The sequence below is a fragment of the Burkholderia sp. LK4 genome, from assembly GCF_001043615.1.
Lineage (GTDB): Bacteria > Pseudomonadota > Gammaproteobacteria > Burkholderiales > Burkholderiaceae > Burkholderia > Burkholderia cepacia.
In genome coordinates, this window is the sequence record NZ_LDUL01000003.1 from 1 (window position 1) to 114,274 (window position 114,274).

Genomic DNA, 114,274 nt, shown 5'->3' on the forward strand with positions numbered 1-114,274 from the left:
CGCCCGGAACGGATTGTGCCGGGCTCGTCCACCCGGACGATGCGCGCCCGCGCCACCGCCGCACAATGGTCGCCGTGCCCAATCCCGCCCCCGCCCCCTCATGGAATCCGCCGACCTCACGACCGCGTTCAGCCCGCTGCAGATCGGCCCGCTGACGCTGCGCAACCGCCTGATCAAGTCAGCCACCAACGAGGGCATGACGCCGAACGGCGTGCCGTCGCGCGCGCTCGTCCGTTTTCACGAACGCATCGCCGAAGGCGGCGCCGCGCTGACGACCGTCGCGTACTGCGCGATCAGCGACGACGGACGCACGTTCGTCGACCAGGCACGGCTCGACGTGCCGATGGTCCGCCAGTTCCGCGCGCTGACCGACGCCGTCCATCGCCACGGCGCCGCAGCCTCCGCGCAGATCACGCACGGCGGCTGCTTCACGTTCCTGCCGTCGCTGTCGACCCGGCGGCCGTTGAGCGCATCGGGCGGCTTCAACAAGGTCGGCGTGATGAGCGGCCGCTTTTTGAAGCAGGCGATGACGCGCGACCAGATGTCCGCGATCGCCGACGAATTCGCGCAGGCCGCACGCCATGCGCGCGACGCCGGCTTCGATGCGGTCGAGATCCACATGGGGCATGGCTATCTGCTCAGCCAGTTCCTGTCACCGCTGTACAACCGCCGCCGCGATGCGTACGGCGGCGACGCGGCACGGCGTGCCGCTTTCCCGGCCGAGGTGCTGCGCCGCGTGCTCGACGCGGTGGGCCGCGATCTCGCCGTCGTCTGCAAGATCGGTGTGACCGAGGGCGTGCGCGGCGGTGGAACCGCCGACGACGCATGCGAGATCGCGCGGCGGCTCGAAGCCGAAGGCGCGCACCTGCTCGTGCTCAGCGGCGGGATGAACGTCGAATCGGTGTGGCAGCTGTTCGGCAGCCCGTTGCCCGGCGACGCACGCGCGAACGCCGACAACGCAATCGTGCGCGCGGCGATGGCGCTGCAGAAACTCACCGAGCCGAAGATGGGCGCGTTTCGCGAGATGTATTTCCTCGAGCACTCGAGGAAGGTGCGCGCGTCCGTCCGGATGCCGCTCGCTTACCTCGGCGGCGTACGTTCGCGCGGGAACGTCGAGCTGGCGATGCGCGAAGGGTTCGATGCGGTCGCGCTCGCCCGCGCGCTCGTGTTCGAGCCGGATTTCGTCAACGGACTGCGCGACGGCCGGCTTGCGCAGTCGGGCTGCACGTCGTGCAACCGATGTGTCGTGTCGATGTACACGCCGGGCGGCACCGCGTGCGTCCTGCACGAGCCGAACGACCCCGCGCCGAACCGGGTGCCGGCCGCCGGCACGTGAGGCGCGACGCGGGGCGCCCGATGCGGGCGCCGGCGCTGCTCAGCCGGCGTCGCGCGCGCGGGCGAGCGCCGCGAGATTGCCTTCGCCGAACCCGTGGTGCCCCTTGCGCTGCACGATTTCGAAGAATATCTCGCCGGGCCGGCGCTTGACGAAGGTCTGGAAGAACAGCCTCGGCACGCCGTCGCCGCCGATCTCGCCGTCGACCAGCACCGCGCGACGGCGCAGCGCGCCGAGATCGACACCGTGCCCCGGCAGCCGCGCGTCGACGTCATCGTAATAGCGGGCCGGCGGCTCGATGAATTCGACGCCGTTCGCCCGCAGCGCATCGACGCAGGACAGGATGTCGTCGGTCGCCAGCGCGACGTGCTGCACGCCCTCGCCCGGATGGTCGGGCAGATACGCGTGCATCAGCTCGGTGCGCCGCGTGCCTTCCTCGTAGACCGGAATCCGCACCGCGCCGCACGGCGACACCATCACACGCGATTCCTCCGACACATGCCAGTGCGCGTCGATTTCGTGGATCTCGCGAAAATGCAGCAGGTCGTGGTAGAAATCCAGCCACTCCCGCATGCGCCCCGCACCGACGGTCTGCGTGAAATGATCGACCTGCTGCAGCCCGACGCCCACGCAGTCGAGATCGGTATGCGCGGTCGCGATGTCGATCGGCCGGAAATCGATGTCGAAGATCGAGATGTCGCCGACGCCGCCCCGCTGGCCGTCGCGCCCGCGCCAGCGGTCGACGAAATAGAGGTGCGAATCGCCAATGCCCTGGATCGCGGGGATCTTCAGCTCGCCGACCCCGACCTTCTCGCCTTCGAACGCCCACGCACCGAGCTCGATCGCCCGCTCGAACGCGCGCCGGGCGCTGGCCACGCGCAGCCCGATCGCGCAGACACCCATCCCGTATTCCTCCGCGTAGCGCGCGGCGAACGAATCGGGCTCGGCGTTGATCAGGAAATGCATCTGACCTTGCCGGTAGAGCGTGACGTTCTTGCTGACATGCCGCGCGATCGCCTTGAACCCGAGCTGCTCGAAGCGCTGAGCGAGCGCCTCGGGCACGGGCGCCGCGAATTCGACGAATTCGAGGCCGGCCATCCCGAGCGGATTGGCAGCCGGATCGGCAACGGGCGGCGTATCGCTGGACAGGGGGTGGGAATTGCCGGGCATTCCAGTCTCCGGGGGCATGCGTTCGATGGGGATGGCGCCCGTCGCTGGCGGCAAGCGCGGCCAACGTGGCGACCGCATCCGCCCCGAACGGGCAAGTTCTCAATGCTGCAGATTTTAACCAGATCGTTCACGGCGGCACACCCTGGCCAAACGGGATATCGTCGCACCGCCTAGTGCAAACCCGAAAAGCGTTCGATAATCGCACGGACTTGTACGATAATCGCGCATCTTGTCCGATTGGCCAATTGCCGCCGTACGGCGCGCGCCCTATTCTCCGTTCACTCATCGACTTCAATGCAGCATCGGACGCGGCGCCGCCACGATTCCACGATGCGCCGTGCCAGGAGACACCGCCATGACCCCAACCTTCGACACCCTTGACGCCGCCGCCAGCGCCCGCGTCCGCAGCCAGGCCCGCAAGGCCGCGATCGGCAGCTTCGTCGGCGCCGTTGTCGACTGGTACGACTTCCTGCTGTACGGGATCGTCGCCGCGCTGGTATTCAATTCCGAGTTCTTCCCGAAAGTCAGCCCGACGATGGGCACGCTCGCGGCGTTCGCAACCTTCGGCGTCGGTTTCCTGTTCCGGCCGCTCGGCGGCATCGTGTTCGGCCACTACGGCGACCGGCTCGGCCGCAAGCGGATGCTGGTCCTGACGGTGATGCTGATGGGGCTGTCGACGGTCGCGATCGGCCTGCTGCCGGCATTCTCGACGATCGGCTGGTGGGCACCCGTGCTGCTGGTGCTGATGCGCGCGATCCAGGGTTTCGCGGTCGGCGGCGAATGGGGCGGCGCGGCGCTGATGGCCGTCGAAAGCGCGCCGAAGCAAAAGAAGGCGTTCTACAGCAGCGGCGTGCAGGTCGGCTACGGCGTCGGCCTCGTGCTGGCCACGGGCATCGTGTCGATCCTGAGCCATACGCTCGGCGAGGCCGCGTTCAAGTCGTGGGGCTGGCGCCTGCCGTTCGTGTTCAGCATCGTGCTCGTGCTGATCGGGCTGTGGGTGCGCAAGAACATGGACGAATCGCAGGAGTTCGTCGAGAAGGTCGAACACGGCAACCGCAAGCTGCGCCTGCCGGTGCTGGAGGCGCTGACGCGCCATCCGAAGGCGTTCCTGCTGATCATTGCGCTGCGGCTAGCCGAGCTGTTCACGATGTACATCGTCACCGCGTTCGCGCTCAGCTATTCGACGACGAACCTCGGCATGTCGCGCGACCTGTTCCTGAACATCGGCCTGCTGGTGGGGGCGGTGAGCTGCGTGACGATCCCGTGTTTCGCATGGCTGGCCGACCGCTACGGCCTGCGCCGCATCTACCTGATCGGCGCGCTGATCGGCGTCGCGTCCGCGGTGCCGTTCTTCCTTGCGCTGGAGGCGCGGTCGATCGCGTGGATCGTGATCTTCTCGATCCTGCTCGCGAACGCCGCGCACGACATGGTCGTGAGCGTCCAGCAGCCGCTGTTCACCGAGCTGTTCGGTGCCGAATACCGCTATAGCGGCGCGGGCGTCGGCTACCAGTTCGCGAGCGTGGTCGGCGGCGGGTTCACGCCGTTCATCGCGGTCGGCCTCGTCAGCGTGGCAGGCGGCTCGTGGCACCTCGTCGCCGGTTATCTCGCGGTGGGCTGCCTGATCTCGCTGATCGTCGCCGCGCGGATGCGGGCAGCGCAGTAACGACCCGATGGCCGGCCCCCACCGTGGCCGGCCATCACGCATCGCTCGATGGCGGCCGCCAACGGCGTCGCTCGTCGCGCGCGCGACGTCAAACACTGTCAGTTATACGCCCTGATTCCCCCTTTTCCCCTCTGAACATTCCACGCCGCCCGCCGACCAATGGCATCATATGGGCCTACGTCAGTCACCGATACGCCCCCATATCATGTCGAATCTCATCGTCCACGGCGGCACTCCGCTGCGCGGGGACATCAAGCCGTCCGCGAACAAGAACGCCGTCCTGCCGATCCTGTGCGCCACCCTGTTGACCGACCAGCCGTTGCGCCTCATCGGCGTGCCGGACATCACCGACGTGCGCAAGATCCTCGACATCTTCCGCACGCTCGGCAGCGACGTGTCGGTCGACTTCACGACGGGCCTGCTCGAACTCCACCATCGCGACACGAAATTCGATCCGGCCGTCCATCGGCTGCCGGAAGCGATGCGTTCGTCGATCATGCTGATTCCGCCGCTGCTCGCGCGCTTCGGCGTCGCGCGCCTCGAGAACGACGTGAAAGGCTGCACGCTCGGCGTGCGCGAGATCGATCCGCACGTCGAGGTGTTCGAACGTTTCGGCGCGCACATCGAGCGCACGCCCGATTCGCTGATCGTCCGTACCGACGGCCCGCTGACGGCCAACGATCACTGGCTCGACTACGCGTCGGTGACGACCACCGAAAACTTCGCGCTGTGCGCGACGACCGCGAACGGCACGTCGACGCTGATGAACGCCGCGTCCGAGCCGCACGTGCAGGAGTTCTGCCAGTTCCTCGCGATGATCGGCGTCGCGATCGAGGGGATCGGCACGTCGCGGCTCTGCGTGACGGGCGGCGGCAAGCTCGGCGGCGGCGAGTTCCGCTTCGCCGAGGATTTCCACGAAATCGCGACGTTCCTCGCGCTCGGCGCGATCACCGGCGGCGACATCACGGTACGCAACTCGTCGCCCGAACACTTCCCGCTGATCGACCGCACGTTCGCGAAGTTCGGCGTCAACGTCACGCACCGCGACGGCTGGTCGCGCGCGGAACGCGACGGCCCGCTGCGCGTGCGCCGGCCGTTCACGCAGAACATCCTCACCAAGGTCGAAGCCGCGCCGTGGCCGTACCTGCCGGTCGACCTGCTGCCGATCTTCATCGCACTCGGCGTGCGCGCGGAAGGCAGCGCGATGTTCTGGAACAAGGTCTACGACGGTGCGCTCGGCTGGTCCGGCGAACTGTCGAAGTTCGGCGCGCACGTGCTGCTGTCCGATCCGCACCGGCTGATCACGTTCGGCGGGCTGCAACTGACGCCGGCCCGCGTCGAGAGCCCGTACATCATCCGCGTTGCGATCGCGCTGCTGATGGTGGCCGCGAGCATCGAAGGCCGCTCGGAAATCATGAATGCGCTGCCGATCCGCCGCGCGCATCCGCATTTCGTCGAGAACCTGCGCTCGGTCGGCGCGAACGTCGAATGGACGAGCAGCGAGTAAGACCCTGAAGGTACGGTGTACGCCACACGAGCGCCGTACCGCCACCCGCACCCGGTTGGCGGCTGTGTCAGCCGCCGTTCTCCCGTCTCTCTCCCGCCGCCCGCTCCCCCGTTACTCGCCGCCCCCGCAACCGGCATCGCCGGCGCCCATGTGGTCGAACCCGTAGAGCATCACGGCCGTCGTCCCGCGCGCCGGGTTGCTCGGGCGCTTCGCCAGGCTTTCGTCGAGCGGGGACGACGGATACTGGACACTCGTGTCCATCAGGTTGCCCGGCGCCGAGCGCAACTCCGCGTCGGTCAGCTGGCGCGCTTCCGCGCGCGGCAGCCCGAACGCCTTGCGCACGTCCGCTTCGTTCCAGGTTCCCTTGAGCGTGACGGTGACCATCTGCAGATCGCCGTGCTCCCAGTCCAGTTCGACCTTCGTCGCGAGCGGATGCACGCTGGCCGCGAGCCGGTCGGGGAACACCGGGCCTTCGTAGTAGGCCTTCGTGTTTCCGCACGCATCGCCGGTATTCCGGTACTTCTTCAGCGCGCAATTGAAGCGCTTGTCACGGTAGCCGAAGGTTGTTTCGACGTAACAGCCGAATTTCGGCGACGTCATGCGCGGCCACGCACGCACGTCGACGGACGGCTTCGGGAGGAGCGTGCCGGACGAGGGATTCGCCGCGGCAAGCAGCGGCACGGCCGCGACGAGCACGGCCAACACGGATTCGCGAATTTTCATTGTTGTGGTCCAGTTGAGCCGGCGATTCTAGCGCGCCTTCGCCAGCGAGATCGTCCCGGCAATGCAGCGGAACAGCGGCAAGCCCTGCGGCATGTCTTCCACACAGGTCGCGCATGTCAGCGCCGATCCGGTAGCTCTGCGTATCGCCGAGCGCCATGTAAACCCTGTACGCGCTCATGATCGGGGCCGATCTTCGGCGAATACGCGGTTTCCTGCCCTTCACGCCACCGCCGAGGTCGATCGGCGTCACGCGCTCGATCACGCCGAAGATCGAGATCGTCGACTCGATCGACGCCTTCGGTTGGCGATCGCCTCCGGCGAAATTCGCGCGATAATCGCCCACTCACGCGCGATTACCGCGCACCGAGACGCCACCTTCCGACGATGAAAAAGCCCGAACTCGACCGACGCGACTGGATTGCCGGCCTCGAAAAAGGCCTGGCGATCCTCGAGGCGTTCGACAGCCAGCACGCGCGCATGACGCCCACCCAGGCCGCCGCGCGCACCGGTCTCACGCGCACGGCCGCGCGGCGCTACCTGCTGACGCTCGAATCGCTCGGCTACGTGTACACCGACGGCAAGCTGTACGGCCTCACCCCGCGCGTGCTGCGGGTCGGCTGGTCGTACTTCGATTCGGCGCGCCTGCCGCGCACCGTCCAGCCCTATCTGCAGCAACTGAGCGCGTCGCTGAACGAATCGGCGTATGTGAGCGTGCTCGACGGCTGGGAGCTCGTGTTCATCGCGCGCAACGGCGTGTCGCGCGTGATGACGACCGGCTTCGTGCTCGGCGCGCGCGTGCCGGCGCCGCTCACGTCGCCGGGCGTCGTGCTGCTCGCCCACCATCCCGATCGCGAAGCCGTGCGCGCATGGCTCGACGACACCGAACTGCCGCCGTTCACGCCGCACACGGTCACCAACAAGGCGCGCCTGCTCGAACAGGTCGACCAGGCACGCGACGCCGGTTTCGCGGCGATCGAACAGCAATTGCAGGTCGGCGTGCGCGGGATCGCGGTGCCGCTGAAGAACCGTCACGGTGAAGTGGTCGCCGCGCTGAGCACGAACATGCCGATCGGCGCGGAGACGACCGACGCGGCCGTGCGGCGCGTGCTGCCGCATCTGCAGGAAGCCGCGCTCGCGATGCTCAACGTGCTGTAGCGACGTGCCGGCACGGAAAAGCCGCGCAACGTCGCGCCCCCGTCACTTGATCCGCCACCACCGCGGCAGCAGATCGCGCACTTCACGCCGCCGGTAGCGGTCGTCGATCAGATGCACGACGCCTTCGTCGTGCTCGGTGCGGATCACGCGCCCGGCCGCCTGCACGACCTTCTGCAAGCCCGGATACAGGTACATGTAGTCGTAGCCGTTGCCGAAGCGCGCGTCCATCGCACGTCGCATCTGCTCGTTGACGTCGTTGACCTGCGGCAGCCCGAGCGTCGCGATGAACGCGCCGATCAGCCGCTCGCCGACCAGGTCCACGCCTTCCGAGAACGCCCCGCCCAGCACCGCGAAGCCTACGCCGCGCCCGCCCGCGTCGAAGCGCGCGAGAAACGCGTCGCGCTCGCCTTCCGTCATGCCGGGCGCCTGCGCCCAGACGGGCACGTCCGGGTGCCGTCCCTGCATCAGCGCGACCACGCGCCCCAGATAGTCGAAGCTGCTCAGGAACCCGAGGTAGTTGCCGGGCCGCGTCGCGTATTGCGCGGCGATCAGGTCCACGATCGGTTCGAGCGACCGGTCGCGGTCGCGCCAGCGGGTCGACACGTGGCTCGCGACGCGCACCGTCAGCTGCTCGGCGCGGAACGGCCCGTCGACGTCGAGCCAGCCCGTGTCGCCGGGCAACCCGAGCGTGTCGCGGTAGAAATGAAACGGACTCAGCGTGCCCGAGAAAAGCACGGTCGCGCACGCGGCTTCGTAGCGCGGCGCGAGAAAACCGGCCGGAATCACGTTACGCACGCAGAGCGTCGACTGGACGCGGCGCCGGCGGCCGGCCGACGCAACGCCGTCGAGCGCCGGCTGGCGCGGCATCGGTTCGCCGTGCAGCGTCGCGTCGAAGATCGACGCGCTGTCGAACGCTTCGGCAAGCACGCCGAACTGGATCGCCTCGAAATGAAACCGCAGCAGCGCGTCGCCGTTCGCGCGCGGCGCGTCGGCCAAGTGCTCGCCGACCGCCGCGACGAGGTTCTGCAACGCCGATACGATCGGGCCCGGTATCTCCGGATACGCGGCATAACGCTCGGCCTGCGCGCGATTGACCGTGCCCCACGCGCGGGCAAGCCGGTCGAAGGCCTTGCGCAGCGCGGCGGGTGCGGCCTCGCGCGCGGCCGCGAATGCGAACGGATCGAGCGATGCGCTGTACATCTTGCGCGCACGATCGAGCAGGTTGTGCGCTTCGTCGACGAGCACGCCGACGCGCCACTGGTTCTGCTGCGCGAGCGTGTGCAGCATCGCGCTGCCGTCGTAGTAGTAGTTGTAGTCGCCGATCACCATGTCGGACCAGCGCGCGAGTTCCTGCGACAGGTAATACGGGCAGACGTCGTGCGCGAGCGCGGCCGCGCGCACGGTGTCGCGGTCGAGCAGCCCTGCCTCGATCGCCGCGTCGCGCGCGGCCGGCAGCCGGTCGTAGAAACCCTTCGCGAGCGGGCACGACTCGCCGTGGCACGCACTGTCGGGATGCTCGCACGCCTTGTCGCGCGCAACGAGTTCCAGCACGCGCAGCGGCAGCGCGGGCGTGCCGGCGCCGAGCGTCGCCGCCGCTTCGAGCGCGAGCGCGCGGCCGGGCGTTTTCGCGGTCAGGAAGTACACGTGGTCGAGTTCGCCCTCGCCGCAGGCCTTCAGCAGCGGAAACACGGTGCCGAGCGTCTTGCCGATGCCGGTCGGCGCCTGCGCCATCAGGCAACGATCGTCGCGGGCCGCGCGATAGACGGCCACTGCCAGCTCGCGCTGGCCGCTGCGGAACTGCCCGTGCGGAAACGCGAGCGCGCGCAGCGCCGCGTCACGCGCCGCGCGGTGCGCCGTCTCGCGTTCGGCCCAGCCGACGAAGCAGGCGCACTGCTCGGCGAAGAACGCAGCGAGCTCTGCCGCCCCCAGCGTTTGCGTCAGCACCGTCTCGCGCTCGGACACGATGTCGAAATAGACGAGCGCGACGTCGATTTCCGCGAGATCGCGCGCATCGCACATCAGGTGCGCGTAGACCTTCGCCTGCGCCCAGTGCAGTGCGCGGTGGTTGGCCGGCATCGCGTCGAGGCTGCCGCGGAAGGTCTTGATTTCCTCGAGGCGGTTCGCCACCGGATCGTAACCGTCCGCGCGGCCGCGCACGGTGAGCGTGCCCCACGTGCCCGTCAGCGCGATCTCGGTTTCGTAGCGCGCGCCGCGGTTCGACGTGACCGCGCCGTGGCCGGCAATGCCTTCGAGCGCGGTGGGCGCGGGCGTGAAGCGCAGGTCGAGATCGCCGCGCCGCGCGGTGAACTCGCACATCGCCCGCACGGCGACGACGTAGCTCATGCGGACAGGCCCGCCGCCTCGACGGGCGCGACGTCCGCGCCGGCCCATTCGACATCGATCACGCGCACCGGAATACCGTGCGCGACGCAGTATGCGAGCCAGCGCGTCTGGTTGTCCTGCAGGCGGTCGCCGGGGCCTTTCACCTCGACGAGTTCGTAACGGCGCTCGCCGGGCCAGAAGCGGACGAGATCGGGCAGCCCCGAACGGTTGCTGCGGATATCCGCGAGCAGGCGCGTGAACCACAGCCGCAGATGTTCCGGCGGCAGGCACGCAAGCGCCTCGTCGAGCAGTGCGTCGCTCAGCACGCCCCAGAACACGAACGGGGATTGCAGCCCCGCTTTCGTCACGAAGTGCCGGCGAATCGTCTCTCGATAAGCGCCCGAATCGAGTTGCGCGAAGCACGCGGCGAATGCATCCGCGCGGCGCGCGGCGAAATCGGGCGCGTGCAGGTCGGCCGGGCCGCGCTGGAACGGATGGAAGAACGCGCCGGGTACCGCGGCGAACACGGGTTCCCAGCACAGCAGCCCGAACAGCGAATTGATCAGCGTGTTTTCGACGTAATGAACCGGCGAAGCCGGTAGCGCCAGATGGTCGCGCACCGCGAATTCGACACTGACGAACGCATCGGGGCGCGCGAGCACGAGCGTTTCGCGCGGCACGTCCGCCGCCGGGGCCGCGCGTTCGACGCGCTGGCCGAGCCGGCGCTGCAGGCGCGGCAGCATGCGCTCGACACGCTGGCGCTCCTCGTCGCTCTCGAAACCGCCGCGCGCCTCGAGCGCCAGCGCGAGCGCATCGTCGTCACGCCCGCAGCGTTCGAGCACGCGGATGCGCCGATGGCGGCTGCCCGGCCAGGCGCTGCGCACATACGCGTCGAGCGCGCCGGCCCAGTCCGCACGGCGCTCGCACGTCTGCCCGAGGGCGAACAGCAGCTTCGCGCGACGCGTCGCGAGCCAGGGCTGCGCGCAGCCGACCGCATCGATCGTGCGCACCAGGTCGTCGAACGGCAGATCGTCGGGCCAAGCGTCGAGCGCATCGCGGCACGTCTGCAGCGCGAGATACGCGTCGACGTCGCCGCGCTGCTGGAACGCGCGCGACGACGGCGCGATCGGCACGCTTTCGTACTGGAACACGCCGAGATCGGCCAGCACGAATTCGCTCCAGTCCTGGTGGAGATTGCCGAAGAACATCAGGCGCAGCCGGTCGCACAGCGCGCCGACCGGCACGCGCAGCACGCGGTCATCGGCCTGCGCGCACCACGCTTCGAGCGGTTGCGCAACGTCGTGCGCGGGCCGCAGCCGTTCGAGCCACTCGGGCTTGCGCTCGCCCGCATGCGCGGCGAGTGCCGGGAAGATGCGCAGCAGATCGGCCTTGGTCGACAGCGCGAACAGTTCGTCGAGCGTCAGCGCGGGGGCCGGATCGACCCAGCCGAGTTCGACGAGCGGTGCGGCCGCGTCGAGCGCGCAGCCGATTTCGTCGTACACGAGCTTGCTCGCGCGGAAATCGGACCCGTTGCGCATCAGCATCCGGACGAGCAGCGCGCGCGACGCCTGGGGCAGCGCGGCGAACTGCCGGACGAACGCGTGCTCGTGCGCATCGAACAGGTCGTCGTAACGCGCGCCGAGCCAGGCCAGCGCGCGTTCGAAATTGGTCAGGTAGTAAAACGCCGGGGGCGTCGGCGAAGCAGGCGTCACGGGGATTGATCACTGTACATTTGTACAGGTCGGAATCATATCAAATGTGACGGGAAATGCCGCTGCCCCGATCGCCTCCCTGCTGCCCGGCCGTGCTCAGAACTGGTAGTTCACCGACATGTCGAACACGCCGTTGGTCGACTGCTGCGTGATCGGGCTGCGCGCGGCGCGGCCGACGAGCTGCTCGATCGCGCCGTCGATCGTGATGAACCAGTGCTTGTTCACGAACCAGGCCATGGTCACGCCCGCACCGTACGACTTGATCCCGGCCCCCGACGAATACGCCGGCAGCCCCGAACGCGCGGCGGCTCCCTGGTTCACGCCGAACCAGCTGTTCATGTAGCGCGAATCGGCGAACGACACGGTCGGCCCCGCGAACCAGAAGAAATGCTCGTTGCTGCCCGGCAGCGGCATGTACGCGGAAAAATCGCCGACCCAGCCGTTCGAGCCGCCGATGCTGCGCCTGATATCCGCGCGCAGCACGAGCGGAAACTCCTTCGAGATCACGTAATCGGCCGCCAGTTTCATCACCGGTGCCGCGTTGATGTTGTCGAGGCCGTTCAGGTGCTGGATATCGTCGGCCGAACGGCGCCCGAGGTCGTAACCGACGGACAGGCTCACGCGCCAGTTCGGCCCGCGCAGCACGTTCGCGCCGAGCCCCTCGCCCGTCGACAGGAAGAACAGGTCGCGATAGCGGATGTCGAGGTTCGGGCCGCCCATCACGCGATAGCGGTCGGAGCCCGCATAGCGCGGCTGCAGCGTCATCGCGGCGCCCACGCTGATATTCCACGTGGAAATGTTCGGGTCGAACAGTTTTTCGAGCGGCACACCCGCCGAGTATTGCCACTCGCCGAGCGGCGAAGGCGTCTGGGCCGACGCATCGCGGGTGCCGGCCGCGGCAAGCGCCGCGCATGCCGACAGGCCGGAAACGAACCGGCGTGCGCCGGGTGACAGCAACAGGCGAGCAACTGTGGCCAAGGTGGTCTCCGTCGGTTGCGTGAAACGAACCTGAGGGAAAGCGCATCGCGCCTCTTCGGCCGCAGCGGCTGCCAGGCTGCGGCGCGAACGTAGCGTGTGCTGAATTAATGGACATCCTACGCGACGCGCACGCAGACGCAAAGCGCCCGCTGCGCGCGGGCACTTTGCCCCGCGCGGGGATAGCGGCGAAGCAGGGATGAATCAGAATCGTTCGACGTGATAGTCGCCGGCCAGCGCGGCCGGACTGCGTGACGACATCATCCGCGAGAAGCCGTCGGCGAGCCGACCGAGCGCCAGTTGCTTCTGGCTCGCATCCCAGTGCGTATAGGTGTCGTACGCGGCATCGTCGAACGACACGGTGACGGCAACCGGGCGCCCGCTGGCGCGAAAGCCGATCTGCAGCACGCCGCCCGGCAGTTCCTCGATGTGATAGCGCAGCGAACGCGATTCGAAATAGCGGCCCAGCACCTGAGCGATCGCGCGCTTGTCTGGCGATTGCACGTGAATGTCCATGACGGTCCTCCTCTTCAAGGTTCGCGCGGCCGGTCGCGGCGCACCGCTTCCGCCCGGCATCCGCATCGGCGGCGGGTTCGACGGCGGGTCGCCCTGCGGCAGCCCGTCAGGCACCGGCGGGTCGACCGGATCGTCGTGTCCGGGCGGCGGCGGGTCCGGGTCGACGTCGGGAGTCGTTGGCTCGGGGCGGTGCAGCATGGATGGTGTCTTCATGTCGGTCCTGCGCGGCGGCGTGCGCATTTCGATGGCGCGGCGAGCGCGCAAGCAGCATGCCTGCTGTCGCGCCGCGCCCGTCGGCGGCTTCGCTCAGTCGTCGTAGGCCGCCATCACCAGCCACATCGTGCGTCCTTCCGCGGTCAGTCGCACCGCGAGCGCGTACGGGTCGGACGGCACGCATTGCCCGACGAGCGCCCGCTGCGCGCGCGCCGGGCTGTCGTAGACGGTACGGTTCAGTTCGCGCACCTCGTCCTTGCCGTCGAACATGCGCCGCTCGGGCCGGTAGACCAGCGATTCGCGTTTCCACGTGTCGAAGCGCTCGCGCACGTGACCGAAATCGCCGCCGCATACGTTCGCGTCGTAACGTATCCTTTCCCTGGATGCATCCATCACGTTGTCCTCTCGTTCCTGCCGACGGCGCGTGCCGCGTGGCCGCACCCCGTCCGCCGCCCCCGGCGCGCAAGCGCCGTACCGCCGATGCATGACGGGCACGGCGCTTGCGCCTTCAATCGTCATCAAGGAGGTTCGACCATGACCGTTCACGCCCCCGGCCGCCACCACGCCGTGCCACCGGCTGCCGGACTGCTCTGGCTCGCCACGTCGCGCCCGCCGTCGAAAGACAAGACGGAGGAGCGCATCGACGAGGGACTCGAGGAGACGTTTCCGGCCAGCGACCCGCCCGCCGTTGGCGGCGCGACCCGTATCGATCCTGCCAGGCCGTCCGGCGAGCACGAACGCCGCGCGCCGCACGTTCCTTCCCCGCCCCGCGATCACGGCTGACGGCGGCACCCGGCTCGCACTGCGCGGCGGCGCAGCGGCGCGCCGGAGCAATCCGGAGTTGATCTGATGAAACGCCTTGAACGCAGATGGCATGAAATCAGCGGCGCCGCCGGCGTCGCGGCGCTGGCGGCAATCGAAAGCGCAGTGGTGCTCGCGATCGTCGCGATGACGGGCATCGGCCACTGACACCCTGTACGGCCCGTTCGCGGCTTGCGCCGTGGAAGATGTACAAGCGGGCTGGCAAATTTCTCCGTCGCATGGCCGTCGAGGCCCGGAGTGTGTCCCGGCGTGTGAGTTACGCGCGCGGCACGCCATCTGCTTGCACATCGTCCCGCTCACGAAGGAGGCTTCATGTATCGCGTCACCGAGATCATGTCGCGCGACGTGGTGTGCGTCGCGCCGACCGACACGATTCGCCACGCGGCCGAGCTGATGCGGCGCTTCGATATCGGCGTACTGCCCGTTTGCGACGGCGACGAACTCGTCGCGATCGTGACCGACCGCGACCTTGCGGTGCGCGGGCTGTCGCACGGCCATTCGTTCGATACGCCGGTGCAGGCGGTTGCGTCCAGGCCCGTGCAATGGTGCGTCGAGGACGACGGTGTCGGCGACGTCCAGCAGCGGATGGCCGACGTGCAGCTGCATCGATTGCCGGTACTCGACCGTCACCGGCGGCTGGTCGGCATGGTGTCGCTCGGCGACATCGCGACGCGCGCGGGAGGCCCCGAGCGCGACGAACTGGCCAATACGCTCGAGGACGTGTCGCTGCCGCGCCGGCGCTGACCGGCGCCGTTCATATCGGCGACCCGCCCGGGTGCCGCTTCGACCAGGAGGTGTTCGATGACAACCGACAGACCGTCGCGCTATGACACGCGCATCGTCGGCAACGACCGCCGCACGGCCGGCGGCGGGCCGGGGCCCGACGTGATGGCCGCCCGCACGCTCGAAGGCGATCGCGTGCTGACGATGGACGGCGACGACATCGGCCAGATCGACGACATCATGCTCGACGTGCGTTCCGGCCGCATCGCGTATGCGGTCGTTTCGTCACGCGGCGAGCCGGGGATCGGCGACAAGCTGCTCGCGGTGCCGTGGAACGTACTCGTGCTCGACGTCGAGCGCCAATGCTTCGTGCTGCCCGTGGCCACCGAACGGGTGCGCGAAGCCCCCGGCTTCGACAGGAATCGCTGGCCGGCAATGGCCGATCCGGACTGGGCCGAAGCGTTGCACGCGTACTACGGCAGTTCGCCGTACTGGCTCATCGAGGAAGGCGAAACGGCGCTCGACTCGCCGCCGTACGAGGCGTCGCCGGAAGGTCCGGAAGGTACGAAAGGCGGCAAGCGGTAACGCGATCGTCGGTCACGCCGGTCAGTGCGCGGCCGCCACCGTCCGTTCGAGTTGCCGGGCGGCCGCCAGATGCGCGTTGAGCATCGGCAGCGTGTTGGCCGCGAACGCGCGAAGCTGCGGATCGCGGCCGTTCCGTGCCTCCGCTTCGTAGAGACGGATCGCCGCTTCATGCGCGCGCGGGCCCGCCAGCGCGACATAGGCCGTGTCGAACGCGCGCCCTTCCCTGGTTCTCAATGCCGTGACGGCCGGATCGACGAGCATCCGCGACTGCACCGGCAGGCCCTTGGCCGCCCCGAGTTGCTGCAATTCGCCGGCGATCCGTCGATGATCGTCGACCATCCGGCGCGCGAACGCCTTCACGTCCGGGTTCGACGAGCGGTCGAGCGCGAGCTGGCTGGCCTGCCGCGCCACCCTGCCGATCATGCCGGCCTTGTCGACGAACTCGGCATCGATACCGGTCGGCCGCTGCGTCATGCCGGCCTCGTCGGCGGTCGTGCCGGGGCGGATCACACCGGGCCCGACCTGCGCCGACGAAGCGGGCGACGCCTGGGCCGGCGGAAACGCGGCGGCCAGCAGGCCGACGGCGGCGGCCAGCACGGCCGCCGCCGGCCGGCGGGTTCGGTTCGCTTTCATCGCGACCTCCGTGTGTCTCGACGGAACGCGCCGGTCGCGCGGGTTCCCGTCACGCCGGGCGCCGCTCCGCGCAGTGTTGCGCCTGCCCGAGCGTCGAAAAACGGCCGGCAATGATGGTGTCCATGTCGATCCCTCCTGCCCGGCAAAGTACCGGGTCGGGCCGCGCGCACGCGGCGCGCGACCGGCCCGGTGCTTTGCCGATGCGTCACGTTGCTTCCGGCGGATCTGCCGCCTGTCGAGCACGCCGCTCACGCCGCCGACGTCGTACGCTGCCGTTCGTCGGATACGCTGCCCGTCAGTTCGGCCACGCGATGGCGAACCTGCACGTCGATAGCGCCGGATGCCCGGGCTACCTGCCGCTACCGGTCATGCGGGTTCCGATCGTGCCCGGCATCCGGCGCGACATCGGCGATCACGCTCGCCAGCGTCGGCATGTCCACCGGCTTGCACAGATACGCGTCGAAACCGGCGGCCATCACGCGGTGCCGGTCGGCATTGCCGGCGTGCGCCGTGACCGCGACGACGGGCAGACGCCCGCTGCCACCCGGCAAATGACGGATGCGGTCGAGCAGCCAGAAACCGTCGCCGTCCGCCATCGCGAGATCCGACAGCACGACGTTCGGCGCATCCTGTTCCACCACTTCGAGTGCGTCGTGCCCCGATTGCGCGGTCGACACCTGCGCGCCCATCGTTTCGAGTGCCGCGGCGAGGCTCGCGCGCGAGGTCGCGTCGTCGTCGACGACGAGCACGCGCCGGCCGTCGAGCGCCACCGTATCCGGCGTGCCGGCCGCGTGCAGCAGGTCCTCGGCAGGATCGTCGGCATCCCACCGGGCCGGCAGCGTGACCGTGACGGTCATCCCGCGCCCGGTGCCCGCACTCGTCGCGACGACCTCGCCGCCGTGCAGTTGCGCGATGTTGCGCACGATCGACAGGCCGAGCCCGAGGCCGCGCCTCGGCGATGCGAATGCGCGTTCGGGCCGGCTGAACGTCTCGAACAGGTGTGGCAGGTATTCCGGCGCAATGCCCTGGCCCGTGTCGGCGACCGACAGCCGCACGCGCTCGCCGGCCCGGGTCAGCGACACGACGACGCGGCCGCCGGACGGCGTGAACTTGATCGCGTTCGACAGCAGGTTCGACAGGATCTGGCGCACGCGCTCGCGATCCGCCGGAATCACGCAGGTCGCCATTTCGTATTTCGTCGACAGGTCGAGCCCGTTCGCCTGCGCCGTCGCGTCGAGTTCCCGCATGGCATCGCGCACGATCCGCACGAGATCGACCGGCACGCGCTCGAGGCGCAATCGGCCCGTCGCCAGCGACGACGCGTCGAGCAGGTCGGCCACCATGTGCGACAGCGATCGCGCGCTGCGGTCGATCGCGTCGACCGCCTGTTGCGAGAGCCCTTCGCCGTCGACGTTGCGCAGGACCTCGACCCAGCCGTAGATCACGTTCAGCGGCGTGCGCAGTTCGTGCGACACCGTGGCGAGCAGTTCGTCCTTCAGCCGGTTTGAAGCGTCCGCCTGTGCGCGTGCGTCGCGTGCGCCGCGCAGCGAGCGCATGTTGCGCCGCTCGCCGCGACGCCGTTCGTGCGCGTCGCGCAGCGTCATCGACAGCCCCGTGCAGTCGCCCCGCGCATCGACGATCGGCGACGCGGCGAAAGTCGCGCGAAAGCGGCCGCCGTCGCGTCGCACGCACAGCACGTCGAGCGGACCGACCGGCGCACGCAGCGTCGCGAACGATCCGGGCAGCGGATGCCGCCGCAACCAGCGCGGCGCGATCAGTTCGGCGACGTCGAGCCCGATGGCCTGCGCGGCATCGATGCCGAAGATCTGTCGCGCGGCCGGGTTCCAGCTCGTGATCCGGTGTGCGGTATCGACGCCGACGATCGCGTCGGGCGACGCGTCGACCACCCGGCGCAGCAGGACGTCGTCGGGTACGGGCACGCGCGCGGCCGGCGAAGGCTCGCCATGCGGCTCGCGGGCACCGGCGTCGCCATCGTCATGGATTTCGCGGAGACGATCGCTCGCGAGCAGCGGCTTCACGGCCATCACGAGCACGCACTCGACGAAGCTGATCGCGACGAACGCGCCGGCTTGCTCGAGCAGCGTGGCCAGCGGCGCATTGCGCCACCAGAGCGCGCAGATCACGGCCACACTCGCGGCGGCCGCGACCAGGCCGCCGCCGAACGACGCCAGCCATGCGACGGCCGCAACGCCTGCATAAAAAGGCAGCGGCGCAAATGGCGCGTGCTCGCCGACGACGCGAACCGTCCACGCCTGCAGCGCGGACGCCAGCCCGACGGCCAGCACGACCCATGCACCCTGCCGTAACAGCTCACGGGTCAGGGTCCTCATTGCATCCTTGCCTCGCGCCGGCTCCCGTCGCACGGCGTCATGCCGCTTGTCGACCGACCTGCCGTCGAGCGTGCCGGGCGAGCCTGATGGCACCAGCAAGCGACATGCCCGATGCGTGTATCAGGCGCCCGGCCGGCGCGAGCCGGCCGGGCTGCTCCGAAGGCCGCGGCCGGGCGGGCTCCGGCTGGTATCGGGGTACGCATCGACCCAAGGCGTCGCGACCGTCTTTTTCATCGGAGCGCTGTAAAAAAGCACCGATGTGCCCCTGGATCCCGGAAGTGCCGCGATTCGTGCCGTGAATCGATGGCCTGTTTCTTCCGCCTCCGCTACACACATTGGAAATTTCTATTCCGTGGCACCTTCGTGGTCGTTTCGCTGTCGATGATAAATATTGCAATCAACGGAACGGGTGATGCCGATTTTCAAAACGACCCGCTAATGCCGATGGGAGATACCGCAAACCGTTCGAAGCAGCGTGCAGACGGCCGCCGTTTGTCGGGCCGCTCGTCCGCGATGCGCACGCTGCTCGGCCGCATCGAAAAAATTGCGCCGACCCGCGCCAGCGTGATGATTGCCGGCGAAAGCGGGGTCGGCAAGGATATCGTCGCGCGCCGGCTGCACGATCTCAGTGCCCGGCGGGACGGCCCGTTCGTGCCCGTGAACTGCGGCGCGATTCCGCCCGATATCGCGGAATCGCAATTGTTCGGCCACGAAAAGGGCAGCTTTACCGGCGCGATCGCGCAGCGGGAGGGTTTCTTCGAAGCCGCGCGCGGCGGCACGCTGCTGCTCGACGAGATCGCGGAAATGCCCGCGTCGCTGCAGGTGAAGCTGCTGCGGGCGCTCGAATCGAATGCGATCGTCCGGGTGGGCGGCACCGAGCCGATTCCGCTCGACGTGCGCATCGTGTCGGCCACGCGCCACAACCCGGCCGAAGCCGTGCGCGACGGCCGGCTGCGCGAGGACCTGTTCTATCGCCTCGCCGCGTTCGCGCTGTACGTGCCGCCGCTGCGCCAGCGCGACAGCGACGTCGAGACGATCGCGCTGGAGTTCGTCGACACGCTCAACGCACGACACCACGCGCACAAGCGGCTGACCGACGCAGCGATCGCGGCACTGCGCGCGTATTCGTGGCCCGGCAACGTGCGCGAGCTGCACAACACGATCGAGCGCGCGTACATCCTGTCGGACGAAGGCATCGACGTCACGCTGCCGAAGCCGGCGGTGCCGCCCGAGCGCCTGTCGGAGGACACGATGGCGTTGCCGCTCGGCGCGACGCTGCACCATGCGCAGCAGCGCTTCATCGCGGCGACGCTGCGCCACTTCGACGGCAACAAGCCGCGCGCCGCAAAAGCACTCGGCATCAGCCTGAAAACGCTCTACAACCGGCTCGCGCTGATGCGCGACAACGGCCGCTCCTGAGCGGCGCGGCCGTATCGCCCGCGCACCGCATGCCGCGGCTGCGCGTGGCGCAACATGATTACGCGACCTTGAACCGCCCGACCGTGGTCGCGAGCGCGTTCGCCTGCGATTGCAGCGCGGTCGCGGCGGCGGTCGACTGTTCGACGAGCGCCGCGTTCTGCTGCACCATTTCGTCGAGTTGCGTCACGGCGCGATTCACTTCCTGGATGCCGCGCGTCTGCTCGTTCGCCGCGTGCGTGATCTCGGAGATGATCGTCGTCACGTTCGCCACGTTGGAGACGATCTCGCGCATCGTATCGCCGGCCTGACGCACCTGCCCGGACCCGGCCGACACGCTCGCGACCGTCGATTCGACCAGCACCTTCACTTCGCGTGCGGCCTGCGCGCTGCGCTGCGCGAGGCTGCGCACTTCCTGGGCGACCACCGCGAAGCCGCGGCCCTGCTCGCCCGCGCGTGCCGCTTCGACGGCCGCGTTCAGCGCGAGGATGTTGGTCTGGAACGCGATCCCGTCGATCACGCCGATGATGTCGCCGATCCGGCCCGACGCTTCCTCGATCTTCTCCATCGTCGCGACGACGTCCGACACCACCACACCGCCGTGCGATGCGATCCGCGACGCGGCTGCCGCGCGTTCGTCGGCCTGGCCGGCGGCCGCCGCCGACTGGCCGACGGTCGCGGTGATCTCTTCCATCGACGCGGCCGTTTCCTCGAGGCTCGCCGCCGCCGATTCCGTGCGCGACGACAGGTCCTGGTTGCCCGCCGCGATCTCGTTCGCGGCCGTGCGCACCGATTCGCTCGCATCGCGGATCTCGCGCATCACGTCGTTCAGCTTGTCGACGAAGCTGTTGAACGAACGTGCGATGTCGGCCACTTCGTCACGGCCGTCGGCCGGCAGGCGCTGCGTCAGGTCGCCGGCGCCCGAGCCGATCGCGGCCATCGCCTGGCGCACTTGCGACAGGCGGCGGAACGCGGTCGCGGTGATCGCGCCGATGATCAGCGACGCGACGCCGACGATCACGAGCAGCGTGATCAGCGAAGCGGTCAGCAGCGAGCGCATCCCGGCCGTCGCCTCGTTCTTGTCGAGCAGCACCAGCGCGTACCAGTCGGTACCCGGCACGGGGCGCGCGCGCACCAGCTTCGCGTCGCCGCCGACGCTCACCTCGACCGGCGCCGTCGCGGCCGCGATCGTCGCGCCGTTCGTCGCGCCGAGTTCGGGCGACACGTCGGCGACCGGCTTCAGCGTGAGCTTCGGGTCGGGGTGCGCGACCACGTGGCCGCTGCTGTCGATCAACATCCCGAAGCTCGCGGGCGTCGGGTGGATCGACTTCACGTTCGCGATCACGGTGTCCATCGCGACGTCGGCGGCGACGACGCCCTTCAGCGTACCGTCGCGCAGGATCGGCACCGCGAACGTGACGACGAGGTTGCCCGTGCCGGCATCGACGTAAGGCGGCGTGACGACCGGCTTGCCGGCCTGCGCGGCCTGCTTGTACCACGGGCGGCCGGTCGGATCGTAGTCGGGCGGGATGCCGGTCGGGTCGGAGAAGTGGAATGCCTTGTCGGCGTAGCCCGCATAGACGTTCGTGAAGCCGCCGGCCGTGGCCATCTGCTTGAACACCGGCAGCGGATCGGGCGTCAGCGCGGCATCCTGCAGCGACGCGATCATCCGGCTCCGGGTGGCGACCCAGTCGGCGATCCCGACCACGTGTCCGCTTGCGACGGAGGTCAGGTTGCGGTCGATCGCGTCGTCGTTGTACGAGCGCGCGATGAAGTAGTTGATGAGCGTGGTGGCGACGAGCGCGAATACGACGATGGCGACGCACGCGGCGAGGATGCGGGCGCGGATGGACGAGAACATGGCAACGACTCGGTAAGGGAGCGCGAACGCCCGGTGGACGAATTCACCGGGTAAACGGCAATCGCGCCGCTTACTTGAGGCTGCTGTGACAATTCCGTGAAACGTCTGATGAAACGCAATGCCGATCGTCAGCGAATCGTCGGCGAATCGTCAGGATGAGTGCGCCGTCCTGCGCCGCGCGCGTACGCCGCCGGGACGCGACGACGGCACCTGCGAGCCTGGGCAGGAGGCGCCGAAAAGGAGGTTGAGACAGGCCGGTGCTCGGTCGACGGATGCATGCGTGTCGATTGGAGCCCGGCCGTGGCGCGGCGACGGATCGCGCCGCGCCCGCGCCACCAGTCGCGGCGCGCGTCCGTTACAGGCGGTGGCCCGGACGGGGATCGGCTTCCGCGGGCGGCCCGTCGGCCCGCGTGTCGTTGGCGAGTTCGTCCTGCCTGCGCATCCGTTCGCGCAGGTGCCGGATCGCGAACACGTGGATGTAATCGTGCACCCGCGCGTCGGACGACAATGCGCGCACTTCGTCGTCGAGCATCGCACGCAACTGATCCGCGCCGATCGCGCGCTGCCTGGCGGCTTCCTTGAGTGAATCGAGCAAATTGTCCTTGGACATCGACGGACTCCTGACAGTCGAGGAACGAAAAGAGGAAGGTACTGGAAGCTTAAAGACTGAACGGCCGCGCGGCGTGCGATGCGCCGGCACGTGTTTGCGCGCGATCAACGGCACGTTGCGTGCCGCCGTGCCGATTCGTCCCCGAACCGGCCGCGCAAGATTCGCGGCGCAAACGGCCCGCGAACGAGACTGGAAACCTGCCACGCCACCCCGGCGCGCGGCACCGGCGGCGGGCGAACGATGGGACGCTGCTCGACGCCGATGCATTGGCGAACTTAGACCGGCCGAAATCATGCGTCAAGCGCGCTCCGCCACGCGCCTGCCATTCGTCGGAACGAACGGGCCGGATCGTCGCCCGGACGGCCGATCCGGCGCCCCGCGTGTCAGCGGATTCCGATACGCGCCGCGCAATCCCTGACAGCGACTTCAGCGCACGCTGCTTGGCAGGGTACTGGCGCCCCACGATACTGGTGACATGGACGAAACGTTCATACAGGTCATCGCTCAGCCGGCCGTCGAGCCGGCATGCGGGGCCTGGCGCAGGAGACCAACCATGGCACATCGCAACTTACCGGGCCGGGACGGCCAACGGCGCGCGTCGGGCAACACGCGCGCCCAGGCCGCCCGGGCCGTGCCGACCGGCAACCGTCCGTCGGACGATATCGACACCTTGCTTGCGCTTGCTCGCGAAGCCGGGTTGCTCGTCACGCTCGACGGGCAGATCGGCCGAGAGAAGTACCAGAGCGTCGCGGGCTCGGTTCTCGCGCTGCAACGGTTCGCCGCGGCACTGTGCGCACGGGCCGCACCCGACGCGCCGGCCGCGGTCGAGGCACGCCGCAAGGCGCGCCCCGGCTGGCCCCATGCAAACCGCCTGCGCAACCGTGCATGCGGCATATGCGCGCCGCTGCACATTGCGCGCCAGCGCCCGCGCGTTCGCCGCGGCGCAGGCCGGCGACACGACTTGCGGTCGATGGTTCGCACCGGCTGAGCGGGCAAGCGGCCGGCACGGCACGGGGCCGTGCAATGGCTGCTCACCGCGCAACGTCGGCAGCGCCTGCCGCACGCCGTGCCTTTACGACGACGGCGCGGCAACGGTGAGCCTGCCGCGACCTTGCCGATCCGCACCGGCGCCACCGCGCGCCGTCACGCATCACCACGCGCCGTTCCACACGGTCGCAATGACAACGATTCCTGCGGGGAATGCACTTCAGACGGGGCCAACGACAACACCAATGCGGAAAGCGGACGGGGTGACATGCACCCCGCCCGTCCTCCAAGGCAGCCGACGGCTGCCTACCCTCGTGCCAGAGAGTTCTCGGCCGGATGACGCGCCGTGCATCGCACGTCGCGGCTCCGGAAAATGATGTGACGCCTGTGAACGCACCGTCGATCACGGCCTTCGACGCTCGCGCGGCTGCGCGGTGCATGCACGACAGACCGGCCGCGTGGCCGGTTGTTCCGTCAATGTCTCACGCGATACTTGCGCCATTTCTGATGCAGATCAAACCAGGCCGGTTTCGATCTCGACGCCGCGCGATTTACTCGGTACCGCGCACGAGCAGCACGGGCACCTGGGCGAGATGCGCCACGCGACGCGCGACGCTGCCGATCAGCCAGGCGGCGATGCCGCGCCGGCCGTGCGTGCCGACCACCAGCAGTTCGGCACGCCAGTGCACGGCGTCGCGCATCAGTGCGTGGGCCACGTCGTCGCTGGTCGGGCGGGTTTCGACGATACTGCGCTTGGTCGGGTTCCCGGTCGCATGGAACAGCGGGCCGATCTTCGCGAGTGCATCCTCGCCCTCCGCGCGATAGGCATCCTCGAGCGCGCGCACCGGCACGATATCCGTCAGACGAACCGCGCGATCGATCACGTATGCCGCGTACAGCAACGTTGTCGGCGTCGCGAAGCCGAGCCCGACGCGCACCGCGTGCAGCGACGGCTCGCTGCCGTCGACCGCGAACATCAGCCGCTGCAGGCCGCCATTCGACGGCAGCGCATAGGCGGCCGGCACGATCAGCAGCGCGCAGCGCGCGCGTGTCGTCAGCGTGTCCGACATCGCGCCTTCGACGAGCCGCAGCAGCCCGTGATGCGGATTCGCGCCGACTATCAGCACGTCCGCGCGCCATTCCGACGTGTCGTTCACCAGTGCATCGGCCACCGAGCCGCCCGTCACCGACGTATCGACGATGGCCTGCTCGACCTCGATCCCGCTATCGGCGAACAACGCGGCGATCCGCTCGTTGACGGCTTGCGCTTCGCGCATCATGTCCTCGCGCGCGGACGTCAGCAGCGCGTCGATGCGCGGGATGTCGGGCAATACGAGGCGGGGGTTGTCGATTGCGCAGACGATGCGCAATCGCATGCCGGGACGCAGCAGCGTGCGCGCATAGCGTGCGGCGGACAGCGATTCGGGCGTCGGATCGACGGCCAGCGCGATCCGCGCAAGCGTCGGGATGGGCTGGGCAGGCTGCATGGCGAAGGCCTCCGTGCGTGCGCGTCGTCGCGGAACGACGACGGGAGCTTCGCGCGGAAGCGGCGCGCGGCGGCCGGATGGCCGCCACGGTCGCGGGGATCGGCGGGTTGCCACGCGAAGCGCGGACAAGCGATGCGTTCAGCATAGAACGTCCGGCCCGCGCGTGCATGATCGCGATCAAGGGTCGCACGGGCTCCTGCCCGCGCCGCTTACGACTTCGTCGGCACCGATGCCGCCGGACGGTTCGCATAGAACAGCGCATACGCGATGCCGAGCAGCACGATCCACACCGGCCCGATCACGAGCGCGACGCGCGTGTCGGGCGTGAACGCCATCAGCACGACGACCAGCACGAGAAAACCCAGTGCGACGAACGAACCGAGCGGATAGAACGGCACGCGGATCGGCAGGCGCGCGATCTTGTCGGCCGACAGCGTGCGGCGAAAGCGCATCTGTGCGATCAGGATCACGCACCACGTCCAGATCGCGCCGAACGTCGACACCGACGTGAGCCACGTGAACACGTGCTGCGGCGCGAGATAGTTGAGCAGCACGCCGATCAGCAGCAGCGCGACCGAAACGATCACGCCGTACACCGGCACGCCGTTGCGGTTGACCTTGCCGAGCTTGCCCGGTGCCTGGCCTTGCTGCGCGAGGTTGTAGAGCATCCGCGCGGTGCTGAACAGGCCGCTGTTGCACGACGACAGCGCCGCGGTCAGCACGACGAAGTTGATGATGCCGGCGGCAGCCGGGATGCCGAGCCGCGAGAACGTCATCACGAACGGGCTGCCCTGCGTGCCGATCTGGTCCCACGGATAGAGCGACATGATCACGAACAGCGCGCCGATGTAGAAAATCAGCACGCGCCAGAACACCGAGTTCACGGCCTTCGTCAGCGACTTCTCCGGGTTGCGCGCCTCGCCTGCCGTGAGACCGAGCATCTCGACGCCCAGATACGCGAACATCACGATCGGCAGCGCGGCGATCACGCCGTTGATGCCGTTCGGCATGAAACCGCCGTGCGCCCACAGGTTCGACAGGCCGATCGCGACACCGCCGTTGCCGATGCCGAACGCGATCATCAACCCGCCGCCGATGATCATCAGCACGATCGTGACGATCTTGATCAGCGCGAACCAGAACTCGAATTCACCGTACAGCTTGACCGCGATGAAGTTCACCGAGCCCATCGCCATGAGCGCCGCGAGCGCCCAGATCCAGTTCGGCACGGAGGGGAACCACATGTGCATGTAGACGCCGACTGCGGTGATTTCCGCCATGCAGGTGACGATCCACACGAACCAGTAGGTCCAGCCGGTCAGGTAGCCGGCCAGCGGCCCGAGGTAGTCGCGCGCGTAGCGGCTGAACGCGCCGGCGACGGGATTGGCGATCGCCATCTCGCCGAGTGCGCGCATGATCAGGAAAATCGCGATGCCGCCCAGCAGGTAGGTCAGCAGGATGGCCGGGCCGGCGACGCGGATCGCGGTGGCCGAGCCGAGGAACAGGCCGACGCCGATCGTCGCGCCGAGCGCCATCAGGTTGATGTGCCGCTCTTCCAGCCCGCGGTGCAACTGGTCTTCTGGTTGTTTCAAGTCCGTCTCCTGGCAGCCGTGAACGGGCCGCCGTCATTGTCGATATCAATGCGCGACCGTTCATGCCGAACCCGGCATGCCGAAAACGAAATAATCTCCGTCGTCGTTTTCCGAATAAGAAACGACACGAATACTGCGTCAATCCGATGGGAATCGCCGCGGATTATCCGTATCTTCCGGAACAATCCGGAAAACGGATCGGGCCTTTCACGGAATACGCCCGTGCGGCCCGTGTGACGCGGCTGAGCGCGTAACGAACGGCACCGGGATCAATCGCTTTCGGCGCGAACGAATACGCGTCGAATGTGCGCGATCATGCGCACGCAATATGCAGGCGGGATTATATGGAGGATCAGTGGTTTCACGCCAGTCGATTTTCGTGGAAATCGTGGCGGGTTCCGGCTCGCGTGATCGCGACGGCCCATGTCCGTCTGGATCAGTTCGTGGCAAACGCAGGCTCTTAAGGAACCGTTGCGGACTTCACTCATATGACGTTGCCAGACCACCGCACACCGCGTCCTTCCGCAGGAGATACTGATCTAGTCCGGGAAAGCCAATCCGCTGCCGAACGGAGAATCCGTGTCGCAAATAGAGCGGAAGATTTCGTACCTCGCCAGTCTCAAGGAATACATTCTTGTCTGGCTCGATATCTTGGAGATATGCCAGCGTGGCCCGTAGGAGCGATGCGCCAATTCCGTGACCCTGCATCAGTGGAGAAACGGCGATGAATTCAATCCGACTGCAGTCGTGACATGAGAGTTTTGACTCTACGACCCTCCGGAGCAAGTCAATTCTGTGCAAGGATCGCTTGCCACAACCAGATGCGATCTGATGCCCTAGTTCTGCAAGGCTGGATGTATTTTCCGTAGTTGAACCCGGCGTAAAATAGCTGACGGCAACCAGTGCATCCCGCACCCATACACCGAGAACGGGAAGCGAAGCGTCGTGATGATATTGCAAGTAGCTTCTGAGGTAATTCGTCCGACGGGCATCGAATCCCGGGGTTTGAGCAGACAGACACCATGCAAGCGTTGGATCACGCGAGAACGCTGCGTCAATCAACGCGATTGATGACTCAAGAAACTGACGGGATAGCGGCACTACTTTCGATTCGGTGGGATACATGATCGAGTCGGTGAACGTTTCTTGCATCGGGAATACAACGACACGCGAGTTGACATTAGCACGGAGTTGAACGTCACAACATCGACCGTCAACCGCGTTCGATCTACCTCACACGTCCACCGACATGACGTGCTGCGACGGAATGAGTAACGGCGGCGCCGGACACTTGCAAACGCACAGATCATCACTCAGCGCTACGCGGCGACCATCTGGCCCGGTCATCGGAATTCGCGGGCCGATGCATTTGATCTTGCCGATCGTCTTGCATACCGGGCAGAACACATCGTCATCCTCATGCGCGATGTGCCTGCCGTCGAGCGCGAACGGCGTAGCCTTAGCTTGTACCGTTCCGGCCACCGTCGTATGATCGCCGTCGAAAATCATGTATCTCGTCATGATCGTTAGCCGTGTTGTATTTCTCGTCAGGTATCGTACCCAACTGGCTCTGTTCGATGACAGGCGGTGCTCATGCCTTTCTCGAACTGGCACCGACCTCCTGCTTACCGCGAGTACGAGCCAATAACCGACCTCCGGACCGAAACTCTACTCACGTCAATACCTCTTCAAAGCCTCTTCGAGTCTTTGACGGTATTTCGCAGGCACTCCATCATTACCAGCCAATAGCTCTTCAAGTATCAAGCGTGCGTCAATTTTCTCGGTATTTACGTGCCCTTCCACCCACCCATCAAACTTCCCATGAGCAGTAAATTTCCGAAAATAGCTAGCTTTAATCCCGAAAGCAACATTTGCAAGGAGCATTGGAATCCCCCAAGCTAACGTCAGCAAAGACGTTTGAGGCGTAATCGCATGCTTGAAAATGTTCCCCCGGTCAACACACGAGTCTAGGTTTCCAAGCGCCTCGATGAGCCAGTGTCGCTGCGGCCTTACACTCGCAACCATAATGCGATCAACAAGAAAATCCTGAAATCGCAAGTCTCTTTTTATAATTTCCGGGCAAATTCTCTCGCTTGCCCGATGAATTGCTCGAACGCTGGACAAGTTCTGTCCCGCAGCCTCGATAAAGCCATTGTCCTGAAGCTCGACGCACACCGTATTCAAGACAAACGAATCGCAAACACCTGAAATATTTTTCCTGACGATCGCTTCAATCTCACCAGTCATTCTTCCCCCGACGTCGAATATTCAACGCTACCCGTTCTGTTTCTCACTCGGCGACCAGTGCCAGTTTGTCGTACCCCAAGAACTGCCTTCGATCACCGGCATGGTTTCGCCCGCTTCGAAATAGCGACGGCTTCCGGCCTTGGCTGGTGTATGCCACCACCCCGCTTCCGGGCATGTACTGCCGCCCCGCACACTTTGGCGGGCCGGTTCGCGACTCACGGGCGGCGGAACGATAGTCGGCGGCTCAGGGATCGGCGGGGCATCGGGCAAGTCAAAACGGGCTACCCACTTCCGCGCGTTCTTCACATCCGCACTCGGCAGATCGGGAATATAGGTATGCAGCGCATCAGGCTTGGGATCGCGGAGTGTCCGCAGGACGCTATTCACGAACACGTACGGCTCAGGCAAACCCTCTTCAGGAGCGCCAAGGCGCGGGAAGTCACCCGCACGGATCATCAAGCAAGCATTCGCGCGCTCGACGTGAATATCAGGGCGATCCAGTTTTTCTCGAATCACCGCTTCGCCGCCCAAGCGCTCGATGAACAATTCGCCCAGGATCGTGTACCAACTCACTCCTTTGATGAAACCCCATCGAGCAACCTTAGCACCAGGACGCAGGTAGTCATACTGAGCCGTCATTTCTTCGAGAGAATCGCCCTCATACGAGTTTGCCTCGTAATCTGATTTCTGCAGGTGAGCAGTGCTATCAATATCCAATCCACTGAAACGTTCCGCAAGCGCCCATTCCTGCGGCATGTACCGATTATAATTAAATGCAAGTATCGGCGCTAATCCACCGTAACCAGCACGCACAACGAGTTTCCCGCAGATATATCTCAAAAAATCCTCGTACTGCGCAATTCCTTCACTGGTCGCCATCAAGTTCATTGGTACATTGAACTTCAGATACGACAATCCAGATTCCCTCCCTTTTGCCACGCGCAGCAACCCGTTGGGATGAACATAGTCCTGTGCCAGTGCCGACCCCGTGAGCGTCTTGATGCTATATTCAGCCGCAGTGTCTTGATCCATCGCACTAGACAAAACAACACTCACTTTCAAATGCGGCGGCGAATCGATGATCGCACGGCGAATTTTCTCAATACCCTTGTCGTTCCGCTTCGTAAACTTACCGAGGTCAGTGTCCTTGCCTCCCTTCAGATGCTCACCGAACATTTCGGTGAAGCGGTCGAAGCAGTCGAGGATCGCCTGTCGCACCTCAGGCTGCGAACCACGCTCGAAGAACACCGTACCGATGACACCCGGCAACACACCCATCGAGTTGTCGGCAAGGCGCACGCTCAAATCTTCTTGATAGCGGGAAAGCGCCTGCAACGGCGTCAAGACAGGTTTCGGATCACTCAAAGTCATAATCGGGTCGTCTATTGATCAGTCGGGCATAAATTCAGTCAGTTCGCAGCCAGCGCTGCCACTGCACTCCCACCGCCAAGCACTACGCCAAGCGCCGCAGCAAGGCCCGCGGCAGCTTCCGCGCCAGCCGCGATAATCGCACACAGAGCAGCAAATATCGCAATCAACTCAGGCAACAACAGGATCACGATCGCAACGCCGACCACAATGGCTACCGCTATCGCGGCCCCCTTCAGCATCGTCACGCCGACCTGCGCCCAATCGATATGCGTGAGCACATCCCACGTCATATCGGTCATTTGCACAATTGCCTCCCATCCGGCCTTGAGTTGCGCAGCCGTGTAGCGGAATATTTCGTGCCCTTTCTCGTCAACCCATACCCAAGCGCTATGCGCCTTGTCAGCGACCCACTGACCCGCCGTAAACATCCACGCCGCATGCTGACGCAGGAACGCACTGGTTTCAGCAGACACGTATGAATATCCACGATGAACGGCATCCCAGACAGGGGCGACCGCATGTTCGACCTCTTCGCCGAACTCGTGCGCCTTTTGCCACCAGTCCTCATACCAGACATGGTGCGGGACAGCGGTAACACTGCGGATGGGTACAGTCTGCCGCTCTTTCTCATCATTGGTTTTCGGTGCGGGAACGGGCACGGGCTGGGGGATCTTTTGTAGTTCACCGTTGCAATCGGTCACGTCGATCACGGTCATGCGATTCTTGTATTCACCAGCGATCAGCTTATAGGCTTCTTGCTGAGCCTCACCCAAAGAGTCACCCGGAAACTTTACTTCGACAAGCCGCAACAAATTCGGAACATGGCGGCCGCCCTCGCGATCAATCGTCCCACGCCCCGGCCAAAGAATCGCTTCCTTATCAACAATGATTACATCAGGACGTCGTAGCAGACCGACAGTTGCCCCCGGTGGAAATGGATTCAAACTGCGGCGACGTTCCGCCCCGTAGGGGTTCTCGTTACTTAGGAACGGAATAGGAATACCACCGATCATTGCATCTGCCGGTGTCATATCGAAGCTGACTTCGGCCTTGTACTTGAATATCCACTTCCATTTGAACTCTTCCTCGATGATCATCGGCACACTCATCGCGGACTGCATGAGCAACCGGTGAACGATCGATCCATCGCGCAACTTGACGGGAACATATTTCGCCGTTTTCAGTGCTTTCTCGACCTTTTCCTGCAAATATCCCTTGGTTCCCGGCGGCAAATATGCGTACTCAGGTACGCGCTCTTTGATCGTCTCGCACGCGCCTGCCGGTTGAAGTGATCCGCCCATTTTGTTCTCCAAGTATCGTCGGCGCTCACGTGCGCTCGTCAGGGTCAACCTTCAGGTAATCGGCCCAAATGTCAGGTTCCCCACCACCCGCATACTTCCACGGCTCCACGCCCTGCTTTTCCTGCTTGAACGCCTTGAGGCTCACGCTCTGTGCATTCGGCGTAAAGACCGGTACTGTCTCGCCAAGATCGTTCGTATGGCCGAGCACGGTCCGCCCTGATGGCAGCTTCAGTTCGTACGCGTGTCGAATCATCGGCGTGTCATCTGCTTCGTTCTTCAAGACGTATTGCGCCTGATACGACGGTTTGAAGTGCGGCATCGTGTACGACTCGCTAACCGGCCCCGCGAAACTGAACGACGCGCCCTTGAAGTCAACGTTACCCGGTGCATGTATTGAGACGTTGCCGCCCTTGACGCGGATCGTCGCACCGCCGCAGTACAAGACAATCTCTTGATCCGCTGCGATTTCCATCCGTCCGGCCACCGACAGCAATTTCACAAGCTGCTGCGCGATCATTTCCAGATCACCAGCCTGCGCCTGTATCTCGACCTTGCCGTTACCCGCAACGGCTTTGATGCCTTGATTACGTGCGAACAGGCTCAGATGATTTACCGTAGCCGCGTGCATCGATCCGCCCGCCGCGAAATATGAATCTTGTCCGCTGATCCAGTTCGCCTTTTGGTCGGCACTCGCGTGAAGCGATTGATGTGTGGACAGGCCGATACCGGCCGGACTGCCGAGCAGCAGCAGCGGCGCAGCGAACGCGTTGGCGTTACCCGTGCCACCGCCCGCCGTACGTCCGCCGGTAGATTCGCCGGATGCAGACTGCTTCGTTGCATCGGTGAACGCCGTCAGCGCCTCAACGCCGGGTTTCAGGCTCTCGGCCTGATGCTGTTCGCTCGCATCCGAGATGCTGCCGAGCAGGTCTTTTGAGCGCGTAAGCTGCTCGCGTGCTTCGTCAACATCAAGCTGATCGCTGTCGCGCGAAACAGGGTGCGCACTGATCGACACGCCACGGCCACCACGTACCGATGCGTAATGGTCGGCGTGCAACAGCAATCCCGAACCGAGATATCGCCCGCGCGTGTTTCCGCTCTGCTGAATCAAGTATCCCTGCGCGATCGATGCGTAGCTGCTGCCCGTGTAGCTGACGAGCCGTGTACCGCCTTGGTTCGTGGCGTCGTCGTGGACGAACGAATTGAACGCGCCCGTACCGCCGAACCCCTGCGACTGGAATCCCGACAGCAGGACATTCGAATGCCATTGCGAAGGCGTCGTGCCGCCGTTGACGCGCCCCAAAATGAACGGCTTGTCGCAATCGTTTGCCCAGTAGGCTATTAAAACCCATTCACCTGCCCGTGGCACGTGCACCGAGCCGTAGCCGTTGCCCGTGTCGGCCTGCATGGTCGATAGCAGCGGCGACGATGCGAAGGTGCCGTCCGGGTTCTTGCGGTCCCATGCGAAATGCACACGTACCTGGTTCCGCTCGTTCGTCCACGCTTCCGATCCTTGCTGCGTCACGACGATCGCATGCTCGATGGTCATGTTCGGCTTGGAATGCGCGAGCGGGCTGCGATATTCGACACTCGCCTCTTGTGCCTCAACCTCGATGACGAAAAACCCGGCCGTCCCGTCCTGCGGGTGCTCTGGTGTCTTGAAGCGCGTCCCCTGTGCTGCCTGCTGCCCGGCCAGCGTTGCGCGCAGACTGCGCGGATATTCCGTCGCCTGTCGACCAATCGACACGTTGTTTTCGATGAACCAACGCGCCTCAATGACGAGGAATTCCCGCTTCTTGGGATCGCTATCGGGGTGACGCGGATGATTGTCCAACGTGAATCGCGATCCGGCATCGAGCCATCGCAGACCGCCGACTCCGAAATAGCGACGCGCACGCGAATCCCACTCTTCAACACGACGACGGGCACGGCCTTCGCCGCTGTCTGAATCCGGATAGCCGTACGCCGTCGGCTGATAAATCGTCATCGGTGCAGCAGGGATGCTGCGCGATTCCGACTGCCGCCCGCCGTCCATTACATATGTCGTGGATTGCAGGGCACTTTCCGTCTGGAAATGGGATGTCGGGCGCTTATAGTCGAACGCACACGACATATAACTCAGGCTCTGCAGGGTCTGCATGACCGCCCACTGAGTGAACCCGTCCGCCTCGTGATCACCGTTCCCGCGATAATATTCGGCCGGTTTTGCTTCCGGCATCGACGATACTCGGTCCACGATAACAAGCGTTGTTTTCGGCGGCTCGCCTTCCTTCGTCGGTTCGTGGACCCAACGAAGATACATGCCCTCATCTTCGAGAAGGCGGTACACGAAATGAAGATCGGATTCGCTCTGACGGCACCATGAGCGCACCGCAGGTTCGCGCGTCAGGTCGAACCGGAACCGCCCCTGCAACTGCGAATAGCGGTTGAACACGTCGGAAATGATTTCGCGCGCGTCCTTTTCGAGCCAGCCTTCATCGTTGCGGGTCTTGCTCAGGAAAATCAGCGCGGATGAAAATTCAAGCTGGTACGTTGATACGCTACCGTCACCGCCCAAATATCCAACCTGATGCACGAAACCGTGCACGGGTCGATAGACCGAATCTGCATACAGTGCCGTACGCTGTTGAATCCACAGGATGACGGGCTGATGCATCAGCGACAGCAGCGCCGTATCGTCACGCAGCGACGCAACGTCGATTGTCCAATGGTAGTCACCGCCAATCCCGGACGATCCGCGTGCCCGCAGCGGGGTCAACGCGTTCTTGCCGAGTGGTGTATCCAGCATCAACAGCCGGTCGTGCTGCAACAACCCGCGATGAACGGCCTCGTACAGGTCGCGATTCTTCAGATCCCTGGGCGCGGGTCGTCTAAGCGCCATTTTTTGTCGTCCTTCTCTCAGGTTCGCTACCGTCAGTGGAACAACGCAAAGACAGTCAGCCGGCGGCGACGTCAGGTCGTTCGGGCACGATTGTAGTTAAAGACTGAGGAATATTTGCCGACTCGACACGCACTTACGCAGGGCCGCCGGAAGCGGCGCGCGCATGCATGCGTCACTCGACCTTGTCGGGAGGCATCGCCAATTGTTACCAAGCGTGCCAAAGGAGGTAGGGACTCCGTCCCTAAGGGATGGCATAACAATGGAGCCGGATCGATTTCCAGCGCTATCGCGATTCGTTCGACATGGTCGACCGATACGTTTCTTTTAACCTGATGGATAGAGGTCCGATCCAGCCCGGCGGCGAAACCAAACTCTTCTTGAGATAGCGCCCTTGCAACCCGCTGAACGCGAATGTCGTATGCCAATACATCTCGCAACCAGACGAGTTTGGCTTTCGGATTGGGACCTCTGAGCGCAGCAGGTCAGCTTACCGCCCACCCGAAATTGGGCACGCTTTCTTCGTCAAGCCCCTCTGGGCGTCACTTCGACAGCGTCGCGCGCACCGTATATTCGCCTTCGAGCGCACCGTGTTCCGGCCGCACGAAATAACGCGACGCGTCGAGATCGGCCGGCATCGGCTCGACCGGGTAGCCGTGCTTTTCCCACGCATCGAGGCCGCCCTTCAGCGCCCGGATGTTGTGGATCATCTTCTTGCGCTGCATCTTCGCGATCAGGCGCTTCGCGGTGGCTTCGTTCGGACACACGCAATAGACGACGATCGGCCGTTTCAGCAATTCGGGGTCGAGCAGGTCCGGCGAATCGAGATCGACCGGCACCGCGCCGGCGATCCGGTACGGTTCGCGCTCGCGGATCGCCTTCGGCCGTGCGTCGAAAATCAGCGGCGGCTCGTCCGACGTCATCATCTCGACGAGCTGCGGCGGCGAGATGCGCACCTGCGCGAGATAACGGCGGAACTGCACGCGACGCACCCAGCGGTACAGCAGGAACGTGATGAAGATCGCGAGGAACGCGTCGAGGATCGTGCCGCCGCTCGCGCGCACCCACAGCACGAACTGGACGATCTGGTCGTGAATGGCCGCCCCGCCGACCAGCCAGAACGCGGCCCACAGCGACGCGCCGGCCAGGTCCCAGAACAGGAACACGCCGACACCGATCGCGGTCGTGCCGAGCAGCGGCGCCGACACGAGGCCGAGGCCCGGCAGGAACTTGGACAGCACGAGCAGCGGCGCACCGTATCTTTCGAATACGTTACGCGCGAAACGCAGCGTGGTGTCGAGCGACAGCGAGAAGCGCACGAGGCCGTTCAGCAGGCGCCGGCCGCGCGTGCGGCCCATGAAGAACCACAGCGAATCGGCCAGCATCGTCGCGCCGATCGCCGCCGCGAACATGCTGACCCAGGATGCCTGCCCCATTGCCGCCATCGTGCCGCCGAGAATCAGCATCGGCACGGCCGGCACCGGCACGCCGAGCTGCGTGATCAACACGCTCGCAAACACGGCCCACGGGCCGAGCGACGATGGAATAGCGATGGGAAAGTGCCACACGGCGGCGCTCCTGGAAGACATGCGGCCGCGCGACGAGGGCCGTCGGACCGGCTGGGCAGCGGCCGCCGCGGCACGTCCGCAGCCAACCAGTGCATGACGGGCATTCTAAACGGGTTTGGCCGCGATCGCGCGGAACCCGCGCCTTCGGCGCGGGCTTCGGGAGGTTGCCGGCACCGCCGTCGCGCTCACGCGTCCGGGCGCTGCGCAAGCTGCGCGACGTATTCCGCGTAGTCGGGAAACGCGGCGGCCAGCGCGGCTGCGTCGGCCAGTTCGAATTCCGCGAACTCGAAACCCGGCGCCACCGTGCAGCCGACGAGCGCGACGTGCTCCGGCGCCGCGCAGCGCGCGCCGAACCAGCTCCCGGCCCGCACGACCGCCTGGAACACGGTGCCCGGATGCGTGAGCGGGTTGCCCAGCCGGTGGATCGTCAAGCCGTCGCGCTCGTCGAGCACCCATACCTCGATCGGATCGCCCGCATAGAAATGCCAGACTTCGTCGGAACGGATCCGATGCCACGACGAGTAAGCGCCGTCGCACAACAGGTAGTAGATCGCCGTCGACGCGGCGCGCGGCGCGCCGTCGGCAGGTCGCACGACCGAATCGGTCGCACGGTAGGTTTCGCGGAAATAGCCGCCCTCGGGGTGCGGCTGCAGGTCGAACTGGCGAATCAGGTCGGTAGCGGAAATCGGCATGGCGGATGACGTCGGTTAGGTAAGGAACCGGACACCCGGCGCACCGGATCGCTTCGCCCGTCGCGAACGCGACCGCATGCCGCCGGATGCCGCTGGGTCGAACACCGCGGCCATGCGCGCGGCGAACAAGCGGACACCGGCCGATGCTGCCAGAACTGCGTATCGGGATGCAACCATGCCCACGCGACTGCGCCCATCGAGCCCATCGGGTGTACCGCCCTCGCCCGGCCGGTGGCCGGCGCGGCAGAAACGGCAGCCGCGCTCACACGCCGAGCGTCGGCCGGCGCGTCGTGCATTTCCGTTTCGTCAGGCCGTCATCCGGCGAATCCGCGCGACCGCCGCCGCCCATGCGTCAGCGCCGCGCCCGCGGACGTCACGCAGCCGACGGCGCGCCGGGCTCGCTGTGCCGCACCAGCAACACGGGCCGGTCGGCCGCGCGCAGCAGCGATTCGGCAACGCTGCCGAGCAGCAGCCTGCGCAGGCCGTGCCGCCCGCTCGTGCCCATCACGATCAGGTCGGCATCGGTTTCGGCCGCCGTGCGCATCAGCACGGTGGCGACATCCTCGCCGTAGGCGTCGAGCGCGCGCACGGTGCCCGGCACATGCTCCTGGGCGAGCACCGCTTTCGCAGCGTCGAGCACCGGCGTCGCGGCATCGGTCGCGGCCGCATCGCCATCGCGCTCGGCCGCGAAACCCGCGTCGACGTCGACGAGCTGCGGCCGGTGCTCGACGACATACGCGCAGGTGACTTCGCCGCCTGACGCCGCCGCGATCCGGATCGCCTCGTTCAGCGCGAGACGCGCGCTCGGGCTGCCGTCAAGCCCGACGAAAATCCGCTTGTACATGGTCCGTCCCTCCGACCGGGCACGCCTCGCGCGTTGCGCGACAGTGGCCCGTTATCGCCACCCGGCCCGGTGCCGGGTGGCCTGCCGAACAGTCTGCCCCACGTGCCGACGCGCCCGTTGATGCGCGTCAAGTGCGGCCGGCGCGCCCGCTGCTTCACGCCGGTTGCCGCAAATTCTAGTGACCCCATTACAAAAAACGTGTAAATCGCGCACAATTTCATCTTGAAAATAGACGTTGCGTGCACCCGGTGCGAGTTTTGCCCGGTTTTGCTGCGCTGCCCTCGTGCCACGGGGCGGCCCCCGACAACAGAATGGCCATCGAATGACCGCCAGTGGAACCCCGACGCGTGACGCCCGAGGGCCCACGCGCCTCCAGATCATGTTACGCCAGCCGCTCGCGGCCGGCGTCGTTGCGCTGTGCGCCGGCGCGGCGCTGTCGCTCGGCGTTGCGCTGCTCGTGCGCGAGCAGTGGCAAGGCGCCGTCCATACGCGTTTCGAACGCCGCACGTCGCACGTGACGGCCATGCTCCGCCACGAGCTGCAGTCCGGCGTCGCCGTGCTCGAAGGCGCGCGCGGCGCGTTCAGCCTCGTCCCGGACATGACGCCCGAGCAGTGGCGCCGGTACGCGGACACGCTCGACCTCGACAGCGGCCGCTCGCCGGTTCGCCAGATCGGCTATGCGCCGCTGCCGCCCGCGACCCGCACCGCGCTCGCCGGCACGAACCCGATGCCGGCCGGCACGCTCGCGACTGCGGTGCTCAGCGCGCCCGCGTCGAATTCGCCCGTCGTGCGCTTCGGCGCATCCGACGCGGCACCGCTCGCGCGCGCGCTGCAGACCGGCGACATCGCGCTCGGCGTCCACCCGGCCGACGACGACACATCCCGCGACGCCCGCACCTTCACGCTGTTCGTGCCGGTCGCCGCGTCGCCGCATGCGGTCGCCCCGCCGTCCGGCACGCGCGACACCGCCGCCGACGGCGTGCTGTTCGCGGCGTTGAGCCCGCGTCGCCTGATCGAGCGCGCGCTCGACGCGGAACGCGGAATCGACGTGTCGATGACCGACGGCGGCGACCGGCGTGCGATCGTCGCCGTCGAAACGACGACCGACGAGGCGTCGGCATCGCCCGACCTGATGCGGCGCACCGACGAGCTGAGCTTCGGCGGCACCGTGCTGACGCTCGCCTATTCCGCGGACGGCCGCCCGAGCGCAACCGGCGCGCAACGCGCGGCCGGCACCGTGCTCGCCGCCGGGCTGATCGCGTCGATCGCGTTCGCGATGCTCGTCCATGCACTGCTGCGCCGCACCGGTGCCGCCGATTCCGGTGCGAGCAGCCGCGGCATCCTCAACGAGGCGCGGATGATGGGCATCATCCGTTCGTCGATGGAAGCGATCATCACGATCGACGAGAAGCAGACGGTCGTAATCTTCAATCCGATGGCCGAGCAGGTGTTCGGCGTGTCCGCGATGGAAGCGATCGGCGCGCCGCTGTCGCGTTTCATCCCCGAACGGTTTCGCGCCGCGCACGCGAAGCACGTCGACCAGTTCGGCGTGACGGGCGTGTCCGAACGTCAGATGGGCCGCCAGCGGGTGCTGTTCGGGCTGCGCGCCAACGGCGAGGAGTTCCCGATCGAGGCGTCGATCTCGCAGATCCGCGACGCGTCCGGCAAGCTCTACACGGTGATGCTGCGCGACATCACCGAGCGGCAGCGCGCGGAGAATGCGCTGAAGCTGTCGCGCGAGGAATTGCGCGAACTGTCGGCGAACCTGCAGAACGTGCGCGAAGAGGAAAAGACCCGCATCGCGCGCGAACTGCATGACGACCTCGGCCAGCAGCTCACCGCGCTGAAGATGGATCTGTCGGTGGTCGAACAGCAACTGCGCGTGCCCGGCCGCGCGCTGCCCGACGAGGGCGTGCTGTCGCACCTGCAGGGCATGCGGCGGCTGATCGACGCGACGGTCGCATCGGTGCGGCGCATCGCGGCCGACCTGCGGCCCGTGATGCTCGACGATCTCGGCCTCGTGCCGGCGATCGAATGGCTCGCGAACGATTTCACGAACCGCTACGGGATCGACGTCGAGCGGCACATCGAAACGGGCGGCCTCACGTTCACCAGCACGGGCGCGACCACGTTGTTCCGGATCGTCCAGGAAGCGCTGACGAACGTCGCGCGCCATGCGGATGCGACGCGCGTCGCGCTGCGGCTCGACGTGGAGGAAGGCTACTGCGTGTTGCGCGTCGCGGACAACGGCCGCGGCTCGGCACCCGGCGGCCCGGCCCACGAAGACAAATCGTTCGGCCTGATCGGCATTCGCGAACGCGCCCACATGCTGGGCGGCACCGTGACGATCGACACCGCGCTCGCGCGCGGTTTCTCGATCACCGTCGCACTCCCGCTCAGCACCGTACAACAGGAAACGCTCATCACATGATCAAGGTGCTCATCGCCGACGACCATACGCTCGTACGCGACGGTCTGCGGCACATCCTCCAGAACGCCACCGGGTTCGAAGTGGCCGGCGAAGCCTGCGACGGCCCGTCGACGATCGCGCTCGTGCGCGCCACGCCCGCCCAGGTGCTGGTGCTCGACCTGTCGATGCCGGGCCGCAACGGCGTCGAGCTGATCAAGCAGATCAAGGACGAGAAGCCCGCGCTGCGCGTGCTCGTGCTGACCATGCACGCGGAGCAGCAGTACGCGGTGCGCGCGTTCCGCGCCGGCGCGTCGGGGTATCTGACGAAGGAAAGCGCGAGCGCCGAGCTGGTCGGCGCGGTCACGAAGGTGGCGTCGGGCGGCGTCTACGTGAGCCTCGCGATGGCCGAGCAGTTCGCGCAGAGCCTGAACGAGCCGGCCGAGACGTTGCCGCACCAGCGGCTGTCCGATCGCGAATTCGACGTGTTCCGGCGAATCGCGGCAGGCCAGACGCTGACCGAGATCGCCAACGCGCTGTGCGTGAGCGCGAAGACGGTCAGCACGTACAAGACACGGATCCTGGAAAAGATGCAGATGCCGCACGAAGCGGCGCTGGTGCGCTACGCGATGCGGCACAAGCTGCTCGACGAAACGGACGACGTCTAGCGATGTCTGGCCGCGGATGGCGTGCGCCGCCCGGTCGCGCGCCGTGCGCCCGGCCGTGGGCGGCTCACCACGCCTACTTCGCGGGCACCGGGCACGCGAGATCGCCTTCCTCGCACGACAGATAACCCTTCAACGTTTCGGTTCGTGCTTTCGTCAGATCGTCGAGGCAGGTCGACACGACCATCGGATACGCGCTGCCGCCCTCGGCGTTCGCGCTGGAGAAGCTGCATTCGGCATCGCGGTATGCGATCCACGCACGCTGCGCGTTCACGAGCTTGTCGGCGAGCGGCCGCGCATCGCGCAGGCGCGCGGTGACGGCCTGGTAGATCCGGTTCAGTTCCCCGTCGGATTTCCTGTACGCGCGATCGGCGCATGCCGTCATCGCCGCCTGGTCCGTCGCGTCGGCACAATTCGCCTGTGCATGGGCGACGTTCGCCGCCAGCGCCAGTGCGCACAGCAGGCCGGTCAAGACACGCATGGATGCTCCTTGTTGTTCGTTGAAGTCGTGGAACCCGGTGCCGGGCCTGTCGTGCTGTCGCGCATCGGCCGCCGTGCGGCGGCGATACCGATCGCGATGCTAGCGCACGCGCGCCGGCTTGTCAGCCGGCATCGCAGCGCCCGCGACGGCTTGCATATCGTCCCCGCGCACCTACACTGGAAAATCGATACGCCGCTTCAGGCCCGCGCTATCGCATCCATCCCGTCTCCGCTTCCGCGCATTCCTCAGCGCATTTCGCGTTCGCATCGCCGAGCGGGGTGACGACTCGTCAGTCAGGTTCCTCCACCCGGCCCAACGTGCTTTCGCCGTCGCTCCCTGGAGGGAATCATGAGCTATCACCTGGAAGGCCGTCTGCTCGAGGTCTGCAACTGTCGCGTACTCTGCCCGTGCTGGATCGGCGAGGACCCGGATTTCGGCGTCTGCGACACGATCGTCGCATGGCATGTCGACCAAGGCACCGTCGACGGCGTCGACGTGAGCGGCAACACGATCGCCGCCGTGTGCCGCGTGCCGGGCAACATCCTGCAAGGCAACTGGACGGCCGCGATCTACGTCAGCGACACGGCATCCGACGCGCAGGAGCAGGCGCTGCTGAAGGTCTACACCGGCCAGGCCGGCGGCCCGATCGCGGAACTCGCGAAACTGATCGGCACGGTCGTGTCGATCGAACGCGCCCCCATCACGTTCAACGTCGAAGGGGCACGCGGCACACTGTCGATCGGCACCGACTACCACGCGGAACTCGAGCCGTATCTCGGCCCGAGCGGCGCGCAGACGACGCTGACCGACACCGTGTTCTCGACGGTACCCGGCGCACCGGTGTTCGTCGGCAAGGCGCCGGTCTACCGGTCGAAAAACGCGGCGATCGGCATCGACGTCGATCTGAAGAATCACAACGCGCTGCAGAGCACGTTCCTGTTCGACGCGTGAAGCGCGATTGCACGCCCACGGTCATGGCCGCTTCGCTGCATCGGCGCCTGTTTCCGCTCGTGCTCGCGAGTCTCGTCGCGTTCGCGTGGCTCACGCTGTGGGCATGGACGCGCAGCCCGTACGGGCGGTACCTCGACCACGGCGACAGCGCATTGTCCGCACCGTTCAGCGCGCTATGCCGCGCGCTGCCGGGCGGCACGCTGTGGCTGCCGGCCGCGTTCGACGCGGCCGGCTGGACGCTGATGATCCTCGCGATGATGCTGCCGACGACGTTGTCGCTGTTCGATGCGTTTGCCCGCGTCGTCGCGAGCCGCCCCGACCAGACGCGCCTGCTCGCACTCGTCGGCATCGGCTACGTCGCCACGTGGAGCGGTTTCGGCCTCGTCGCGCACGGCCTGCACGGGCTGGTGCTGGCAGGTGTCGCGCGCGTGCCGGCGCTCGCGTGGCGCGGCTGGCTGATCGGCGCGGCCGTCTTCGCGCTCGCGGGCGCGTTCCAGTTCAGCGGACTGAAGACGCATTGCCTCGATCGTTGCCGCACGCCGTTCAGTTTCGTGATCAGCCGCTGGCGTGGCCGCACGCCGATGCGTCACGCGTTTGCGCTCGGCGTCAGCCACGGGCTCTTCTGCGTCGGCTGCTGCTGGGCGCTGATGCTGCTGATGTTCATCGTCGGCACCGGCAGTCTCGGCTGGATGCTGGCGCTCGCCGCGTTGATGGCACTCGAGAAGAATGCGGCCTGGGGGCAGGCGCTCACCGCGCCGCTTGGCGCCGCGTTGTTCGGCGCGGCCGTGCTGATCGTTGCCAGCCACGCGTGAGGCCCGCGATGCGACCGCTTGCCTCCACGTTCGCGCTGCATGTCCGGCCGGGCATGCGCGTCGCCGCGCTGACGTCGATCGCGATGCTCGCGTTCGCGTCGAATTCGCTGCTGTGCCGGCTCGCGCTGCAGGCCGGACGGATCGACGCGGCCAGCTTCGGCAGCCTGCGTCTCGTATCCGGCGCGCTGATGCTCGCGATCGTCGCCCGCGCGGGTGCGCGCCGGCCCGCCCCGCCCGCGGACTGGCCCGCCGCGGCGATGCTGTTCGTGTACGTCGCGTGCTTCTCGTTTGCGTACCTGACCGTCAGCGCGGCCACCGGCGCGCTGATCCTGTTCGGCGCGGTGCAGCTGACGATGTTTGCGGCGGGATGGCACGCCGGCGAACGGTTTGCCGCGGCCGGCTGGGCCGGGTTCGGCGCGGCGCTCGGCGGACTGGTGTATCTCGTGTCACCGGGGCTCGCCGCGCCGACGCCGCGCGGCGCCGCGCTGATGACGGCCGCGGGCATCGCATGGGGAATCTATTCGATACGCGGCCGTCGGCCCGTCGATCCGGTCGCGGCGACCGCCGGCAATTTCTTGCGCGCCGCGCCGCTGGCGCTCGCGCTGAGCGCCGCGCTCGCCGCCCGCTTCCACGTCACGCCGGCCGGCGTCGTACTCGCCGTGCTTTCCGGCGCGCTGACCTCGGGCCTCGGCTACGTGCTCTGGTATGCCGCGCTGCGACACCTCACGGCGATGCGCGCCGCGGCAGTTCAGCTCTCCGTTCCCCCCATCGCCGCGTGCGGCGCCGTGCTGTTCCTGTCGGAACAGCCGACCTGGCGGCTCGCGCTCGCATCGGTCGCGATCCTCGGCGGTGTCGCGGCCGTCCTCGCGACACGCGCGCGCCAGGCGGGCAGCCGCCGCTGATGCGCATCGGGCGCAACGCTCTCGCGCCCGCCCCGACGATTCAGGCAGCCCAAATGCAAAACCCGCACACGGACACCGTGCACGGGTTTCGGAAGAGACGGCAAGCGCCGGGCGCCCTTGCGGGCGCTGCCAGGCTTAGTGGCCGAAGAACACCGACGAACGGTCGGTGGCGGCCGGCACCAGCACGCGCTGACCCGACTGCGACGTCCCGACAGGGTTCGAGCCGTAGCCCGTTGCGTCGGCTTGCGCGCCGGTGTTCTGTGCCGCGGCGATCTTCGCCTGCGCGGCCTGGATGTTTTCCGGGTAGTTGATCCAGTCGTTCGGGTTGTAGCCGGCCTTTTCGAGCTGGACCAGCTCGGCGCGCACTTGCGCGCGCGTCAGCGGCTGCTGGCTCTGGGCGAACGAAACGACCGGTGCGGCCACCAGGGCGGCCAGTGCAACTGCCTTGATCAGCGATTTCATGATGCATTACCTCCAGGATTGTTTTGTCAGGCGCTTCGGACTCGGGGTCGTTGCGCATGAGTAAAAGTCTAGGAGGCGGCTCTATCAGGGTAAATACTTAAATCACGAATTCACTGTTGACGGAAAACATACAATCGTCGCGGAATTCACTGAATCGTCAGATGATTATCGGCGTTCGCGCACCGAATGCCGCGATACGGTGCCCGGCGCGCCCCGCCGGGCATCAGCGCCCCGACGATGCCATCAGCCGGTCGAACAGCAGCGCCTTGAGGCGAATCAGGTCGTCGGCGCCGATCTCGCCGAACGCCGCGTGATGCAGCGTCAGCGCGGGCGCCGCCGGGTCGGCATGGACGGCCCGCACCGTGCCGTCGAGCGCCAGCAGCTCGACCCGGCCGCCCGTCGCGTACGGCAGCAGCACGCGCAAGGGCTCGCCGATGGCGGCAATCGGCCGGTCGACGGCAATCGACAGCCCGCTCACGCTGATGTCGTGCACCATCCCGATGCCTTCCGCGCCCTCCGCTCCGCCTGCGCAGCTGGCGGCGATCCGCACCGGCACGCGCGGCTCCGCGCGTGTGCGCAGGCGGTCGACGAAACCCGGGGGCGACAGGACCAGGAACCGCGCGCCGCCCGCCCCCTGCACCGACTCCACCGTCGCACCGAAACGCGACACCGCGGCACGGCCGATGGCCACCGCCTCGATGTCGTCGCCACTCGCGAAGTCGAACGCGGCCGCCGGCTGCGGCTCGACGAACAGTGCACCCGATGCGGCAATGCCGATCAGCCGGTAGCGCTGCAGCCCGCGGGTCGTGCCGACCCGGCGGCGGATGCCGATCGCGGCGCCCGCCGACAACCCCATTCGCGTGGCGTGCGGCACCGCGTCGGGCGCGCGCGGCGCGGTTTCGGTTTCGGCTTCGGTGTCGTCGCGCCGGCGTACCGGCCGGAAATGGTCGAACAGGAATGCATGCTGCACGGCATCGCGCAGCGTCGTGCCCGCCGGCAGCAGCGCGGCGCCGTCGGCATCGTAGAGATCGAAGGCGAGCGGGACACTGGCGGCGAGATCGTCGCGCGCGAGCGCGACGTAGTCGGAAAATAGCCTCATCGGAGAGGCGCGGAGCGACCGCGCGATCTGTCATGACACCATGATTACGGCAGCCGCGCGCGAAATCTGAACGGCTCCGTTACTGCGAAGCGCCGCTCGCGTCGGGAGCGGCCGGCACGGGCGGCTGGGCCGGTGCAGCCGAAGGCGCGGCGGCCGGTGCGGTACCGAGGCCCGAGCTGCCCCCGCCTGGCGTGCTCGCCCCCGCTGGCGGCTGAGCAGGCTGCGGTTGCGACGCGCCGGCCGACAGCGCGGCAGCCGACGCGGCCACTTCCGACGCCGGCACCCATTCCTCGACGATGCCACCCGATGCCGCCTCCGGCGCGGAGGCGGCCGAGGCGGCCGATTCCGTGCCGGTGTCAGCCTCGGGCGCGCGCTCCACCCGCTGCGTCCTGGCCGGCGCGGGCGCCTTCTCAGGCTTGGGCGGGAACCATGTGTCGAACAGATCCGTCACGCGCTCGCGCAGCGACGCGAACCAGCCCGGCGACGGCTCGGTATCGAATTTCGCCTTCGTGTCGACGATCCGGGCGCGCTGCGCACGCTGGAAGAAATCGCCGACGATCGGCAGCGCGCTGTGCGCACCCTGCCCCCAGTAATCGCTGCGCAACGTCACGCGGCCGTCGTCGAAACCGACCCACGCGCCGGCAACGAGGCCGGGCTGCATCAGGATGAACCAGCCGTCCGCGTTGTCCTGCGTCGTGCCCGTCTTGCCGGCCACGTCGCCGCGAATCCCGAAGCGCGTGCGGATGCTGCCGCCCGTGCCGCGCGTCACGACGTCGCGCATCACGCTGAGCAGCGTCTTGTCGGTTTCGGCGTCGAGCGCGCGCTCGGGCGGCGCCGGCGCGTATTCGGCGAGCACGTCGCCCTGGCGGTTCTCGATGCGCGTCACCATCTGCGGCTCGACATACAGCCCGCCGTTCGCGATCGTCGCGTACGACGCGACCATTTCCTTCAGCGTGACCGGGCTCGTGCCGAGCGCGAGCGACGGCACGCGTTCGAGCGGGCTTTCCCGCACGCCCATGTCGCGCGCGAGCCTTGCGACGGAGGCCGGCCCGACCTTCTCCATCACCTGCGCGGTGATCCGGTTGCGCGACAGCGCGACCGCGTCGCGCAGCGTCATCGGCTTGCCCGTCGGCGGCACGTCGTCGTTCGGCCGCCAGATCTCGCCGCCCTTCAACGGGATCTCGACCGGCTGGTCGATGAACGTGTCGTCCGGCTTCATCCCGTTCGCGAACGCGACGCCATAGACGAACGGCTTGAACGTCGAGCCCGGCTGGCGCCGCGCCTGGGCGACGTGGTCGAACGGCTCGCTGGTGAAGTCGCGGCTGCCGACCCACGCGCGGATCTGCCCGTTGCGCGGGTCGATCGCGAGGAAGCCGGCCTGCACGTCGGTCTTGGTCTTGCACAGCGCACGCATGAACCCGCGGTCGGCCGCGAGCAGCTTCATCGCGGCCGCGTCGTCCTTGCCGGCGTCCTGCGCGGCCTTGTACTCGGGCGACTCGCGCATGAAGGTGCGGAAGACCTCGTTGTCGGTGCCGCAGCCGTCGCGGCCGCTCCACGCGTTGTTCGCGATGCCCTGCAACTGGTTGCCCTGCAGCGTGAGCGCCTGCGTCGCCATCTGCTGCAACCGCGAGTCGATCGTCGTGCGCACGATCAGCCCGTCCGCGTAGATGTTGTAGTCGTTGCGGTCGGCCCACGCGATCAGCCATTTGCGGAGTTGCTGCGCGAAATGCGGCGCCGGCCCGGGCGGCTCCTTCTGGCGCTCGAAATCGATCCGCAACGGCCGGCGCTGCAATTGCGCGAACTGCGCGGGCGACAGCTTGCCGTACTTCACCATCTGGCCGAGCACCGTATTGCGCCGCTGCAGCGCGCGCTCGGGGTTCAGCACCGGGTTGTAGTAGCTGTTGCCCTTCAGCATCCCGACGAGCGTCGCGCTGTCGAGCACGTCCAGCTCGTCGGCGGACTTGTCGAAATAGGTGCGCGCGGCCATCTCGACGCCGTACGCGTTGTACAGGAACGGCACCGTGTTCAGGTAGGTCTCGAGGATCTGGTCCTTGCTGTAGACGGCCTCGATCTTCAGCGCGGTGATGGCCTCCTTCACCTTGCGCGTGAGCGTCGGCGCGCGGCCGATTTCGTCCGGATACAGGTTGCGCGCGAGCTGCTGCGTGATCGTCGAGCCGCCCTGGCGGCTGCCCGAGAACGTATGGAGCGCGGCCGATGCCGTGCGCTTCCAGTCGAGGCCGTGGTGCTCGTAGAAGCGGTGATCCTCGGTCGCGATCAGCGCATCGACCATGTGCGGCGAGATCTGCGTGAGCGGCACCCATTCCCGGTTCGACGGCTTGAATTCGGCCAGCAGCTTGCCGTCGGCGGACAGCACCTGCGCGGGCTGGTCGACACGCGCCTTGCGGATGTCGCCGATACCCGGCGTAAACGGGATGAGCACGACCACGTACGCCACGAACAGCGCCGGCACGGCGGCGCCCGCGAGCAGCACGCCGCGGCGCGTAGGATGACGCAGGTGGTGCCACGCAACGGCGGCGAGAGGCTTGACCCTCGCGGCGGCGGCAGCCGCGACGGGTTGGGCGCGCGCGACCCATCTGGCACAGAAGTCACGCACTGACGACACGTTTCGGCGATTCACGCGGGTGGAGCTCGGCTGAAAAGGGTGCATCGTACCAAACTCGCGCGGCCGGCCGAACCGCGACGGCGTCGCGCCCGCCTGCGCGGGCGGCCGGGTGCCGGCTCACACGCAAAAAAGGCGCGCGCTCCCTGACGGGAACGACGCGCCAAGCCTGGTACGACAAACGGGAAACCGCGCAACGCGCGGCCGATCGGCGCGGCGACTCAGCGCACGAGAAAACCGTAGGTCAGCGGATCGCGCTCGTCGACGATCCAGTTCGCGAACCCGCAGATATGCGCGCTGCCTTCCACTTCCGGAATCACGGCCGGCATCCCGCCGACCGTCGTTTCGCGCAGTACGCGCCCCTTGAAGACCGTGCCGACGATCGATTCGTTGACGAGCGTGTCGCCGGCCGCGAGCAGCCCGCGCTGGTAGAGCTGCGCGACCCGGCCGCCGGTGCCGGAGCCCGTCGGCGAGCGGTCGACCTCGCGATCCGCGAACACGCAGCAGTTCGCCTGCGTCGAGCCCGGATGGCGCGGCGCGTTCGCGATGATCGTGCCGTAGATGTGGTTGATTTCCGGAATCTCCGGATGCACGACCGGGTATTTCGCGTTCGCGGCGGCCTTCACTTCCGCGCCGAAGCGGATCAGCCTTTCCACTGCCGCTTCGCGCACCGGCAGGTCGAACGGCGCGCCGTCGACGTAGAAATAGAACGCGCCGCCGTACGCGATGTCGCCGGTCACGGTGCCGAACGACGGCGTCTCGACCGACACGTCGCGCTGCCAGATGAACGACGGCACGTTGACGAAGCGCACCGGCCCCGCATGCTCGCCGTCCCACTTCACGAACGCCTCGATGAAGCCGCACGGCGCGTCGATGCCGACCCGCGTTTCCGGCACCGTGCGCTGCACCCAGCCGAGCTCGACGGCGGCGGTCGACAGCGCGATCACGCCGTGCCCGCAATGGTCGCTGTAGCCTTCGTTGTGCACGAAGATCACGCCGAAATCGGCATTCGGCGACACCGGCTCGGTGAGGTAGCCGCCGTACATGTCGGCGTGGCCGCGCGGTTCGAACATCAGCGCGCGGCGGATCTCGTCGGCGTTCTCCTTGAGCCACGCGCGGCGCTGGACGATCGTGTCGCCCGGCAGTCTCGGCAGCCCGCTCGTGACGATGCGGAACGCTTCGCCGCCCGTATGCACTTCGACGGTGGAAAGGGATCGGGAAATTTTCATGGTCGATCGGATGCGTGGAAACGAAGGACGGCGGTCGCGCCGCCGTCCGGTGACAGGCTTGTGCGGCGCCTGGTGCGTCGCTGGGTCGCTTACTTCGCGTACGGCTCAGGCAGGCCGTTGCGGATCACGTAGACGGTCGTCGGCGCGCCCTTCAGGTCGCCGTTCGCGTCGAACGAATAGGTGCCCGCGACGCCCGCGTAGTTCGACTTCGCGAGCTGCGCGATCAGCTTCGCCTTGTCGGTGGTCGTACCGGCCTTGACCATCGCGTCGGCGAGCAGCTTCATCCCGTCGTAGTAGTTCACGCCGTAGACCTGCGTATCGGTGTGATACGTGTCGTGGTACTTCTTCAGGAATTCGCGGCCGGCCGCCGTCTTCTCGAGCGCGACGCCGCCCTGCGCGCAGTAGACGATCGATGCCGCGTCGCCCGCGACCTTGCCCATGTCGGCCGAGCAGATGCCGTCGCCGCCGAGCAGCTTCGCGCGCAGGCCGCGCTGCTTCATCTGCTTGGCCATCGGCGCGCCCTGCGCCGCGTAGCCGCCGAGGAAGATCACGTCGGGGTTGCTGGCCTTGATCTTGGTGAGGATGCCGAGGAAGTCGGTGGCCGACGAGTTCGTGTATTCCTGGTCGACGATCCTGATCCCGTTCGCCTTCGCGACGTTCATGAACTGTTCGGCGACGCCCTGCCCGTACGCGGTGCGATCGTCGATCACGGCGGCGGTTTTCGCGTTCAGCGTCTTCGCGGCGAACGTGGCCATCGTGCCGCCGAGCTGCTCGTCGCTCGCGCCGATCCGGAAGATGTTCTTGAAGCCCTGTTTGGTCAGCGCCGGGTTCGATGCAACCGGCAGCATCGGCACGCCGGCATTCGAGTACACGCGCGATGCGGGAATCGCGACGCCCGAGTTGTACGGGCCGAGCACCGCGACGACGCCCTTGTCGACGAGGTTCTGCGCCACCTGCACGCCCGCTTTCGGGTCGGCCTGGTCGTCGTCGGAAACCAGTTTGAACGTGACGGTCTTGCCGGCGACCTTGATGCCGGCCTTGTTGAGTTCGTCGACGGCCAGCCGCGCGCCGTTTTCATTGTCCTTGCCGTTCGCGGCCTGCGGGCCGGTCAGCGGCGCCGAATGGCCGATCATCACGACTTCCTGCGCGTGCGCGGAAGTCAGCGCGCCGGCGGCGATGGCCACCGAAAGCGCGGTAACGAGGTGTCGCATGATGTCTCCTGATTGGTTTTGTGTGAAACCAATGTAGGACACGCGTGGTCACCGCGCAAGCAATTTCAAAATAAAGTGTTCGATTCTGGTCATTTTTCAGACCAGAACGATTTCGACGCGGTCACTTCGGCGCGATGTCGCGCCGCACGCGGCGGATGTGCTGTTCGACATAAAACGCCGCCGCATCGGCGTCGCCCGACACGATCGCCTCGTAGATCAGCCGATGCTCGGACACGTAGAGCCGGATCCGGCCCGCGTCGTAGATGCCGTCGTCCTTCAGCCGCTTCCACAGCGGCTGGTCCATCGTCTTCGCGACTTCGTCCGCGATCTTCACGATCAGCGGGTCGCCGGTCATCAACGCGAGTTGCCGGTGGAACAACCGGTCGCTCTCGTTCCACAGCGCCCGCTGATGCGGATCGTCGACGTCGGTAATGGTTTCCATCTGGGCCAGGTAGCGTTCGGCGCCTGCGTCGGCCCGGCCGTGCGCGGCCGCGAGGCGCGCGATCGCCGGCTCGAGGATCAACCGCACGTCGAGCGTCGACGTCGGGCTGAAATCGGCTTCGGACGCCTCGTGCGTGTCGCCGCGCTGCGCGAGCACGTCGAGCGGCGCCGCGACGACGTAGGTGCCCGAATTGCGCTTCGTGAACACGAGCCCTTCGTTCTGCAGCGCGCCGAGCGCTTCGCGCACGGCCGGCCGGCCGACCTGGAACAGCCCCGCGAGCTCGCGCTCGGACGGCAGCCGCGACTCGGCGGCGTAGCGCCCCGCGCGGATCTCGTCGCGGATCTTCTCGGCCACCTGCTCGTAGATCTGCAGCGGCTTGAATCCGCCTTCGAGTGAGTCGGGACGCGCGGACATCATCGTGTAGCTCCTGCCCGGTCGCGGGCGTGAATCTGGAATGGGTTCGCACTATACCGGAGCACGCCGGCATCGAGGCCAAGGCAGCCCTTCTGGACAGATATTAGAACCAAAAACGGCGAGACGCTTTATTTTCTGGGTTGCGGGCAGGCCAGAAAGTGGTATAGATTCGATCCACACTGCCCTGTGCCACGGTATCCGGCAGCTTTGTGGCGGGCGCGGCATGCGCCCGTCGTCCACGCTCACCGACGCATGCGACGTACACGATGACCGCGCTTTCCCCGATTCCCGTTTTCGATGCGGCCGACACGGCCGCGCTGCTCGACTACCCGGCGCTGCTCGCCACGCTCAGGCAGGCCGTCGCCGACTATGCGGCGGGCGAGATCGTCAGCCCCGAGCGCCTGGTCGTGCCGCTGCAGGCCGGCGGCGTGATGCTGTCGATGCCGTCGAGCGCGCGTGACCTCGCGACCCACAAGCTCGTGAACGTGTGCCCGGGCAACGGCGCGCGCGGGCTGCCGACGATCCTCGGCCAGGTGACCGCGTACGACGCGACCACCGGCGAGATGCGCTTCGCGCTCGACGGCCCGACGGTCACCGGACGCCGCACGGCGGCCATCACCGCGCTCGGCATCCAGGCGCTGCACGGCGCCGCGCCGCGCGACATCCTGTTGATCGGCACCGGCAAGCAGGCGGCCAATCACGCGGAAGCGCTCGCGGCGATCTTTCCCGACGCGCGCCTGCACGTGCGCGGCAATCGCGCCGACAGCGCGGCGGCATTCTGCGCCGCGCACCGCGCGCACGCGCCGCATCTCACACCGCTCGACGGCGACGCGGTTCCCGATGCGATCGACGTCGTCGTGACGCTGACGACGAGCCGCACGCCCGTCTACCGCGAAGCCGCGCGCGAAGGCCGGCTGGTGGTCGGCGTCGGCGCGTTCACCGCGGACGCCGCGGAAATCGACGCGAACACCGTGCGTGCCAGCCGGCTGGTCGTCGACGATCCGGCCGGCGCCCGCCACGAGGCCGGCGACCTGATCGTCGCGCAGGTCGACTGGCAGCAGGTCGCGTCGCTCGCCGACGTGCTGGGCGGCGCATTCGACCGTACCGGGCCGCTGCTGTTCAAGAGCGTCGGCTGTGCGGCGTGGGATCTGGCCGCGTGCCGAACCGCGCGCGATGCGCTGGACGCGCGCCGGGCCGGCTGATCCGGCAGGACGACCCGCCCGCCCCGCACACGGCACGTCACACCGGGGCCGCTCCGGCGATTTCCCGTACGCGTTGTAGGAATCGCCCTACAACGCGTCGCCGCGGCCTACATCAACTTCCAATTCGGCCGATTTCATTTTCGGCGGCACAACACGATACTGCCGGCATGAATGCCAGCCAGTTGCCCGCCGCGCTCCGGGTGTTTCTCGTCGATCACGCCGTCGCCGTCCGACAGCGGATCGCGCTGCTCGTCGGCGCGATCCGCGGTGTCGCCGTCGTGGGCGAGGCGGAAGACGGCCAGGACGCGTGGACGCACATCCGCAGCAGCCAGGCGGATGTCGTGATCGTCGACCTGCGGCTGGCGGACGGCAGCGGCCTCGACCTGATCGGGACGCTGTCGAAAGCCGCGCCGCGCATCGTCACGATCGTGCTGACGAATCACTCGGCGCCGGCATTCAGAGAGGCATGCGCGTCGGCCGGAGCCGACTATTTCTTCGACAAGACCGTCGAATTCGACGCCGCATGCCGCGTCATCGAATCCCTGGTGCACGCTCGCGTGCACCACCCCTGACGAGCCGGAGTGACTCATGTCCACAGCCACCGCCTGCGCCGCCGACGTATCCATCACGCCCCGGCCGACGATTCCGCTTCGCGCGGTCACGCGTGCCGACGCCGCCAAGCATCCCGCCGCGCGCTGCTCGGCGTGCGCGATGCGCTCGATGTGCCTGCCGCCGCAACTGACGGCCGCCGAATACGGCCGCCTCGACGCGATCATCTGCACGACCCGGCAGGTGCGCCAGGGCGACGCGCTGTTCCGCACCGACGATCCGTTCCAGAGCATCTATGCGGTGCGCGCGGGTTCGTTCAAGACGGTGATGATGCATCGCGACGGCCGCGAACACGTGACGGGCTTCCAGATTGCCGGTGAAACGCTCGGGATGGACGGCATCGGCAGCGGCCAGCACTGCTGCGACGCGATCGCGCTCGAAGACAGCGTCGTGTGCATCATCCCGTTCGGCGCGCTCGAAGCGGCGTGCCGCGAGATCAAGCCAATGCAGCACTTCCTCTACCAGATGCTGAGCAGCGAGATCGTCCGCGAATCGAGCCAGATGCTGCTGCTCGGCACGATGTCGGCCGAACAGCGGGTCGCGCAATTCCTGCTGAACCTGTCGTCGCGCTTCGAGGCACGCGGCTATTCGGCGACGGAATTCAACCTGCGGATGACGCGCGAGGAAATCGGCTGCTATCTCGGGATGAAGCTCGAAACCGTCAGCCGGATGTTCTCGCGGTTCCATCGCGAAGCACTGGTCGAAACGCGCGGCAAGCGCGTGCGCATCATCGACTCGCAAGCGCTCGCCCGGGTCTGACCGGCCGCGCCGACGCCCGGCCGCCGGCGCGGCATCGCGTGCGATGCCTCATTGCGCCGGGCTGCCTGCCGCCGCATCGCGCAGCCCCACCCTCGCACCGCCCGCCTGGCATGCGATCAGCGCCTGTTCGGCCTGCTTGAACGCGCGGCGAAGCGTGTCGTCCAAATCGTCGCCGACACACGCCGGCAGCAGCCAGCGCGACGTGTCGTGCATCACGAGGTCGAGCCGCACGTCGAACCGGCGCGCGCCATCGGCCGCGGCACGCGATTCGATGGCGAGGTGGCAGCCGCCGATCAGCGCGCGGAAGCGCTCGAGCCGCACCAGCAGCGCGCCGGCTTCGGCTTCGATCGCGGCGGTACCCGCGAATCCATGGCAGGCGATCTGCATGCCCACGCCCATGTCGTGTCTCCTGACGGGGCCGCCCGCTCGTCGACCGCCTTGCATATGCCGCCCGCATCGAAATGCGGCGGCAGGTGTTGCCCGTGGCACGGCGCGATTTCTTCGATCGCTGCCCGGCCGATAGTCTGCCCGCGCCTTCGTCGGCGCGGGATCGTTCATACGTTGAAGGTCTGTGACGCCTTCATCTCGATCCACGTCATGCCTGCCCGCAGCCCTTCGATCATCGCCTCCCGCTCGGTCGGATACGCATGGCTGTGCTCGAACGTATGGTGAAAGCGCGCGGCACCGGCGCCATGCTCGACCGACACGCGGCAGCGGAATTCGCCCGATTCGCACGGGCGCGTCTCGACTTCGACGGACCAGTCGCGTTCGTGAATATTGCCCTGCAGTGTCATGCACCCTCCTGCTGTATCCGTCTCAGAGCCGGAAGTGGCCGCTGTGCAGCAGCACCGGCCGGCCGCCGATTTCCTCGAGCATGCGTCGCGCCATCGCCTCGATCGCCGACCGGTGCGCGTCGAATGCGGCCAGCAGGTCGCGTTCGAGCAGCGACGGCGCGCCGAAATGATCTTCCAGCGCCTCGGCCGTGACCGCGCACTGCACGCAACGTCCGTCGACCAGCGCCGAAAACGCCACGACCAGATCGCGTGCGCAATATTCGGGCGGTTCCGGCGGGAAGGCAATCTGCATCTGTCCGCCTGTCATCGTCGTGATCGCTCCATGACAAGAGCATAGTGGCGCGCGCGCCTCCACGCTTGACCCACGTCAACGGGTTCGCTGCGCCGCACGATGGACGGCGGCAGCGTGCCGCCGCGGCTAGCGACGACACGCTCGCTCGCTTTCAACCCGCCTTCAACCGACGCTCAACCCGCGTCGGGCTCGATCGTCGCGCCGCGTTCCGCGAGCAGTTCGCGCAGCACGCTGCGGTGGCAATGGCGTTCGTCGTCGCAATAGCAGCCGATCGAGAACGCGGTGGTCGCCGACAGCGCCGCCAGCAGGTCGAGCACCTTCGGCGCATCGCCATGCGCCATCTCCGCGCGGAAGTGACGCCGGAACGCATTCCACTCGGCGTCCGTTTCGGCGGCCTGCGCCTGCGCGACGAGTTCCGGGCTCGGCGACAACGTCGGCAGCCATACATCATAGTAGTTGCGCGACGCGAATTCCGCCTTCGGCACGCCGCGCGGCGGCCGCCGCACCGTGCCGATCCGCAGGCCCTCGCCGGCCGCGCGCGGCGAGCCGAGCTGGATGATCCGGATGCCCATGTCGCTCCTGTTCGTGTTGCGTCCGATTGCGTGATCGTACCGCCACGCCTGCGCCCGCGTCAGCCGGGTGGCGGACATTGCGGCCGCACAACGAAAAACCGGCTGCCCCCTTGCGGGAGACAGCCAGTTCGGCCAGCCGCGCGGCGCGCCGGGGCGCGCCGCGATCAGACGCCGCTCTTCAGCACCTTGCCGATCGCATCGGCCACGATGGCGACGTTCGAGTCGTTCAGGCCCGCGACGCACATCCGGCCCGAACGCAGGATGTACACGCCATGCACTTCGCGCAGCGCGTCGACCTGCGATTCGGTCAGGCCCGTGTACGTGAACATCCCGCGCTGCTTCACGTAGCGCGTCAGTGCCTCGCCGCTGACATGGTCGCGCAGGCCGTCATGGATCGACTGGCGCATCCGCGCGATGCGGCGGCACATCGCCGCCAGTTCCTCTTCCCACTGCTTGCGCAGCGCCGGCGTGCCGAGCACGGCGGCCACGACCTTCGCGCCGTAGGTCTGCGGGTTGCTGTAGTTCGAGCGCACGGCGCCGGCCAGCTGGCCGAGCACGCGGTCGGCCGCCGCGGCATCCTCGCAGACGACGCTCAGGCCGCCCACGCGCTCGCCGTACAGCGAGAAGTTCTTCGAGAACGAGTTCGCGACCAGCGCCGACACGCCGCGGCGGGCCAGTTCGCGCACCGCGAACGCGTCCGCGTCGAGGCCCGCGCCGAAGCCCTGGTAGGCCATGTCGACGAACGGCAGCAGCCCGCGCGCCTCGATCACGTCGATCAGCTTCTCCCACTGGCCTTCGTCGAGGTCGACGCCGGTCGGGTTATGGCAGCACGCGTGCAGCAGCACGATGCTGCGCGCCGGCAGCGCGTCGATCGCCGCGAGCATCGCGTCGAACTTCAGGCCGCCCGTCGCCTCGTCGTAGTACGGATACGTGTTCACCGTGAAGCCGGCGCGCTCGAAGATGAAGCGGTGGTTTTCCCAGCTCGGATCGCTGAGCCACACCTGCGAATCCGGGAAATAGCGCTTCAGGAAATCGGCGCCCACCTTCAGTGCGCCGGAACCGCCGAGCGTCTGCAGCGTCGCGATGCGGCCGGCCGCGCGGGCCGGGTGATCGGCGCCGAACACGAGCGCCTGCACGGCGTCGCGATACGCGGCGAGGCCGACCATCGGCAGGTACGGCTTCGCGCCGAGGTCGCGCTGCAGCGCGGTTTCGGCTTCGCGCACGGCGCCCATGACCGGAATCCGGCCTTCGGCGTCGAAGTAGATGCCGATGCTCAGGTTGACCTTCTGGTCACGCGGATCTTTCTGGAAGTTCTCGTTGAGCGTCAGGATCGGGTCGCCCGGGTACGCGTCGATGTGTTCGAACATGGCTTGAGTCTGTCTCGTTTGGAAGAATGATCGGGCCGGCCTGCGTCAGCGTGCGGATGCGCCGTCGTGCACCGCATAGCCTGCATTCTTCTGACGGAAGCGATACCCGACCGCGAGCACCGCGAGCCATACCGGGATCAGGTACACCGACAGGCGGAGATCCGGCGTCAGGTACATCACGACGAGAATGCCGGCCATGAATGCCAGGCACAGGTAATTCGTGAAAGGATAGCCCAGACTGCGGAAGGAAGTCTCCTCCCGGGCCGCACGCTTCGCCTGGCGGAACTTCAGGTGGATCAGCGTGATCATCGCCCAGTTGATGATCAGTGCCGACACGACGAGGCCCATCAGCACCTCGAACGCCTTGCCCGGCATGAAGTAGTTGACCAGCACGCACACGCCGGTCGCGAGCGCCGACGCGCCGAGCGCGGCGAGCGGAATGCCGCGCTTGTTCACCGAGCACAGCACCTTCGGCGCATTGCCCTGCTGCGCGAGGCCGAACAGCATCCGGCTGTTGCTGTACACGCCGCTGTTGTAGACCGACAGCGCGGCCGTCAGCACGACCACGTTCAGCACGTTGGCCACCAGGTTGCTGCTCAGCGCATGGAAGATCAGCACGAACGGGCTGCCGCCGGTGACGACCTTTTCCCACGGATACAGCGACAGCAGCACGGCGAGCGCGCCGATGTAGAAAATCAGGATCCGGTAGATCACCTGGTTGGTCGCGCGCGGAATGCTGCGCTTCGGATCGTCGGCCTCGGCCGCGGTGATGCCGATCAGCTCCAGCCCGCCGAACGAGAACATGATGGCGGCCATCGACATCACGAGCCCCGACACGCCGTTCGGGAAGAAGCCGCCGTGCTGCCACAGGTTACGGACGCTCGCCTCCGGCCCGGCATGGCCGCTCGCGAGCAGCCAGCCGCCGAAGCCGATCATGCCGACGATCGCGGCGACCTTGATGATCGAGAACCAGAATTCCGTCTCGCCGTACGACTTCACGCTCGCCAGGTTGAGCAGGTTGATCGCGACGAAGAACACCAGCGCCGACACCCAGGTCGGCACGCCGGGCCACCAGTACTGCACGTAGATCCCGACGGCCGACAGCTCGGCCATGCTGACGAGGATGTACAGCACCCAGTAGTTCCAGCCCGACAGGAAGCCGGTGAAGTGGCCGACGTACTTGTTGGCGAAGTAGCTGAACGAGCCGGCGACGGGCTCGTCGACGACCATCTCGCCGAGCTGGCGCATGATGAAGAACGCGACGATGCCGGCCACCGCGTAACCGAGCAGCACGGACGGGCCGGCCATCTTGATCGTCTGCGCGATGCCGAGGAACAGCCCCGTGCCGAGCGCGCCGCCGAGCGCAATCAGCTGGATGTGCCGGTTCTTCAGCCCGCGCTTCAGGCCGTCGCTCTCGTTTCCAGAAACCATGTCTTCTCCACTCTGTCCGCCTCCGCCTGAAGCGGGGTGCGGTGCGCCTCGGTGTGCCGGGCGCTGTTTTGCTGTGCCGGGGCCGTTCGTGGAGCCGCCGGGTTGGGGACTGCAATCTTCGCGTGGCGGCGCCCGATTCGCGTCGGCGTCCCCGCCAGACCGGCCGCCGACCGTCGCCGCGCCCGCCTTGCTGCGATCGCACACGAAAATCCGGCGTCAGTTTAGCGTCGCGACGGCGAAATCGGGTTTCGTAACCCGTTCATGCAAACCCTACATTATGAGATAAGATTGCATCCAGGAGACGGATGAGGAAATAAAAATGCATGAACCGGTTCTGGATCGCCTCGATCGGCACTTGCTTGCGATCCTGCAGGAGAACGGCCGCGCGTCGAACCTCGATCTGGCGAAGGCGGTCGGCCTGTCGCCCGCGCAGACACTGCGCCGCCACCGGCGGCTGGAGGAAATCGGCGCGATCCGCCGCTACGAAACCCGGCTGTGCCCCGACACGCTCGGTTTTGGCGTCACCGCCTTCGTGCACGTGACGATGGAGCGCGGGCATATCCGCGACCTGTCGAAGTTCCAGAAGCTCGTGTCGGATCTCGCGCAGATCCAGGAGTGTTTTTCGGTGACGGGCGATATCGACTACGTGCTGAAGGTCGTCGCACGCGACCTGAAGGGGCTGTCCACGTTCCTGCTCGAGACGCTGATGCGCATTCCCGGCGTGAGCGGCGTGCATTCGAGCGTGTGCCTCGACGAGATCAAGTGCACGAGCGCGATGCCGGTGGAAGGCTGAGGCCAGCGGGCGCCCCAGCGACCGGCCACTCGCCGAGCATGAACATCTCGATACCGCGTCACAAGCTCTCGCCGTTGTGCAACGATTATCGTGCATCCCTGTTGGAGAAATGCATCGATCATCGCTTTCCCCATGCCTCCGCCGCCACCCGTGATCAGGGCGGTGCGCCCCGCCAGTGTTTCGTCCACGAAGTAGCTATCCGATTCGGTGCTCATCGCGTCATTTCGACGAGGCATTGTCATCCCATGGATCTCGTGATTTGACGTATGACCCAAGACATCGAACGAAATTGTGATTACCCAACTCGTCCAAGGCTGCCTTGAGGTCGGCGTCCGCGGCGTGCCCATCGGCGTCGACGTAAAAGCTGTACTCACCAAAAATATTGCCCGTTGGTCTGGAGACGATGGACACTAGATTGATGCCCCTGGATGCAAAGCAATTCAGTATTTCGCTCAACGAGCCTGGACGATTCTTCGCGTCTTTGATGAGTATTGATGTCTTGTAGATCCGCCCCGCGTGCAAACTACTCAAATCATCGCGCGACAGCGCGATGAACCGCGTGGTATTGTTGAGACGATCCGTTACATTCTGTATCTCTATCTCGGTGCTTCCCGGTTCGTAAGAAATGCTGGGGACTATCGCGCCGCAGGGCTGTGAACTTTCCATTAAGCGATTCATAGATTCACTATTGCTTTGCGTGGTCGTGATATGAACATTTTTCAATGAATTTATAAATCTGGAGCATTGTCCGTGTGCGACAAACTGGACGTACACCTCGCTTACCTCAGAAAGATCTGAGCATTTGGAGATGAATGAAAATCGTACAGGCAACAAGTGTTCCCATACGATAGTCAGATCATGGCGCTCAATGTTTCCGAGCACCAAAGGTATACAGCCTTCTGAAAGATTCTCGATCGGGACGACGCAGTAGGCGGCACTTTCGTCAAATGCAGAGAAAACTTCGTCGATTGAAGGTTGATATTCTATTTCGAAGGCACCTTCCTGCTCCGAAGCGAAGATTCTTGATGCCGCCTCGGAAAACGTCCCGCGAGGCCCCAAAGTGATGATTTTTTGACTCATGCCAAAGTGATTGTCAATAAAGGTTTCAAGCTCCGAACCCGTTGCGCCTATTCGGGTCAAAAGTCCTTTTCTGGCCACATCTTGTAAGTCCGGGTCGGAATCCATACCATTTCTTTGCCAATTATCCTCAACGCACATCGAGCCGCGTCGTCGGGATGCGGCTCCGTTTCGAACATTGGGCGACCATGCCAATATAGCGGCAATTGCTCATTCCACATCACACAATGAGTGCAATATTCAAAATGGTTGCATCGGTTTGCGAGCTTGGATCGATCGCCCGGATCGACATAACCGAGAGAAGGTACGTCCGTGATGAGCTTTTTCTGCAACAACATACCGCCGCTGGCGCAACTGTGGATATCGAGCATAATCGAGCCCGCATCCCGGCGAACGGAAAAGCGGGATCCGTGCGCATGCAACAGTTTCTGCAGGACCGAAAGCAATTCCTGGCTGGACATCGCAGACCACGTGTCATAGGCCGGCTTGCTGAGCTCGGCGGTTTTCCACAACAAGCGCATCACCGGCGCAACACCCTCGCGGCGGGCGATAGCGAGCATCTCTGCCATCGCCGTCACATATGCGTCGTGCAACGCCATCCACGCGTTCCAGGCTGCCTGAACACGGCTCCGCGCCACCTCTATTTCGCCCGCCGCCAACGCGGCGCCGACCTGACTGAACTTGCCTTCGTACCAGATTTTCGTCAAACGCCAGAGCTTCGAGAGGCAATCGGGAATCTCGGTCAGCCTGGTAAACGGACCGAGCAATGGCGTGGCCGAATCCAGTGTCACAATGCCCAATTCGCCGGCCGTCGCGAGAACCTTCGAATGAACCCGGCACAGCTCACCCACCTCGGGTACAGGCAGGACGCTATCCCCGGCCAGCACCTTCAGCATGTCGCCCAGCAGAATCGGATAGCCCTTCATCAGCACGTAGGTGCTGGCTCTTGGCCTGTGCCACCAGTTCCAGTTCCGACGCGGCGTGCACTTCAGCCAGCCTGAACAATAGTTCTTCCGTGGCGCCGCGCGAAGGCCCCTCATTGGCATGCACAGTCATAAATCCATCCCGCGCTTTCCGTTGCGCATTGCGTCGCGAAGCAAGGCGATTCAGTGATCGCCCATTGACGATTTGACGACAGTGGGTAGCAGGTCGCATCGAGCTTTATCGCAGCGGCCAGCGTAGCGTCTATTATGAGTTGTGGACAGCATTCAACAAGGCCCACATCACGCGGGCGCGTTTCATTCGTCACACTTGGCCTTCGACCTTCGAACCCGCGCGCTCGCCTCTGCATGCCCTTCGACGTAACGCCACGTCGGATCCGCGCTCGCCGCTGCGACGACAGCGCAGACGAGTGTTTGCGACATTGTCATTGTGCAACCAGGCGCTGCTGTTCAGCCCACCGCCTCGAACGCACTGATCAGCAACGCCCCCGCCGCGATCACCAGGCAACCGGCCGCCCGGCGCGGCGTCAGCCGCTCGCCGAGATACACGCGTGCGATCAGCGCCGCGAACACCACGCTCGTTTCCCGCAACGCCGACACCGGCCCCATCGGCGCGCGATCCATCGCCCAGATCACGATGCCGTACGCGAGCGCCGCGAACACGCCGCCGCACGCGGCCTTCGCCGTCTCGCCGACATCCTGCGTCAGCCGTAACGGCCCCGCCCGCAGCCGGTAGTACGCGGCCATCATTGCGCCCGTCAGCACGAACATCCACGCGGTATAGCCGACCGTGTTGCCGCTTTCCCGCACGCCGATTCCGTCGACCACGCTGTACGCCGCGATCGACACGCCGGTCGCGAACGCGGTCGGCAGGACCTGCATCATCCGGTGCTTCGCGTCGCGCCCGCGCTCCAGGCCGATCGCCAGGATGCCCGCGCAGATCAGCACGAGCCCGCATTGCGCGCCGGCATTCAGGTGCTCGCCCGCAAACGCCGCCGCGCCGAGCGTGACGAGCAGCGGCGCGGTGCCGCGCGCGACCGGATACGCGACGGTCAGGTCGCCGTGCTCGTACGCACGCACCAGCAGCAACGTATAGACGACGTGGATCACCGCCGATGCGACGACGCAGAGCCAGCTCGCGGGCGTGATCGGCGCGGCGGCCGGCAGGAACAGCAGCGCAAACAGCCCGATCGCGATCTGCAGCACGGTGGCCGAGCGCAGCCGGTCGCCGCTGCTGCGCACGAGCGCGTTCCATGACGCATGCAGGAATGCGGCACACAGAACGGCAAACAGGACGGGGATCGGCACGACGAGCACTCGCTGACGGTCGGCCACGCGAAATCGTCGCCGCAGGGCGTTCATCGTATGAATACGTCATCCGATTGTCAAAAAGCTTGCGCGATGCAGCACGTTGCGCGAACCGGGCAGCGATGCCCTTTCGTCCGCCCGGCGCGGCATCCGCGGCAATCGCCCCGCCCGCCGCGGAATGTGACGCAAAGGTGGCAGGCGGTCTGCCCCTTTCCGTTCTCTTTCGCCTTGCGTCCCGGCGTAATGAAATCGATACCGCAGCGCAATCGGCGCGAAACCACTCCGTCCCCATATCTTCATACGCGGCTGTTCCAATGCGCGTGCTCTCTCACGAGCTCCGCGCCGAACCGACACGGCGACGAAGCCGCTCTCCACCATCGAAGACCTTACCTGGAGTTTCCCGATGTTCCGTCAAGCCTTGCTCGTCACCGCCTGCGCAGCCGCGGCGCTGGCGCTGTTCGCCTGCGGCGGCAGCGACGATCCCACGTCGACGCCTGCCGTGTCGTCACAGGATGCGCTGCAGACCGCCACGCCGATCAAGCACGTCGTCGTGATCTATGGCGAAAACATCTCGTTCGACCACTACTTCGGCACCTACCCGAACGCGACGAACCCGTCGGGCGAACCGGCGTTCACCGCGAAAGCCGGCACGCCGACGCCGAACGGCCTGACGGGCACGCTGCTGACCGCGAACCCGAACTTCACGAACACGGCCAACGGTACCGACGCGGCGAACCCGTTCCGCCTCGATCGCACGCAGGCCGCGACCGCCGACCAGAACCACGCGTACACGGCCGAACAGCAGGCCGAGGACAACGGCCTCGCCGACCTGTTCCCGAAATACACCGGCAAGGGCTCGTCCGGCGGCGCCGGCGCGTTCGGCACGAAGGGCCAGGTGATGGGCTACTTCGACGGCAACACCGTGACCGCACTGTGGAACTACGCGCAGCGCTTCGCGATGAGCGACAACACGTACACGACAGTCTATGGGCCGTCGACGCCGGGCGCGCTGAACGTCGTGTCGGGCCAGACCAACGGGATGCAGATCGTGAAGACGTCGAAGCAGCCTTCGACGCTCGCAGCCTCGTCTTACTACATCAATGACGGCCAGGGCGGCCTCACGATGATCAACGACGTCGACCCGGGCTTCGACGTGTGTTCGAGCACGACCGACCAGGCGATGATGACGGGCAAGAACATCGGCGACCTGCTGAACGCCGCGAAGATCACGTGGGGCGGCTTCATGGGCGGCTTCAACCTGTCGACGACGAACGGCAACGGCACGACGGGCTGCGCGCGCAGCACGGTCGCCACCGCCGTGAACGCCGCGACGGCCGACTACATCCCGCACCACAACTGGTTCCAGTACTACGCATCGACCGCGAACCCGCAGCACACGCGTCCGAGCTCGGTCGCGGCGATCGGCTCGAGCTTCCAGGCCGACGGCAAGACCGCCGAACCCGCGAACCACCAGTACGACACGGACGACTTCTTCGCCGCCGTGAAGGCCGGCAACTTCCCGTCGGTCAGCTACCTGAAGGCCCCGGCCGCACAGGATGCGCACGCAGGCTATTCGGATCCGCTCGACGAGCAGGCGTTCGTGACGAAGGTCGTCAACTTCCTGCAGCAGCAGCCGGACTGGCAGAACACGGCCGTGATCGTCACCTATGACGACTCGGACGGCTGGTACGACCACGTGTACACGGCGCCGACCCACGCGTCGTCCGACCCGGTCGACCAGGTCAACGGCAACGGCAAGTGCGGCACGGGCGGCACCACCGGCGTGAACGGCGCGACCGTGAACGGCCGCTGCGGCCCGGGCGTGCGCATTCCGCTGATCGTGATCTCGCCGTACGCGAAGCAGAACTACGTCGACCACACGATGCTCGACCAGTCGTCCGTCGTGCGCTTCATCGAGGACAACTGGCTCGGCGGCCAGCGTATCGGCGGCGGTTCGTTCGATGCGACGGCCGGCGACCTGCGCGCGCTGTTCGACTTCACGTCGAAGCCGAACACGACGCCGCTGTACCTCGACCCGACGCTCGGCACCGCATTGAGCGCGGCACCGGCAATCTGACCGGTATTGCATGACCGCATGGCCGGCGCCTCACGCGCCGGCCGTTTCCGTTTGTTCCGTTCAACGCGCCGCTTCGTGCGGCGCCCGATTTCCGACCGACAGCATGACAGCTCGCCCCGCGTTCCCGTCTCCCGACGCCTCCGGCACCACCGCGCCGCGCGCCCCTTCCCGCCTGCTGCGCCGCGCGGCGTTCGCGATCGGCGCCGCCGTGCTCGGCTACGGCGCGTTCGCGATCGCGTTTCCCGCGCAGGTACCGGCGGCGATCGGCACCGTCGTCGCCGACTGGACGGGTGCGAACCCGCATCCGGTCGTGCTGCAGCGGCCCGCCGCGCAGCCGCTGTCGGCGGTCGCGCAGCTCGGGCGCGCGTTGTTCGCCGATCGGTCGCTGTCCGCGTCGGGCAAGCAGTCGTGCGCGTCGTGCCACAGCCCCGATCACGCGTACGGCCCGCCGAACGCGCTCGACGTGCAGCCGGGCGGCCTCGCGATGACGCAGCAGGGGTATCGCCCGCCGCCGTCATTGATGTACCTGTACCGCCAGCCGAACTTCAGCATCGGCCCCGACGCCGGTGAAAACGACGCCGCACCGAGCGTCGCGCAGCAGGCCGCTTCGGCCGCCGGCGTGGTGAAGGCGCAGAAGGTGGCCGGCACGTCGGCCGCGCCGCAGCTCGTGCCGCAGGGCGGGATGTTCTGGGACGGCCGCGCCGATACGCTGCAGCAGCAGGCGTTCGGCCCGCTGCTGAATCCGGTCGAGATGGCGAACGCGAGCGTCGACGATGTCGCGCGCAAGCTCGCGCAGTCGTCGCATCGCGCGCAGTTCGAGAAACTGTTCGGCGCGCGCGTGTTCGACAGCCCGCAGCTCGCGGTGTCGGAAGCGATGTTCGCGATCGCGCGCTATCAGGTGGAGGATCCGTCGTTCCACCCGTACAACAGCAAGTACGATCGCTGGCTCGAAGGCCGCGCGCGTCTCTCGCAGGCCGAACTGCGCGGGCTGCGCCTGTTCAACGACCCGGACAAGGCGAATTGCGCGGGCTGCCACCTGTCGAAGCCCGGCAAGGACGGGTTGCCGCCGATGTTTACCGATTACCAGTACGAGGCGCTCGGCGCGCCGCGCAACCGGCAACTCGCGCAGAACCGCAACCCGGCGTTCTACGATCTCGGCGTATGCGGGCCGTTCCGCGACGACCTGAAGGACCAGACGCAGTATTGCGGGATGTTTCTCACGCCGACGCTGCGCAACTCGGCGACGCGCCATGTGTTCTTCCACAACGGCGTGTTCCACACGCTCGACCAGGTGATGGCGTTCTACAACGAGCGCAGCATCTCGCCGCAGAAGTTCTATTCGCGCGGCGCGGACGGCAAGGTCGACGAGTACGACGACATTCCGCCGAAATACCGCGCGAACGTCGACGTGACCGATGCGCCGTTCGATCGCAAGCCGGGCGACAAGCCCGCGATGACGGCGCAGGACATCAAGGATATCGAAGCGTTTCTGGGCACGCTGAACGACGAGCCGGCGCGCTGAGGGGCCGGCTATCGGTTGCCGTGCACGCCGTGTTCGTCAGCGGCGCGCACGGATGCACAGGAAGGCCGGCGCCAGCGACAGTTCCGCATGGAGCCGCTCCGATACGGCCTTCATCTCGGGTAGCGGTGTCGGTTCGACGAAACGGTCGAGATGCCAGCCGGCGTCGGCGAGCGCATTCAGGATGTCGGCAAGCGGCCGGCGCCAGGCCTCGACGTAGGGTTTCGGTTCGCCGAAGCCCGACCAATGGAAGCCGAAACGGCTCGTATCGAAGTACGTGCCGTCCCCGCGCGTGCGCTCGTCCATCCAGTCGCGCATCGGGTGCGCCATCGAGAACACCAGCGTCGCGCCCGGCCGCGCGACGCGTCTGAATTCGCGCAGCGCCGGCGTCAGATCGCGCACGTAGTCGAACGCGAGCGAGCACAGGATCTTGTCGAAAGCGTGGTCGGGCAGCCAGTCGAGCGGCGCCGCGAGATCGCCTTCCGCGACGTCGATCGCGAGCCCCGCGCAACGCGCCTTCGCGAGCGCGACCATCTCGGGCGTGATGTCGAACGCGTGCACGGTCGCACCGTGGCGCGCGAGGTGCTCGCTGCAGATGCCGGGCCCGCAGCCGGCGTCGAGCACCGTCAGGCCGTCGACGTCGCCCAGCAGCGCCATCGCGGCCGGCCGTTCGTACAGCGCGTTGTGCGCCTTGGTCGGCGCGATGTCCGCGTAGCGTTGCGCGAAGCTCGCGTACACGCGGCGGGCGGACGGTTCGTTCGGGTCTGTCATGCGGCATCCGTCGGTGGAGACTGGGCAGGCCGATTCTGCCCGATCCGACGGCGGCTGGCGACGTGCCCTCGCGCCGGCGTCAGGACAGGCTGTCGAGCAACCGATACCACGCGACCCCGGCCGCGATATAGAAGCGCTGCAACCCGTGCAACGGGATCGGGCGGATCGGCGTGACCCGGAACGGCAGCGGCAGTTGCGCATCGCCTGACAGATGCGCGGCCAGATGCTTGCCGAGCGTCGTCGCCATCGCGATGCCGCGGCCGTTGTAGCCGAGCGCGATCGTCACGCCCGGCGCGGGCTCGTGCACGTGCGGCAGGAAATCCGCGGTGATCGCGACGCGCCCCGCCCAGCGGTATTCGAACCGGACGCCCTTCAGTTGCGGATACAGCAGCGTCGTCGCGCGTTCGAGGTGGCGCCAGTCGCTCGGCGCACGCGGGTCGGCGAACGGGCCGCGGCCGCCCATCAGCAGGCGCCCGGCCACATCGCGCCGGAAGTACAGCAGCAGGCGCCGTGCGTCCGATGCGACCTCGCCGCCGGCGAGGATGTCGCGACCGAGTTCCGGCGCGAGCGGTTCCGTCGCGACGATGAAGCTGTTCGCGGCGATCACCGACTGGCGCAAGCCGGGCCACAACCCGTCGGTATAGCCGTTGGTCGCGATCACCACGCGGTCCGCCGACACCGTCGCGCCGCTGGCCGTCGCAACCTGCCAGCGGCCGTCGGCGCGCGTCAGCCCGACGGCGCGGGTCGACCCATGCACGACCGCCCCGCTCGCCTGCGCCGCGCGCACGAGGCCGCGCGTATAGCTGAGCGGTTGCACGCTGCCCGCGCGGCGATCGATCCAGCCGCCCGCGTAGGCATGCGTGCCGAGTCGACGCGCGACTTCGTCGCGGCCAAGCACGTCGACCGGCGCGCCGCGCGCGGCCCATTGCTGCGCACGGCGCGCGACCGTATCGAGCATCGCGGCGGTCGGCGCCGGCTGGATCCAGCCGTGGCGTCGCGCATCGCAATCGATCGCGTGTCGCGCGATCAGGTCGAATACCGTGTCGGCCGCGCCGCCGACGATGCCGGCAAGCTGTTCGCCGGCGTCGTCGCCGAACCGGCGGACCAGTTCGTCGGGGTCGTATTTCAGCCCGGGAATCACCTGCCCGCCGTTGCGGCCCGATGCGCCCCAGCCCGGCTGCGCGCCGTCGATCACGCGGACGTCGACGCCGCGTTCGGCCAGATGAAGTGCGGTCGACAGGCCCGTGAAACCCGCGCCGACGATCGCCACGTCGCACGACACGGACGCGTCGAGCGCGGGCGTATCGGGCGCCGGCGCGGCGGTCGCCGCCCACAGCGAATCCGGCCACTGCGCGTCGGGCCGTCCGGGTGCCGCGTTCGTTGCGCTCATGATCGATCCGGGTGGTCGGCGCCGTCCGACGCCAGCAGGCGGCGCAGGAATTCCTGCGTGCGGGGGTGGGTCGGCTGCGTGAGCACGTCGCGCGCCGGTCCGCTTTCGCAGATGGTGCCGTCGTGCAGGAAGCACACGCGATCTGCCACCTCGCGTGCGAATGCCATTTCGTGCGTGACGACCACCATGGTCATCCCGTCGCGGGCGAGCCCGCGCATCACGCCGAGCACTTCGCCGACGAGTTCGGGGTCGAGCGCCGACGTCGGCTCGTCGAACAGGATGGCCTGCGGCTCCATCGCGAGCGCGCGTGCGATCGCGACGCGCTGCTGCTGCCCGCCCGACAGCTCCGACGGATACGCATTCATCCGGTGCGAAAGCCCGACCTTGTCGAGCAGCGCGCGGGCCTGCTCGCGCGCCTGCGCGGCCGGCATGCGCCGCACGTGGACGGGCCCTTCCATCACGTTCTCGAGCGCCGTGCGGTGCGCGAACAGGTTGAAGCGCTGGAACACCATGCCGACCCGCATCCGCAGTTCGTGGATCCGCTTCGAATGCGCGTCGACCTTCACGCCGTCGATCGTGATCGACCCTTCGTCATAGGTCTCGAAGCCGTTGATACAGCGCAGCACGGTCGACTTGCCGGAACCGGACGGCCCGATCAGGCACACGACTTCCCCCTGCTGCACGTCGAGGCTCACGCCCTTCAGCACCGCGTGCTGCTGAAACCGTTTATGGATGGAATCGATCCGGATCATGCGCCCCTCCTCAGTGCGAGCCGCTTGCCGAGCCGGTTCACGCCGAACATCAGCGGCAGGCCAAGCGCGAGATACAGCAGCGCGACGAGCGTGTAGACGCTCATGTTCTGGAACGTCGACGACGCGATCAGCTGGCCGGCGCGCGTGATCTCGGCGACCGTGATCGTCGACGCGACCGACGAATCCTTCAGCAGCATCACGAGCGTGTTGCCGTACGGCGGCAGCGCGATGCGGAACGCCTGCGGCAGCACCACGCGCCGCATGATCATCGGCCCACGCATGCCGATCGCGTGCGCGGCTTCGATCTGGCCGTGGTCGATCGCCTCGATGCCCGCGCGGAAGTTCTCCGCCTGATACGCCGAATACGCGATGCCGAGGCCGAGCACGCCGGCCTGGAACGCCGACAGTTGCACGCCGAGATCAGGCAGCACGAAGTACATGTAAAACAGCTGCACGATGATCGGCAGCCCGCGGATCACGTTGACGATCGTGCTGCCGGCCGTCGAGACGGCACGATTGCGCGACACCTTCAGCATCGCCAGGATCAGCCCGAGCACCGAGCTGAGCACGAACGCGCATGCGGTGATCTCGATCGTGACCACCGCGCCCTTCAGCAGGATCGGCAGGAAATCGATCGCATTCTGAAAAAACATGAGGTCTCCTATGCGACGGCAGGACGGCCTGCCGCCGGGAATGCCCGCGACGCGCGGGCGATGCCGGTCGGGAATCGAATGCCGACGCTCAGCTCATGTGCCACTTCTGCAGGATCTGCTGCAGCGTGCCGTCGCTCTTCATCTTGCGGATCGCGCCGTTGAGCTGTTCGAGTGTCGCGGTGTCACCCTTGCGCACGATGAAGCACACCTGCCCCTTCACGACGCTCTGGTATTCCGGCACGAGCCGCACCTGGCGATTGACGCCGTGCTCGATCTGGTACGCGACGATCGGCTGGTCGGCGAAGCCGGCCTTGATGCGCCCGAGCGCGACGTCGCGCATGATGTCGGCGATCGAATCGTAGGTCCGGACCTCCTTGAAGATGCCCTTCTTGTTGAGCGCATCGACGAACGCCGTGCCGACCTGCGCGCCGACCACCTGGTCCTTGAAATCGTCCATCGACGTATAGCGGCCCGGGTCGTCGGCCTTCACGATCAGGCCTTCGCCGAACGAGTAGACGGTGTCGGAGAAATCGACGACCTGCTGGCGCGCCGGCGTCTTCAGCATCGCGGCCGAGATGATGTCGATCTTCTGCGTGGTGAGCGACGGGATCAGCGCCGAGAACACGGTCTGCTGCACGTCGACGCGAAACCCGGCCGACTTCCCGGCTGCCGTGATCGCATCGACCATCATCCCCTGGATCGAATTGCTCTTGACGTCGAGAAACGTGAACGGCACGCCGGTGGCCGTCGCGCCGACCTTCAGCGTCGGCTCGGCAGCAACGGCGCTCGCCGAAGACGTGGAGAGGGCGATACAGGCGGCGAAACCGGCGGCCAGTGCGCCGAACCGCTTGATGAACGGAACCATGGTGACTCCTTCTCGAATAATCCGGGCGCCGGCCGGTCGCTGATCGACACTGCGACGATGGCTTGATCTTAAAACGAATCAAAAACATCGCAAATAGATTTTTGCGTATCGATATTCGATACGCTATGATGCGATATCGAATCGATTCCGCTCCTCGCCATGGAAACGTCGCCCGACCAAGCAAACGATCTGCTGTTCAACCAGTCGCTGGAAAAAGGGCTGAACGTGCTGCGCGCGTTCAGCGCGAAACGACGCACGATGACGCTGGCGGAAGTCGCCGACGCGGCGGGGATGACGAAAAGCTCCGCGCAGCGGATGGTCTATACGCTCGAGAAGCTCGGCTACATCCGCAAGCATCCGGTCACGCGGCGTTACCAGCTCACGCCGCACGTGATGCGGATCGGCTTCAACTATCTCGCCGCCGACACGTTGATCGACGTCGCGAATCCGTTCCTGTCCGAGCTCACGAACCTGACCGGCGAAACGACCAACCTCACCGAGCCGGACGACGACGAAATGGTGTACGTCGCGCGATTCGTGTCGACCAAGTTCGTGCCGATCCACATGCCGATCGGCAGCCGCATCCCGATGTACTGCACCGGCAGCGGCCGCGCGTTCCTGAGCGCGTTGCCGCCGGGCGACGCACGCGCACGGCTCGACGGCATGGCGCGCACGCCGCATACGCCGCGCACGGTCACGGCACTCGACGATCTCGTCGCACTGCTCGACAGCGCGCGGCGGGAAGGCTACGCGACCAACCAGGAAGAACTGTTCATCGGGGACATGTCGATCGCGGCGCCCGTGCTCGGCAGTCAGGGGCAGCCGGTCGCGGCCGTGCACGTGGTCGCGCCGACGAGCCGCTGGACGTTCGACGATGCGCGCCGCAAGCTCGCGCCGGCCGTGATCGACTGTGCGCGCGGGATCAGCAATTCGATTCGGACGCTTGAGTAGCGCCAGCGAAACGGCACACGGCACGCCGTTGCATGGCGCAACGGCGTTCGATCGCTACTGCGGCTTGGGCGAATGCTCGGTCCGGTAGGTACGGTTCGGGCGCGATACGAGTTGCTTCGCTGCAACGTCCAGTTCCTTGCCGTGATACAGATCGATGCACTTCAGGAAGTCGAACTTCACATCCCTGACTTCAGATTCGACAACCGGATTTCGATAGTCACGGGCCAGATACTTCGCGACCAGCGCGTGAATGACATCCGGCGCACGTTCCATGTCGTAGTAGGTCCAGTCGCGCAACGCGCTGGTGCTGCTACCGATGTCCTTGCTCGCGCCGGGCGCCTGCTTGTATGCGGTAGCCAGACACTCCGCAAGCACCATGTCCTTGAAGTTCTGGAAATAAGTTCGTGAGCCTGCCTCAGGCGCCGCTTGTGCGGCGTCCTTCGCCACGACCATCGCCGGTTGAAACGCGATGCACGCCAACGCGGCAGCGATCCGGACTCCCCTCATGACAGGCTCCAAAAATTTGCGCGATCGGTACGATACCGCGTGCCCGGTTCGTTGAAGTAACCATGGTCGCGCCCCGGATGCTCGAGTCCGTCGCCCTCCGCGGCCGGACCTCGAGGATCGGATCAAATCCCGACAGGGAAAAGTATGGCCGACTGTCGCCGACAGCCTCTTCGTCCACCCACCCCCTCGTTTTCCCCGACCCCGTTCGCCTTGACTCGGTTCCTCCGATCGTCAACACTTCGCACATCGCAAGTGTGATCACAGATCGCAGATCAATCCCAGGAGAACCCCGCCTTGGCGCCTCGTATCGTCCCGCCCGCACTGAAAGCCATCGAACAGGAAACGATGGCCGACAAGGTCTACCAGCAATTGCGCGAAGCGCTGATGAGCGGCCGCTTCGCGCCCGGCCAGGCGCTGAGCCTGCGCAGCGTCGCCGAGGCAGTCGGCTCGTCGACGATGCCCGTGCGTGCCGCACTCACACGGCTGCGCGCCGAACGCGCGCTCGTCGACGGCCCGAATCGCGCGCTCGTCGTCCCGCCGATGACGCTCGACATGCTCGACGAACTGCGCGACGTGCGGATCGCGCTCGAAGGCTGCATCGCCGAGCGCGCGTGCGCCCGGATGACCGACGCGCAGATCGCGGTCGTGCGCAAGACCTGCGAGACGATGCAGGCACACGTCGAGGCTGGCCGCTCGCGCGCCTACCTGCAAAGCAATTTCGCGTTCCACAGCGCGATCTACGCGCACGGCGCCGGCGAAAGCACGCTCGCGATCGTCGAGAACCTGTGGATGCGCGTCGGCCCGTTCCTCAACATGGTCGCGCTCGACATCCCGCACATGCGGCGCTCGATGGATGCGCACCGCGCGATCGTCGATGCGCTCGAACGGCGCGACGGCGCGGGCGTGCGGGCCGGCATCGCGCTCGACATCGGCGGCGCCGCGCACGATCTCGCCGAGACGCTGCGGGCCGAACAGACACCGCGGACCGTGAACGCGAAACCGTAGCCGCCGCCCGCCTCGACCCGCCGAATCGCGAGCGGCCGCAATCCGACTACACCAACGATGGAGACAACCCGGCATGACAGCTTCCGACCTGCTGAAACCCTATGACGGCCTGCGCGTTCTCGTGACGGGCGGCGCGTCGGGCATCGGCCTCGAAATCGCCGACGCGTTCGCCGAATGCGGCGGGCGTGTCCACGTGTGCGACGCGTCGCAGGCCGCGATCTCGGCGCTCGCCGACCGGCCGCCGCGCGCCGCGGCCGGCGCGATCAGCGCGACGCTGGCCGACGTATCCGACCCGGCCGCGGTCGAGCGCGTGTTCGCCGACGTGTCGAGCCGCCTCGGCGGCCTCGACGTGCTGGTCAACAATGCCGGCATCGCCGGCCCGACCGGCGGCATCGACGAAATCGACCCCGTGCAGTGGGAACAAACCGTCGCGATCAACCTGAACGCGCAATTCCAGTTCGCGCGCCGCGCGGTGCCGCTGCTGCGCGAGTCGAAACACGGCGGCGCGATCATTGCACTGTCATCGGTCGCCGGCCGGCTCGGTTATGCGTTCCGCACGCCGTATGCGGCCACCAAATGGGCGGTGGTCGGCCTCGTGAAGAGCCTCGCGATCGAACTCGGGCCGCTCGGCATCCGCGTGAACGCGATCCAGCCCGGCATCGTGCGCGGCCCGCGGATGCGCCGCGTGATCGAGGCGCGCGCGCAGCAGCTCGGCATCGGCTACGACGACATGGAGAAGCGCTATCTCGAGAAGATCTCGCTGCGGCGCATGACCGATCCGGCCGAGATCGCCGCGACCGCGCTGTTCCTGTGCTCGCCGGGCGGGCATGGCATCACCGGGCAGGCGATCTCCGTCTGCGGCAACGTCGAAGTGCTCTGACGCGTCCTGCATCGTTCATCGAAAGGAATCCATCCGTGGCAAACGCTCGCAAAGTCATCATCACCTGTGCGCCGACCGGCGCGATCCATACGCCGTCGATGTCGCCGTACCTGCCTGTCACACCGCACGAAATCGAAACCGCCGCAGTCGCGGCCGCACGGGCCGGCGCGGCGATCCTGCACCTGCACGCACGCAACCCGTCCGACGGCAAGCCGACCCAGGATCCGGCCGTGTTCGCCGAGTTCCTGCCGCGCATCAAGGCGCAGACCGATGCGGTGATCAACCTCACGTCGGGCGGCAGCCCGCACATGACGGTCGACGAACGGCTGCAGCCGGCGCTGCATTTCCAGCCCGAGGTCGCGTCGTTGAACATGGGCTCGATGAACTTCGGGCTGTACCCGATGCTCAAGCGCTTCCGCGAGCTGAAGCATCCGTGGGAGCGCGAACATCTCGAGAAAAGCCGCGATCTCGTGTTCAAGAACACGTTCGCGGACATCGAGACGATCCTCACGCGCTGCGGCGCGAACGGCACGCGGTTCGAATTCGAGTGCTACGACATCTCGCATCTGTACAACCTCGCGCACTTCGTCGATCGCGGGCTCGCGAAACCACCGTTCTTCGTGCAAAGCGTGTTCGGCCTGCTCGGCGGGATCGGCGCGCACCCGGAAGACCTGATGCACATGCGCCGCACGGCCGACCGCCTGTTCGGCAGCGATTACGTGTGGTCGATCCTCGGCGCGGGCCGCAACCAGATTCCGCTCGCGACGATCGGCGCCGCGCAAGGCGCGAACGTGCGCGTCGGGCTCGAGGATTCGCTGTGGATCGCGCCCGGCAAGCTCGCGGAATCGAGCGCCGCGCAAGTCCTGAAAATGCGGCAGGTGCTCGAAGGCCTGTCGCTCGAGATCGCGACACCGGCCGAGGCGCGCGCGATGCTCGCGCTCAAGGGCGGCGACGCGGTGAATTTCTGATCGCCGGGTCGCCACCCGAACACCCGCATCCGCAAGCGCAGTGACAAGGCGCCGGCCCGAGCCGGCCGGCGCCAGGACGCCCTTCATCGCCCCGCTCCGTTCGAGCGCCGCCGGCGCGGCTCCGTCGACTGCCCATCCGCTGCCTGCCGCGCAGCGGCATTTGCCGAACGCGGCGCGCCGTGCTTGCCGTGCGCGCCGGTTCGCCCTTACCGGAGTCGTCCGCATGTCCACTCATCACGCTCAGGCCCTGTCGTCCGCCGCGACCGACGCGAACGCGTCGCTGAACCGGCTGCTGTTCCGCAAACTCATGCCGCTGCTGATCGCCGCGTATGTGATCAGCTTTCTCGACCGCACCAACATCGCGTTCGCCAAACATTCGATGGGCGTCGATCTCGGCATTTCATCGGCCGCGTACGGGCTCGGCGCGGGGCTGTTCTTTCTCACCTACGCGCTCTTCGAGATCCCGAGCAACCTGATCATGCATCGCGTCGGCGCACGCTTCTGGATCACGCGGATCATGATCACGTGGGGCGCGCTGTCGGTCGCGATGGCGTTCGTCCGCGGCGAGACGTCGTTCTACGTGATGCGCCTGCTGCTCGGCGTGGCCGAAGCCGGCCTGTTTCCCGGCGTGATGCTGTATCTGACGTACTGGTTCGGCCGGGAGGAGCGTGCGCGCGCCACCGGCTATTTCCTGCTCGGCGTGTGCATTGCGAATATCGTCGGCGGGCCGCTGGCCGGTGCGCTGATCGAACTCGACGGCACGCTCGGTTTCCACGGCTGGCAATGGCTGTTCGTCGTCGAAGGCATTCCGGCGATCCTGCTCGCGTTCGTCGTGTGGACACGATTGCCGGACCGTCCGAGCGCCGCGCCGTGGCTCGCCCCGGAAACCGGCCACGCGCTCGAGCGCAAGCTGGCCGCCGAACAGGACGCGGGCGTCGCCGCGCACGGCGGCCACGCGTTCGGCGCCGCATTGCGCGACCCGCAGATCTGGCTCGCGATCTTCGTGTACTTCTGCCACCAGTTGACCATCTACACGGTGATCTTCTTCCTGCCGGGGATCATCGGCGCGTCGGGACGTCTGTCGCCGGTCGCGGTCGGATTGCTGACGTCGCTGCCCTGGCTCGCCGCCGCGCTCGGGGCCGGGACGCTGCCGCGCTTCGCACGCGAGTCGCGTCATTCGCGGCGGATGCTGTGCGCGGGGCTCGCGATCATGGCGGCCGGGATGGTCGGCGCCGCGCATGCGTCGCCGCTGGCCGGGCTGCTCTGCGTGTGCGTGGCCGCGTCGATGTTCTTCGTCGTGCAGTCGATCGTGTTCACGTTTCCGGCGTCGCGGCTCGCCGGCAGCGCGCTGGCCGGCGGGCTCGGGCTCGTGAATACGTGCGGGTTGCTCGGCGGCTTCGTCGGGCCCACCGTCGTCGGCGCGATCGAACAGGCGACCGGCAATGCAAAGAACGGGCTGACGCTGCTGGCGGCCGCGCTCATCGTCGCGGCATTCGCGAGCCTCGCGTTGCGTCACGGGCACGAGCGCGCCGACGTACGGTCGCGCGGCTGAAAGGCAGGCCGGAATCAGACCGGCGTGGGACGGGCTCCGCTCCGCCCGCCTCACGCCGTCAGAACAGATACATCCCCGCGACGAACACGACACCCGAGAACAGCAGCGTCGTCACGCAGTACCCCATGATGTCGCGCACCCCGAGCCCGGCAATCGCCAGCGCGGGCAGCGCCCAGAACGGTTGCGCCATGTTGGTCCAGGCCTCACCGTACGCGATCGCCATCGCCGCCTTGCCGAGATCGGCACCGAGCGCCTGAGCCGCCGGCATCACGAACGGGCCCTGCACGACCCAGTGGCCGCCGCCCGACGGCACCGCGAAATTGATCACGGCCGAACGCAGGAACGCGAGCAGCGGGAACGTATGCACGTTCGCGATATCGACGAACCACTTCGTGATCACGCCCGCGAGCCCCGAATGATCCATCAGCGCCTGGATGCCCGCGTAGAACGGGAACTGGATCATGATCCCCGACGCGCCGCGCGCCGCACCGGCCACCGCACGCGCATAGGCCATCGGCGTACGGTGCAGCAGGATGCCGGCCGCGAGGAACGCGAGGTTCACGGTGTCGATGTCGAGTGCGAAGCCCTTCTGCACGAACTTCAGCACGAGGAACGCCGCACACAGCGCCGCGACGAACACCGACAACGCACGGCTCTCCTCCATCCGCTCCGCGAACGTCGCGTCGGGCCCGAGCTGGCGCTCGACGCTCGGCGGTTCGGCCAGCAGCGCCGGATCGACGCTGACCACGTCGCCCGGCTTCGGCATCATCAGGCGCGCGAGGAACGGCAGCATCACGATCAGGCCGATCGTGATGAACGCGTTGTAACCGGTGAAGATCGTCTGCGACACGGGAATCAGCCCGATGGTCTTTTCCATCGGGTTGCCCTTCGTCGCCGCGACGAGCGGGACCGAACCCGACAATCCCCCGTGCCAGCTCAGGAAGCCCATGTACGCGGACGCGACGAGCAGCCGGTAATCGCTGCCGGCGACGCGACGCGCCACTTCGCGCGCGAGCATCGCGCCGAGCACGAGGCCGAAGCCCCAGTTGATCGCGCACGCGAGCGCGCCGACGAACGCAACGAGCATCACGCCCTGCCCCGGCGTGCGCGCGGTGCTCGCGAGCGCGACGAGCATGCGCTTCACGGGCGGCGAACTCGCGAGTGCGTGACCGGTGACGAGAATCATCACCATCTGCATCGAGAACGCGAGCAGGTTCCAGAAACCCGAACCCCACATCGTCGTGAGTTGCGCAGGCGTATTCGGCGTGAGGCCGAACGCGAGCGCGAACGTGACGATCGTCAGCAGGATCGCGAAAATCAACGGGTCGGGCAACACGCGGTGAACCACCTGCGTGAAAAAGCGGGAAATGCGCTGGATCAACTTGAGCTCCTCGTTTCCTGATAGGGACGTCCGCGCGTGTCGTTGTGGGTTGATGCGCGGAAACGCGCGGATTCTTGCATAGAACCGGCGGGCGCGCTTTGGCATGCGCGGGGCCGCGATCGCGCAGCGGTACCGACAGGGAAACAGGAACAAGTGGCGGGACGGGCTTGAGCCGCTTCGCAGCCGTGACCAGTGCATCGCGTTCGTCACACCGCCCAGCGCCCGCGCTCCATCGCCTCGACCATCATGCCGAGTGTGAGCGACCGGCCACCCAGGATTTCCCGCGCCTCGCCGCTGAACGGCGATCTGACGACCGTGGCAAGGAACGAACCGATGCCGAGCTTCGCCGACGGGTAGTAGTCGTGGATGTCGAACATGGACAAGTCGACGTCAAACGTCACGGCCCATCGCCGGACGAACGCATCGATGTGCTCCGGCTCCATATCGAGATCGTGATAGAGGTCAGTGTCCCGCATCAGTTCGATCCGATCGACTGGCAACTTGCCGATATCGGTCGCAATGAACGCTTCGAGGTTTTTCCACGCGTCAGCCATACAAACGATCCTCGGGCTTCACGATGCTGTTGTACGTGCCGATCGCGCGACAAGTGATCAGCGAGATATCCGTTGCCAGAAGGACCCAACCTGCTCCTGGAACGGCGCACCCGACATTTGAACGAGCGGAAAAGGCTATCGTGTACGACTCGGGAGGGACAACCGCCCCATGGAAGCAAAGGCTGTCGCAAGCGTGCGTTCCGACGCAAACGATCGACCGGATATCGTTCCTTTAATGCGGCCCCACGCTTGCACTTCTGATCGTGACAGCTTCGTCGTGCAGCACGGATCCTCGCGGCAATGGCTTGCCCTGGAACGGATACAAATCGTCAATTTTCGGTGACCCGTTGGCGACAAAAGCGCAAACGTCGTTCGCTTCCTGGCTGCATGTGCGCATTAACGCATCGCCGCCGCACGCTCCTTGACCACCTCCATCGCCTTCGCCGGCCCCTCACTCCACCGCTGCGCCACCCGATACGCGACAAGCGACCCGGCCACGGCAAGCAGCATCGGCACGAGGCTGTCGTGATCCTCGCGGGTGAACTCGAGCAGCAGCACGACCGCCGTGATCGGCATCTGCATCGACGCGGCGAGAAACGCGGTTGCACCGACGAGCGCGCAGGCACCGATCGACGCACCCGGCCACACGAGGCTCCATAGCCCGCCGAGCACGACGCCGAGCAGCGCGCCGTTCGCGAGGCCCGGCGTCAGCAGGCCGCCTTCCGCGCCGGCCCGCAGGCTGCCGGCCTCGATCAGCACCTTCAGCACGAGCAGCGCAGCGGCGAGGCCGATCGCCAGCGTGCCGTCGAAACCCAGCGACGCCGGGCCCTTGCCGTTGCCGAGCAGTTGCGGCAAACGCATCGCGAACACGCCGATCACAGCGAAGTTGAGCAGCGCGAGCACGGGCAGCCGCCCGTCCTTCGGCGCGTTCGCCCGGGCGCGCGTCGTGAGCCGCACGAAACCATATGCGGCGAAGCCGAACAGCGGCCCGCAGACGATCGACCATGTCACCAGCGGCGTGCTCAGCACGAACGGCGGCACCGTGTACTGGTGTTCGTTGCCGAGGCCGATCCACGCAACGGCCGCGGCGATCGCCGACGTCGCGACCGCCACGACCAGCGCACGCAGTTCGAACGTGCCGAGCAGCACTTCGAGCACGAAGATCGCGCCGCCGAGCGGCACGTTATAGACGGCCGCGAGGCCCGCGCCCGCACCGCACGCGACCATCAGCCGGCAATCGTCGGGGGTGAGCCCCGCACGATGCGCAAGCTGCCCCGCCAGCAGCGATCCGATCTCGCGCGGAGCGACTTCGCGGCCGAGCGGCGAGCCGAGCGCGACGGTGACGATCTGCAGCAGCGCGTGAATCGTCGTGCTGACGACCGGCATCCGCGGATCGGCCGTGCGCACCGCGCGGCGGATGCTGACGAGCGGCCGGCCATACCGGTACAGCGCCCACCAGCCGCCGCCGGCGACGATCCCGCAGACGATCAGCACCGCGAGCCGGCGCAGCGGATCGGCGCCGGTCACGCCGGTGAGGAAGCTCTCGGTGCCGATCACGTGCGCGATGCTGTAGCCGAACGCGACGTGCTGGATCGCATGCAGCAGCAGCGCGAGCAGCATGCCGCCGAGACCCGCGCCGACGCCGGTCAGGATCGTGACGACGGCCATGCGCGCGAACGGGCTGGCGGCCGGCGAAGGGGATGCGGGAGCGGACGGGAGATCGGGGCGCATGGGGTTCGCGAATGGGATCGAAAAAGACGGCGCGCAACACGCACGCCGTCGTCAGGTCCGCATCGTAGGCCGGCAACAATCATGAGACAAACGTATTTTTCGAATCGACTCATGCGTTTGATGAATACGCGAAGACCGGCGGGTCGAGACAGCCCGAAGTTCACCGCCCGCTTCAATGCGGATACGTGATGCGTGCCGGTTCGCGCCGCGGGATCGCCTTCCCGTTGCGGCGAATTCGTGAGAACGGCCGCGTGCTTCGAGTCGGCAGGTCGCGCGATCCGGTTGACGAGCCTGGATGAAGCGCGTCGACGCGTGCACGCGTCCGCGTTTGAACGCGAGTGCCGCCGGTCGTGAGCGTAGGCTCAGGCGAGCCACTCTCCGCGCGCCAGTCGCACCGATCCACCGCCGCGCCCCGCCCCGCTCATGTTGCACCGACGCGACAGCACGCCCGCGACGGAGGCATACCGCCCGCGGGCGACCGTGCAAAAACCACCACCGTCACGCGCGCGCGGCGCGTCGTGTCAGTTTTGTGAACGACTCTTGCCCGATCCGGAAAGGTGCGCTCGCGGCCCCCGGCGGCCTTGCGCGCGGGTTGCGTTCCTATACTTGCGCCGAACTTTTGTTCCCCTCCCACACGCAGGAGCCTCACTTGAAAAAAACCCTCGTCGCCGGCGCATGCACCGCCACGCTGTTCGCCCCGCTCGCTCACGCACAGAGCTCGGTCACGCTGTACGGCCTGATCGATGCCGGCATCGTCTACACCAACAACGCCAACGGCGCGTCGCTGTGGCGCCTGAACAGCGGCACCGTCAACGGCAGCCGCCTCGGGTTTCGCGGCACCGAGGATCTCGGCGGCGGCCTGAAGGCGCTGTTCGTGCTCGAGAACGGCTTCAACGTGAACAACGGCGGGCTCGGGCAGGATGGCAAGCTGTTCGGCCGCCACGCGTACGTCGGCCTGAGCCAGAGCGGCTATGGCACGCTGACGCTCGGCCGCCAGTACGACACGATGGTCGATTTCGTCGCGCCGCTGTCCGCCACGGCCGGCGACCTCGGCGACACGAGCTTCGCGCATCCGTTCGACAACGACAACCTGAACCACTCGCTGCGCATCAACAACGCGGTCAAGTACACGAGCGAGACGTATGCGGGTTTCAAGGTCGGCGCGATGTACGCGTTCTCGAACGCGACCAGCTTCGGCGCGAACCGTGCATACAGCGTCGCGGCGAGTTACACGAACGGCCCGCTGAAGCTGGCCGGCGCGTACCTGCAGATGAACGGCACGAAGGGCTCGACGAGCGCGAGCCCGGGCGCGACCGACGCGGCCGAAGCGAAGAGCCTGAACCAGGGCGGCTGGTCGATCGGCTCGGACCGCATGCGTTCGTACGGCGGCGGCATCAGCTACGGGTTCGGCCCGGCCACCGTCGGCTTCGTCTATACGCGCTCGCAGTACGACAACACGGGCTCGTTCGGCTCGACCGGCCAGGTCGCGTTCAACAACTACGACGTGAACGTGCGCTATGCGGTGACGCCGGCCGTCAGCCTCGGCGCGGCCTACGTGTACACGGACGCCAGCGTGTCGAACCCCGACAGCAGGCACGGCACCGATCCGAAGTGGCACCAGGTCGACCTGCAGGCCGTCTACAAGCTGTCGCGCCGCACGGACGTCTACGCGGAAGCGATGTATCAGCACGCATCGGGCCGCGGCTACCAGGCGTTCATCGACGGCTCGGGCGGCGCATCGAGCACCGCGAACCAGATCGTCGGCACGATCGGCATGCGCACGCGCTTCTGATCGACGCAATGCATCGCCGCCCGACGTTCACGCACCTGCGTTCGCATGCGGGTTCGTGTGCGGCGGGCGGCGCATCAATGTTGTTCCATCTGGAAGGCAGCCTGCCTGGAATCGGGGTTTTTACGCGCTCGGGCGCTGCGTAGACTGCCAGCGAAGGTCGGGGGCACGCATCGCGCGTCGCGCCGGCCACCTACCCCGTACCCAGGAGAACCTCGTGAAATCGCTCGTCGTTACCGCCGCCGCTGCCGTCCTGCTCGCTGCACCGGCCCTGTCGTTCGCCCAGTCGGCAAAGTCGCCCGTCACGCGCGCGCAAGTGCTGCAGGAGTTGATCGACCTCGAATCGGTCGGCTACAACCCGGCGCGCGGCGAATCCATCAACTATCCGGACGACATCCTGGCGGCACAGGAGCGGCTCCACGAAAAGCGCCTCGCGCAACAGAAGGCCGCGCACGCCGCATACGGCCCTGCCGGCGAGCCGGCAACGGAATCGGGCGCGGCGGCAAAGCCCGCGCTGTAACGTCATGACGATGCGCCGCGCCCACGGAGAGGATGTACCGTGGGCGCGGCGAGTCGCGTTGGCGTGATTGGCGAAATTCGCGTGAAGAGAAGAAGCCGGCTGAAGAAAAGAAACCGGCGATACGGCGATGCGCCGATACGCCGATACGCCGATACGCCGATACGCCGATACGCGTTGGCCGCTCAGGCGGCCTGCGGTTCGCGGTCGATCGCGTTCAGCATCTCGACGTCGCGCGCGATCATCCCCGGCACCTGGGCACGCAGCATCTCGACCCACGTCCGCACCTTCGCATCGACGAAGCGGCGCGACGGATACAGCGCGTACACGTTCATCTTCTGCAGGATGTGCGCGGGCAGCACGCGCACGAGCGTGCCGTCGCGCAGCGCGTCGATCGCCGAGTAAAGCGGCAGCATGCCGATCCCGATGCCGTCGCGGATCGCGAGCGCGAGCGATTCAGCCGTATTGGTCTGCACCGGCCCCGCGACGTGGATCTGCTCGACGCCCTCGGGCCCTTCGAGCACCCATTCGTGCGTCGGGAACGCCGGCGTGCACAGCGTCAGGCACGCGTGCGCGGCGAGATCCTGCGGACGGGCCGGCGCGCCGTGGCGTTTCACGTAGTCGGGCGACGCGCACAGGATGCTGAAGGTCGAGCCGAGCAGGTGCGACACGAGCTCCGAATCGGGAAGCGACGACGCGGTCACGACGGCCATGTCGCTCGTCCCGTCGAACAGGTCGGGCATGCGCTGCGACAGCGACAGTTCGATCGACACGTCCGGAAACTGCGCGTGATAGCGCGTCAGTGCGGGCAATACATAGTGATGGCCGACGCTCGCGAAGCTGTGCATGCGCAGCACGCCGGCCGGCCGTTCGTGCGCGCAGCTCGCCTCTTCTTCCGCGCGGTCGACGTCGGCGAGGATCTGGCGGCAGCGCCGCAGATAGCTTTCGCCGGCCGACGTGAGCGCGAGGCGGCGCGTCGAACGATTCATCAGACGGGTACGCAGGCGTGCCTCGAGCTCCGACACCGCGCGCGACATCGCACCCGTCGTCGAATTCAGCGATTGCGCGGCGGCAGTGAAACTGCCCGTCTCGACGACACGCGAAAACACCCGCATGTTTTGTAGGGTATCCATTCCTGTGAGCAACCTGTAGCGGAGCCGCTATTTTCCTCCACTGGATGCGACAGATTGTTACTCCGGCTGCAACTATCGTTTCCCGGCAGCTGCGTTAATGCGCGGGCGCCGCGCTCCTACAATCGGCGCCTCATCAGTCGAACGGACCCGTTCGGACGTGCCGTGGCACCGTGCCCGGCCCCCGTACCGGCCCCCGTTAGGGCCTGTTCACGCTAATAACGGGCTTGCGAACGTGCCTTGCCGGCTGCAGTGCAAGGAGCAAGGAGCGCCGTTTGGCCGAGCCAAACAAGCGACGCGCGACGCCGCAATGCGGCCGGCAAGGCACGTTCCCCTGTTTGAAAAAATTCGTTCGTGGGGCTGGCCCCCAGAAGGGCCGATCGCCGCGTCATGCTCCTCGCGAATACGTCGAGTATTCGCTTCGTCGCAATCCTTGCGCTCGGCCCTTCTGGGGGCCAGCGCAAGCCCGTTATTAGCGTGAACAGGCCCTACTCATGAAGCCACAACCTGCGATCGAGCGACCTTCCATCGAACCGGCACGATGGAGAGCATGGCTCGATCCACTCGGCGACGCGGCACGCGACTGGGCCGCGAGCGACGGGCTGATCTGGCTGCACCTCGCGAAAACCGTGTTCGCGGCGCTGCTTGCGATGGGCATCGCGATGCGCCTGGAGATGTCGCAGCCGCGCACCGCGATGACGACCGTGTTCGTGCTGATGCAGCCGCTGTCGGGAATGGTGTTCGCGAAGAGTTTCTACCGCGTGCTCGGCACGGCAGCCGGGCTCGTCGCCGCGCTCGCGCTCGGCGGGCTGTTCGCGCAGCAGCCCGAGCTGTACATGGCCGGCATCACGCTGTGGATCGGCAGCTGCATCGCGCTCGCGGTGCGCAACCGCCACTTCCGCTGGTACGGCTTCGTGCTCGCCGGCTATACGGCCGCGCTGATCGGCCTGCCGGCCGTGATGACGCCGCAGACGCTGTTCCAGTCCGCGCTCACGCGCGCCGCGGAAGTCGCGCTCGGCATCGCCTGCTCGGGCGCGGTCAGCGCGCTGATCCTGCCGCTCAGCTCCGCGAAGGCGCTGATGCGCTCGCTGGGTACCCGCCATGCGACGTTCGCGGCGTTCACGGCCGGCGCACTCGCGGGCGACGTCGCGCGCGGCGATTTCGAGCGGCGCTTCGCGGATTTCGTCGACGACATCGTCGGCTTCGAGGCCAATCGCGCGTTCGCGTCGTTCGAGGATCCGCACATTCGCGCGCGCAGCCGCCGGCTCGCGCGGCTGAACAGCGAGTTCATGAACGCGTGCACGCGGCTGCATGCGCTGCACCAGCTCGTCAAGCGGCTGCGCGCGAACGGCTCGGACGCGGTGCTCGATGCGCTCGCGCCGCATGTCGATGCGCTCGCGCAGCGTTTCGCCGCGCTGCGCGACGAGCGGCAACGCGGCATCGCGCCGGCCGCCGGTGCACTGCTCGATCTGCGCCGCTTCCACAGCGCGTTGCCGAAAGCCGCGCGCGCCTCGCGGCGAAACATCGAGGAACATGCGCCCGGCGGCCTGCTCGACTTCGATACCGCGATCGAGCTGCTGTACCGCTTCATCGGCGAATACCTCGGCTACGCCGACACCTATGCGTCGCTCGATCAGGACGACCACGCGTTCGAGCGCTCGGTCACGCATTACGCGGTGAAGACCAATACGTTCTTCGTCGGCTTCGCGTTCCTGCGCACGGTCGTGGCCGTCGGTGCGATGAGCGTGTTCTGGATCGCCTCCGAATGGCCAAGCGGCCCGCTTGCCGTGACCGCCACCGCGATCGCATGCGCGCTCAGCTCGACGTCGCCGCGTGCGCCGAAGTTCGTGGCGCAGATGAGCGTCGGCGCGGCATTCGCGACCGCCGTCGGCTACCTGTTCCTGTGCTACGTGTATCCGAACATCGACGGCTTTCCGCTGCTGTGCGCGGCGCTCGCGCCGGTGCTCGGCGTCGGCGCGTTTCTCGCGATGCGGCCGGGACTGTCCGGCTACGGGATCGGCTTCGCGGTGTTCTTCTGCCTGCTCGCGGGCCCCGACAACGCGATCGCGTATACGCCCGAGGTGCTGATCAACAACGGCCTGGCCGTCGTCATCGCGATGCTCGCGTGCTCGCTCGTGTTCGCGGTCGTGTTCCCGACTCACATGCCGTGGCTCACGGGCCGCATCGCGCACGACCTGCGCCGCCAGGTCACGCTGGCGTGCGACGGCGCGCCGGACGGCCTCGCGCAGCGTTTCCAGTCGAGCACCCACGACCTGATGGCGCAACTGCGCACGCTGCTCGTGCGGCGCACGCGGCAGCATCGCGACGCGCTGCGCTGGATGCTGTCGACGCTCGAAGTCGGCCACGCGGTGATCGACCTGCGCGACGAAATGAACGCGTTCCGCGCATCGAAACCGCCGCAGACGCTGCGCTGGACCGGCTCGGTCGACGCGGTGCTGCACGAGCTGCCGCGCTTCTTCGACGATCCGACGCCCGGCCATCACGCACGCACGCTGAAATCGGTGAATCTCGCGATCCGCGCCGCGCAGCACGCGCTGCAGGCGTGGTATGCGGTGCCAAACGAACGGCATCGCATGCAGCGCATCGTCGGCTGCCTGCACTTCATGCGCAGCGCGCTGCTGGACAAGGACGCGCCGTTCAACCGGCATCGCCATTGATGCCTTCGATGCCCGTGACGATCGGTGCGTGCGCAACGGGATCCTTGTTCCGGATGGAAATATGCTCTACAGGCGCGGTGATTAATCTTTAAGCAGTGCGAGCCTATAGTTTCCTCACTGCCAGCGAGACTGGCACTCACCCAGGAGAAACCGAAATGAAGCCGCTGCACCTCGCCCTCGTTGCCCTGTCGCTCACCGCTGCTGTCGCTCACGCACAGCCGGCACCGGCAGACGCCGCTCAGCAACAGGCGAACCGCGTCGAAACCGTGAAGGCCGCCGGCCGCGTTGATCGTACGCAATCGAAGCAGGAAGACCCGAACGCCTGCGTCGGCCCCGTCAGCTTCTGCAACATCTACTTCGGCAGCTGAGCATGACGCCGCGTCGTCACGGCCAGGCCCGCACCGCCCGCATGACCTGCGCGGGCGAGCGGCGGCCCGGCCGATCGCGGCCCGGCCGATCGCCGCATCGCCGCTCCACCCCACGCCGCTTCGATTGAAGCGGCGCATGCCGTTTCAGGCGCCGCGCCCCGGCCGCCAGCCCACCTCGCGCAACGCATCCAGCAAGCGCGCCTGCCCCAGCCCTTCGACCCGCGCACCGCGCGACTCGACGTCGCCGCCCGCGACGAGCGCGTTCACGATCGCTTCCTCCACCGCTTCCGCCGCCGCGACGAACAGCGCGGAAATATGGTCGTTGTTGACCATCTTCACGCCGGTGGTCGGCGCACCCTTGCTGCCGTAGTTGGCCGCCGGCAGGCCGTCGTTGCCCGTTGCGAACGCAAGGAAGATGTCGCCGCTCGAATCCTCGGTGCCGCCGCCGACCCGCGCGAGCCCGACGCTGGCACGCTGCGCGAGCCGCGTGCATTGGTGGGGCAGCAACGGCGCGTCGGTCGCGATCGTCACGACGATCGAGCCCATCCCGGCCTCGCCCTGCGCGTCCGGCGCGCGGAACGGCGAAGGCACGTGCCGCAGCACTTCGCCGACCGGATAGCCGGCCACGCGCAGCATCTCGCGCACGCCGTAGTTCGCCTGGACGAGCGCGCCGACGGTCCAGCCGCCCGCATCGGCCGCGAGCACGCGCGACGCGGTGCCGATGCCGCCCTTGAACTCGTGGCAGATCATGCCCGTGCCGCCGCCCACGCCGCCTTCGGCAACCGGGCCCGTCTGCGCGGCGGCCAGCGCGCGCTGCACATGCGCGGCGCTCACGTGCTGCCCCCAGATGTCGTTCAGCAGGCCGTCATAGGTTTCCATCACGACCGGCATGCACCAGTACACGCGGCCCGCCGCCGCTTCGCGTTCGTTCGCGACGAGTGCATCGCGCACCGCGCCGACGCTGTGCGTGTTCGTATAGGCGATCGGCGTGGTGAGCAGCCCGGCTTCGCGGATCCATTCGAGCCCTGTTGCATCGCCGTTGCCGTTCAGCACGTGCACGCCCGCGAAACAGGGCGAATCGTGCGCGGCGCCCGCGCGCGGCTCGATGACGGTGACGCCGGTGCGGATCGATGCGTCGCCGTTCTCCTCGTTCAGCGTGCAATGTCCGACCCGCACGCCCGGAACGTCCGTGATCGCGTTGAAGCGGCCCGGTGTGCCGAGTCCGATGCGGATGCCGAGATCCCTCGTGCGCATGATGCAGTTCCTCCAGTCTTTCAGTGGTTCGGTATATCGGTGTTGCATGGTGTCGATCCGTCGCTCAGAGCGCGCGGAATGCCTCGCTGTGTCGCGCCCACACCCCGTACATCACGAGTGCGGCGACCAGCAGCCCACCGATGATGATCAGGTCGGTCGGCTTCGTTGACGTCGCCAGCGTCGTGTAGAGCGTGTACGCGGCGCCCGCCACCGCGACGAGCGGCGTCACGGGCCACAACGGCATCCGGTAATGATGCTCGACGTCGCGGCGCACGAACCGGCTCGCGAGCGCGGCCAGCCCGACGACCAGGTAGATCAGCAGCAGCAGGTCGACCGTGAACGCGGTCAGCTCGTCGAGGCTCGACACGAACACGAGCCCCGCCGACGGCACCGCCAGCGCGATCGTCGCGAGCCACGGCGATTCGAGACGCGGGTGGATCGTCGAGAAGGCACGGTTGCAGGTGCGCGACCAGAGCGCGTGCCGGCCGCTGCTGTACAGCAGCCGGCCCATCGTGATCACGATCGCGATGATCGCGTTGAACACCGACAGGAAGATCCCGCCGCTGACCACGCGTGACACGGCCGGGTTGCTGAGCGAACGCACGACATAGCCGATCGGGTCGGCACTCTTCGTCAGCTCGGTCAGCGACGGCGCGCCGAGCACGATCGCGGTGAGCGGAATCAGTTCGACGACGAGGATCACGAGCAGCGAGTAGATCACCGCCTTCGCGACGTTGCGGTTGCCGCCGCGCAGGTCTTCCGCGAGATACGCGGCCGATCCGAAGCCGTTGTAGCAGAAGATCGCCGTGCCGATCGCCGGAACGATCGCGGCCAGCGTCGCGGGCACGAGCGCGTTGCCGCTCGCGACGACCGGCGCGACCAGCGCGTCGGCGCCGCGATGCGGGGAACCGAAGCCGAGGCCCGCGATCAGCATCAGCACGCCGATCTCGACCACCAGGAACGCGCCCGTGATCCACGCGTTCGTCTTGATGTTCAGCATGCCGAGCAGGTAGCTGAGCAGCACGATCGTCAACGCGACCGACTGGTTGCTGAAGTGCGTGCCGAGCGCATTGTTCAGGTACGGCGCGGCGCCGCTCGCGAGCACGGCCGGGATGAACACGCTGACGGACAGCACCGTGATGAAGGTCAGGTAGCCGGGCAGCGTGCCGAACACGCGCTTGGCCATCACGTACTCGCCGCCCGCGCTGCGGTGCGCGGCGCTGAGTTCCGCGTAGCAGAGCGCGAACGCGAGCGCGAGCACGCCACCGAGCACGAACGACAGCACGGCGCCGCTGCCGGCCTGCTGGATCGCGAACGGCGCGATCACGAAGATCGAGCTGGCCGGGGTCACGCCCGATACGGTGATCATCACCGCATCGCGCACGCTGAGCGTCTGCGACAGCGCGCGCGGCGCGTCCTCCGTTGCAGGCGCCGCTTGCAGCGTGCCCGTCGATTCCGACATCATCGCCATTTCGTTTCTCCTGTTCCGCGCATTTTTGAACGCCCATACTCGGGCCCGACTGATTGCGTGGCAGTCTAGGAAGCCAATTTCAGGACTGCTATTCCCCCTTCGTGTTACGCCCTTCCGGTGGTGGTATGGATCGTCTCTTTTCCGAAATCGCGATGCACCAGGCGCTCGGCCGCGCAATCGATCATCTCGGCCAGCCGCGCTTCTGGCGCTTCCTGGTGCTGCTGCTCAATGAAATGGTGCCGTTCGACAACGCGCTCGCGACCGCGATCGGCCCCGACGGGGTGCCGCTCGTGCTCGAGGAGTACGACACGGGCGGCACCGATGCCGCGTCGCCCGTGCCGCTCTACCTGAACGGCGTGTATCTGCTCGACCCGTTCCTGCAGGCCGCGCACGACGGGCTCGCCGACGGCTGTTACCGGCTCGAGGAAGTCGCGCCCGACCTGTTCCGGCAGAGCGAGTATTTCCTCAGCTATTTCCGCGACGCGGTGGGCGACGACGAGATCCAGATCCTCGTGCGGCCGAGCGCCGACATGCTGCTGTCGCTGTCGCTCGGCGCGGGCACGCGTTTCGACGTCGAGCCGCTCGGCAAGCTGACGGCCGCGATGCCGTGGGTGCTCGCGGCGATCCGGCAGCACTGGCGGCTGGTGGGCGACGCGGCACGCGCGACGCCCGACGCCGATCTCGGCGCGCGGGTCGAGCAGGCACTCGCCCGCTTCGGCGCGGGCGTGCTGACCGATCGCGAGATGTCGATCGCGAGAATGGTGCTGCGCGGCAACTCGTCGAAGGCGATCGCCGAGCGGCTCGCGATTTCGCCGGAAACGGTGAAGGTGCATCGGCGGCACCTGTACGCGAAGCTCGGGATTTCTTCGCAGCCCGAGCTGTTCTCGCGCTTCATCCAGGCGCTGGGGGAAGACGCGGCCGGATGACCGCCCCGATCCGGACGGATGGCAACCGGCGGTCTTCACGTTCCTGCCGGAACCCGGCGCCACGGCGGGGAATGCCGGCGGCGCAGCGTCCGACATACGTGATTCAATGGAACGAACGGTTCTTTTTCGTATGCGTTGCCGCGGCGGCGCTGAGCGGCCTGCTGTCGCTGTTGCTGCTGTCGCTGTTGCTGCTGTTGCTGTTGCGACCGAAGGACAGGCAGGCGGCGAACGTCGAGCCGCCGCCGGCTGCGCGATAGCCGGCGCGCGAACGCCGCGCGATGCCGCTCACCCGGTTTTCGGGCAGCGGCACGCGCATGCGCGGCTCCCCGCTACCGCCACTTCGCGCCGAGTTGCGCGAGCCCGGCGTTCCGGAGATCGTCCGGCAACATCACCACGCGGAACTCGCAGTCGGCATTCAACATCAGGAACCACGGCTCCGCGAGCGCGGGGATCTGCGACGGGTCATCCACGTTGACGATCGCGACCGCCCCGCGACCGCCACCCTGCTCCGTGAAATACACGGCCTCCGGCTTGACCGCTTCGAGTATTCGAGAGATCACGTCGCCGACGCTGCCGTCCCGCACCAGCGTGTTGAACGGCTCGTGTGGGATTCGTATGTTGAGAAGCATGCGCATGACCATCCTCCTTGGGCGCCACCCGGCCTGGGCCCTTCAAGCATAGGTGCTGCGCGATGCCGCGCCAGTGGCGCCGAAAACGATTGCCGGCACGCCTTCACATTCCGACGATTCGACGACACCGCATCGCGCGCACGGCGTGCGCTCGCGCGATGCCGGCCCCGTCGAATCGGCCGCTCATGCCCCCGTCATTCGGAGACCGTATCGGCCGCCAGCCCGGTCGGCGCGATCGCCAGATGCAACGCCTGCCGCGGTCGCAGCGTCACGTTCAGCACCGCGCGCGGCGGCGCCATGCCGGGCGGCACCGACAACACGTAGCGCTGCAGGACCATGGCGGCCACGACCGTCATCTCGGTCATCGCCAGATGCTGCCCGAGGCACACGCGCGGGCCCGTGCCGAACGGCATCCAGGCGCCGCGCGGCAGCGCCGGCGCATCGTCGGCGAAGCGTTCGGGGCGGAACGTATCGGGCTCGGGGAACCATCGAGGATCGCGCTGCATCAGTTGCAGCGGCAGCATGAACAGCGTGCGCGCGGGAAACTGCCACGCGCCCAGCGCGATCGGCCGCGCTGCGCGACGGCTGATCAGGATCGGCGCGGACGGGTACAGGCGCAGCGTTTCGTCGAGCGTCTGCGACAGGTAACGCAACGACGTGCGCGTCTCTGAGGACGGCGCACGACCGCCCAGCACGCGGGACACCTCGTCGCGCGCGGCGGCTTGCACGGCCGGATTCGCGGCCATGCACCATGCCCACCAGGTCAGCGCCCCGGCGGTCGTCTCGTGGCCGGCCAGGAACGCCGTCACGCATTCGTCGTGCACGGCCCGCAGCGGCCATTTCCGCGCATCGGCCCGATGCAGCCGCAACAGGCGTGACAGCAGATCGTCGGGCCAGGTACGCTCGGGCCGGTCGAGGCGCGCATGCAGCTGCCGGTCGATCACCCCTTTCAGCACCGCCATCGCGCGTGCCGTGCGGCGCTTCCACGGCACCCAGCTCGGCGTGCTCACCGGCTGGTAAAACGCCGCGTTCGCCGCGGCGCTCACCACGCGCACCGCCTCTTCGGCCGCGCGCGCATCGCCGCCGATCGTATCGGAGAACATCGTGCGCATGATCACGTCCATCGCCAGCGACGTCAGCGCACTCTCGATCGGCCACTCCGGATCATGCGCGGGCCATTGCGCGAGCGCATGACCGGCCGTCGCCGCGATCGCCGGAACGAACGCCTGAACCGGCTTCGGCATGAAGCCGGGCTGCAGCGCCTGCCGCTTGTCGCGCCACGCATCGCCCTCGGCGACCAGCACGCTCTGGCCGTGGACCTCCGCGAAGACACGGATGGCGCGCTCCCAGCGCCCGAGCGCATCGTGGTGCGTGACCAGCAGCTCGCGCACGAGCGCCGGATCGGTCACGACCACGGCATGCTCGGGCCACACGCGCAAGTGCACGACGTCGCCATACGTGCGCTGCCAGTCGCCAAGCGCGCCGATCAGGTCGCGCGACATCGTGCGCAGCAACCCCCAACCCGTCAGGCCGGCGGGCGGCCCCGGCGGCCATACGCCGGGCGGGTGAAGCACGGGCGCCGCCGCAGCGGTGCCCGCGTGGAATGGACATTGGGAAGAGGATCGTGTGTTCATGTGCCGGATTCTCCGCATCGGTGCGGCGGCGGTCTTGAACGCAAACGACATCGACACGCGTTGGCCCCGTCCCTATACTGCGGCGTCATGTTCTCCGGCCCGCCATCGATTCCGCTGTCATGTCCCGATCCGCTTGCCCGCGCGCCTCGCGTCGCGGGCGGCGGGCGGCTGCCGCATGCGCGGCTGCATCCCGCGCCTGCCGCGCTGCAGGGCGCGGTGGTCGCGATCGTTCTGTGCGACTCGCGCGGCGTCGCGTCGAGTGACGCGCAACGGCTTTCGCATTTTCCGGCCACGCCGCTCGTCTGCGTGTCGTGGTACCGGGATCTCGACGTGGGCTTCATCGAGCCCGCCCCCGACGGCCCGCGGTGGCGCCCCTTCGGCGCGGCGGCGACGCTGTCGGGCAGCCATTCGTCTCCCACCGTCGCGTGGGCGCCGACGGGCGGGCTGATCGGCATGATCTGTTTCACCGCCGACGCCGCGCGGACGTTGTTCGGCATCGCGCTGCCGGACATCCACGACCGCGTGCTCGATGCACACGCGTGCCTCGGCCGCGACTGGCACCCGCTGCTCGATGCACTGCTCGGCGCGGATGGCGACGCGGACGTGCTGGCGGCGATCGATCGTCATCTCGCGCCTCGCTGGCGGGCGCTGCGGCCCACGACGCCGCTGTCTTCGCTTCGCAATGCGGGGCGCAGCTGGGTCGAGCGTCTTGCGCTGCAGGCACGCGAGTGGCGCGGCACGCACAGCCCGCGCCAGGTCGAACGCCGCATCAAGACCTACAGCGGCCGATCGCTGCGCGAATGGCAGGCGCTCGTCAGGACGGAAAGCGCGTTCTTCGCGGCGCGCGACCGGTTCGAAGCCGGCACCGCGTTCAACTGGGCGACGCTCGCGCTCGACGAAGGATTCGCCGACCAGGCGCACCTGAGCCGCGAGGTCAAGCGCATCACGGGATTCTCGCCGAGCGAATTCACGCAGCGCTTCATCGAAGACGAATCGTTCTGGATGTACCGGCTGTGGGTGTGACGCACGGCGGCGTCACGGCCCGGCCTCGCGAATGGCGCCATACATTCCAAGAGTAGAATGTTGGGCATTGACAGGCGCCATGCCTGCCCCGCCCGGTCACCCCGCCACCCGCACCATTCCAGGAGCCCGTGATTGAACCCGTCGTCGCCCGCCGAACGCAAAGGGGTCGCCCTTTATGCGCGGATTGCCAGCCTGCTTCGCGGACGAATCCATCAAGGCGAGTGGAAGCGCGGCGACCAGTTGCCGCCGATTCCCGAGCTGTGCGCGTTCTATCGGGCGGGCACGATCACGGTGCGCCAGGCGCTGGCCGAACTGAGCGCCGAAGGGCTCGTGAGCAGTGCCCGCGGGCGCGGCACGTTCGTCACGGCCGATGTCCTCTCTCCGCCGGATAACCCGGCGCTGCGCGCCGCGATCAACGATCCGCTGCAACTCGCACCCGGCCAGACCCTGCGCGTGCTGCTGCGCGAAGCCGTGACCGCGCTGCCCGCCGCGTTGCAGACGGGCCAACCCATGCGCGCCGCCTACATGCGGATCCGCACGCTTCAGCTGCACGACGGCGCGCCTTACGGCGTGATGGACAGCTACGTCGCGCGGGAAACCTACGACCGGTTTCCGAAGGGCAGCGACGCGCGGCGCAAGGTCGGCTATCTCGTCCGTCAATACAACCGTCTTCCGCTCGCGAAGGCCCGCCAGGAAATCACGGCCGCCTATGCGGACCAGGAGACGGCCGACCTGCTCGCGTCGGACGGTGCCGACTTCAGCATGGCCGACATGCTGATCCGCATGCGCCGCTGGTGGACCGACGGCGACGGCTGCATCGTCCATGCGGGGCTCTACCTGTATCGCGCCGACCGTTTCGTGCTCGACATCACGCATGATCTCGACGGTAACGACCGGAGCGCCGACTTGATCCCGTCACCGCGTGCCGGTACCCGGAAAGGCGCGCGCAAGCCGGCGGCCTGACCCGCCTGCCCTTCAAGCCGCCGCGTCGCCATCGCCGTCGCACATCGCCCCGTAGACCCAATGCCGCAGGTCGCGGCGAATCCGGTATGTCGTCGACGGTAGAAGCTGCGTCATGAACACCACGATCAGGTCTTCGGCCGGATCGATCCAGAAAGCCGTGCTGGCGCCACCGCCCCAGAAGTAATCGCCGACGCTGCCTGGCTGCATCGTCGCGGCAAGGTCCTGCGTCACGGCGAAGCCGAGCCCGAACCCGAGCCCCGGATACACGGCCTCGCTGAACGTGGAGCGCGACATCCGGTCGAGCGTCCGGCCGCCCGGCAGATGGTTGATCGTCATCAGTTCGACGGTCTTCGGGCTCAGGATCCGGTGCCCGTCGATCGAACCGCGGTTCAACAGCATCCGGCAGAAGCGCAGGTAATCGCCGGCCGTCGACACGAGCCCGCTGCCGCCCGAAGCCAGCGCCGGCGGCCGGCGAAACGCGCTGGTCGCCGGGTCGTCCTGCAGCACGAGAGCGCCATCCGGGCCCGGGCAATAACACGCGCACAGGCGCTCGGCCTGCTCGTCCGGCACGAAGAAACCGGTGTCGGGCATGCCGATGGGATCGAACAGCGCATGCTTCAGGTAGTCGGCAAACGGCTGCCCGGAGATCTTCTCGACGAGATAGCCGAGCACGTGCGTCGCGACCGAATAATTCCACTCATCGCCCGGCGAGTAGTCGAGCGGCAGCCCGGCCAGATCCGCGATCATGCCGTCGAGACCGCCCGGGTTGCCCGGTTCGCCGATCGCGAGTTCGCGGTACGCGGCATCGACGTTCGTCCTGGCCTGGAAGAAATACGACAACCCCGCCGTGTGGCGCAGCAGATCCACCATCAGCATCTCGCGCGCGACCGGCCGGGTCTGGAACCCGCCGAGGCTTCGTCCGCCGGCCACGGCGACGCCCAGGTCCTTCCATGCCGGGATCACACTCGACACGGGATCGTCGAGCGCCACCCGACCCTGCTCGACCAGCGTCATGAACGCGACGCTCGTGATCGGCTTGGTCATCGAATAGATGCGGAAAATCGCGTCCTCGCGCATCGGCTTCGCGCGCTCGACGTCCATGGAACCGACGACGTTCACGTGCGCCAGCTCGCCACGGCGATGGATCATCGTCACCGCCCCCGGCAAGCGCCCGGACGCCACGTACCGTTCGTTCAGCCGCATGTCGAGCGCTTTCAGCCGCTGCGACGACAAACCCGGATATGCCACCTTGGTCATGCCCCTGCTCCTCTTTCCACTTCGGTCTCGACGCGCCGGAACCCGCGCCCGCCTCGCTTCGGGCAGCGCGCTTGTCCGGTCCAAACATTCTAACGATAGAACTATATCATTTTGAAGAATGCGCGAACCGGCGCGACGCGTCGGCAACATGCGGCGCGTCTCATGTGGGCCGGTTGCCCGATTCGAGGCGCGCGGGCATGATGTCGCGAACCCTGGCGGCTGCCTTGCGAACCCCGTTTCCCCCGTCGCATTGCGAATGCGCCGGCCGGGGTGCGTTTCGCACACGGCTGCCCCTTCCCACCTCAGCCCGCTTATGTCACTCCGCGCCTTCAGAACGCTGGTCGCCATCGCCCGATACCGGACTTTCGCGCGCGCCGGCGAAGCCATCGGCCTCACGCAATCGGCGGTGAGTCTGCAGATCAAGACGCTGGAAAGCGAATACAACGTGCAGTTGTTCGATCGCTCGCGCCGGCAGCCGGTACTCACCGAGGCCGGCAACATCCTGCTCGCGCAGGCCGAGCAGGTGCTCGCGCTGGTCGACCGGATTCCCGATGCGCTCAGCGACGAGAAGAAGCTCGTCGGCCGCCTGCGGATCGGCGCGATCCAGACCGCGCTGTCGGGCCCGCTGCCCGACGCGCTGCTCGCGCTGCGCGCTGCGCATCCGGGGCTGCGCGTGCACGTGTCGGCCGGCATGTCGGCCGAACTGGCGAACCGCGTCGCGGCCGGCGAACTCGATGCGGCGATCACGACACGCCCCGTGCGCCCGCATCCGGCGGAACTCACGTGGACCACACTGTACGAGGATCGCTTCTGGCTGCTCGCGCCGCCGGACCAGGCGGAACGCGACGCGGGCACGCTGCTCGGCGCGCTGCCGTTCATCCGCTTCGATGCGCAGGCCTGGGCCGGCCGCATGATCGCCGCCGAACTGCGCCGCATCGGCGTGCGGGTGCGCGAGGAGATGGTGCTGGACAGCGCGGAAACGATCGCGCGCATGGTCGCGCGAGGGCTCGGCGCGGCGATCGTCGCACTCCCCGATTCGACGCTCGCGCGCCTGCCGCCCGTCACGCGCTTGCCGTTCGGCCAGCCGCAGATGGGGCGCGCGGTCGTCCTGCTCGAACACCAGTCGCGTCCGGCCGAACGTTTCGCGCGCGCGCTGGCGGCCGAAGTCACCGCGTCATCGATGAGAATTTCTCATTGAACACCCGATAATTAACCATTATTCCTGTTGCTTGCGCGTGTTAACTTGGCGCCATCGTCACTCTTTCGCTTGCGTGTCGCCATGTTGCCCGCCGGATGGATGCCCGCCTCGTTCCGCCGTTTTGCGTACCAGCCGCTCGCGGCGGCCCGCACGGCCTGTACGGTCACCCCGCCTCATGTGAAGGCGCCCCGATGATCGGCCCGATCCTGCTCGCGCTGGCGCCTGTCGCGCTGCTGGTCGCGTGCGGCCACGGCCTGCGGCGCACGGGCTTCATCGCCGACGCCTTCTGGCCGCAGGCCGAGCGGCTGTGCTACTACGTGCTGCTGCCCGCGCTGTTCACGGACGGCCTCGCGAACGCGCGGCTGCAGGCGCTGCCCGTTTTACCGCTTGCGGCGGCGCTGGTCGGTTCGACCGCACTCGCCGCGGCGCTTCTCCTGCTGGTTCGCCCGTTCGTGCGGGTCGACGGCGCCGGCTTCACGTCGGTGTTCCAGGGTGCCGTGCGCTTCAACAACTATGTCGGCACCGCGCTCGCGGCCGGGTTGTTCGGCGCAAAAGGCATCGCGCTCGCGGCCGTGTGCGTCGCGGCGATCGTCCCGACCGTCAACCTGATGTGCGTGCTCGTATTCGCGCGCTACGGCAGCACGCGGCTCGGCGCGGCGGCCCTCGTGCGCCAGATCCTGTCGAATCCGCTCGTCGTCGCGTGCGCGCTCGGGATCGCGATGCAGGCCGGCGGCGTCACGTTCCCGGCGGCCGTCGAGCCGGCCGTGCGCGCGCTCGGCGCCGCGTCGATGCCGCTCGGCCTGCTGTGCGTGGGCGCGGCACTGAAATTCGATGCGGCGCGTGCGTGGCTGCAGCCGGTCTGCGTCGCGTCGGCGTTCAAGTTCATGGCGATGCCGCTCATCACGCTCGCCGCCGGCCGCCTGTTCGGGCTCGGCGATGCCGCGCTGACGGTCGCACTGCTGTTCCAGGCGCTGCCGACGTCGTCGGCGTCGTACATCATGGCGCGCCAGCTCGGCGGCGACGCGCCGCTGATGGCCGGCATCACCGCGTTCCAGACGATCGCGGCGGCGCTCGCGATGCCCGTCGTGCTGACCGCGCTCGCGTCGGCACCCGCGTTTCGCTGACGACGCAACGACCTCCCATTTCCTCCTGAATCCAGCCTGCACGCGGGCCATCGCGCGATTCGGCATGACCGGCCGCGCGCGCTCGTTCACGCGTTGCCGCAGGCGCTCACCGAGAAACCCCGTCACATGAACGCACCCGCCCCACCCGCCGCCATCGCCGCCACCCGGCCGCACGCGGCCGTCTACGTGAAGCTCACGCTCGTCGCGCTGTTCTGGGGCGGGACGTTCATCGCGGGCCGGATCCTCGCCGCGACGATGTCCGCGACCTCGGCAGCCACCGGCCGCTTCGCGATCGCCGCGCTGATGCTGGTCGTGCTCACGTGGAAGATCGAGGGTGGGCTGCCGAAGCTGAGCGGCCGCCAGGTCGTGACGACCTTCGGCCTCGGCGCGACCGGCATCTTCCTGTACAACGTGTGTTTTTTCGCGGCGCTCGCGCGGATGCCGGCAGGCCGCACCGCGCTGTTCGTCGCGTTGAACCCGGTCGCCACCGCCGTGCTGCTGTCGATCGTCGTGCGCGGGGAACGCCTGTCGCTATCGCGCTGGGCCGGCATCGCCGTCGCGCTGTTCGGCGCGCTGGTCGTGATCAGCCGCGGCGAATGGCTGCGGGTGCTGACCGATCTCGGCAACACGTTCGGTGCCGGCGAACGCTTCATGCTGTGCGCGGTGCTGAGCTGGGCCGCCTATACCGTGATCGGCCGGCGCGCGCTCGACGGGCTGTCGCCGCTGGCGGCGACGACGTATGCGGCACTGTGGGGCCTCGCGCTGCTGGTCGTCGCGCACCTGTTCGGCTCGCCCGCCGGCAGCGGCACGCCGCTGACGTGGCAGGCCGTCGCGTCGATGCTCTATCTCGGCGCGATCGGCACGGTGGTCGCGTTCGTCTGGTATTCGCAGGGCATCCGCGAACTCGGGCCGGCCCGCGCGGCCGTGTTCACCAACCTGGTGCCCGTGTTCGGCGTGCTGCTGTCGGTCGCGCTGCTCGGCGAGCCGTTGTCGCCGTCGATGCTGGGGGGCGGTGCGCTCGTGATCGCGGGCGTCGCGCTCACCAATCGCGCCAAACGCTGATCGATGGGCGGGCGCGACGCGCACTCGGGGACGGATGTCGAATCCCGGAACGACGCGCGGCGGCGATCACGGCCCATTGCGTGACGCAGACGGGCGGCCGATACCGATACGCCCCGATACGCCCCCGATATGCCCGCCGATACGCCCGCCGATACGCCCCCGATGTTCTCGCAGCCCCGCCAAAAACCGCCTATCGTGAATGGAGCGCTCCGTTTGTCGCCATTCGACCCTGCGTCGCTCGCACCGGCGACGGCGCCGCGCTCCGGCACCATTCATCGCGATCCCGGCGCACGCTCGCCCGTGCACGATCGCGGCCGCCCACCGGATTACAGGAGGCCCTCATGAAAGCCGCGCTGCTCGTCAGCTCCGCCCTGCTCGCCATTGCATCCGCATCGGCGTCGGCTCAAGGCTCGATCACGAAAGTCGAAAACGGTTCGCTCGTCGCCGCGAACGGGATGACCGTCTACACGTTCGACAAGGACAAGGCCAACGCCGGCACCAGCGCGTGCACGGGCCAGTGCGAATCCTTCTGGCCGCCCTACAAGGCCAGCGCGACCGACGTTCCGGTCGGGCCCTACACGATCGTCAAGCGCGACGACGGCAGCCCGCAATGGGCATACAAGGGCAAGCCGCTGTACTTCTTCTCGAAGGACATGAAACAGGGCGACCGCAACGGCGACAACTTCAAGGACATGTGGCACGTGGTCGCGCCGTAAGCGTCGTTACGCCGCGCGGACGTAAAAAACCCGCCCGGATCGTCGATCCGGGCGGGCCTGCTCGCGATCGCGCCGGCCGCGTTGCACCGTCCGCCCGCAGGCGGCCGGTTCATGCGGCCGGGTAGCGCATCAGCGGTTCGACGGGAAGCTGAACACCGTTCCTTCGCGCACGCCGGCCGACGGCCAGCGCTGCGTGATCGTCTTGCGCTTCGTGTAGAAACGCACGGCGTCCGGGCCATACGCATGCAGGTCGCCGAACAGCGACCGCTTCCAGCCGCCGAACGAGTGGTAGGCAACCGGCACCGGCAGCGGTACGTTGATGCCGACCATGCCGATCTGGATGTTGTCGCTGAAGTAGCGCGCGGCCTCGCCGTCGCGCGTGAACAGGCACGTGCCGTTGCCGTACTCGTGCGCGTCGATCAGCGCCATCGCCTCGTCGAGCGACTTCAGGCGGATCACGCCGAGCACGGGCCCGAAGATCTCGTGCTGGTAGATCGGCATGCCGGGCTTCACGTTGTCGAACAGGCACGGGCCGAGGTAATAACCGCCGTCGTGGCCGTCGACCTTCACGCCGCGGCCGTCGACGACGAGCGTCGCGCCCGCCGCCACGCCGGCGTCGACGAAGCCCGTCACCTTCTCGAAATGCTGCTGCGTGACGAGCGGGCCCATGTCGACGCCCGCGCCGTTGCCCGGGCCGACCTTCATCTTCTCGATCTCGGCCTTCAGGCCCGCCACCACCTTGTCGCCCGTCTCGTCGCCGATCGCGACGACCAGCGGAATCGCCATGCAGCGTTCGCCGCACGACCCGTACGCGGCGCCCATCAGCGCGTTCACCGCGTTGCCGATGTCGGCGTCCGGCATCACGACCGCGAAGTTCTTCGCGCCGCCGAGCGCCTGCACGCGCTTGCCGTGCGCGCAGCCGGTCGAATAGATGTATTCGGCGATCGGCGTCGAGCCGACGAAGCTCACGGCCTTCACGCGCGGGTCGGTCAGCAGCGTGTCGACCGCTTCCTTGTCGCCGTTCACGACGTTCAGCACGCCCGGCGGCAGGCCCGCTTCGAGCGCGAGCTCGGCCATGCGCAGCGTCGACGACGGCGTGCGCTCGGACGGCTTCAGCACGAACGTGTTGCCGCACGCGACGGCCATCGGCCACATCCACAGCGGCACCATCACCGGGAAGTTGAACGGCGTGATGCCGGCCGCGACGCCGAGCGCCTGGAACTCGCTCCACGAATCGATCGCGGGGCCGACGTTCTTGCTGTGCTCGCCCTTCAGCAGCTCGGGCACGTAGGTCGCGTATTCGACGTTCTCGATCCCGCGCTGCAGTTCGCCCATCGCATCGGCGAGCACCTTGCCGTGCTCGGCCGTGATCAGCGCGCACAGTTCGTCGGCGTGTTCCTCGAGCAGCGTCTTGAAGCGGCTCATCACGCGGGCGCGCTTCAGCGGCGGCGTGTTGCGCCAGGCCGGGAACGCCGCCTGCGCGGACGCGATCGCGGCTTCGACGGTCAGCTTGTCGGCGAGCGCGACGCTCTTGTGCGATTCGCCGGTCGCCGGGTCGAACACCGGCTGGACGCGGCTGCCGCCGTCGACGCGCTTGCCGTCGATCAGGTGGCCGACGGTGGAGGTCACATTGCTGTCGTGTTTCATCGTTGAGGCTCTTTCGTGAATTCGGTTGTCGGTCGGTGCGCGCCGCGGCTCAGTCCACTTCGTTCAGTGCGTCGGACAGCGCGTTGACCAGGTTGTCGATCTCGCGCTTCTCCGAGACGAACGGGGGCGCCAGCTGGATCGTGTCGCCGCCGTAGCGCACGTAGAAGCCCTTCGCCCAGCAGCGCATCGCGATCTCGTACGGGCGCCGTGCCGGCTCGCCCGGCAGTGCCGCGATCGTCAGGCCGGCAGCCAGCCCGTAGTTGCGGATGTCCGCGATATGGCGCTGGCCCTTCAGCCCGTGCACGGCCGCCTCGAAATGCGGCGCGAGATCGCGCACGCGGGCCACCGCGTCTTCCTTCACCAGCAGGTCGAGCGCCGCGACGCCGGCCGCGCACGCGACCGGATGCGCCGAATACGTGTAGCCGTGCGGGAACTCGAGCATGTACTCGGGGCCGCCCGCGGCCATGAACGTGTCGTAGATTTCCTTCGTCGCGACCACGCCGCCGAGCGGCTGCGCGCCGTTCGTCACCTGCTTCGCGAAGTTCAGGATGTCCGGCACCACGCCGAATGCGTCGGCGCCCGTCATCGCGCCGGCACGGCCGAAGCCCGTGATGACTTCGTCGAAAATCAGCAGGATGTCGTGCGCGGTACAGATGTCGCGCAGGCGCTTCAGATAGCCCTTCGGCGGCACGACCACGCCCGCCGAACCGGAGAACGGCTCGACGATCACGGCCGCGATGTTCGACGCGTCGTGCAGCGCGATCAGGTCGAGCAGGCGGTCGGCCAGCTCGGCGCCGTGCTCGGGCATCCCGCGCGAGAACTTGTTTTCGGCGAGTTGCGTGTGCGGCAGGAAGTCGGCGTCGATCCCCTGGCCGAACAGCTTGCGGTTCGGCCCGATCCCGCCGACCGAGATACCGCCGAAGTTCACGCCGTGATAACCCTTCTCGCGGCCGATCAGGCGCGTCTTCGTGCCCTTGCCCTTCGCGCGCCAGTACGCGCGGGCCAGCTTCAGCGAGGTGTCGGCCGCTTCCGAGCCCGACCCCGTGAAGAACACGTAGTCGAGGCCGGCCGGCGTCAGTTCCTTGATCTTGTTGGCGAGCTCGAACGATTTCGGATGGCCGAACTGGAACGCCGGCGCGTAGTCGAGCTGCGCGACCTGGCGGCTCACGGCTTCGACGATTTCCGTGCGGCCGTGGCCGAGGCCCGTGCACCAGAGGCCCGACAGGCCGTCGAAGATCTTGCGGCCTTCGGCGTCCGTGTAATACGCGCCCTTGCCCGACACGATCATGCGCGGGTCGGCCTTGAACTGGCGGTTGGCCGTGAACGGCATCCAGTGCGCGTCGAGCCACGCGGCATCGGTACGGATGGTCGTGTCGTCCTGCTGCGCGGCGGTGGTGATGTCGGTCATGTCGGTCGGCGCGGCGCGCCCCTCCTTCTTGTGATGATGTTGCGCATTGTCGGGAGGCCAATTAGTCTCTTCAATATCGCAATATCAATGTTCACTTGCGCAACTATGCAAGCAAAGAAACCGAAGAGCCGCGCGCTGCTCGGGCAGCTCAGCGACATGGATCTCCGCCTGCTGCGGGTCTTCAAGGGCGTCGTGCAGTGCGGCGGGATGGCGGCGGCCGAACTGGAACTGAATATCGGCATCTCGACGATCAGCCGGCACGTGAAGGACCTGGAAACGCGCGTCGGCCTCGTGCTGTGCCGGCGCGGCCGCGCGGGTTTCACGCTGACGCCCGAGGGGCAGACCGTGTACGAGGAGACACTGCGGCTGCTCGCGTCGATGGAAGCGTTTAGAAGCAGGATAGACGGCATTCACGACCGGATGGGCGGCGAATTGCATGTCGCGGTGTTCGACAAGACGGCCACCAACGCGAACGCTCGCCTCGGCGACGCGATCCGCCAGTTCGCCGACGAAGCGCCCGACGTCGCGCTGAACCTGCATGTCGCGTCGATCAACGAGGTCGAGCGCGGGATCATCGACGGCAGCTACCAGGTCGGGATCATTCCCGCGCACCGCAACTCCGGCAGCCTCGTGTATTCGGAGCTGTTCGACGAACGGATGCTGCTGTACTGCGGCCGCCAGCATCCGCTTTACGACGCGCCGCACGGCAAGCTCACGTGGACGACGATCCGCAACCATGCGTTCGCGGGGCTCGGCTTCCATTCGCCGAACATGGAGCTGAGCCACCGCGCGAAGCTCACGCGCAGCGCGACCGCGTCGGATCAGGAGTCGATCGCGACGCTGATCCTGTCCGGCCGCTACCTGGGCTTCCTGCCCGACCATTACGCGGAAAGTTTTGAAAACAAGGGGCTGATGCAGCCGATCGCGCCGCACCGGTTCAATTACCGGTGCCGGTTCGTGAGCCTGCTGCGGCGCTCGCCGCGGCCGTCGCGGGCCGCGCTGCTGTTCCAGTCGTGTCTGGAAGCCGCGCACGCGGCGACGGCACGGCCGGCGGCGTAGGCGACTCACGCAAAGGACCGGGCTCCCGGCCGCCCGTCGTGCGGCAGCGTGCCGGCGATGAAGGGACCGACAAGCGCGGCGGCGGCACCAGCGCCCCGCCCGGTCGCCCGGTCACACGCCGTCGAACCGGTCGCGCGCGCGGTCGGCTTGCGCTTGCGCGCGGCTGCGCTTCACGAAATGCGTCGCGACCAACGCCGCGCCAAAACCGGACATCGCACCGACGCCGAGCGCCCAGCGCGGGCCGAGATGGTTCGCGACCCAGCCGGCCACCGGCGCGCCGATCGGCGTACCGCCGAGCGCGACCGCGAGGCGCAGCGCCATCACGCGGCCGCGCATCGCCGGCTCGGTGGACAACTGCATCAGGCTGTTGGTCGAGTTCATGAAGGTGATCGCGGCGATCCCGGTCAGCACCAGCGCGGCGGCGAACAGCCAATAGCCCGGCGCCAGCGCGGCGAGCGTGCAGCCGAGCCCGAACAGCGCCGCGCCGAACCACAGATGCCGGAAGCGCGGCTGCTCGCGGCGCGCGGCGAGCAGCGCGCCCGACACCGTGCCGACCGCCATCATCGACGACAGCACGCCGAACCCGCGCGCATCGACGTGGAACACGCTGGCCGCCATCGTCGAGATGAACAGCTGGAAGTTGAGCCCGAACGTGCCGATCAGGAACAGCATCACGAGGATCGCCTTCAGGTCGTCGCGCCGCCACACGTAGCGGAACCCGTCGAGCAGGCCGCCGCGCGAGCGACCCGCCCGCAGGTTCGCGCGCAGTTCGTCCTCGCGGAGCAGCAACAGCGACACCAGCACCGCGAAGAAACTGAGCCCGTTGGCGACAAACGCCCAGCCCGTGCCGACCGACGCGATCATGAAACCCGCTGCCGCCGGGCCGATCATCCGCGCGGCGTTGAACGACGTCGAATTGAGCGCGACCGCGTTCGCGAGTTCGCGATCGCCGACCAGTTCGGCGACGAAGGTCTGCCGCACGGGCGCGTCGAACGCCGCCGCGCAGCCGAACAGGAACGCGAACACGTAGACATGCTCGAGCCGCGCGAAACCCGTGACCGTCAGCGCGCCGAGCACCAGCGCCAGCACGCCCATCAGCGCCTGCGTCACCATCAGCAGCTTGCGCTGGTCGAAGCGGTCGGCCGCGTAGCCGGTCCACGGCAACAGCAGCAACTGCGGCCCAAACTGCAACGCCATCACCGTGCCGACGGCCGATGCGTCGTGATGCGTGAGCTGCGTAAGGACGAGCCAGTCCTGCGCGGTGCGCTGGACCCATGTACCGATGTTCGACACCAGCGAACCGATCGCCCACACACGGTAGTTGAAACTGCGAAGCGAGCGGAACACGCCCGCCGCCGGCACGCTCACGGCCGCTCCCGGTCGGGCTCGTTGCCGCCGTGCAGTTCGCCGAAGTGCCGCGCGAGAAACAGTCCGAGCGCGAGGATGCCGAGGCCGAACGCCGCGGCATCGGCCGTGACCCGGAGGTCGAAATCGCCCACTCGGCACACCAGCACATAAGCCATCACGAGGTTCGCGACGCCCCACACGACATTCACGGTGGACGACGACAACCCGCGCCCGGGCGGATTCGCGAACGGGGTCTGGAATGGCTCGCCGCGCAATCCGCTGACGAGATGCGGCACGACGTTCGCGAGGAACGCGCCGCCGAAGAAGTACGCGACGAGATGCGGGAAGTTCATGTTCGGGTTGTCCTTTCGGCAAGCGGGCGGATGCGGTTCAAGGGCGCGGCGTTTCCTGGAATTCGGCGAGCCGCTGCAGCAGCTTCACGGCGGACGCGAGCTCGGCCTGCTCGGCCGTGGACAGTTGCGCGTGCAGCGCGCGGAACAGCCAGTCGTCCTTGGCCGCGCGGTTGGCCTGCAGCGCCTTGCGGAAACCGGGCGTGACCGCGATCAGCGTCTGCCGGCCGTCGGACGGATCGGGCTCGCCGCTGACGGCGCCCAGCGTCTCGAGCGTCGCGACCGTCACGCGCATCGACTGCGGGCGCACGCTTTCGGCGCGCGCCAGGGCCGATACGGTCGCGGGGCCGTCGCGGTCGAGCCGCAACAGCACCGACTTCTGCGATGACGTGAGGTCGTTCGGGTGGATCTGCTCCCGCATCCGCCGCATCAGCTTGCCGACCGAGATGCGGAGTTCGCCGGCGAGACCGGCCAGTGGGAGCGCGTCGGAGGGAGGTAATGGCGGGTTCATGAATTCAAGATAGCAGATGTACAGTCAAACTGTACAGTTTAGCTGCATATTTCATCTTGTAAGGATCGTCCCTTCGCCTGCGCTCGAGCCGATGCGAAACGTCGCGTTCGGCCGCGCAGGCCGGCTCTGCGATAATGCGGGCTCCCCATTTCCGCTCCGCTTCCCGCCATGACGCAGCCGTCCGCTCCGCTCTCCACCGACCTGCCGCCGATCTCGTGCCTGCCCGGCGACGCGCTGCCGTGGCTGCCGATGAGCGCCGACCTGCCCGGCCTCGCAATCAAGTACCTGCACATCAACGCGGCCGAGGATACGCTCACCGCGCTGCTGAGGATGCCGGCCGGCGGCACGCTGCCGCGCCATCGCCACGACGGCGAGGTATTCGTCCATACGCTGCAGGGGGCGTGGCGCTACCTCGAATACGACTGGATCGCGCACGCCGGCTCGACGGTGCTCGAACCGGCCGGCTCGGTGCATACGCCGGAAACGCTCGGCGCGCCGGGCGAGGACGTGATCACGCTGAACGTGATGCGCGGCGATCTGGTGCTGCTCGACGACGAAGGCCGCGAAACCGCGCGCGAGAACTGCCGCGTCGCGCTGCTGCGCCAGCGCAAGCATGCGCGCACGGTGCCGGGCGACGCGGCGCCGTTCGTCACGCGGTAACACTGGCGGCATCGCCGCGTCGCGATCCGTGTCGTGCCGGCTCGCGCCGATGTGCGGATGGCAGCCGGCGCCCTTCGGCAACGTCCCCGGCCTGCCCGCGCATTACCGAAACCGCCGGAAAAACCGCCGGACATCGTCGGCCAGCAGATCCGGCTCCTCCATCGCGGCAAAATGGCCGCCGCTCGGCATGTCGGTCCACTGCACGACGTCGAACACCCGTTCGAGCCAGCTGCGCGGCGGGCGGCCGATTTCCTTCGGAAAACGCGCAAACGCGACGGGCACCGCCACGCGCTGCCCGGCCGCGAAGCGCATGGGCTGCAGCCGGTTTTCCCAATACATCTGCATCGACGAGCCGATGCAACCGGTGAACCAGTACAACGAGATGCCGGTCAGCAGCGTGTCGTGCGAAAACCGCCGCGCCAGGTCGCCGTCGCAATCGCTCCACGCGCGGAATTTCTCGGCGATCCACGCGGCCAGCCCGGCCGGCGAATCGTTGAGCGCGACGGCGAGCGTCTGCGGCTTCGTCATGTGGACATGCGCGTATCCGCCTTCCAGCGCGGCCCACTCGCCACGCTGCGTCACGAACGCGCGTTCCTCGTCGGTCAGCGGCAAGGCCGCGTCGGTCGGCGGCTCGTAGCTGCCGGGCAGGAAGTTCAGATGGAGGCCGTCCACCACGTCTGCATGCCGCGCGCCGAGCGCAATCGACACGCCTGCGCCGAGATCGCCGCCTTGCGCGCCGAAGCGGCGATATCCGAGACCGGACATCAGTGCCGCCCAGCGGTCGGCAACCTGAAACGCGGACATGCCGGGTGCGGCGGGCGCCGGCGAGAACAGGAAACCGGGCAGCGACGGCACGACGACGTCGAACGCGTCGTCCGGATCGCCGCCGAACGCCGCCGGGTCGCAGAGGCGATCGATCAGCGCGTCGAATTCGAAGACGGAGCCGGGCCAGCCGTGCGTGATGACGAGCGGATAAGGCCTCGGCCCGACGCCGCGTCGATGGATGAAATGCACGCGCTGCCCGCCTGCGTCTGCGACGAACTGCGGCAGCCGGTTCAGCGCACGCTCCGCCGCACGCCAGTCGAAGCGTTCGGCCCAGTACGCGGTCAGCTCGCGCAACCAGGCGCCGTCGACGCCCTGCTGCCACGGCGCTGCGGGGGTCAGCGCCGGTGCGCGCATGGCGCGCAGGCGCCGGCGCAGGTCATCGAGCGCGTGATCGGGAATCGCAATGTCGAACGGGGCGGTGTGCATCGGGTCTCCTCGCGAGGCGGGTCGACGAGATTCTGCGCGATTTTTCCGGCGCGCGCAGAGCGGCTCGCGCACACGCGTCAGCCCGCCTCCCGCTCGCCCGACCGCTCATCCGCCCGCGCGTCGCGCCGCACCGCCTGCGGCGGCACGCCGAACCCGCGCACGAACGCCTCGCGCATGTGCCGCCGGTCGCGAAAGCCGTTTTCCTTCGCAATCACGTCGAGCGAATGGCGGCTCTGCTCGATCATCAGCCGCGCGGACTCCAGCCGCAGCCGCTCGATCGCCTTCGCGGGCGACTGCCCCGTCTCGAGCGTGAACACGCGGCTGAACTGGCGCGGGCTCAGGTGCACCGCTTCGGCGAGATCCTCGACGGTCAGCGCGCGGCCGAGATGCTGCCGCGCGTAGTTCAGCGCGTTCTGGATCCGGTCGGATTTCGGCGCGAGATCCAGCATTTCCGAATGCTGCGACTGGCCGCCGGCCCGCCGCTGGTGCATCACGAGCTTGTGCGCGACCGACCGGGCGGCATCCGCGCCCAGGTCCTTTTCCACCATCGCGAGCGCGAGGTCGAGGCCGGCCGTCATCCCGGCCGACGTCCAGATCGGGCCGTCGACGATGTAGATCCGGTCTTCCTCGACGCGAATCTCCGGGTAGTCCCGCTGCAGGTCGCGGCCGAACGCCCAGTGCGTCGTCGCGCGGCGCTGCGCGAGCAGCCCGGCCTCGGCCAGCACGAACGCGCCCGTGCAGATGCCGGCGATCCGCCGCGCGCGCGCGTTGGCGCGGCGCAGGAACGCGACGACGCCGGGCGGCGCCGGCGACGCGACCGGATCGTTGACGCCCGCGACGATCCACGTATCGACGGCAAGCTGCCCGCGCAGCGCGTGCGTGGCGACCGGCAGCCCGAGCGACGAGCGCACGTCGCCACCGTCGACCGAATAGTTGCCCATCACGTAGAACGGCTCGCTCATGCCCATGTTCGCGTACTCGAACACCGACTGCGCGGCGAGCGCCATGATCTGGAAGCCGTCGCTGATCAGAAAACCGATGCGGTGCATGTGCGTTCTCCCGTCCCCGGCCAGTGAATTGGCCCGATGTCCTGAATCATACCCATCTACGTCATTTGCGTCACAGCGATTCACGGCCAGAATGGCTTCACGCCATCCGGCCAATCCCATCGAAACGGAGCACATCATGACGCAAGCACATCGCGGTACCGCCCTCATTACCGGCGCCTCGTCGGGCATCGGCGCCGTCTACGCGGACCGCCTCGCACGCCGCGGTTACGACCTGATCCTGGTCGCCCGCAACCGCGACCGGCTGGCCGCCCTCGCCGACCGCATCACGAACGACACGCAGCGCAGCGTCGAGATCGTCGACGCCGACCTCAACGACCGCGCGGCCCTCGCCGCCGTCGAGGCGAAGCTGAAGCAGGATGCGAGCATCACGCTGCTCGTGAACAATGCGGGCGTCGGCACGCACGCGCCGCTGCTCGACAGCGACGTCGACGCGATGACCCGGATGATCGACCTGAACGTGACATCGCTCACGCGCCTCACCTACGCGGCGGTGCCCGGCTTCGTCGCCCGCGGCCGCGGTGCGGTGATCAATATTTCGTCGATCGTCGCGATCTCGCCGGAAACGCTGAACGGCGTGTACGGCGGCACGAAGGCGTTCGTGCTCGCGTTCAGCCAGTCGCTGCACCACGAACTCGCCGACAAGGGCGTGCAGGTGCAGGCCGTGCTGCCCGGCGCGACCGCCACCGATTTCTGGCAGACGGCCGGCCTGCCGCTCGAGCATCTGCCGAAGGAAATCGTGATGTCGGCGTCCGACCTGGTCGACGCGGCGCTGGTCGGCTTCGAGCGCGGCGAACTCGTGACGATCCCGTCGCTGCATGCGGGTGACGAATGGGACGCCTACGAGGCCGCGCGCCGCACGATGGCCCCGCACCTGTCGGCCGATACGCCCGCGCCGCGCTACGCGACGGCACGCTGACCGCCCGACGTCCCGCAGATCGAAGGCAGCAAGCGCGGCGCCCTCCGGGACGCGCCGCGGAACCCGGTGACAGGCAGCGAATCGCTGCCGATCGTCCCGGGGTCCGCGGCACGTTTCCCGGCACGTGCCGATCGGTGGATTCGTCTGCCGAAACATGCACCGGATTCGTTCCCGATCGGCGCAAATCGCGCATACCGACAGACGATTCCGGTTCGCTTGCCACGCATTCCGCGCAACAGTAAGCTCTGCGATTGCAGTCCCCAAGCGGCCTCGTCCGACCGGCATTCGTCCGATCACGAGGGCAATCGTCCGTTGCAAACTCGACCAAGCGGGTCCGTATGTTCATCACCGAGACCGGCGACGCGCCGGCCTCCGCGCGCGGTTCGGCCAACCTTCCGCCCGCGCTCCCGCCCGTGCCGGAACTGGCCACCGTCTGTCGTGTCGCGCGGGCGCATTTCGGTGCCGCCGGCGCGTTCATTGCGCACGCGGATGCCGATGCGCCACGCGTGCTCGCCGTCGACGGCGCGCTGCCCGATCCCCTTTTCGCCGATGGCTTGCCACCCCGGGTCGAGCCGGACCCGGCCGCCGATGCGCGGTTCGTGCCGGACGACACGAACGCGAATGCGGACGCGAATGCGAACGGGCAACGCGACGGCGGCCCGCCTCGCGCGCCGGGGATCGTCGCGGCCTGCGAACTGGCCGCGCCCGATGGCGCGACGCTGGGCATGCTGTGCGTCGTCGACGATGCGCAACGCACGCTCGACGCGACGCAACGCACGCTGCTCCGCGACCTCGCCACGCTGGCCGCCAGCGCACTTTGCCGCGCGACCGAAGCCGCCGCGTTGCGCGAACGGCTCGGCATCGTCGAGGAACACAGCACGCTGACCACGCTCGCGCTCACCGAAAGCGGCACCGGTGTGTGGGATCGCAACGTGGAAACCGGCGAGATCCATTACTCGCCGGCCTGGAAGGCGTTGCTCGGCTACGCGCCGCACGAGCTCGGCACCCGGATCGAGGATGCGTACGAACGGCTGCATCCGGACGACGTCGACGACGTGAAAGCCGCGATGCTCGCGCACTTCGAGCGCCGCACCGACCGCTACGCGGTCGAGCACCGCATCCGTTGCAAGGACGGCACCTACAAATGGATCTGCAGCCGCGGCAAGGTGATCACCCGCGACGCCTACGGCCGCGCGCTCCGCATGGTCGGCACGACCACGGACATCACCGCGCTGCGCGAGCTCGCCACGCGGTTGCGCGACTCGGCCGCGCTCGTCACGGATCTCACCGACCAGGTTCCCGGGCTCGTGTTCCAGCTGCGGCAAACGGCCGACGGGCACCGCTTCTTTACCTACGCGAGCGCGGGTGTCAGCGACATCTATGAACTGACGCCCGAGCAGGTCGCCCACAGTGCGGAGGCGGTCGAGACGCGGATTCATCCGGCCGACCTGGTCGCCTATCGGCTGTCGCTGCACGAGTCGTCGGTGCGGCTGACCCCGTGGCGCCTCGAATATCGCGTGCTGCTGCCGGGCCAGGGCCTGCGCTGGCGCGAAGGCGATGCGCGCCCGCAGCGCACGGCCGACGGCGGCACCGTGTGGCACGGCTTCATCACCGACGCGACCGACCGCAAGCACATCGAGGCCGAGCTGCACCGGATGGCCACGACCGATCACCTGACGCAACTGTCGAACCGCCACGCGTTCATGCGGCAAAGCGAAGCCGCGCTGCGCAACGTGCGCACGACCGGCCTGGCCGCCGCGGTGCTCATGCTCGATCTCGATCACTTCAAGGCGCTGAACGACCGCTGGGGCCACCCGGTCGGCGATCGCGCGCTCCGGCATTTCGCGCGGCTTCTGCTTGCGGAAACCGGGCCCGACGGGATCGTCGGCCGGGTCGGCGGCGAGGAATTCGCGGTCGTGCTGCCGAAGGCGGATCTCGACACCGCGCTGGCATTCGCGCAACGCGTGCAGCAACGCGCGATAGCGGCGCGGCTGATGCACGAGGACCAGCAGGTCACGCTGACCGTCAGCATCGGCATCGACGCAATGCGGGCGTCGGACTTCGGCGCGTACCAGCCGCTGTCACGCGCCGACAAGGCGCTCTATCTCGCGAAGGAACGCGGCCGCAACCGGATCGAGGTGTATCGGGCGTAGCCGACTCGACGTCGCACCGTGCGACATCCGCGCCGCGTCCGCCGCCCGGTTTCCCGGCGCCATCGCGCGACCGGTTCGAAACCGATCGTGTAGACTTGCGCCCCTTGCTCTCCTCACCACGACTTGCCATGGACAATGCCGAACGAACCGCGCGAATCGCGACGGGTCTGCTCGTCGTCGCGCTCGTCGAGTTGCTGGCGCTTCTGATCGGCTACGTGTTCGCCAGTTCGATGGACGATCCGTACACCGGCGTTCGTGTGCTGATTACCGCGCTGTTCTGGGCGGCAGGCCTCTCGGCCCTCGGCGTCATCGCGGCGATCGCCTGCCTGTCGATCGACCTGCAGGCGCGCGGCGGCGTGATCTACGGGGCGCTGGTGCTGCACGGCCTGCTCGTCCTGCCCGGGCTGTTTCTGTCCTTCCACTGAATCGCACCGCAGCCGCCGGCGTCACGCCGCCTCCGCACGCGGCACCGCCCGCACCCCCAGCAGCATCGCGACCGCGCACGCGGCCAACAGCGCGGCGATCATCAGCATCGCCGGATCCATGCTGCCGGTTCGCGTGCGGATCAGCCCGACGAGCCAGGGAGTGATCATACCGCTCGACACGCCGATGCTGCTGATCAGCGCGATCCCGCCGGCCGCGCCCGCGCCGGAGAAATACGCGGACGGCACGGCCCAGAACACCGGATGCGCGGCGAAGATCAGCATCACCGCGACCGACAGCAGCGCCATCATCGCGACGATGCTCGACAGGTGCAGCGTCAGCAGCGCAAGCGCCACCGCGCCGCCGAACGCGCATGCCGCGAAGTGCCGGCGCCGCTCGCGCTTGCGGTCGGAACGCCGCGCGATCGCGATCAGGCCGGCCGCGCCGATCGCGTTCGGCACGACCGACAACAGGCTGATCTGCACGACGTCGTGGATGCCGAATTCGCGGATCATCAGCGGCATCCAGAACAGCAGCATCAGGAGCGCGGTGGTCAGCGAGAAATAGATGAACGCGAACAGGTACGTGCGCGGTTCGGCCAGCACCTGCCGCAGCGAATGTGGCGCCGGCGTATCGGCACCGGTGGCACCGGCGGCACCAGCGACACCGGCGCGGTCGGCGGCCAGGTCGGCCGCAAGCCGCTGGCGATCGGTGTCGGACAGCCAGCGCGCCTGCTCGGGACGATCGCACAGCCAGAACCACGCGATCACGCCGAGCAGGATCGCGGGCGCGCCCTCGATCGCGAACATCCATTGCCAGCCGTGCAGCCCGAGCACGCCCGACATCCCGCGCATCAGCCAGCCCGACAGCAGCCCGCCGACCATCCCCGCCACCGCGACACCCGCGTAGAAGATCGACAGCACCGACGCGCGCCGCCGCGCCGGATACCAGTACGTCAGGTAGAACACCACGCCCGGAAAGAACCCGGCCTCGAACAGCCCGAGCAGGAAGCGCAGCACGTAGAAGTGCTTCGCGCTGTCGACGGTGATCATCGCGACCGACACCGCGCCCCACAGGCACATGATCCGCGCGAACGTGCGGCGCGCACCGAAGCGGCGCAGCAACGCGTTGCTCGGCACCTCGAACAGCACGTAACCGACGAAGAACAGCACGGCGCCGAGGCTGTACATCGCGTCGGTCAGGCCAAGATCCTGCCGCATCTGCAACTGCGCGAAGCCGATGTTGCTGCGATCGAGAATCGACACGATGTAGCAGATGAACAGGAACGGCACGATCCGCATGCCGATGCGCCGGTACAGCGCGTCGTCGTCCGGTGCGGCGGCGCCGGACGCGACGGCACGCGCGGCGTCGACTTGAAGAGGGGCTGACATCGATCGTCTCCTCGATGGATTCGGGTGCGGGGCGAACATGGGGCGCCGGTCGCCGCCGCCCGCGCGCGGCAACCGGCCGTTGCGCGTTCAGTCGCGCGGCGCGGCTTCGCCCTTCACGCCGAGCATCAGCGCGACGCCGCTCGCCACCAGCAACGCGGCCAGCAGATACACGGCGAGATCCATGCTGCCGGTGCGCGTGCGGATCATCCCGATCACCCACGGGCTGACGATGCCGCTCGTGATCCCGATGCTGCTGATCAGCGCGATCCCGGCCGCGGCCGCGTTGCCCGACAGGTAGCGGGTCGGCACGGCCCAGAAGATCGGCAGCGCGGCGAAGATCAGCGTCGCCGCGATCGACAGGCACGCGAGCATCGCCGCGAAGCTGTGCAGGTGCAGCGTCAGCGCGGCGAGCGCGATCCCGCCGCCGATCGTGCAGCACGCGAAGTGCTTGCGGCGCTCGCCGGTCCGGTCCGAACGGCGCGCGATCAGGACCAGCCCCACCGCGCCGACCGCGTTCGGCACGACCGTGTACAGGCTCACGGCCACGACGTCGGTCACGCCGAAATCGCGGATCATCAGCGGCATCCAGAAGTTGAGCGTCAGCGACGCGCAGGTCAGCGAGAAATAGATGAACGCGAACAGGTACACGCGCGGATTGGCGAGCGCGGCCACGAGGCTGCGCCCGTCGTGCGCGTGGCC

105 protein-coding genes (1 of these 105 cut by a window edge) are annotated in these 114,274 nt (G+C 67.3%); 42 read left to right on the top strand and 63 right to left on the bottom strand.

Annotated features, from left to right (window positions below; all coding sequences use genetic code 11):
• The first annotated feature begins 100 nt into the window (after positions 1-100).
• On the top strand, positions 101-1,336 hold the full coding sequence (locus VK92_RS00765) for an NADH:flavin oxidoreductase (RefSeq protein WP_048029097.1): 1,236 nt from the start codon (positions 101-103) through the stop codon (positions 1,334-1,336).
• 39 nt (positions 1,337-1,375) lie between these two features.
• Here the strand turns inward: VK92_RS00765 and VK92_RS00770 are convergent, their stop codons facing one another.
• Positions 1,376-2,503: a 4-hydroxyphenylpyruvate dioxygenase family protein gene (locus VK92_RS00770; RefSeq protein WP_048023000.1), complete on the bottom strand. Its 1,128-nt coding sequence runs from the start codon at positions 2,501-2,503 to the stop codon at positions 1,376-1,378.
• Positions 2,504-2,858: 355 nt separating this feature from the next.
• Here VK92_RS00770 and shiA point away from each other — a divergent pair, with 355 nt between their 5' ends.
• Positions 2,859-4,166 carry a shikimate transporter gene (gene shiA, locus VK92_RS00775; protein WP_048023001.1) on the top strand — a complete coding sequence of 436 codons (1,308 nt, stop codon included), beginning with the start codon at positions 2,859-2,861 and terminating at the stop codon, positions 4,164-4,166.
• 205 nt (positions 4,167-4,371) lie between these two features.
• On the top strand, positions 4,372-5,673 hold the full coding sequence (locus VK92_RS00780; RefSeq protein WP_048023003.1) for a UDP-N-acetylglucosamine 1-carboxyvinyltransferase: 1,302 nt from the start codon (positions 4,372-4,374) through the stop codon (positions 5,671-5,673).
• A 111-nt stretch (positions 5,674-5,784) separates the two neighbouring features.
• Here VK92_RS00780 and VK92_RS00785 read toward each other — a convergent pair whose 3' ends face one another.
• Positions 5,785-6,396: a hypothetical protein gene (locus VK92_RS00785; protein ID WP_048023004.1), complete on the bottom strand. Its 612-nt coding sequence runs from the start codon at positions 6,394-6,396 to the stop codon at positions 5,785-5,787.
• 384 nt (positions 6,397-6,780) lie between these two features.
• On the opposite strand from VK92_RS00785, the gene VK92_RS00790 reads away from it, so the two are divergent.
• The gene (locus VK92_RS00790) at positions 6,781-7,551 is read left to right on the top strand and encodes an IclR family transcriptional regulator domain-containing protein (protein ID WP_021162744.1); all 771 of its coding nucleotides are present in this window, start codon (positions 6,781-6,783) and stop codon (positions 7,549-7,551) included.
• 42 nt (positions 7,552-7,593) lie between these two features.
• On the opposite strand, the gene VK92_RS00795 is transcribed toward VK92_RS00790, so the two are convergent.
• The 4 genes from VK92_RS00795 to VK92_RS00810 form a co-directional block, all read right to left on the bottom strand.
• Positions 7,594-9,894 (bottom strand): ATP-dependent DNA helicase, encoded by a 2,301-nt coding sequence (locus VK92_RS00795; RefSeq protein ID WP_048023005.1) that lies wholly within the window; start codon positions 9,892-9,894, stop codon positions 7,594-7,596.
• On the bottom strand, positions 9,891-11,585 hold the full coding sequence (locus VK92_RS00800; protein ID WP_048023006.1) for a VRR-NUC domain-containing protein: 1,695 nt from the start codon (positions 11,583-11,585) through the stop codon (positions 9,891-9,893). The genes VK92_RS00795 and VK92_RS00800 overlap by 4 nt, the downstream gene beginning before the upstream one ends.
• A gap of 96 nt (positions 11,586-11,681) precedes the next feature.
• Positions 11,682-12,563, bottom strand: a complete 882-nt coding sequence (locus tag VK92_RS00805; RefSeq protein ID WP_021162747.1) for a MipA/OmpV family protein — start codon at positions 12,561-12,563, stop codon at positions 11,682-11,684.
• Between the two features lie 201 nt (positions 12,564-12,764).
• Positions 12,765-13,076: a hypothetical protein gene (locus tag VK92_RS00810; RefSeq protein ID WP_042977308.1), complete on the bottom strand. Its 312-nt coding sequence runs from the start codon at positions 13,074-13,076 to the stop codon at positions 12,765-12,767.
• Between VK92_RS00810 and VK92_RS41415 the strand changes: the two genes are divergently transcribed.
• Positions 13,075-13,395: a hypothetical protein gene (locus VK92_RS41415; RefSeq protein WP_048023008.1), complete on the top strand. Its 321-nt coding sequence runs from the start codon at positions 13,075-13,077 to the stop codon at positions 13,393-13,395. The genes VK92_RS00810 and VK92_RS41415 overlap by 2 nt on opposite strands.
• Here VK92_RS41415 and VK92_RS00820 read toward each other — a convergent pair.
• On the bottom strand, positions 13,383-13,682 hold the full coding sequence (locus VK92_RS00820) for a hypothetical protein (RefSeq protein WP_048023009.1): 300 nt from the start codon (positions 13,680-13,682) through the stop codon (positions 13,383-13,385). The genes VK92_RS41415 and VK92_RS00820 overlap by 13 nt on opposite strands.
• A 141-nt stretch (positions 13,683-13,823) precedes the next feature.
• On the opposite strand from VK92_RS00820, the gene VK92_RS00825 reads away from it, so the two are divergent.
• The 3 genes from VK92_RS00825 (at position 13,824) to VK92_RS00835 (ending at position 15,419) form a co-directional block, all read left to right on the top strand.
• Positions 13,824-14,072 carry a hypothetical protein gene (locus VK92_RS00825; protein ID WP_021162008.1) on the top strand — a complete coding sequence of 83 codons (249 nt, stop codon included), beginning with the start codon at positions 13,824-13,826 and terminating at the stop codon, positions 14,070-14,072.
• 351 nt (positions 14,073-14,423) lie between these two features.
• Complete coding sequence (locus VK92_RS00830) at positions 14,424-14,855, top strand: CBS domain-containing protein (protein WP_027791577.1); 432 nt, start codon at positions 14,424-14,426, stop codon at positions 14,853-14,855.
• 57 nt (positions 14,856-14,912) lie between these two features.
• Positions 14,913-15,419: a PRC-barrel domain-containing protein gene (locus VK92_RS00835; RefSeq protein WP_048023011.1), complete on the top strand. Its 507-nt coding sequence runs from the start codon at positions 14,913-14,915 to the stop codon at positions 15,417-15,419.
• A 21-nt stretch (positions 15,420-15,440) separates the two neighbouring features.
• Here VK92_RS00835 and VK92_RS00840 read toward each other — a convergent pair whose 3' ends face one another.
• Positions 15,441-16,052 carry a DUF4142 domain-containing protein gene (locus VK92_RS00840; protein ID WP_048023013.1) on the bottom strand — a complete coding sequence of 204 codons (612 nt, stop codon included), beginning with the start codon at positions 16,050-16,052 and terminating at the stop codon, positions 15,441-15,443.
• A gap of 359 nt (positions 16,053-16,411) precedes the next feature.
• The gene (locus VK92_RS00845) at positions 16,412-18,403 is read right to left on the bottom strand and encodes a hybrid sensor histidine kinase/response regulator (protein ID WP_048023014.1); all 1,992 of its coding nucleotides are present in this window, start codon (positions 18,401-18,403) and stop codon (positions 16,412-16,414) included.
• 381 nt (positions 18,404-18,784) lie between these two features.
• Here VK92_RS00845 and VK92_RS00850 point away from each other — a divergent pair, with 381 nt between their 5' ends.
• Positions 18,785-19,822: a sigma-54 interaction domain-containing protein gene (locus VK92_RS00850; RefSeq protein WP_048023164.1), complete on the top strand. Its 1,038-nt coding sequence runs from the start codon at positions 18,785-18,787 to the stop codon at positions 19,820-19,822.
• Between the two features lie 58 nt (positions 19,823-19,880).
• Here VK92_RS00850 and VK92_RS00855 read toward each other — a convergent pair whose 3' ends face one another.
• Together VK92_RS00855 and VK92_RS00860 are read right to left on the bottom strand one after the other, a co-directional pair.
• Positions 19,881-21,680, bottom strand: a complete 1,800-nt coding sequence (locus VK92_RS00855) for a methyl-accepting chemotaxis protein (protein ID WP_021162001.1) — start codon at positions 21,678-21,680, stop codon at positions 19,881-19,883.
• Positions 21,681-22,035: 355 nt separating this feature from the next.
• The gene (locus VK92_RS00860; RefSeq protein WP_048023016.1) at positions 22,036-22,290 is read right to left on the bottom strand and encodes a DUF3562 domain-containing protein; all 255 of its coding nucleotides are present in this window, start codon (positions 22,288-22,290) and stop codon (positions 22,036-22,038) included.
• A 553-nt stretch (positions 22,291-22,843) separates the two neighbouring features.
• On the opposite strand from VK92_RS00860, the gene VK92_RS00865 reads away from it, so the two are divergent.
• On the top strand, positions 22,844-23,278 hold the full coding sequence (locus tag VK92_RS00865) for a hypothetical protein (RefSeq protein WP_048023018.1): 435 nt from the start codon (positions 22,844-22,846) through the stop codon (positions 23,276-23,278).
• 550 nt (positions 23,279-23,828) lie between these two features.
• Here VK92_RS00865 and VK92_RS00870 read toward each other — a convergent pair.
• The 11 genes from VK92_RS00870 to VK92_RS00910 form a co-directional block, all read right to left on the bottom strand.
• On the bottom strand, positions 23,829-24,764 hold the full coding sequence (locus VK92_RS00870; RefSeq protein ID WP_021159144.1) for a universal stress protein: 936 nt from the start codon (positions 24,762-24,764) through the stop codon (positions 23,829-23,831).
• A gap of 209 nt (positions 24,765-24,973) precedes the next feature.
• Entirely contained in the window at positions 24,974-26,356 is a 1,383-nt protein-coding gene (locus tag VK92_RS00875) for an amino acid permease (RefSeq protein ID WP_048023020.1), read from the bottom strand.
• 480 nt (positions 26,357-26,836) lie between these two features.
• Positions 26,837-27,481, bottom strand: coding sequence for a GNAT family N-acetyltransferase (locus VK92_RS39300; protein ID WP_165589157.1), 645 nt, complete (start codon positions 27,479-27,481; stop codon positions 26,837-26,839).
• Between the two features lie 108 nt (positions 27,482-27,589).
• Positions 27,590-27,877 carry a PAAR domain-containing protein gene (locus VK92_RS00880; RefSeq protein ID WP_048023022.1) on the bottom strand — a complete coding sequence of 96 codons (288 nt, stop codon included), beginning with the start codon at positions 27,875-27,877 and terminating at the stop codon, positions 27,590-27,592.
• A gap of 156 nt (positions 27,878-28,033) precedes the next feature.
• On the bottom strand, positions 28,034-28,603 hold the full coding sequence (locus VK92_RS41420; protein WP_131723356.1) for a hypothetical protein: 570 nt from the start codon (positions 28,601-28,603) through the stop codon (positions 28,034-28,036).
• 27 nt (positions 28,604-28,630) lie between these two features.
• Positions 28,631-29,974, bottom strand: a complete 1,344-nt coding sequence (locus VK92_RS00885; protein ID WP_048029095.1) for a type VI immunity family protein — start codon at positions 29,972-29,974, stop codon at positions 28,631-28,633.
• 38 nt (positions 29,975-30,012) lie between these two features.
• Positions 30,013-31,275, bottom strand: coding sequence for a VRR-NUC domain-containing protein (locus tag VK92_RS00890; protein WP_048023027.1), 1,263 nt, complete (start codon positions 31,273-31,275; stop codon positions 30,013-30,015).
• 25 nt (positions 31,276-31,300) lie between these two features.
• Positions 31,301-34,153: a type VI secretion system Vgr family protein gene (locus VK92_RS00895; protein ID WP_048023029.1), complete on the bottom strand. Its 2,853-nt coding sequence runs from the start codon at positions 34,151-34,153 to the stop codon at positions 31,301-31,303.
• A gap of 539 nt (positions 34,154-34,692) precedes the next feature.
• Positions 34,693-35,718 carry a DedA family protein/thiosulfate sulfurtransferase GlpE gene (locus tag VK92_RS00900; protein ID WP_021159151.1) on the bottom strand — a complete coding sequence of 342 codons (1,026 nt, stop codon included), beginning with the start codon at positions 35,716-35,718 and terminating at the stop codon, positions 34,693-34,695.
• A 185-nt stretch (positions 35,719-35,903) separates the two neighbouring features.
• On the bottom strand, positions 35,904-36,410 hold the full coding sequence (locus VK92_RS00905) for a cupin domain-containing protein (RefSeq protein ID WP_048023031.1): 507 nt from the start codon (positions 36,408-36,410) through the stop codon (positions 35,904-35,906).
• Positions 36,411-36,783: 373 nt separating this feature from the next.
• Positions 36,784-37,254, bottom strand: coding sequence for a universal stress protein (locus VK92_RS00910; RefSeq protein WP_021159153.1), 471 nt, complete (start codon positions 37,252-37,254; stop codon positions 36,784-36,786).
• Between the two features lie 322 nt (positions 37,255-37,576).
• Here VK92_RS00910 and VK92_RS00915 point away from each other — a divergent pair, with 322 nt between their 5' ends.
• Positions 37,577-39,685: a PAS domain S-box protein gene (locus VK92_RS00915; RefSeq protein WP_048023033.1), complete on the top strand. Its 2,109-nt coding sequence runs from the start codon at positions 37,577-37,579 to the stop codon at positions 39,683-39,685.
• Entirely contained in the window at positions 39,682-40,329 is a 648-nt protein-coding gene (locus VK92_RS00920) for a response regulator (RefSeq protein WP_006483707.1), read from the top strand. Before VK92_RS00915 ends, VK92_RS00920 begins: the two co-directional genes overlap by 4 nt.
• A 73-nt stretch (positions 40,330-40,402) precedes the next feature.
• On the opposite strand, the gene VK92_RS00925 is transcribed toward VK92_RS00920, so the two are convergent.
• Positions 40,403-40,807 carry a lysozyme inhibitor LprI family protein gene (locus VK92_RS00925; protein WP_021159155.1) on the bottom strand — a complete coding sequence of 135 codons (405 nt, stop codon included), beginning with the start codon at positions 40,805-40,807 and terminating at the stop codon, positions 40,403-40,405.
• A 348-nt stretch (positions 40,808-41,155) separates the two neighbouring features.
• Between VK92_RS00925 and VK92_RS00930 the strand changes: the two genes are divergently transcribed.
• From VK92_RS00930 to VK92_RS00940, 3 genes are read left to right on the top strand one after another with little or no spacing between them, the layout of a single operon-like run.
• Entirely contained in the window at positions 41,156-41,758 is a 603-nt protein-coding gene (locus VK92_RS00930) for a DUF1326 domain-containing protein (protein ID WP_048023034.1), read from the top strand.
• A 23-nt stretch (positions 41,759-41,781) separates the two neighbouring features.
• Positions 41,782-42,570, top strand: a complete 789-nt coding sequence (locus VK92_RS00935; protein ID WP_048023036.1) for a DUF2182 domain-containing protein — start codon at positions 41,782-41,784, stop codon at positions 42,568-42,570.
• 8 nt (positions 42,571-42,578) lie between these two features.
• The gene (locus VK92_RS00940) at positions 42,579-43,472 is read left to right on the top strand and encodes a DMT family transporter (RefSeq protein WP_048023038.1); all 894 of its coding nucleotides are present in this window, start codon (positions 42,579-42,581) and stop codon (positions 43,470-43,472) included.
• Between the two features lie 135 nt (positions 43,473-43,607).
• Here VK92_RS00940 and VK92_RS00945 read toward each other — a convergent pair whose 3' ends face one another.
• The 6 genes from VK92_RS00945 to VK92_RS00970 form a co-directional block, all read right to left on the bottom strand.
• On the bottom strand, positions 43,608-43,934 hold the full coding sequence (locus tag VK92_RS00945; protein WP_021159159.1) for a DUF4148 domain-containing protein: 327 nt from the start codon (positions 43,932-43,934) through the stop codon (positions 43,608-43,610).
• Between the two features lie 223 nt (positions 43,935-44,157).
• Positions 44,158-45,033: a PilZ domain-containing protein gene (locus VK92_RS00950; RefSeq protein WP_048023040.1), complete on the bottom strand. Its 876-nt coding sequence runs from the start codon at positions 45,031-45,033 to the stop codon at positions 44,158-44,160.
• A 79-nt stretch (positions 45,034-45,112) separates the two neighbouring features.
• On the bottom strand, positions 45,113-47,701 hold the full coding sequence (locus VK92_RS00955; protein ID WP_048023042.1) for a penicillin-binding protein 1A: 2,589 nt from the start codon (positions 47,699-47,701) through the stop codon (positions 45,113-45,115).
• A 173-nt stretch (positions 47,702-47,874) separates the two neighbouring features.
• Positions 47,875-48,882 (bottom strand): trans-3-hydroxy-L-proline dehydratase, encoded by a 1,008-nt coding sequence (gene lhpH / locus VK92_RS00960; RefSeq protein WP_021159162.1) that lies wholly within the window; start codon positions 48,880-48,882, stop codon positions 47,875-47,877.
• Between the two features lie 89 nt (positions 48,883-48,971).
• Positions 48,972-50,093 (bottom strand): branched-chain amino acid ABC transporter substrate-binding protein, encoded by a 1,122-nt coding sequence (locus VK92_RS00965; protein WP_048023043.1) that lies wholly within the window; start codon positions 50,091-50,093, stop codon positions 48,972-48,974.
• A gap of 121 nt (positions 50,094-50,214) precedes the next feature.
• Positions 50,215-50,952: a FadR/GntR family transcriptional regulator gene (locus VK92_RS00970; protein WP_021159164.1), complete on the bottom strand. Its 738-nt coding sequence runs from the start codon at positions 50,950-50,952 to the stop codon at positions 50,215-50,217.
• Between the two features lie 263 nt (positions 50,953-51,215).
• Between VK92_RS00970 and lhpI the strand changes: the two genes are divergently transcribed.
• The 3 genes from lhpI to VK92_RS00985 all read left to right on the top strand — a co-directional run bounded on the left by lhpI (position 51,216) and on the right by VK92_RS00985 (position 53,519).
• A complete protein-coding gene (lhpI, locus tag VK92_RS00975; protein WP_048023045.1) occupies positions 51,216-52,151 on the top strand; it encodes a bifunctional Delta(1)-pyrroline-2-carboxylate/Delta(1)-piperideine-2-carboxylate reductase in 936 nt (311 codons plus the stop codon).
• A gap of 167 nt (positions 52,152-52,318) precedes the next feature.
• A complete protein-coding gene (locus tag VK92_RS00980; protein ID WP_021159166.1) occupies positions 52,319-52,723 on the top strand; it encodes a response regulator transcription factor in 405 nt (134 codons plus the stop codon).
• Positions 52,724-52,739: 16 nt separating this feature from the next.
• Positions 52,740-53,519, top strand: a complete 780-nt coding sequence (locus VK92_RS00985) for a helix-turn-helix domain-containing protein (RefSeq protein ID WP_021159167.1) — start codon at positions 52,740-52,742, stop codon at positions 53,517-53,519.
• A gap of 48 nt (positions 53,520-53,567) precedes the next feature.
• On the opposite strand, the gene VK92_RS00990 is transcribed toward VK92_RS00985, so the two are convergent.
• The 6 genes from VK92_RS00990 to VK92_RS01015 all read right to left on the bottom strand — a co-directional run bounded on the left by VK92_RS00990 (position 53,568) and on the right by VK92_RS01015 (position 57,975).
• On the bottom strand, positions 53,568-53,918 hold the full coding sequence (locus VK92_RS00990; RefSeq protein ID WP_021159168.1) for a hypothetical protein: 351 nt from the start codon (positions 53,916-53,918) through the stop codon (positions 53,568-53,570).
• 155 nt (positions 53,919-54,073) lie between these two features.
• Positions 54,074-54,313 (bottom strand): hypothetical protein, encoded by a 240-nt coding sequence (locus tag VK92_RS00995; RefSeq protein WP_006479066.1) that lies wholly within the window; start codon positions 54,311-54,313, stop codon positions 54,074-54,076.
• 22 nt (positions 54,314-54,335) lie between these two features.
• Positions 54,336-54,620, bottom strand: coding sequence for a DUF1488 domain-containing protein (locus VK92_RS01000; RefSeq protein ID WP_042974849.1), 285 nt, complete (start codon positions 54,618-54,620; stop codon positions 54,336-54,338).
• A 158-nt stretch (positions 54,621-54,778) separates the two neighbouring features.
• The gene (locus tag VK92_RS01005; RefSeq protein ID WP_048023166.1) at positions 54,779-55,177 is read right to left on the bottom strand and encodes a DUF488 domain-containing protein; all 399 of its coding nucleotides are present in this window, start codon (positions 55,175-55,177) and stop codon (positions 54,779-54,781) included.
• A 164-nt stretch (positions 55,178-55,341) separates the two neighbouring features.
• Positions 55,342-56,544, bottom strand: a complete 1,203-nt coding sequence (locus tag VK92_RS01010; protein WP_048023046.1) for an amino acid aminotransferase — start codon at positions 56,542-56,544, stop codon at positions 55,342-55,344.
• Positions 56,545-56,589: 45 nt separating this feature from the next.
• A complete protein-coding gene (locus VK92_RS01015; RefSeq protein WP_021159173.1) occupies positions 56,590-57,975 on the bottom strand; it encodes an amino acid permease in 1,386 nt (461 codons plus the stop codon).
• 319 nt (positions 57,976-58,294) lie between these two features.
• Here VK92_RS01015 and VK92_RS01020 point away from each other — a divergent pair, with 319 nt between their 5' ends.
• The gene (locus VK92_RS01020) at positions 58,295-58,768 is read left to right on the top strand and encodes an Lrp/AsnC family transcriptional regulator (protein WP_021159174.1); all 474 of its coding nucleotides are present in this window, start codon (positions 58,295-58,297) and stop codon (positions 58,766-58,768) included.
• A 219-nt stretch (positions 58,769-58,987) separates the two neighbouring features.
• On the opposite strand, the gene VK92_RS39310 is transcribed toward VK92_RS01020, so the two are convergent.
• The 3 genes from VK92_RS39310 to VK92_RS01030 all read right to left on the bottom strand — a co-directional run bounded on the left by VK92_RS39310 (position 58,988) and on the right by VK92_RS01030 (position 62,148).
• Complete coding sequence (locus VK92_RS39310) at positions 58,988-59,953, bottom strand: prephenate dehydratase (RefSeq protein WP_165589150.1); 966 nt, start codon at positions 59,951-59,953, stop codon at positions 58,988-58,990.
• The gene (locus VK92_RS01025; RefSeq protein ID WP_048023049.1) at positions 59,905-60,771 is read right to left on the bottom strand and encodes a hypothetical protein; all 867 of its coding nucleotides are present in this window, start codon (positions 60,769-60,771) and stop codon (positions 59,905-59,907) included. Before VK92_RS01025 ends, VK92_RS39310 begins: the two co-directional genes overlap by 49 nt.
• 465 nt (positions 60,772-61,236) lie before the next feature.
• The gene (locus tag VK92_RS01030) at positions 61,237-62,148 is read right to left on the bottom strand and encodes an EamA family transporter (protein ID WP_048023051.1); all 912 of its coding nucleotides are present in this window, start codon (positions 62,146-62,148) and stop codon (positions 61,237-61,239) included.
• A 349-nt stretch (positions 62,149-62,497) separates the two neighbouring features.
• Here VK92_RS01030 and VK92_RS01035 point away from each other — a divergent pair, with 349 nt between their 5' ends.
• A complete protein-coding gene (locus tag VK92_RS01035; RefSeq protein ID WP_048023053.1) occupies positions 62,498-64,171 on the top strand; it encodes a phospholipase C in 1,674 nt (557 codons plus the stop codon).
• A gap of 103 nt (positions 64,172-64,274) precedes the next feature.
• Positions 64,275-65,693: a cytochrome-c peroxidase gene (locus tag VK92_RS01040; RefSeq protein ID WP_048023055.1), complete on the top strand. Its 1,419-nt coding sequence runs from the start codon at positions 64,275-64,277 to the stop codon at positions 65,691-65,693.
• Positions 65,694-65,729: 36 nt separating this feature from the next.
• Here VK92_RS01040 and VK92_RS01045 read toward each other — a convergent pair whose 3' ends face one another.
• From VK92_RS01045 to VK92_RS01065, 5 genes are all read right to left on the bottom strand, one after another.
• Positions 65,730-66,461, bottom strand: coding sequence for a class I SAM-dependent methyltransferase (locus tag VK92_RS01045; RefSeq protein WP_048023057.1), 732 nt, complete (start codon positions 66,459-66,461; stop codon positions 65,730-65,732).
• Positions 66,462-66,540: 79 nt separating this feature from the next.
• Positions 66,541-67,851 carry an NAD(P)/FAD-dependent oxidoreductase gene (locus VK92_RS01050; RefSeq protein ID WP_048023058.1) on the bottom strand — a complete coding sequence of 437 codons (1,311 nt, stop codon included), beginning with the start codon at positions 67,849-67,851 and terminating at the stop codon, positions 66,541-66,543.
• The gene (locus tag VK92_RS01055) at positions 67,848-68,603 is read right to left on the bottom strand and encodes an amino acid ABC transporter ATP-binding protein (protein WP_048023059.1); all 756 of its coding nucleotides are present in this window, start codon (positions 68,601-68,603) and stop codon (positions 67,848-67,850) included. The genes VK92_RS01050 and VK92_RS01055 overlap by 4 nt, the downstream gene beginning before the upstream one ends.
• Positions 68,600-69,256: an amino acid ABC transporter permease gene (locus VK92_RS01060; protein WP_048023061.1), complete on the bottom strand. Its 657-nt coding sequence runs from the start codon at positions 69,254-69,256 to the stop codon at positions 68,600-68,602. The genes VK92_RS01055 and VK92_RS01060 overlap by 4 nt, the downstream gene beginning before the upstream one ends.
• Before the next feature lie 88 nt (positions 69,257-69,344).
• Positions 69,345-70,121, bottom strand: a complete 777-nt coding sequence (locus tag VK92_RS01065) for an ABC transporter substrate-binding protein (protein ID WP_048023063.1) — start codon at positions 70,119-70,121, stop codon at positions 69,345-69,347.
• A gap of 159 nt (positions 70,122-70,280) precedes the next feature.
• On the opposite strand from VK92_RS01065, the gene VK92_RS01070 reads away from it, so the two are divergent.
• Complete coding sequence (locus VK92_RS01070; protein ID WP_048023065.1) at positions 70,281-71,072, top strand: IclR family transcriptional regulator; 792 nt, start codon at positions 70,281-70,283, stop codon at positions 71,070-71,072.
• A gap of 54 nt (positions 71,073-71,126) precedes the next feature.
• On the opposite strand, the gene VK92_RS01075 is transcribed toward VK92_RS01070, so the two are convergent.
• Entirely contained in the window at positions 71,127-71,579 is a 453-nt protein-coding gene (locus VK92_RS01075) for a type VI secretion system amidase immunity protein Tai4 (RefSeq protein WP_042974858.1), read from the bottom strand.
• A gap of 294 nt (positions 71,580-71,873) precedes the next feature.
• Here VK92_RS01075 and VK92_RS01080 point away from each other — a divergent pair, with 294 nt between their 5' ends.
• From VK92_RS01080 to VK92_RS01095, 4 genes are all read left to right on the top strand, one after another.
• Positions 71,874-72,584, top strand: a complete 711-nt coding sequence (locus tag VK92_RS01080; RefSeq protein ID WP_048023066.1) for a GntR family transcriptional regulator — start codon at positions 71,874-71,876, stop codon at positions 72,582-72,584.
• Between the two features lie 73 nt (positions 72,585-72,657).
• Complete coding sequence (locus tag VK92_RS01085) at positions 72,658-73,464, top strand: SDR family oxidoreductase (protein ID WP_048023068.1); 807 nt, start codon at positions 72,658-72,660, stop codon at positions 73,462-73,464.
• Between the two features lie 35 nt (positions 73,465-73,499).
• Complete coding sequence (locus tag VK92_RS01090) at positions 73,500-74,432, top strand: 3-keto-5-aminohexanoate cleavage protein (protein ID WP_048023069.1); 933 nt, start codon at positions 73,500-73,502, stop codon at positions 74,430-74,432.
• Positions 74,433-74,655: 223 nt separating this feature from the next.
• Complete coding sequence (locus VK92_RS01095; protein WP_048023071.1) at positions 74,656-75,984, top strand: MFS transporter; 1,329 nt, start codon at positions 74,656-74,658, stop codon at positions 75,982-75,984.
• Between the two features lie 58 nt (positions 75,985-76,042).
• Here VK92_RS01095 and VK92_RS01100 read toward each other — a convergent pair whose 3' ends face one another.
• The 3 genes from VK92_RS01100 to VK92_RS01110 all read right to left on the bottom strand — a co-directional run bounded on the left by VK92_RS01100 (position 76,043) and on the right by VK92_RS01110 (position 79,650).
• Entirely contained in the window at positions 76,043-77,365 is a 1,323-nt protein-coding gene (locus VK92_RS01100; protein WP_048023073.1) for a TIGR00366 family protein, read from the bottom strand.
• A 206-nt stretch (positions 77,366-77,571) separates the two neighbouring features.
• Entirely contained in the window at positions 77,572-77,919 is a 348-nt protein-coding gene (locus VK92_RS01105; protein WP_053076274.1) for a DUF1493 family protein, read from the bottom strand.
• Between the two features lie 396 nt (positions 77,920-78,315).
• Positions 78,316-79,650: a chloride channel protein gene (locus VK92_RS01110; RefSeq protein WP_048023075.1), complete on the bottom strand. Its 1,335-nt coding sequence runs from the start codon at positions 79,648-79,650 to the stop codon at positions 78,316-78,318.
• Positions 79,651-80,299: 649 nt separating this feature from the next.
• Here VK92_RS01110 and VK92_RS01115 point away from each other — a divergent pair.
• A complete protein-coding gene (locus VK92_RS01115) occupies positions 80,300-81,442 on the top strand; it encodes a porin (protein WP_021159191.1) in 1,143 nt (380 codons plus the stop codon).
• A 214-nt stretch (positions 81,443-81,656) separates the two neighbouring features.
• A complete protein-coding gene (locus tag VK92_RS01120; protein ID WP_021159193.1) occupies positions 81,657-81,959 on the top strand; it encodes a DUF4148 domain-containing protein in 303 nt (100 codons plus the stop codon).
• A gap of 182 nt (positions 81,960-82,141) precedes the next feature.
• On the opposite strand, the gene VK92_RS01125 is transcribed toward VK92_RS01120, so the two are convergent.
• Entirely contained in the window at positions 82,142-83,089 is a 948-nt protein-coding gene (locus VK92_RS01125) for a LysR family transcriptional regulator (protein ID WP_027791525.1), read from the bottom strand.
• A 491-nt stretch (positions 83,090-83,580) separates the two neighbouring features.
• On the opposite strand from VK92_RS01125, the gene VK92_RS01130 reads away from it, so the two are divergent.
• Positions 83,581-85,764: an FUSC family protein gene (locus VK92_RS01130; protein WP_048023076.1), complete on the top strand. Its 2,184-nt coding sequence runs from the start codon at positions 83,581-83,583 to the stop codon at positions 85,762-85,764.
• A gap of 155 nt (positions 85,765-85,919) precedes the next feature.
• Positions 85,920-86,132 (top strand): hypothetical protein, encoded by a 213-nt coding sequence (locus VK92_RS01135; protein WP_048023078.1) that lies wholly within the window; start codon positions 85,920-85,922, stop codon positions 86,130-86,132.
• A 144-nt stretch (positions 86,133-86,276) separates the two neighbouring features.
• Here the strand turns inward: VK92_RS01135 and VK92_RS01140 are convergent, their stop codons facing one another.
• On the bottom strand, positions 86,277-87,386 hold the full coding sequence (locus VK92_RS01140) for a DmpA family aminopeptidase (protein WP_042974866.1): 1,110 nt from the start codon (positions 87,384-87,386) through the stop codon (positions 86,277-86,279).
• A gap of 64 nt (positions 87,387-87,450) precedes the next feature.
• The gene (locus tag VK92_RS01145; RefSeq protein ID WP_021159199.1) at positions 87,451-88,857 is read right to left on the bottom strand and encodes an APC family permease; all 1,407 of its coding nucleotides are present in this window, start codon (positions 88,855-88,857) and stop codon (positions 87,451-87,453) included.
• A 125-nt stretch (positions 88,858-88,982) separates the two neighbouring features.
• On the opposite strand from VK92_RS01145, the gene VK92_RS01150 reads away from it, so the two are divergent.
• Positions 88,983-89,783 carry a helix-turn-helix transcriptional regulator gene (locus VK92_RS01150; protein ID WP_048023079.1) on the top strand — a complete coding sequence of 267 codons (801 nt, stop codon included), beginning with the start codon at positions 88,983-88,985 and terminating at the stop codon, positions 89,781-89,783.
• Between the two features lie 103 nt (positions 89,784-89,886).
• Here the strand turns inward: VK92_RS01150 and VK92_RS41425 are convergent, their stop codons facing one another.
• The 3 genes from VK92_RS41425 to VK92_RS01165 form a co-directional block, all read right to left on the bottom strand.
• Entirely contained in the window at positions 89,887-90,099 is a 213-nt protein-coding gene (locus VK92_RS41425) for a hypothetical protein (protein ID WP_156187225.1), read from the bottom strand.
• A gap of 13 nt (positions 90,100-90,112) precedes the next feature.
• On the bottom strand, positions 90,113-90,418 hold the full coding sequence (locus tag VK92_RS01160) for a Panthothenate synthetase (protein WP_021159202.1): 306 nt from the start codon (positions 90,416-90,418) through the stop codon (positions 90,113-90,115).
• 188 nt (positions 90,419-90,606) lie between these two features.
• Positions 90,607-92,046 carry a cytochrome P450 gene (locus VK92_RS01165; RefSeq protein WP_048023170.1) on the bottom strand — a complete coding sequence of 480 codons (1,440 nt, stop codon included), beginning with the start codon at positions 92,044-92,046 and terminating at the stop codon, positions 90,607-90,609.
• An 87-nt stretch (positions 92,047-92,133) separates the two neighbouring features.
• On the opposite strand from VK92_RS01165, the gene VK92_RS01170 reads away from it, so the two are divergent.
• On the top strand, positions 92,134-93,069 hold the full coding sequence (locus VK92_RS01170) for a helix-turn-helix transcriptional regulator (RefSeq protein ID WP_048023083.1): 936 nt from the start codon (positions 92,134-92,136) through the stop codon (positions 93,067-93,069).
• 132 nt (positions 93,070-93,201) lie between these two features.
• On the top strand, positions 93,202-94,032 hold the full coding sequence (locus VK92_RS01175) for a GntR family transcriptional regulator (protein ID WP_048023085.1): 831 nt from the start codon (positions 93,202-93,204) through the stop codon (positions 94,030-94,032).
• Between the two features lie 12 nt (positions 94,033-94,044).
• Here the strand turns inward: VK92_RS01175 and VK92_RS01180 are convergent, their stop codons facing one another.
• Positions 94,045-95,289 carry a serine hydrolase domain-containing protein gene (locus VK92_RS01180; RefSeq protein WP_048023086.1) on the bottom strand — a complete coding sequence of 415 codons (1,245 nt, stop codon included), beginning with the start codon at positions 95,287-95,289 and terminating at the stop codon, positions 94,045-94,047.
• 313 nt (positions 95,290-95,602) lie between these two features.
• Here VK92_RS01180 and VK92_RS01185 point away from each other — a divergent pair, with 313 nt between their 5' ends.
• The 4 genes from VK92_RS01185 to VK92_RS01200 all read left to right on the top strand — a co-directional run bounded on the left by VK92_RS01185 (position 95,603) and on the right by VK92_RS01200 (position 99,389).
• The gene (locus VK92_RS01185; RefSeq protein WP_048023088.1) at positions 95,603-96,487 is read left to right on the top strand and encodes a LysR substrate-binding domain-containing protein; all 885 of its coding nucleotides are present in this window, start codon (positions 95,603-95,605) and stop codon (positions 96,485-96,487) included.
• A 191-nt stretch (positions 96,488-96,678) separates the two neighbouring features.
• Positions 96,679-97,611 carry an AEC family transporter gene (locus VK92_RS01190; protein ID WP_048023089.1) on the top strand — a complete coding sequence of 311 codons (933 nt, stop codon included), beginning with the start codon at positions 96,679-96,681 and terminating at the stop codon, positions 97,609-97,611.
• Between the two features lie 126 nt (positions 97,612-97,737).
• A complete protein-coding gene (locus VK92_RS01195) occupies positions 97,738-98,673 on the top strand; it encodes a DMT family transporter (RefSeq protein ID WP_048023172.1) in 936 nt (311 codons plus the stop codon).
• Between the two features lie 341 nt (positions 98,674-99,014).
• Positions 99,015-99,389 carry a COG4315 family predicted lipoprotein gene (locus VK92_RS01200; RefSeq protein ID WP_021159211.1) on the top strand — a complete coding sequence of 125 codons (375 nt, stop codon included), beginning with the start codon at positions 99,015-99,017 and terminating at the stop codon, positions 99,387-99,389.
• A 129-nt stretch (positions 99,390-99,518) separates the two neighbouring features.
• Here VK92_RS01200 and VK92_RS01205 read toward each other — a convergent pair whose 3' ends face one another.
• Both VK92_RS01205 and VK92_RS01210 read right to left on the bottom strand, forming a co-directional pair.
• Positions 99,519-101,036 carry a CoA-acylating methylmalonate-semialdehyde dehydrogenase gene (locus VK92_RS01205; protein WP_021159212.1) on the bottom strand — a complete coding sequence of 506 codons (1,518 nt, stop codon included), beginning with the start codon at positions 101,034-101,036 and terminating at the stop codon, positions 99,519-99,521.
• Between the two features lie 49 nt (positions 101,037-101,085).
• On the bottom strand, positions 101,086-102,444 hold the full coding sequence (locus tag VK92_RS01210) for an aspartate aminotransferase family protein (RefSeq protein ID WP_048023091.1): 1,359 nt from the start codon (positions 102,442-102,444) through the stop codon (positions 101,086-101,088).
• A 105-nt stretch (positions 102,445-102,549) separates the two neighbouring features.
• Between VK92_RS01210 and VK92_RS01215 the strand changes: the two genes are divergently transcribed.
• Positions 102,550-103,503, top strand: coding sequence for a LysR family transcriptional regulator (locus VK92_RS01215; RefSeq protein ID WP_021159214.1), 954 nt, complete (start codon positions 102,550-102,552; stop codon positions 103,501-103,503).
• 111 nt (positions 103,504-103,614) lie between these two features.
• On the opposite strand, the gene VK92_RS01220 is transcribed toward VK92_RS01215, so the two are convergent.
• Genes VK92_RS01220 through VK92_RS01230 form a run of 3 tightly spaced genes read right to left on the bottom strand, consistent with a single transcriptional unit; the run spans position 103,615 to position 105,711 of the window.
• Complete coding sequence (locus VK92_RS01220; protein ID WP_048023093.1) at positions 103,615-104,871, bottom strand: MFS transporter; 1,257 nt, start codon at positions 104,869-104,871, stop codon at positions 103,615-103,617.
• Positions 104,868-105,203, bottom strand: coding sequence for a hypothetical protein (locus tag VK92_RS01225; protein ID WP_048023095.1), 336 nt, complete (start codon positions 105,201-105,203; stop codon positions 104,868-104,870). The genes VK92_RS01220 and VK92_RS01225 overlap by 4 nt, the downstream gene beginning before the upstream one ends.
• Positions 105,204-105,240: 37 nt before the next feature.
• On the bottom strand, positions 105,241-105,711 hold the full coding sequence (locus VK92_RS01230; protein ID WP_048023097.1) for a MarR family winged helix-turn-helix transcriptional regulator: 471 nt from the start codon (positions 105,709-105,711) through the stop codon (positions 105,241-105,243).
• A gap of 168 nt (positions 105,712-105,879) precedes the next feature.
• Between VK92_RS01230 and VK92_RS01235 the strand changes: the two genes are divergently transcribed.
• Positions 105,880-106,371, top strand: a complete 492-nt coding sequence (locus tag VK92_RS01235; RefSeq protein ID WP_048023098.1) for a 2,4'-dihydroxyacetophenone dioxygenase family protein — start codon at positions 105,880-105,882, stop codon at positions 106,369-106,371.
• Between the two features lie 102 nt (positions 106,372-106,473).
• On the opposite strand, the gene VK92_RS01240 is transcribed toward VK92_RS01235, so the two are convergent.
• Both VK92_RS01240 and VK92_RS01245 read right to left on the bottom strand, forming a co-directional pair.
• Entirely contained in the window at positions 106,474-107,622 is a 1,149-nt protein-coding gene (locus VK92_RS01240) for an epoxide hydrolase family protein (RefSeq protein WP_048023100.1), read from the bottom strand.
• A 77-nt stretch (positions 107,623-107,699) separates the two neighbouring features.
• A complete protein-coding gene (locus VK92_RS01245; protein ID WP_048023102.1) occupies positions 107,700-108,671 on the bottom strand; it encodes a GlxA family transcriptional regulator in 972 nt (323 codons plus the stop codon).
• Positions 108,672-108,807: 136 nt separating this feature from the next.
• On the opposite strand from VK92_RS01245, the gene VK92_RS01250 reads away from it, so the two are divergent.
• The 3 genes from VK92_RS01250 (at position 108,808) to VK92_RS01260 (ending at position 112,186) form a co-directional block, all read left to right on the top strand.
• Positions 108,808-109,608 carry an SDR family NAD(P)-dependent oxidoreductase gene (locus tag VK92_RS01250; RefSeq protein WP_048023173.1) on the top strand — a complete coding sequence of 267 codons (801 nt, stop codon included), beginning with the start codon at positions 108,808-108,810 and terminating at the stop codon, positions 109,606-109,608.
• Between the two features lie 725 nt (positions 109,609-110,333).
• Positions 110,334-111,761 carry a sensor domain-containing diguanylate cyclase gene (locus VK92_RS01255; protein ID WP_414016678.1) on the top strand — a complete coding sequence of 476 codons (1,428 nt, stop codon included), beginning with the start codon at positions 110,334-110,336 and terminating at the stop codon, positions 111,759-111,761.
• 128 nt (positions 111,762-111,889) lie between these two features.
• Entirely contained in the window at positions 111,890-112,186 is a 297-nt protein-coding gene (locus VK92_RS01260) for a hypothetical protein (RefSeq protein WP_048023105.1), read from the top strand.
• 21 nt (positions 112,187-112,207) lie between these two features.
• On the opposite strand, the gene VK92_RS01265 is transcribed toward VK92_RS01260, so the two are convergent.
• Positions 112,208-113,575, bottom strand: coding sequence for an MFS transporter (locus VK92_RS01265; protein WP_048023108.1), 1,368 nt, complete (start codon positions 113,573-113,575; stop codon positions 112,208-112,210).
• Positions 113,576-113,662: 87 nt separating this feature from the next.
• Positions 113,663-114,274, bottom strand: the 3' end of a protein-coding gene (locus VK92_RS01270; RefSeq protein ID WP_021159225.1) for an MFS transporter. It continues 738 nt past the right edge of the window; only the last 612 of its 1,350 coding nucleotides appear in the window; the start codon falls outside the window, past its right edge; the stop codon is at positions 113,663-113,665.

Bases quoted from the DNA above. Each gene is read 5' to 3' on its own strand.
- VK92_RS00765 (WP_048029097.1), top strand. From the start codon at position 101: ATGGAATCCGCCGACCTCACGACCGCGTTCAGCCCGCTGCAGATCGGC.
- VK92_RS00770 (WP_048023000.1), bottom strand. From the start codon at position 2,503: ATGCCCGGCAATTCCCACCCCCTGTCCAGCGATACGCCGCCCGTTGCC.
- shiA (WP_048023001.1), top strand. From the start codon at position 2,859: ATGACCCCAACCTTCGACACCCTTGACGCCGCCGCCAGCGCCCGCGTC.
- VK92_RS00780 (WP_048023003.1), top strand. From the start codon at position 4,372: ATGTCGAATCTCATCGTCCACGGCGGCACTCCGCTGCGCGGGGACATC.
- VK92_RS00785 (WP_048023004.1), bottom strand. From the start codon at position 6,396: ATGAAAATTCGCGAATCCGTGTTGGCCGTGCTCGTCGCGGCCGTGCCG.
- VK92_RS00790 (WP_021162744.1), top strand. From the start codon at position 6,781: ATGAAAAAGCCCGAACTCGACCGACGCGACTGGATTGCCGGCCTCGAA.
- VK92_RS00795 (WP_048023005.1), bottom strand. From the start codon at position 9,894: ATGAGCTACGTCGTCGCCGTGCGGGCGATGTGCGAGTTCACCGCGCGG.
- VK92_RS41415 (WP_048023008.1), top strand. From the start codon at position 13,075: ATGACGGTCCTCCTCTTCAAGGTTCGCGCGGCCGGTCGCGGCGCACCG.
- VK92_RS00810 (WP_042977308.1), bottom strand. From the start codon at position 13,076: ATGGACATTCACGTGCAATCGCCAGACAAGCGCGCGATCGCTCAGGTG.
- VK92_RS00820 (WP_048023009.1), bottom strand. From the start codon at position 13,682: ATGGATGCATCCAGGGAAAGGATACGTTACGACGCGAACGTATGCGGC.
- VK92_RS00825 (WP_021162008.1), top strand. From the start codon at position 13,824: ATGACCGTTCACGCCCCCGGCCGCCACCACGCCGTGCCACCGGCTGCC.
- VK92_RS00830 (WP_027791577.1), top strand. From the start codon at position 14,424: ATGTATCGCGTCACCGAGATCATGTCGCGCGACGTGGTGTGCGTCGCG.
- VK92_RS00835 (WP_048023011.1), top strand. From the start codon at position 14,913: ATGACAACCGACAGACCGTCGCGCTATGACACGCGCATCGTCGGCAAC.
- VK92_RS00840 (WP_048023013.1), bottom strand. From the start codon at position 16,052: ATGAAAGCGAACCGAACCCGCCGGCCGGCGGCGGCCGTGCTGGCCGCC.
- VK92_RS00845 (WP_048023014.1), bottom strand. From the start codon at position 18,403: ATGAGGACCCTGACCCGTGAGCTGTTACGGCAGGGTGCATGGGTCGTG.
- VK92_RS00850 (WP_048023164.1), top strand. From the start codon at position 18,785: ATGATAAATATTGCAATCAACGGAACGGGTGATGCCGATTTTCAAAAC.
- VK92_RS00855 (WP_021162001.1), bottom strand. From the start codon at position 21,680: ATGTTCTCGTCCATCCGCGCCCGCATCCTCGCCGCGTGCGTCGCCATC.
- VK92_RS00860 (WP_048023016.1), bottom strand. From the start codon at position 22,290: ATGTCCAAGGACAATTTGCTCGATTCACTCAAGGAAGCCGCCAGGCAG.
- VK92_RS00865 (WP_048023018.1), top strand. From the start codon at position 22,844: ATGGCACATCGCAACTTACCGGGCCGGGACGGCCAACGGCGCGCGTCG.
- VK92_RS00870 (WP_021159144.1), bottom strand. From the start codon at position 24,764: ATGCAGCCTGCCCAGCCCATCCCGACGCTTGCGCGGATCGCGCTGGCC.
- VK92_RS39300 (WP_165589157.1), bottom strand. From the start codon at position 27,481: ATGTATCCCACCGAATCGAAAGTAGTGCCGCTATCCCGTCAGTTTCTT.
- VK92_RS00880 (WP_048023022.1), bottom strand. From the start codon at position 27,877: ATGACGAGATACATGATTTTCGACGGCGATCATACGACGGTGGCCGGA.
- VK92_RS41420 (WP_131723356.1), bottom strand. From the start codon at position 28,603: ATGACTGGTGAGATTGAAGCGATCGTCAGGAAAAATATTTCAGGTGTT.
- VK92_RS00885 (WP_048029095.1), bottom strand. From the start codon at position 29,974: ATGACTTTGAGTGATCCGAAACCTGTCTTGACGCCGTTGCAGGCGCTT.
- VK92_RS00890 (WP_048023027.1), bottom strand. From the start codon at position 31,275: ATGGGCGGATCACTTCAACCGGCAGGCGCGTGCGAGACGATCAAAGAG.
- VK92_RS00895 (WP_048023029.1), bottom strand. From the start codon at position 34,153: ATGGCGCTTAGACGACCCGCGCCCAGGGATCTGAAGAATCGCGACCTG.
- VK92_RS00905 (WP_048023031.1), bottom strand. From the start codon at position 36,410: ATGCCGATTTCCGCTACCGACCTGATTCGCCAGTTCGACCTGCAGCCG.
- VK92_RS00910 (WP_021159153.1), bottom strand. From the start codon at position 37,254: ATGTACAAGCGGATTTTCGTCGGGCTTGACGGCAGCCCGAGCGCGCGT.
- VK92_RS00915 (WP_048023033.1), top strand. From the start codon at position 37,577: ATGACCGCCAGTGGAACCCCGACGCGTGACGCCCGAGGGCCCACGCGC.
- VK92_RS00920 (WP_006483707.1), top strand. From the start codon at position 39,682: ATGATCAAGGTGCTCATCGCCGACGACCATACGCTCGTACGCGACGGT.
- VK92_RS00925 (WP_021159155.1), bottom strand. From the start codon at position 40,807: ATGCGTGTCTTGACCGGCCTGCTGTGCGCACTGGCGCTGGCGGCGAAC.
- VK92_RS00930 (WP_048023034.1), top strand. From the start codon at position 41,156: ATGAGCTATCACCTGGAAGGCCGTCTGCTCGAGGTCTGCAACTGTCGC.
- VK92_RS00935 (WP_048023036.1), top strand. From the start codon at position 41,782: ATGGCCGCTTCGCTGCATCGGCGCCTGTTTCCGCTCGTGCTCGCGAGT.
- VK92_RS00940 (WP_048023038.1), top strand. From the start codon at position 42,579: ATGCGACCGCTTGCCTCCACGTTCGCGCTGCATGTCCGGCCGGGCATG.
- VK92_RS00945 (WP_021159159.1), bottom strand. From the start codon at position 43,934: ATGAAATCGCTGATCAAGGCAGTTGCACTGGCCGCCCTGGTGGCCGCA.
- VK92_RS00950 (WP_048023040.1), bottom strand. From the start codon at position 45,033: ATGAGGCTATTTTCCGACTACGTCGCGCTCGCGCGCGACGATCTCGCC.
- VK92_RS00955 (WP_048023042.1), bottom strand. From the start codon at position 47,701: ATGCACCCTTTTCAGCCGAGCTCCACCCGCGTGAATCGCCGAAACGTG.
- lhpH (WP_021159162.1), bottom strand. From the start codon at position 48,882: ATGAAAATTTCCCGATCCCTTTCCACCGTCGAAGTGCATACGGGCGGC.
- VK92_RS00965 (WP_048023043.1), bottom strand. From the start codon at position 50,093: ATGCGACACCTCGTTACCGCGCTTTCGGTGGCCATCGCCGCCGGCGCG.
- VK92_RS00970 (WP_021159164.1), bottom strand. From the start codon at position 50,952: ATGATGTCCGCGCGTCCCGACTCACTCGAAGGCGGATTCAAGCCGCTG.
- lhpI (WP_048023045.1), top strand. From the start codon at position 51,216: ATGACCGCGCTTTCCCCGATTCCCGTTTTCGATGCGGCCGACACGGCC.
- VK92_RS00980 (WP_021159166.1), top strand. From the start codon at position 52,319: ATGAATGCCAGCCAGTTGCCCGCCGCGCTCCGGGTGTTTCTCGTCGAT.
- VK92_RS00985 (WP_021159167.1), top strand. From the start codon at position 52,740: ATGTCCACAGCCACCGCCTGCGCCGCCGACGTATCCATCACGCCCCGG.
- VK92_RS00990 (WP_021159168.1), bottom strand. From the start codon at position 53,918: ATGGGCGTGGGCATGCAGATCGCCTGCCATGGATTCGCGGGTACCGCC.
- VK92_RS00995 (WP_006479066.1), bottom strand. From the start codon at position 54,313: ATGACACTGCAGGGCAATATTCACGAACGCGACTGGTCCGTCGAAGTC.
- VK92_RS01000 (WP_042974849.1), bottom strand. From the start codon at position 54,620: ATGACAGGCGGACAGATGCAGATTGCCTTCCCGCCGGAACCGCCCGAA.
- VK92_RS01005 (WP_048023166.1), bottom strand. From the start codon at position 55,177: ATGGGCATCCGGATCATCCAGCTCGGCTCGCCGCGCGCGGCCGGCGAG.
- VK92_RS01010 (WP_048023046.1), bottom strand. From the start codon at position 56,544: ATGTTCGAACACATCGACGCGTACCCGGGCGACCCGATCCTGACGCTC.
- VK92_RS01015 (WP_021159173.1), bottom strand. From the start codon at position 57,975: ATGGTTTCTGGAAACGAGAGCGACGGCCTGAAGCGCGGGCTGAAGAAC.
- VK92_RS01020 (WP_021159174.1), top strand. From the start codon at position 58,295: ATGCATGAACCGGTTCTGGATCGCCTCGATCGGCACTTGCTTGCGATC.
- VK92_RS39310 (WP_165589150.1), bottom strand. From the start codon at position 59,953: ATGGATTCCGACCCGGACTTACAAGATGTGGCCAGAAAAGGACTTTTG.
- VK92_RS01025 (WP_048023049.1), bottom strand. From the start codon at position 60,771: ATGAAGGGCTATCCGATTCTGCTGGGCGACATGCTGAAGGTGCTGGCC.
- VK92_RS01030 (WP_048023051.1), bottom strand. From the start codon at position 62,148: ATGAACGCCCTGCGGCGACGATTTCGCGTGGCCGACCGTCAGCGAGTG.
- VK92_RS01035 (WP_048023053.1), top strand. From the start codon at position 62,498: ATGTTCCGTCAAGCCTTGCTCGTCACCGCCTGCGCAGCCGCGGCGCTG.
- VK92_RS01040 (WP_048023055.1), top strand. From the start codon at position 64,275: ATGACAGCTCGCCCCGCGTTCCCGTCTCCCGACGCCTCCGGCACCACC.
- VK92_RS01045 (WP_048023057.1), bottom strand. From the start codon at position 66,461: ATGACAGACCCGAACGAACCGTCCGCCCGCCGCGTGTACGCGAGCTTC.
- VK92_RS01050 (WP_048023058.1), bottom strand. From the start codon at position 67,851: ATGAGCGCAACGAACGCGGCACCCGGACGGCCCGACGCGCAGTGGCCG.
- VK92_RS01055 (WP_048023059.1), bottom strand. From the start codon at position 68,603: ATGATCCGGATCGATTCCATCCATAAACGGTTTCAGCAGCACGCGGTG.
- VK92_RS01060 (WP_048023061.1), bottom strand. From the start codon at position 69,256: ATGTTTTTTCAGAATGCGATCGATTTCCTGCCGATCCTGCTGAAGGGC.
- VK92_RS01065 (WP_048023063.1), bottom strand. From the start codon at position 70,121: ATGGTTCCGTTCATCAAGCGGTTCGGCGCACTGGCCGCCGGTTTCGCC.
- VK92_RS01070 (WP_048023065.1), top strand. From the start codon at position 70,281: ATGGAAACGTCGCCCGACCAAGCAAACGATCTGCTGTTCAACCAGTCG.
- VK92_RS01075 (WP_042974858.1), bottom strand. From the start codon at position 71,579: ATGAGGGGAGTCCGGATCGCTGCCGCGTTGGCGTGCATCGCGTTTCAA.
- VK92_RS01085 (WP_048023068.1), top strand. From the start codon at position 72,658: ATGACAGCTTCCGACCTGCTGAAACCCTATGACGGCCTGCGCGTTCTC.
- VK92_RS01095 (WP_048023071.1), top strand. From the start codon at position 74,656: ATGTCCACTCATCACGCTCAGGCCCTGTCGTCCGCCGCGACCGACGCG.
- VK92_RS01105 (WP_053076274.1), bottom strand. From the start codon at position 77,919: ATGGCTGACGCGTGGAAAAACCTCGAAGCGTTCATTGCGACCGATATC.
- VK92_RS01110 (WP_048023075.1), bottom strand. From the start codon at position 79,650: ATGCGCCCCGATCTCCCGTCCGCTCCCGCATCCCCTTCGCCGGCCGCC.
- VK92_RS01125 (WP_027791525.1), bottom strand. From the start codon at position 83,089: ATGGATACCCTACAAAACATGCGGGTGTTTTCGCGTGTCGTCGAGACG.
- VK92_RS01130 (WP_048023076.1), top strand. From the start codon at position 83,581: ATGAAGCCACAACCTGCGATCGAGCGACCTTCCATCGAACCGGCACGA.
- VK92_RS01135 (WP_048023078.1), top strand. From the start codon at position 85,920: ATGAAGCCGCTGCACCTCGCCCTCGTTGCCCTGTCGCTCACCGCTGCT.
- VK92_RS01140 (WP_042974866.1), bottom strand. From the start codon at position 87,386: ATGCGCACGAGGGATCTCGGCATCCGCATCGGACTCGGCACACCGGGC.
- VK92_RS01145 (WP_021159199.1), bottom strand. From the start codon at position 88,857: ATGGCGATGATGTCGGAATCGACGGGCACGCTGCAAGCGGCGCCTGCA.
- VK92_RS01150 (WP_048023079.1), top strand. From the start codon at position 88,983: ATGGATCGTCTCTTTTCCGAAATCGCGATGCACCAGGCGCTCGGCCGC.
- VK92_RS41425 (WP_156187225.1), bottom strand. From the start codon at position 90,099: ATGCGCGTGCCGCTGCCCGAAAACCGGGTGAGCGGCATCGCGCGGCGT.
- VK92_RS01160 (WP_021159202.1), bottom strand. From the start codon at position 90,418: ATGCGCATGCTTCTCAACATACGAATCCCACACGAGCCGTTCAACACG.
- VK92_RS01165 (WP_048023170.1), bottom strand. From the start codon at position 92,046: ATGAACACACGATCCTCTTCCCAATGTCCATTCCACGCGGGCACCGCT.
- VK92_RS01170 (WP_048023083.1), top strand. From the start codon at position 92,134: ATGTTCTCCGGCCCGCCATCGATTCCGCTGTCATGTCCCGATCCGCTT.
- VK92_RS01180 (WP_048023086.1), bottom strand. From the start codon at position 95,289: ATGACCAAGGTGGCATATCCGGGTTTGTCGTCGCAGCGGCTGAAAGCG.
- VK92_RS01185 (WP_048023088.1), top strand. From the start codon at position 95,603: ATGTCACTCCGCGCCTTCAGAACGCTGGTCGCCATCGCCCGATACCGG.
- VK92_RS01190 (WP_048023089.1), top strand. From the start codon at position 96,679: ATGATCGGCCCGATCCTGCTCGCGCTGGCGCCTGTCGCGCTGCTGGTC.
- VK92_RS01195 (WP_048023172.1), top strand. From the start codon at position 97,738: ATGAACGCACCCGCCCCACCCGCCGCCATCGCCGCCACCCGGCCGCAC.
- VK92_RS01200 (WP_021159211.1), top strand. From the start codon at position 99,015: ATGAAAGCCGCGCTGCTCGTCAGCTCCGCCCTGCTCGCCATTGCATCC.
- VK92_RS01205 (WP_021159212.1), bottom strand. From the start codon at position 101,036: ATGAAACACGACAGCAATGTGACCTCCACCGTCGGCCACCTGATCGAC.
- VK92_RS01210 (WP_048023091.1), bottom strand. From the start codon at position 102,444: ATGACCGACATCACCACCGCCGCGCAGCAGGACGACACGACCATCCGT.
- VK92_RS01215 (WP_021159214.1), top strand. From the start codon at position 102,550: ATGCAAGCAAAGAAACCGAAGAGCCGCGCGCTGCTCGGGCAGCTCAGC.
- VK92_RS01225 (WP_048023095.1), bottom strand. From the start codon at position 105,203: ATGAACTTCCCGCATCTCGTCGCGTACTTCTTCGGCGGCGCGTTCCTC.
- VK92_RS01230 (WP_048023097.1), bottom strand. From the start codon at position 105,711: ATGAACCCGCCATTACCTCCCTCCGACGCGCTCCCACTGGCCGGTCTC.
- VK92_RS01235 (WP_048023098.1), top strand. From the start codon at position 105,880: ATGACGCAGCCGTCCGCTCCGCTCTCCACCGACCTGCCGCCGATCTCG.
- VK92_RS01240 (WP_048023100.1), bottom strand. From the start codon at position 107,622: ATGCACACCGCCCCGTTCGACATTGCGATTCCCGATCACGCGCTCGAT.
- VK92_RS01245 (WP_048023102.1), bottom strand. From the start codon at position 108,671: ATGCACCGCATCGGTTTTCTGATCAGCGACGGCTTCCAGATCATGGCG.
- VK92_RS01250 (WP_048023173.1), top strand. From the start codon at position 108,808: ATGACGCAAGCACATCGCGGTACCGCCCTCATTACCGGCGCCTCGTCG.
- VK92_RS01255 (WP_414016678.1), top strand. From the start codon at position 110,334: ATGCTGTGCGTCGTCGACGATGCGCAACGCACGCTCGACGCGACGCAA.
- VK92_RS01260 (WP_048023105.1), top strand. From the start codon at position 111,890: ATGGACAATGCCGAACGAACCGCGCGAATCGCGACGGGTCTGCTCGTC.
- VK92_RS01265 (WP_048023108.1), bottom strand. From the start codon at position 113,575: ATGTCAGCCCCTCTTCAAGTCGACGCCGCGCGTGCCGTCGCGTCCGGC.